At 70.9% G+C, this 112,643-nt stretch carries 113 protein-coding genes, 1 tRNA gene and 1 other RNA gene (2 of these 115 cut by a window edge); 69 read left to right on the top strand and 46 right to left on the bottom strand.

What is annotated here, in order from left to right:
* The 4 genes from Pma05_RS19945 to ahcY form a co-directional block, all read left to right on the top strand.
* Positions 1-45 carry the final stretch of an SIS domain-containing protein gene (locus Pma05_RS19945; protein ID WP_203858942.1) on the top strand. 1,149 nt of this gene lie to the left of the window's left edge, so the window shows 45 of its 1,194 coding nt (coding positions 1,150-1,194); its start codon lies off the left edge, out of view; its stop codon occupies positions 43-45.
* A gap of 64 nt (positions 46-109) precedes the next feature.
* Positions 110-1,081 (top strand): cation diffusion facilitator family transporter, encoded by a 972-nt coding sequence (locus Pma05_RS19940; protein ID WP_203858941.1) that lies wholly within the window; start codon positions 110-112, stop codon positions 1,079-1,081.
* A 3-nt stretch (positions 1,082-1,084) separates the two neighbouring features.
* On the top strand, positions 1,085-2,260 hold the full coding sequence (manA, locus tag Pma05_RS19935) for a mannose-6-phosphate isomerase, class I (protein WP_203858940.1): 1,176 nt from the start codon (positions 1,085-1,087) through the stop codon (positions 2,258-2,260).
* Between the two features lie 361 nt (positions 2,261-2,621).
* On the top strand, positions 2,622-4,121 hold the full coding sequence (gene ahcY / locus Pma05_RS19930; RefSeq protein WP_203858939.1) for an adenosylhomocysteinase: 1,500 nt from the start codon (positions 2,622-2,624) through the stop codon (positions 4,119-4,121).
* A 107-nt stretch (positions 4,122-4,228) separates the two neighbouring features.
* Here the strand turns inward: ahcY and Pma05_RS19925 are convergent, their stop codons facing one another.
* Positions 4,229-4,372: a hypothetical protein gene (locus Pma05_RS19925; protein ID WP_203858938.1), complete on the bottom strand. Its 144-nt coding sequence runs from the start codon at positions 4,370-4,372 to the stop codon at positions 4,229-4,231.
* Positions 4,369-5,382 (bottom strand): RDD family protein, encoded by a 1,014-nt coding sequence (locus Pma05_RS19920; RefSeq protein WP_239312687.1) that lies wholly within the window; start codon positions 5,380-5,382, stop codon positions 4,369-4,371. The genes Pma05_RS19925 and Pma05_RS19920 overlap by 4 nt, the downstream gene beginning before the upstream one ends.
* Positions 5,383-5,426: 44 nt before the next feature.
* On the opposite strand from Pma05_RS19920, the gene Pma05_RS19915 reads away from it, so the two are divergent.
* The gene (locus Pma05_RS19915; RefSeq protein ID WP_203858937.1) at positions 5,427-6,389 is read left to right on the top strand and encodes a stage II sporulation protein M; all 963 of its coding nucleotides are present in this window, start codon (positions 5,427-5,429) and stop codon (positions 6,387-6,389) included.
* A gap of 113 nt (positions 6,390-6,502) precedes the next feature.
* On the opposite strand, the gene Pma05_RS19910 is transcribed toward Pma05_RS19915, so the two are convergent.
* The 5 genes from Pma05_RS19910 to Pma05_RS19890 all read right to left on the bottom strand — a co-directional run bounded on the left by Pma05_RS19910 (position 6,503) and on the right by Pma05_RS19890 (position 11,763).
* On the bottom strand, positions 6,503-7,813 hold the full coding sequence (locus Pma05_RS19910) for a DUF58 domain-containing protein (protein WP_203858936.1): 1,311 nt from the start codon (positions 7,811-7,813) through the stop codon (positions 6,503-6,505).
* The gene (locus tag Pma05_RS19905) at positions 7,810-8,766 is read right to left on the bottom strand and encodes an AAA family ATPase (RefSeq protein WP_203859050.1); all 957 of its coding nucleotides are present in this window, start codon (positions 8,764-8,766) and stop codon (positions 7,810-7,812) included. The genes Pma05_RS19910 and Pma05_RS19905 overlap by 4 nt, the downstream gene beginning before the upstream one ends.
* Before the next feature lie 74 nt (positions 8,767-8,840).
* Entirely contained in the window at positions 8,841-10,319 is a 1,479-nt protein-coding gene (locus Pma05_RS19900; protein ID WP_203858935.1) for a DUF4350 domain-containing protein, read from the bottom strand.
* Positions 10,316-10,921: a DUF4129 domain-containing protein gene (locus Pma05_RS19895; RefSeq protein WP_203858934.1), complete on the bottom strand. Its 606-nt coding sequence runs from the start codon at positions 10,919-10,921 to the stop codon at positions 10,316-10,318. Before Pma05_RS19895 ends, Pma05_RS19900 begins: the two co-directional genes overlap by 4 nt.
* Positions 10,918-11,763: a hypothetical protein gene (locus tag Pma05_RS19890; RefSeq protein WP_203858933.1), complete on the bottom strand. Its 846-nt coding sequence runs from the start codon at positions 11,761-11,763 to the stop codon at positions 10,918-10,920. The genes Pma05_RS19895 and Pma05_RS19890 overlap by 4 nt, the downstream gene beginning before the upstream one ends.
* A 276-nt stretch (positions 11,764-12,039) precedes the next feature.
* Between Pma05_RS19890 and mtrA the strand changes: the two genes are divergently transcribed.
* The 5 genes from mtrA (at position 12,040) to hpf (ending at position 18,252) form a co-directional block, all read left to right on the top strand.
* The gene (gene mtrA, locus Pma05_RS19885) at positions 12,040-12,729 is read left to right on the top strand and encodes an MtrAB system response regulator MtrA (protein ID WP_203858932.1); all 690 of its coding nucleotides are present in this window, start codon (positions 12,040-12,042) and stop codon (positions 12,727-12,729) included.
* A gap of 13 nt (positions 12,730-12,742) precedes the next feature.
* Positions 12,743-14,755 carry an MtrAB system histidine kinase MtrB gene (gene mtrB / locus Pma05_RS19880; RefSeq protein WP_372441510.1) on the top strand — a complete coding sequence of 671 codons (2,013 nt, stop codon included), beginning with the start codon at positions 12,743-12,745 and terminating at the stop codon, positions 14,753-14,755.
* On the top strand, positions 14,752-16,572 hold the full coding sequence (locus tag Pma05_RS19875) for an LpqB family beta-propeller domain-containing protein (RefSeq protein WP_203858931.1): 1,821 nt from the start codon (positions 14,752-14,754) through the stop codon (positions 16,570-16,572). Before mtrB ends, Pma05_RS19875 begins: the two co-directional genes overlap by 4 nt.
* A 19-nt stretch (positions 16,573-16,591) precedes the next feature.
* Positions 16,592-17,302, top strand: a complete 711-nt coding sequence (locus Pma05_RS19870; protein ID WP_239312685.1) for a ComF family protein — start codon at positions 16,592-16,594, stop codon at positions 17,300-17,302.
* A gap of 296 nt (positions 17,303-17,598) precedes the next feature.
* Positions 17,599-18,252, top strand: a complete 654-nt coding sequence (hpf, locus tag Pma05_RS19865; protein ID WP_203858930.1) for a ribosome hibernation-promoting factor, HPF/YfiA family — start codon at positions 17,599-17,601, stop codon at positions 18,250-18,252.
* A gap of 170 nt (positions 18,253-18,422) precedes the next feature.
* Here hpf and Pma05_RS19860 read toward each other — a convergent pair whose 3' ends face one another.
* The gene (locus tag Pma05_RS19860; RefSeq protein ID WP_203858929.1) at positions 18,423-19,700 is read right to left on the bottom strand and encodes a GNAT family N-acetyltransferase; all 1,278 of its coding nucleotides are present in this window, start codon (positions 19,698-19,700) and stop codon (positions 18,423-18,425) included.
* 194 nt (positions 19,701-19,894) lie between these two features.
* On the opposite strand from Pma05_RS19860, the gene secA reads away from it, so the two are divergent.
* A complete protein-coding gene (gene secA, locus Pma05_RS19855) occupies positions 19,895-22,762 on the top strand; it encodes a preprotein translocase subunit SecA (protein ID WP_203858928.1) in 2,868 nt (955 codons plus the stop codon).
* Between the two features lie 240 nt (positions 22,763-23,002).
* On the opposite strand, the gene Pma05_RS19850 is transcribed toward secA, so the two are convergent.
* The 3 genes from Pma05_RS19850 to Pma05_RS19840 form a co-directional block, all read right to left on the bottom strand.
* Entirely contained in the window at positions 23,003-23,671 is a 669-nt protein-coding gene (locus tag Pma05_RS19850) for an Rv3235 family protein (protein WP_203858927.1), read from the bottom strand.
* Between the two features lie 426 nt (positions 23,672-24,097).
* On the bottom strand, positions 24,098-24,325 hold the full coding sequence (locus Pma05_RS19845; RefSeq protein ID WP_203858926.1) for a helix-turn-helix transcriptional regulator: 228 nt from the start codon (positions 24,323-24,325) through the stop codon (positions 24,098-24,100).
* Positions 24,326-24,353: 28 nt separating this feature from the next.
* Positions 24,354-24,836: an Lrp/AsnC family transcriptional regulator gene (locus tag Pma05_RS19840; protein WP_203858925.1), complete on the bottom strand. Its 483-nt coding sequence runs from the start codon at positions 24,834-24,836 to the stop codon at positions 24,354-24,356.
* 93 nt (positions 24,837-24,929) lie between these two features.
* Here Pma05_RS19840 and Pma05_RS19835 point away from each other — a divergent pair, with 93 nt between their 5' ends.
* Both Pma05_RS19835 and Pma05_RS19830 read left to right on the top strand, forming a co-directional pair.
* A complete protein-coding gene (locus Pma05_RS19835) occupies positions 24,930-25,472 on the top strand; it encodes a rhodanese-like domain-containing protein (RefSeq protein WP_203858924.1) in 543 nt (180 codons plus the stop codon).
* A gap of 62 nt (positions 25,473-25,534) precedes the next feature.
* Positions 25,535-26,047 (top strand): DUF6912 family protein, encoded by a 513-nt coding sequence (locus tag Pma05_RS19830; RefSeq protein ID WP_203858923.1) that lies wholly within the window; start codon positions 25,535-25,537, stop codon positions 26,045-26,047.
* Positions 26,048-26,225: 178 nt separating this feature from the next.
* Here Pma05_RS19830 and Pma05_RS19825 read toward each other — a convergent pair whose 3' ends face one another.
* Positions 26,226-27,431 (bottom strand): hypothetical protein, encoded by a 1,206-nt coding sequence (locus Pma05_RS19825; protein ID WP_307836866.1) that lies wholly within the window; start codon positions 27,429-27,431, stop codon positions 26,226-26,228.
* 375 nt (positions 27,432-27,806) lie between these two features.
* On the opposite strand from Pma05_RS19825, the gene pruA reads away from it, so the two are divergent.
* The 9 genes from pruA to Pma05_RS19780 all read left to right on the top strand — a co-directional run bounded on the left by pruA (position 27,807) and on the right by Pma05_RS19780 (position 35,803).
* Positions 27,807-29,435, top strand: coding sequence for an L-glutamate gamma-semialdehyde dehydrogenase (gene pruA / locus Pma05_RS19820; protein ID WP_203858922.1), 1,629 nt, complete (start codon positions 27,807-27,809; stop codon positions 29,433-29,435).
* 156 nt (positions 29,436-29,591) lie between these two features.
* Complete coding sequence (locus Pma05_RS19815) at positions 29,592-29,795, top strand: hypothetical protein (protein ID WP_203858921.1); 204 nt, start codon at positions 29,592-29,594, stop codon at positions 29,793-29,795.
* A 428-nt stretch (positions 29,796-30,223) separates the two neighbouring features.
* Complete coding sequence (locus Pma05_RS19810; protein ID WP_203858920.1) at positions 30,224-30,736, top strand: PadR family transcriptional regulator; 513 nt, start codon at positions 30,224-30,226, stop codon at positions 30,734-30,736.
* A gap of 120 nt (positions 30,737-30,856) precedes the next feature.
* On the top strand, positions 30,857-31,978 hold the full coding sequence (prfB, locus tag Pma05_RS19805) for a peptide chain release factor 2 (RefSeq protein ID WP_203858919.1): 1,122 nt from the start codon (positions 30,857-30,859) through the stop codon (positions 31,976-31,978).
* 164 nt (positions 31,979-32,142) lie between these two features.
* A complete protein-coding gene (gene ftsE / locus Pma05_RS19800) occupies positions 32,143-32,823 on the top strand; it encodes a cell division ATP-binding protein FtsE (RefSeq protein WP_203858918.1) in 681 nt (226 codons plus the stop codon).
* A gap of 103 nt (positions 32,824-32,926) precedes the next feature.
* Positions 32,927-33,802 carry a permease-like cell division protein FtsX gene (gene ftsX, locus Pma05_RS19795; protein ID WP_203858917.1) on the top strand — a complete coding sequence of 292 codons (876 nt, stop codon included), beginning with the start codon at positions 32,927-32,929 and terminating at the stop codon, positions 33,800-33,802.
* Between the two features lie 135 nt (positions 33,803-33,937).
* On the top strand, positions 33,938-34,414 hold the full coding sequence (gene smpB, locus Pma05_RS19790) for an SsrA-binding protein SmpB (protein ID WP_203858916.1): 477 nt from the start codon (positions 33,938-33,940) through the stop codon (positions 34,412-34,414).
* 206 nt (positions 34,415-34,620) lie between these two features.
* Positions 34,621-34,996, top strand: a transfer-messenger RNA (tmRNA) gene (gene ssrA / locus Pma05_RS19785).
* 339 nt (positions 34,997-35,335) lie between these two features.
* Positions 35,336-35,803 (top strand): hypothetical protein, encoded by a 468-nt coding sequence (locus Pma05_RS19780; protein ID WP_239312683.1) that lies wholly within the window; start codon positions 35,336-35,338, stop codon positions 35,801-35,803.
* Positions 35,804-35,836: 33 nt separating this feature from the next.
* On the opposite strand, the gene Pma05_RS19775 is transcribed toward Pma05_RS19780, so the two are convergent.
* Positions 35,837-36,640: an S-methyl-5'-thioadenosine phosphorylase gene (locus Pma05_RS19775; protein ID WP_203858915.1), complete on the bottom strand. Its 804-nt coding sequence runs from the start codon at positions 36,638-36,640 to the stop codon at positions 35,837-35,839.
* A gap of 115 nt (positions 36,641-36,755) precedes the next feature.
* Here Pma05_RS19775 and Pma05_RS19770 point away from each other — a divergent pair, with 115 nt between their 5' ends.
* From Pma05_RS19770 to Pma05_RS19755, 4 genes are all read left to right on the top strand, one after another.
* Positions 36,756-36,893 (top strand): hypothetical protein, encoded by a 138-nt coding sequence (locus tag Pma05_RS19770; protein WP_203858914.1) that lies wholly within the window; start codon positions 36,756-36,758, stop codon positions 36,891-36,893.
* 11 nt (positions 36,894-36,904) lie between these two features.
* On the top strand, positions 36,905-37,495 hold the full coding sequence (locus Pma05_RS19765; protein WP_239312719.1) for a YqgE/AlgH family protein: 591 nt from the start codon (positions 36,905-36,907) through the stop codon (positions 37,493-37,495).
* A gap of 94 nt (positions 37,496-37,589) precedes the next feature.
* Positions 37,590-37,662: transfer RNA gene (locus Pma05_RS19760), tRNA-Ala, on the top strand.
* Between the two features lie 758 nt (positions 37,663-38,420).
* Complete coding sequence (locus tag Pma05_RS19755) at positions 38,421-38,678, top strand: TnsA-like heteromeric transposase endonuclease subunit (protein WP_203858913.1); 258 nt, start codon at positions 38,421-38,423, stop codon at positions 38,676-38,678.
* Positions 38,679-38,932: 254 nt separating this feature from the next.
* On the opposite strand, the gene Pma05_RS19750 is transcribed toward Pma05_RS19755, so the two are convergent.
* Positions 38,933-39,304 (bottom strand): hypothetical protein, encoded by a 372-nt coding sequence (locus Pma05_RS19750; protein WP_203858912.1) that lies wholly within the window; start codon positions 39,302-39,304, stop codon positions 38,933-38,935.
* A gap of 231 nt (positions 39,305-39,535) precedes the next feature.
* Here Pma05_RS19750 and Pma05_RS19745 point away from each other — a divergent pair, with 231 nt between their 5' ends.
* Both Pma05_RS19745 and Pma05_RS19740 read left to right on the top strand, forming a co-directional pair.
* A complete protein-coding gene (locus Pma05_RS19745) occupies positions 39,536-39,793 on the top strand; it encodes a hypothetical protein (RefSeq protein WP_203858911.1) in 258 nt (85 codons plus the stop codon).
* Positions 39,794-39,954: 161 nt separating this feature from the next.
* Complete coding sequence (locus Pma05_RS19740) at positions 39,955-41,019, top strand: DUF4241 domain-containing protein (RefSeq protein ID WP_203858910.1); 1,065 nt, start codon at positions 39,955-39,957, stop codon at positions 41,017-41,019.
* Between the two features lie 376 nt (positions 41,020-41,395).
* On the opposite strand, the gene Pma05_RS19735 is transcribed toward Pma05_RS19740, so the two are convergent.
* Both Pma05_RS19735 and Pma05_RS19730 read right to left on the bottom strand, forming a co-directional pair.
* Positions 41,396-41,983, bottom strand: coding sequence for a DNA-processing protein DprA (locus Pma05_RS19735; protein WP_275414719.1), 588 nt, complete (start codon positions 41,981-41,983; stop codon positions 41,396-41,398).
* Positions 41,961-42,503 (bottom strand): hypothetical protein, encoded by a 543-nt coding sequence (locus tag Pma05_RS19730; protein ID WP_203858909.1) that lies wholly within the window; start codon positions 42,501-42,503, stop codon positions 41,961-41,963. Before Pma05_RS19730 ends, Pma05_RS19735 begins: the two co-directional genes overlap by 23 nt.
* Positions 42,504-42,656: 153 nt before the next feature.
* Between Pma05_RS19730 and Pma05_RS19725 the strand changes: the two genes are divergently transcribed.
* A complete protein-coding gene (locus Pma05_RS19725) occupies positions 42,657-43,058 on the top strand; it encodes a YbaB/EbfC family nucleoid-associated protein (protein ID WP_203858908.1) in 402 nt (133 codons plus the stop codon).
* Between the two features lie 29 nt (positions 43,059-43,087).
* On the opposite strand, the gene Pma05_RS19720 is transcribed toward Pma05_RS19725, so the two are convergent.
* The 3 genes from Pma05_RS19720 to Pma05_RS19710 all read right to left on the bottom strand — a co-directional run bounded on the left by Pma05_RS19720 (position 43,088) and on the right by Pma05_RS19710 (position 47,099).
* Positions 43,088-43,447 carry a winged helix-turn-helix domain-containing protein gene (locus tag Pma05_RS19720; protein WP_239312679.1) on the bottom strand — a complete coding sequence of 120 codons (360 nt, stop codon included), beginning with the start codon at positions 43,445-43,447 and terminating at the stop codon, positions 43,088-43,090.
* A 356-nt stretch (positions 43,448-43,803) separates the two neighbouring features.
* Positions 43,804-46,311, bottom strand: a complete 2,508-nt coding sequence (locus Pma05_RS19715) for an ABC transporter permease (RefSeq protein WP_203858907.1) — start codon at positions 46,309-46,311, stop codon at positions 43,804-43,806.
* A gap of 2 nt (positions 46,312-46,313) precedes the next feature.
* Positions 46,314-47,099 (bottom strand): ABC transporter ATP-binding protein, encoded by a 786-nt coding sequence (locus tag Pma05_RS19710; protein ID WP_239312677.1) that lies wholly within the window; start codon positions 47,097-47,099, stop codon positions 46,314-46,316.
* 212 nt (positions 47,100-47,311) lie between these two features.
* On the opposite strand from Pma05_RS19710, the gene Pma05_RS19705 reads away from it, so the two are divergent.
* From Pma05_RS19705 to Pma05_RS19690, 4 genes are all read left to right on the top strand, one after another.
* Positions 47,312-47,710 (top strand): ArsR/SmtB family transcription factor, encoded by a 399-nt coding sequence (locus Pma05_RS19705; protein WP_203858906.1) that lies wholly within the window; start codon positions 47,312-47,314, stop codon positions 47,708-47,710.
* A 154-nt stretch (positions 47,711-47,864) separates the two neighbouring features.
* A complete protein-coding gene (locus Pma05_RS19700; RefSeq protein WP_203858905.1) occupies positions 47,865-48,383 on the top strand; it encodes a MarR family winged helix-turn-helix transcriptional regulator in 519 nt (172 codons plus the stop codon).
* Positions 48,384-48,461: 78 nt separating this feature from the next.
* A complete protein-coding gene (locus tag Pma05_RS19695) occupies positions 48,462-49,130 on the top strand; it encodes an SDR family NAD(P)-dependent oxidoreductase (protein WP_203858904.1) in 669 nt (222 codons plus the stop codon).
* Between the two features lie 209 nt (positions 49,131-49,339).
* Positions 49,340-49,774, top strand: a complete 435-nt coding sequence (locus Pma05_RS19690; RefSeq protein ID WP_203858903.1) for a VOC family protein — start codon at positions 49,340-49,342, stop codon at positions 49,772-49,774.
* A gap of 251 nt (positions 49,775-50,025) precedes the next feature.
* Here Pma05_RS19690 and Pma05_RS19685 read toward each other — a convergent pair whose 3' ends face one another.
* The 4 genes from Pma05_RS19685 to Pma05_RS19670 form a co-directional block, all read right to left on the bottom strand.
* Complete coding sequence (locus Pma05_RS19685; protein WP_203858902.1) at positions 50,026-50,562, bottom strand: SgcJ/EcaC family oxidoreductase; 537 nt, start codon at positions 50,560-50,562, stop codon at positions 50,026-50,028.
* Positions 50,563-50,708: 146 nt separating this feature from the next.
* The gene (locus Pma05_RS19680) at positions 50,709-51,392 is read right to left on the bottom strand and encodes a response regulator (RefSeq protein ID WP_203858901.1); all 684 of its coding nucleotides are present in this window, start codon (positions 51,390-51,392) and stop codon (positions 50,709-50,711) included.
* Positions 51,389-52,639 carry a sensor histidine kinase gene (locus tag Pma05_RS19675; protein WP_203858900.1) on the bottom strand — a complete coding sequence of 417 codons (1,251 nt, stop codon included), beginning with the start codon at positions 52,637-52,639 and terminating at the stop codon, positions 51,389-51,391. Before Pma05_RS19675 ends, Pma05_RS19680 begins: the two co-directional genes overlap by 4 nt.
* A 129-nt stretch (positions 52,640-52,768) precedes the next feature.
* Positions 52,769-53,341, bottom strand: coding sequence for a pepsin/retropepsin-like aspartic protease family protein (locus tag Pma05_RS19670; protein WP_203858899.1), 573 nt, complete (start codon positions 53,339-53,341; stop codon positions 52,769-52,771).
* 292 nt (positions 53,342-53,633) lie between these two features.
* Here Pma05_RS19670 and Pma05_RS19665 point away from each other — a divergent pair, with 292 nt between their 5' ends.
* Positions 53,634-54,131 (top strand): GNAT family N-acetyltransferase, encoded by a 498-nt coding sequence (locus Pma05_RS19665; protein ID WP_203858898.1) that lies wholly within the window; start codon positions 53,634-53,636, stop codon positions 54,129-54,131.
* A 3-nt stretch (positions 54,132-54,134) separates the two neighbouring features.
* Here Pma05_RS19665 and Pma05_RS19660 read toward each other — a convergent pair whose 3' ends face one another.
* Positions 54,135-54,683: a M15 family metallopeptidase gene (locus Pma05_RS19660; protein WP_203858897.1), complete on the bottom strand. Its 549-nt coding sequence runs from the start codon at positions 54,681-54,683 to the stop codon at positions 54,135-54,137.
* An 87-nt stretch (positions 54,684-54,770) separates the two neighbouring features.
* Here Pma05_RS19660 and Pma05_RS19655 point away from each other — a divergent pair, with 87 nt between their 5' ends.
* Both Pma05_RS19655 and Pma05_RS19650 read left to right on the top strand, forming a co-directional pair.
* Positions 54,771-55,466 carry a response regulator transcription factor gene (locus tag Pma05_RS19655; protein WP_203858896.1) on the top strand — a complete coding sequence of 232 codons (696 nt, stop codon included), beginning with the start codon at positions 54,771-54,773 and terminating at the stop codon, positions 55,464-55,466.
* A 10-nt stretch (positions 55,467-55,476) separates the two neighbouring features.
* On the top strand, positions 55,477-56,550 hold the full coding sequence (locus Pma05_RS19650) for a sensor histidine kinase (RefSeq protein WP_275414713.1): 1,074 nt from the start codon (positions 55,477-55,479) through the stop codon (positions 56,548-56,550).
* Here the strand turns inward: Pma05_RS19650 and vanX are convergent.
* Genes vanX through vanH form a run of 3 tightly spaced genes read right to left on the bottom strand, consistent with a single transcriptional unit; the run spans position 56,543 to position 59,206 of the window.
* Positions 56,543-57,217 carry a D-Ala-D-Ala dipeptidase VanX gene (vanX, locus tag Pma05_RS19645; protein WP_203858894.1) on the bottom strand — a complete coding sequence of 225 codons (675 nt, stop codon included), beginning with the start codon at positions 57,215-57,217 and terminating at the stop codon, positions 56,543-56,545. The genes Pma05_RS19650 and vanX overlap by 8 nt on opposite strands.
* Complete coding sequence (vanA-Sc, locus tag Pma05_RS19640; protein ID WP_203858893.1) at positions 57,214-58,254, bottom strand: D-alanine--(R)-lactate ligase VanA-Sc; 1,041 nt, start codon at positions 58,252-58,254, stop codon at positions 57,214-57,216. Before vanA-Sc ends, vanX begins: the two co-directional genes overlap by 4 nt.
* Entirely contained in the window at positions 58,247-59,206 is a 960-nt protein-coding gene (gene vanH / locus Pma05_RS19635; protein ID WP_239312718.1) for a D-lactate dehydrogenase VanH, read from the bottom strand. The genes vanA-Sc and vanH overlap by 8 nt, the downstream gene beginning before the upstream one ends.
* A 445-nt stretch (positions 59,207-59,651) precedes the next feature.
* On the opposite strand from vanH, the gene Pma05_RS19630 reads away from it, so the two are divergent.
* Positions 59,652-59,795, top strand: a complete 144-nt coding sequence (locus tag Pma05_RS19630; protein ID WP_203858891.1) for a hypothetical protein — start codon at positions 59,652-59,654, stop codon at positions 59,793-59,795.
* Positions 59,796-59,882: 87 nt separating this feature from the next.
* On the opposite strand, the gene Pma05_RS19625 is transcribed toward Pma05_RS19630, so the two are convergent.
* Positions 59,883-61,007, bottom strand: coding sequence for an AfsR/SARP family transcriptional regulator (locus tag Pma05_RS19625; protein WP_203858890.1), 1,125 nt, complete (start codon positions 61,005-61,007; stop codon positions 59,883-59,885).
* A 414-nt stretch (positions 61,008-61,421) separates the two neighbouring features.
* Between Pma05_RS19625 and Pma05_RS19620 the strand changes: the two genes are divergently transcribed.
* From Pma05_RS19620 to Pma05_RS19595, 6 genes are all read left to right on the top strand, one after another.
* Positions 61,422-61,670 (top strand): hypothetical protein, encoded by a 249-nt coding sequence (locus tag Pma05_RS19620; RefSeq protein ID WP_203858889.1) that lies wholly within the window; start codon positions 61,422-61,424, stop codon positions 61,668-61,670.
* A 152-nt stretch (positions 61,671-61,822) separates the two neighbouring features.
* On the top strand, positions 61,823-63,217 hold the full coding sequence (locus tag Pma05_RS19615; RefSeq protein WP_372441508.1) for a cellulase family glycosylhydrolase: 1,395 nt from the start codon (positions 61,823-61,825) through the stop codon (positions 63,215-63,217).
* A gap of 32 nt (positions 63,218-63,249) precedes the next feature.
* Positions 63,250-63,648 (top strand): hypothetical protein, encoded by a 399-nt coding sequence (locus Pma05_RS19610; RefSeq protein WP_203858887.1) that lies wholly within the window; start codon positions 63,250-63,252, stop codon positions 63,646-63,648.
* Between the two features lie 250 nt (positions 63,649-63,898).
* Complete coding sequence (locus Pma05_RS19605) at positions 63,899-64,930, top strand: WXG100 family type VII secretion target (protein ID WP_203858886.1); 1,032 nt, start codon at positions 63,899-63,901, stop codon at positions 64,928-64,930.
* Positions 64,927-65,304 carry a hypothetical protein gene (locus Pma05_RS19600; RefSeq protein ID WP_203858885.1) on the top strand — a complete coding sequence of 126 codons (378 nt, stop codon included), beginning with the start codon at positions 64,927-64,929 and terminating at the stop codon, positions 65,302-65,304. The genes Pma05_RS19605 and Pma05_RS19600 overlap by 4 nt, the downstream gene beginning before the upstream one ends.
* A gap of 120 nt (positions 65,305-65,424) precedes the next feature.
* Positions 65,425-65,904 carry an OsmC family protein gene (locus Pma05_RS19595; RefSeq protein WP_203858884.1) on the top strand — a complete coding sequence of 160 codons (480 nt, stop codon included), beginning with the start codon at positions 65,425-65,427 and terminating at the stop codon, positions 65,902-65,904.
* Between the two features lie 238 nt (positions 65,905-66,142).
* Here Pma05_RS19595 and Pma05_RS19590 read toward each other — a convergent pair whose 3' ends face one another.
* Positions 66,143-67,081, bottom strand: a complete 939-nt coding sequence (locus tag Pma05_RS19590) for a DUF6282 family protein (protein ID WP_203858883.1) — start codon at positions 67,079-67,081, stop codon at positions 66,143-66,145.
* Between the two features lie 36 nt (positions 67,082-67,117).
* The gene (locus Pma05_RS19585) at positions 67,118-67,981 is read right to left on the bottom strand and encodes a GntR family transcriptional regulator (RefSeq protein ID WP_203858882.1); all 864 of its coding nucleotides are present in this window, start codon (positions 67,979-67,981) and stop codon (positions 67,118-67,120) included.
* Between the two features lie 587 nt (positions 67,982-68,568).
* On the opposite strand from Pma05_RS19585, the gene Pma05_RS19580 reads away from it, so the two are divergent.
* The 4 genes from Pma05_RS19580 to Pma05_RS19565 all read left to right on the top strand — a co-directional run bounded on the left by Pma05_RS19580 (position 68,569) and on the right by Pma05_RS19565 (position 72,111).
* Complete coding sequence (locus Pma05_RS19580) at positions 68,569-69,588, top strand: ABC transporter substrate-binding protein (RefSeq protein ID WP_203858881.1); 1,020 nt, start codon at positions 68,569-68,571, stop codon at positions 69,586-69,588.
* 225 nt (positions 69,589-69,813) lie between these two features.
* On the top strand, positions 69,814-70,599 hold the full coding sequence (locus Pma05_RS19575; protein ID WP_203858880.1) for an ABC transporter permease: 786 nt from the start codon (positions 69,814-69,816) through the stop codon (positions 70,597-70,599).
* Between the two features lie 190 nt (positions 70,600-70,789).
* The gene (locus Pma05_RS19570) at positions 70,790-71,191 is read left to right on the top strand and encodes a cold-shock protein (protein WP_372441507.1); all 402 of its coding nucleotides are present in this window, start codon (positions 70,790-70,792) and stop codon (positions 71,189-71,191) included.
* 44 nt (positions 71,192-71,235) lie between these two features.
* Entirely contained in the window at positions 71,236-72,111 is an 876-nt protein-coding gene (locus Pma05_RS19565; protein ID WP_203858878.1) for a metallophosphoesterase family protein, read from the top strand.
* Between the two features lie 109 nt (positions 72,112-72,220).
* Here the strand turns inward: Pma05_RS19565 and Pma05_RS19560 are convergent, their stop codons facing one another.
* A complete protein-coding gene (locus tag Pma05_RS19560; protein WP_203858877.1) occupies positions 72,221-73,087 on the bottom strand; it encodes a class I SAM-dependent methyltransferase in 867 nt (288 codons plus the stop codon).
* 61 nt (positions 73,088-73,148) lie between these two features.
* Here Pma05_RS19560 and Pma05_RS19555 point away from each other — a divergent pair, with 61 nt between their 5' ends.
* The 5 genes from Pma05_RS19555 to Pma05_RS19535 all read left to right on the top strand — a co-directional run bounded on the left by Pma05_RS19555 (position 73,149) and on the right by Pma05_RS19535 (position 77,736).
* On the top strand, positions 73,149-73,697 hold the full coding sequence (locus Pma05_RS19555) for a hemerythrin domain-containing protein (protein WP_239312675.1): 549 nt from the start codon (positions 73,149-73,151) through the stop codon (positions 73,695-73,697).
* A gap of 58 nt (positions 73,698-73,755) precedes the next feature.
* Positions 73,756-75,138 (top strand): sensor histidine kinase, encoded by a 1,383-nt coding sequence (locus Pma05_RS19550; RefSeq protein WP_203858876.1) that lies wholly within the window; start codon positions 73,756-73,758, stop codon positions 75,136-75,138.
* Entirely contained in the window at positions 75,135-75,794 is a 660-nt protein-coding gene (locus tag Pma05_RS19545) for a response regulator (protein WP_203858875.1), read from the top strand. The genes Pma05_RS19550 and Pma05_RS19545 overlap by 4 nt, the downstream gene beginning before the upstream one ends.
* An 87-nt stretch (positions 75,795-75,881) precedes the next feature.
* A complete protein-coding gene (locus Pma05_RS19540) occupies positions 75,882-76,424 on the top strand; it encodes a SigE family RNA polymerase sigma factor (protein ID WP_203858874.1) in 543 nt (180 codons plus the stop codon).
* 25 nt (positions 76,425-76,449) lie between these two features.
* A complete protein-coding gene (locus Pma05_RS19535) occupies positions 76,450-77,736 on the top strand; it encodes a sialidase family protein (RefSeq protein WP_203858873.1) in 1,287 nt (428 codons plus the stop codon).
* A 453-nt stretch (positions 77,737-78,189) separates the two neighbouring features.
* On the opposite strand, the gene Pma05_RS19530 is transcribed toward Pma05_RS19535, so the two are convergent.
* Positions 78,190-78,930, bottom strand: a complete 741-nt coding sequence (locus Pma05_RS19530; RefSeq protein ID WP_203858872.1) for a peptidylprolyl isomerase — start codon at positions 78,928-78,930, stop codon at positions 78,190-78,192.
* A 200-nt stretch (positions 78,931-79,130) separates the two neighbouring features.
* Between Pma05_RS19530 and Pma05_RS19525 the strand changes: the two genes are divergently transcribed.
* Positions 79,131-79,907, top strand: coding sequence for an N-acetyltransferase (locus Pma05_RS19525; protein WP_239312673.1), 777 nt, complete (start codon positions 79,131-79,133; stop codon positions 79,905-79,907).
* On the opposite strand, the gene Pma05_RS19520 is transcribed toward Pma05_RS19525, so the two are convergent.
* From Pma05_RS19520 to Pma05_RS19510, 3 genes are all read right to left on the bottom strand, one after another.
* Entirely contained in the window at positions 79,885-80,073 is a 189-nt protein-coding gene (locus Pma05_RS19520) for a DUF397 domain-containing protein (RefSeq protein ID WP_239312715.1), read from the bottom strand. The genes Pma05_RS19525 and Pma05_RS19520 overlap by 23 nt on opposite strands.
* Before the next feature lie 53 nt (positions 80,074-80,126).
* On the bottom strand, positions 80,127-80,930 hold the full coding sequence (locus Pma05_RS19515) for a helix-turn-helix domain-containing protein (protein WP_239312671.1): 804 nt from the start codon (positions 80,928-80,930) through the stop codon (positions 80,127-80,129).
* 845 nt (positions 80,931-81,775) lie between these two features.
* The gene (locus Pma05_RS19510) at positions 81,776-82,237 is read right to left on the bottom strand and encodes a tetratricopeptide repeat protein (RefSeq protein ID WP_203858870.1); all 462 of its coding nucleotides are present in this window, start codon (positions 82,235-82,237) and stop codon (positions 81,776-81,778) included.
* Between the two features lie 200 nt (positions 82,238-82,437).
* Between Pma05_RS19510 and Pma05_RS19505 the strand changes: the two genes are divergently transcribed.
* The 3 genes from Pma05_RS19505 (at position 82,438) to Pma05_RS19495 (ending at position 84,140) form a co-directional block, all read left to right on the top strand.
* Entirely contained in the window at positions 82,438-83,157 is a 720-nt protein-coding gene (locus tag Pma05_RS19505) for a class I SAM-dependent methyltransferase (protein WP_203858869.1), read from the top strand.
* A gap of 156 nt (positions 83,158-83,313) precedes the next feature.
* On the top strand, positions 83,314-83,613 hold the full coding sequence (locus Pma05_RS19500; RefSeq protein ID WP_203858868.1) for a hypothetical protein: 300 nt from the start codon (positions 83,314-83,316) through the stop codon (positions 83,611-83,613).
* Positions 83,610-84,140, top strand: coding sequence for a DUF6036 family nucleotidyltransferase (locus Pma05_RS19495; protein ID WP_203858867.1), 531 nt, complete (start codon positions 83,610-83,612; stop codon positions 84,138-84,140). The genes Pma05_RS19500 and Pma05_RS19495 overlap by 4 nt, the downstream gene beginning before the upstream one ends.
* A gap of 24 nt (positions 84,141-84,164) precedes the next feature.
* Here Pma05_RS19495 and Pma05_RS19490 read toward each other — a convergent pair whose 3' ends face one another.
* Complete coding sequence (locus tag Pma05_RS19490) at positions 84,165-84,551, bottom strand: DUF6506 family protein (RefSeq protein WP_203858866.1); 387 nt, start codon at positions 84,549-84,551, stop codon at positions 84,165-84,167.
* Between the two features lie 189 nt (positions 84,552-84,740).
* Between Pma05_RS19490 and Pma05_RS19485 the strand changes: the two genes are divergently transcribed.
* Positions 84,741-85,850, top strand: a complete 1,110-nt coding sequence (locus Pma05_RS19485) for a hypothetical protein (protein ID WP_239312669.1) — start codon at positions 84,741-84,743, stop codon at positions 85,848-85,850.
* 29 nt (positions 85,851-85,879) lie between these two features.
* Here Pma05_RS19485 and Pma05_RS19480 read toward each other — a convergent pair whose 3' ends face one another.
* On the bottom strand, positions 85,880-86,050 hold the full coding sequence (locus Pma05_RS19480) for a hypothetical protein (RefSeq protein ID WP_203858865.1): 171 nt from the start codon (positions 86,048-86,050) through the stop codon (positions 85,880-85,882).
* A 97-nt stretch (positions 86,051-86,147) separates the two neighbouring features.
* Between Pma05_RS19480 and Pma05_RS19475 the strand changes: the two genes are divergently transcribed.
* A complete protein-coding gene (locus Pma05_RS19475) occupies positions 86,148-87,665 on the top strand; it encodes a magnesium chelatase ATPase subunit I (RefSeq protein WP_203858864.1) in 1,518 nt (505 codons plus the stop codon).
* 2 nt (positions 87,666-87,667) lie between these two features.
* Positions 87,668-89,623 (top strand): vWA domain-containing protein, encoded by a 1,956-nt coding sequence (locus Pma05_RS19470; protein ID WP_203858863.1) that lies wholly within the window; start codon positions 87,668-87,670, stop codon positions 89,621-89,623.
* 87 nt (positions 89,624-89,710) lie between these two features.
* Here Pma05_RS19470 and Pma05_RS42615 read toward each other — a convergent pair whose 3' ends face one another.
* Positions 89,711-91,939 (bottom strand): Hsp70 family protein, encoded by a 2,229-nt coding sequence (locus Pma05_RS42615; protein WP_239312667.1) that lies wholly within the window; start codon positions 91,937-91,939, stop codon positions 89,711-89,713.
* A 107-nt stretch (positions 91,940-92,046) separates the two neighbouring features.
* Between Pma05_RS42615 and Pma05_RS19460 the strand changes: the two genes are divergently transcribed.
* Both Pma05_RS19460 and Pma05_RS19455 read left to right on the top strand, forming a co-directional pair.
* Entirely contained in the window at positions 92,047-92,517 is a 471-nt protein-coding gene (locus tag Pma05_RS19460; protein ID WP_203858862.1) for a hypothetical protein, read from the top strand.
* A gap of 89 nt (positions 92,518-92,606) precedes the next feature.
* Positions 92,607-94,178: a PQQ-dependent sugar dehydrogenase gene (locus tag Pma05_RS19455; protein WP_203858861.1), complete on the top strand. Its 1,572-nt coding sequence runs from the start codon at positions 92,607-92,609 to the stop codon at positions 94,176-94,178.
* A gap of 115 nt (positions 94,179-94,293) precedes the next feature.
* Here Pma05_RS19455 and Pma05_RS19450 read toward each other — a convergent pair whose 3' ends face one another.
* Positions 94,294-95,274 (bottom strand): GlxA family transcriptional regulator, encoded by a 981-nt coding sequence (locus Pma05_RS19450; protein ID WP_203859039.1) that lies wholly within the window; start codon positions 95,272-95,274, stop codon positions 94,294-94,296.
* 139 nt (positions 95,275-95,413) lie between these two features.
* Here Pma05_RS19450 and Pma05_RS19445 point away from each other — a divergent pair, with 139 nt between their 5' ends.
* The 3 genes from Pma05_RS19445 to groEL are packed head-to-tail and all read left to right on the top strand — an operon-like array spanning position 95,414 to position 99,638.
* A complete protein-coding gene (locus tag Pma05_RS19445) occupies positions 95,414-96,730 on the top strand; it encodes an MFS transporter (RefSeq protein WP_203858860.1) in 1,317 nt (438 codons plus the stop codon).
* A 57-nt stretch (positions 96,731-96,787) separates the two neighbouring features.
* Complete coding sequence (locus Pma05_RS19440) at positions 96,788-97,288, top strand: hypothetical protein (RefSeq protein ID WP_203858859.1); 501 nt, start codon at positions 96,788-96,790, stop codon at positions 97,286-97,288.
* Positions 97,278-99,638: a chaperonin GroEL gene (groEL, locus tag Pma05_RS19435; RefSeq protein ID WP_203858858.1), complete on the top strand. Its 2,361-nt coding sequence runs from the start codon at positions 97,278-97,280 to the stop codon at positions 99,636-99,638. The genes Pma05_RS19440 and groEL overlap by 11 nt, the downstream gene beginning before the upstream one ends.
* A 143-nt stretch (positions 99,639-99,781) precedes the next feature.
* On the opposite strand, the gene Pma05_RS19430 is transcribed toward groEL, so the two are convergent.
* A complete protein-coding gene (locus tag Pma05_RS19430; protein ID WP_203858857.1) occupies positions 99,782-100,318 on the bottom strand; it encodes a roadblock/LC7 domain-containing protein in 537 nt (178 codons plus the stop codon).
* 606 nt (positions 100,319-100,924) lie between these two features.
* Between Pma05_RS19430 and Pma05_RS19425 the strand changes: the two genes are divergently transcribed.
* The 3 genes from Pma05_RS19425 (at position 100,925) to Pma05_RS19415 (ending at position 104,173) form a co-directional block, all read left to right on the top strand.
* Entirely contained in the window at positions 100,925-101,446 is a 522-nt protein-coding gene (locus Pma05_RS19425) for a hypothetical protein (RefSeq protein WP_203858856.1), read from the top strand.
* Between the two features lie 127 nt (positions 101,447-101,573).
* On the top strand, positions 101,574-101,951 hold the full coding sequence (locus Pma05_RS19420) for a MazG-like family protein (protein ID WP_239312665.1): 378 nt from the start codon (positions 101,574-101,576) through the stop codon (positions 101,949-101,951).
* 1,049 nt (positions 101,952-103,000) lie between these two features.
* Complete coding sequence (locus tag Pma05_RS19415) at positions 103,001-104,173, top strand: hypothetical protein (protein ID WP_203858855.1); 1,173 nt, start codon at positions 103,001-103,003, stop codon at positions 104,171-104,173.
* 87 nt (positions 104,174-104,260) lie between these two features.
* Here Pma05_RS19415 and Pma05_RS19410 read toward each other — a convergent pair whose 3' ends face one another.
* From Pma05_RS19410 to Pma05_RS19390, 5 genes are all read right to left on the bottom strand, one after another.
* Positions 104,261-104,893 carry a hypothetical protein gene (locus tag Pma05_RS19410; protein ID WP_239312663.1) on the bottom strand — a complete coding sequence of 211 codons (633 nt, stop codon included), beginning with the start codon at positions 104,891-104,893 and terminating at the stop codon, positions 104,261-104,263.
* Between the two features lie 166 nt (positions 104,894-105,059).
* Entirely contained in the window at positions 105,060-106,292 is a 1,233-nt protein-coding gene (locus Pma05_RS19405; protein ID WP_203858854.1) for a serine hydrolase domain-containing protein, read from the bottom strand.
* 98 nt (positions 106,293-106,390) lie between these two features.
* On the bottom strand, positions 106,391-107,230 hold the full coding sequence (locus tag Pma05_RS19400; RefSeq protein WP_239312661.1) for a YqeB family protein: 840 nt from the start codon (positions 107,228-107,230) through the stop codon (positions 106,391-106,393).
* A 1-nt stretch (position 107,231) separates the two neighbouring features.
* On the bottom strand, positions 107,232-108,059 hold the full coding sequence (locus Pma05_RS19395) for an ABC transporter permease (protein ID WP_239312659.1): 828 nt from the start codon (positions 108,057-108,059) through the stop codon (positions 107,232-107,234).
* Positions 108,056-108,955 carry an ABC transporter ATP-binding protein gene (locus tag Pma05_RS19390; RefSeq protein ID WP_203858853.1) on the bottom strand — a complete coding sequence of 300 codons (900 nt, stop codon included), beginning with the start codon at positions 108,953-108,955 and terminating at the stop codon, positions 108,056-108,058. Before Pma05_RS19390 ends, Pma05_RS19395 begins: the two co-directional genes overlap by 4 nt.
* A gap of 130 nt (positions 108,956-109,085) precedes the next feature.
* Between Pma05_RS19390 and Pma05_RS19385 the strand changes: the two genes are divergently transcribed.
* Both Pma05_RS19385 and Pma05_RS19380 read left to right on the top strand, forming a co-directional pair.
* Positions 109,086-110,486, top strand: a complete 1,401-nt coding sequence (locus tag Pma05_RS19385) for a sensor histidine kinase (protein WP_203858852.1) — start codon at positions 109,086-109,088, stop codon at positions 110,484-110,486.
* On the top strand, positions 110,465-111,208 hold the full coding sequence (locus Pma05_RS19380; RefSeq protein WP_372441516.1) for a response regulator transcription factor: 744 nt from the start codon (positions 110,465-110,467) through the stop codon (positions 111,206-111,208). The genes Pma05_RS19385 and Pma05_RS19380 overlap by 22 nt, the downstream gene beginning before the upstream one ends.
* A 21-nt stretch (positions 111,209-111,229) precedes the next feature.
* Here Pma05_RS19380 and Pma05_RS19375 read toward each other — a convergent pair whose 3' ends face one another.
* Positions 111,230-112,643: the final stretch of a tetratricopeptide repeat protein gene (locus tag Pma05_RS19375; RefSeq protein WP_203858851.1), read on the bottom strand. The gene runs 1,481 nt beyond the window's last position; the window shows 1,414 of its 2,895 coding nt (coding positions 1,482-2,895); the start codon falls outside the window, past its right edge; it ends in the stop codon at positions 111,230-111,232.

Genomic DNA, 112,643 nt, shown 5'->3' with positions numbered 1-112,643 from the left:
GCCGTACCGGCGATCACCGAAATGAAGGAGCTTTCCAACCCGTGACCGAGCAGATCACCCGGCCCGGTGCCGCCCTGGCCGAGGCCGCCGAGTTGGCCGAGGGCCGGTCGTGAGTGCGAGTGGCGGCACCAAGGCGGTCGTCGCGGCCCTGCTGGCCAACCTGGGCATCGCGGTCACCAAGTTCGTCGCGTTCGGGCTGAGCGGCTCGTCGTCGATGCTCGCCGAGTCGATCCACTCGGTGGCCGACTCCGGCAACCAGGCGCTGCTGCTGCTCGGCGGGCGCCGGGCGAAGCGCAAGGCCACCCCGGAACACCCCTTCGGGTACGGCCGCGAGCGCTACATCTACGCGTTCATCGTCTCCATCGTGCTGTTCAGCGTCGGTGGCCTCTTCGCGCTCTACGAGGCATACCACAAGTGGCACGAGCAGCGGGTGGACGGTCCGCACGGCATCGACAGCTGGCCGTGGCTGCCGGTCGTCGTGCTGGTGGTCGCGATCATCCTGGAGTCGTTCTCGTTCCGGACCGCGATCGTCGAGTCGAACGCGGTCCGGGGCAAGGCGTCCTGGAAGGAGTTCATCCGCCGGGCGAAGGCACCGGAGCTGCCGGTCGTACTCCTGGAGGACCTCGGCGCGCTGCTCGGTCTGGTCTTCGCCCTGATCGGCGTCTCGATGACCCTGATCACCGACAACGGCTACTGGGACGCGGCCGGCACCGCGGCGATCGGCCTGCTGTTGGTGATCATCGCGGTCATCCTGGCGCTGGAGACCAAGAGTCTGCTGATCGGCGAGGGGGCCAGCCCGGAGGACGTCCGGCGGATCGAGCAGGCGATCAGCTCGGGTTCCGAGGTCGAGCGGATCATCCACATGAAGACCCTGCACCTGGGGCCGGACGAGCTGCTGGTCGCGGCCAAGGTCGCGGTGCGGCCGTACGCCTCGGCGGCCGAGCTGGCCGAGGGGATCAACTCGGTCGAGGCGCGGATCCGCAACTCCGTACCGATCGCCCGGGCGATCTACCTGGAGCCGGACATCTACCGGAACGCGGAGCAGTCCGCCGACGGGGTACCGGAACTCGAGGGGGCCTGAGCAGTGGAGCCGCTGCACGGCCGGATCCGCGACTACGCCTGGGGGTCGCGCACCGTCCTCGCCGAGTTGCAGGGCCGTCCGGTGCCGAGCGACGGCCCGGAGGCGGAGCTGTGGTTGGGTGCTCATCCCGGTGATCCGAGCACGCTGCACCGGGGCGGTGCGCCGCTGAGCCTGGTCGACGCGTTCGCCGAGGATCCGGGGCGCTGGCTCGGCGCCGACGTGGTCGACCGGTTCGGCCAGCGGCTGCCGTTCCTGCTCAAGGTGCTGGCCCCGGAGGCGCCGCTGTCGTTGCAGGCGCATCCGGACGCCGAGCAGGCCAGGGCCGGGTACGCGGCCGAGACGACCGACCCGGAGTTGACCCACCGCAACTACGTCGACCCGTACCACAAGCCGGAGATGCTGGTCGCGGTCTCGCCGTTCCAGGCGCTGTGCGGGTTCCGCGATCCGAAGAACTCGGCGGACCTGCTCGACGCGTTCGGGGTGGCCTCGCTCGCACCGGTGGTCGCCGCGTTGCGGGCCGGCACCGACGGGCTGCCGGACGCGGTGCGTACCCTGCTCACCTGGCCTCCCTCGGAGCGGGCCGGGCTGGTCGCGGCGGTGGTCGCGGCGGAGGTCGGCGCGCAGTTCGCCGCCTCGGCCGAGCTGGCCCGCGAGCTGGCCCGACGCTATCCGGCGGATCCGGGCGTACTGGTCGCGCTGCTGCTCAACCACGTCAGCCTGGCCCCGGGCGAGGCGATCTGGATGCCGGCCGGCAACCTGCACGCCTACCTCTACGGCGCCGGGGTGGAGATCCTGGCGGCCAGCGACAACGTGCTGCGCGGCGGACTCACCCCGAAGCACGTGGACGTGCGGGAACTGCTCCGGGTGCTCCGGTTCGAGGTGCTCGCCGACCCGGTGGTGAGCCCGGTACCGGTCTCTCCCGGCGTGGTTACCTGGCCGGTGCCGGTGCACGACTTCGCCCTGCACGGCGTACGCCTCGACGACCGGACCGGGTCGGCCCGGCTCGACCTGCGCGGACCCCGGATCGCGCTCTGCCTGGCCGGCGAGGTCACCGTGGCGGACAGCGCCGGATCGGCGCTGCTCGGGCCCGGTGCGGCGGCGATCGGCCGGGCCGACGGCGGGCCGCTGACCGTCAGCGGCGACGGCGAACTCTACGTCGCCTCGGTCGGGCTGTCCTGACCCGGTCGGGCAGCCCGAACACGAGTCCCCGCAAAACGGAAATTTGCGGATCGGCTTGACACCTATCTCGCTCAGTGTGACGCTGTGAGTACGCAGCGTTATCGCGACGCAGGTCCGAGACACGCGCGGGGGAACCAAACCGGGGGGATGCGCGGGGCGGCCGGAGACTGGGTGGAAAGGTCCGCCCGGGACCGACCGCCCCGCGCGCTGTCCCGCCGCCTCCGCGCCGCTGTCCCGCCCGGTTCGGGCAGCCGTCGGGCCGACCCGTACTGTCCGGATAACGACCAGACCGGAGTCCGTCGCGGTACGGCCGGAGCGTAACGTGGAGGGTCGCGCCGCAGACCGTACGACAGGAGCCTTCATGACCAGCACTCTCCCGGCACCCGCGGGTGGTTCGTCCGCCGCGCCCCGGCCCGGCACTGTCGCCGAGGGCGACTACAAGGTGGCGGACCTCTCCCTCGCCGAGTTCGGGCGCAAGGAGATCCGACTCGCCGAGCACGAGATGCCCGGCCTGATGTCGATCCGTCGCGAATACGCCGCCGAGCAGCCGCTGCGCGGTGCCCGGATCACCGGCTCGCTGCACATGACGATCCAGACCGCGGTACTCATCGAGACCCTGGTGGCGCTCGGCGCCCAGGTCCGCTGGGCCTCGTGCAACATCTTCTCCACCCAGGACCACGCCGCCGCCGCCATCGTGGTCGGCCCGGACGGCACCGCCGACGCCCCGTCCGGCGTACCGGTCTACGCATGGAAGGGCGAGTCGCTCGAAGAGTACTGGTGGTGCACCGAGCAGGTGCTGCTCTGGCCGGACGGCCAGGCGCCGAACATGATCCTCGACGACGGTGGCGACGCCACCCTGCTGGTGCACCGGGGTGCCCAGTTCGAGGGTGCCGGCGCGGTGCCTCCGGTGGAGAGCGCCGACTCCGAGGAGTACGCGGTCATCCTCAACCTGCTGCACCGCTCGCTGGCCGAGGACGACCGGCGCTGGACCCGGGTCGCCGCCGGCATCAAGGGCGTGACCGAGGAGACCACCACCGGCGTGCACCGGCTCTACGAGATGCAGCAGAACGGCACGCTGCTCTTCCCGGCCATCAACGTCAACGACTCGGTGACCAAGAGCAAGTTCGACAACAAGTACGGCTGCCGCCACTCGCTGATCGACGGCATCAACCGGGCCACCGACGTGCTGATCGGCGGCAAGACCGCGGTCGTACTCGGCTACGGCGACGTCGGCAAGGGCTGCGCCGAGTCGCTGCGCGGCCAGGGCGCCCGGGTCATCGTCACCGAGGTCGACCCGATCTGCGCGCTCCAGGCCGCGATGGACGGCTACCAGGTGTCCACCCTGGACGACGTGGTGGAGACCGCCGACATCTTCATCACCGCGACCGGCTGCTTCGACGTCATCCGCAACGACCACATGGCCCGGATGAAGCACCAGGCGATCGTCGGCAACATCGGCCACTTCGACAACGAGATCGACATGGCCGGCCTGGCCAAGCGCTCCGACGTGCAGCGGATCAACATCAAGCCGCAGGTGGACGTCTGGCAGTTCGACGACGGCCACTCGATCATCGTGCTCTCCGAGGGCCGGCTGCTGAACCTGGGCAACGCCACCGGGCACCCGAGCTTCGTGATGTCGAACTCGTTCGCCAACCAGACGATCGCGCAGATCGAACTCTTCGTCAAGACCGAGGAATACCCGGTCGGCGTCTACACGCTGCCGAAGCACCTGGACGAGAAGGTCGCCCGGCTGCACCTGGACGCGCTCGGCGCCAAGCTGACCGAGCTGACCAAGGAGCAGGCCGGCTACCTCGGCATCCCGGTCGAGGGACCTTACAAGCCGGAGCACTACCGCTACTGAGCACTACCGCTACTGGGCACCGATCGACGAGCCCGGGCCGGCAGCCCTCGCCGCCGCCCCGGGCTCGTTCGTCGGATCGGCGCCGGGGCCGACGACCCCGGCGCGGGTCACTCCCGGCGGGGCCGGATCCAGGTCCAGACGCAGTAGCCGAGCCAGGCGATCACGACCGCCGTGGCGAGCGGCCGGAGCCGCAGCGCGTTCAGTGCGATCACCACCGCCAGGACCAGCAGCCAGGGCAGAAACGCCTTCACCGGGTCGACCCGTTCGGCGTGCCGGAGCCGGCCACCGCCGGCCGGACCAGCGCCGGTTGCGGCACCGGGTGCGCCAGCGCCGGCACCGCCGGCCGGACCGCCGCCGACCCCGGAGCCTCGGCGGCCGGCGCGGCGAGTTCCGGCCAGAGGGTCGAGGTCACCGATCGGGTACGCGCCAGCCGCTGCCGGGCCCGCACGTGACGCTCGGCCAGCACGGCGGCCAGGTAGGCCCACTCGGGCAGGCCGGGCGGGGGCGGTGGGGAGGTCACCGCCGCCACCTCCGCCCAGAGTGACCGGGTCAGCCGACGCCGGGCGTCCCGGGTCAGCGTCGAGGTGCGACTGAGCAGTTGGCGTACGGCCAGCGCCAGGCCGTCGTCCAGCCGGGTCAGATCCAGGGTGGCCGCCCAACTGGCCAGTGGCGGGACCATGGTCGGGACGTAGCCGGTGCCGGCCGGACTCCGATCGTGGATGACCAGCGTGCCGGCGGCCAGGTCACCGAGCCGCCGTCCCCGGGGGTCGGTGAGCATCACCGTCACCCCCACCGCCCAGGTGAGCAGGGGCAGTACCAGACCGGGCCACTCCACCGCGACGCCGACCAGGCTGCGGGTCAGCGCCGGCCGGAAGCCGACCCGGCCACCGTCGGTGCGTACCACCCGCAGTCCGACGGCGAGCTTGCCGACCGTACGGCCGGAGTTGAGGGTCTCGCATGCCACCGGGTAGCCGACCAGGATCAGCACCACGCCGACGGTCTGCAACCCGCGCAGGGCCGCGGCATCCAGGGCGCCCGGGCCGAGCAGCGAGCTGAGCAGGATTCCCGCGCCGGTCAGCAGGACCACCGCCAGGGTGAACTGCACCAGGATGTCGAGCAGCAGGGCCAGCACCCGGGAGCCGAGCCGGGCGACCCGGATGTCCAGCTCGACCGCTTCGCCGCTGACCAGTCCGGCGTCCGCGCCGTATCCCCCGGATGGCGCCGGCCTGCCCGGGACGGACCTCGGTGGTTGCGCTGTCACCAGGACAGTGAACACTATGGTCGCGAACCCTGGGGAGCTGAGCTTTGGATCTCGACGCGTACGCGGCGGAGCACGACCGGGAGTGGCGGCGGCTGGCCGAGCTGACCAGACGGTACCGGCTCGGCGCCGACGAGGCCGACGAGCTGATCGCGCTCTACCAGCGGGTCGCCACGCACCTGTCGGTGGTACGCAGCCGGTCGCCCGATCCGGTCCTGGTCGCCCGGCTCTCCCAACTGGTGCTGGCCGCCCGGGCCCGGCTCGCCGGCCGGTCCGGCTTCTCCTGGGCGGCCGTCGGCCGGTTCTTCTCCACCGGCTTTCCGCTGGCCGTCTACCGGGCCTGGCCGTGGTGGACCGCCGTCGGCGTCGGGTTCGTCCTGGTCGCGGGCTTCCTGATGTACTGGACCGCCGGGCATCCGGAGACCGCCGAGGCGCTGATCGGCGAGGACGCGGCGGCCGAGGCTTTCGAGGCCCGGTTCGTCGGCTACTACAGCGAGTACTCCGCACCGAGCTTCGCCTTCCAGTTGTGGACCCACAACGCCTGGATCGCCGCCCGCTGCCTCGCCAGCGGCATCCTGGTACTGCCGGTCTTCTACCTGCTCTGGCAGAACGCCCTCAACATCGGCGTGACCGGCGGGGTGCTCGCCGCCTACGACCGTACCGACGTCTTCTTCAGCATGATCACGCCGCACGGCCTGCTGGAGCTGACCGGGATCTTCGTGGCGGCCGGGGTCGGCCTGCGGATCGGCTGGGCCTGGATCGCGCCGCCGCCCGACCTGACCCGGGGCCAGGCGGTGGCCCGGGCCGGCCGCTCCGGCGTCCTGGTCGCGGTCGGCCTGGTCGGGCTCTTCGCGGTCGCCGGTCTGATCGAGGCGTTCGTCACCCCGGCGGCGGTCCCCACCGGGATCCGGGTCGGGATCGGCGTACTCGCCTGGCTCGGCTTCCTCGGCTACGTCTGCTACTTCGGCCGCCGCGCGGCCACCGCCACCCGGGAACCCGTCCGGGCCTGACCTGGCCGGCAGACCGAGCTGACGCGGCCAGCGGCTGGAGATGTGGCCGGCGGGCCGGGCCTGTGCTGGCCGACGGGTCGGAGCGGCGGAACTGACCCGGGCGGCGGGGCGGGTCAGAGCTGACCGAGGGCCTTGAGCCGGAGGTAGGTGTCGGTGACCATCGGCGCCAGCCGGTCGGCCGGGGCGTCGACCACGGTCACCCCGTGCCGGGCCAGCGCCGCGCGTACCCGGTCCCGGTCGCCCAGTGCCCGCCAGGCGGCGGAGACCGCGTAGGCGTCCTGGACGGTCTCCGGCGGGCGGGTGGTGAGGTCGGTCAGCACCGGGTCGTGCACCGATGCCACGATCACCCGGTGCCGGGTCGCCAGCCGGGGCAGGACCGGCAGCAGTCCCTCGCCGAGGGCACCCGGTTCCAGGGCGGTGAAGAGCACCACCACGGAGCGCCGGCGTTCCCGCCGGAGGATCTCCCCGGCGATCAGTTCGAAGTCGGTCTCCACCAGGGCCGGCTGGAGCGGGGCGAGGGTGTCGACCAGCCGGGCCAGCAGCGTCGACTGGGCGCCCCCGGTCAGCGCGACCCGGACCGCGTTGTCCACGGCCAGCAGGTCGACCCGGTCACCGGCCCGGGAGGCCAGCGCCGCCAGCAGCAGGGCGGCGTCGATGGCGGCGTCCAGCCGGGGCTCGTCGCCGACCCGTACCGCCGAGGTGCGCCCGGTGTCGAGTACGCAGACCACCCGCCGGTCGCGTTCCGGTCGCCAGGTCCGGACCAGTACGTCGGCCCGCCGGGCACTGGCCCGCCAGTCGACCGAGCGCACGTCGTCACCGACCACGTACTCGCGCAGGGTGTCGAACTCGGTGCCCTGGCCACGGCCCCGGGCCACCTCGGTACCGTCGATGATCCGCAGCCGGGCCAGCTTCTCCGGCAGGTGCCGGCGGGACTCGAACCGGGGCAGTACCCGCAGGGTCCACGGTGGCGTCGACGGCCGTTCCGCCCGCTGCCGGAACGCCAACCCCAACGGCCCGTACGAGCGCAGGGTCAGTCGTACCGCCGGCCGGTCGCCGCGCCGGGTCGGGGTCAGCCGGCTGGGCAGCTCCACCCGGTCGCCGGGCTCGACGCGTACCGTCGGGGCGCCGGGGAAGTCGAACCGGGCCCCGGCGGACGGCACCCAGGCGTCCCGGACCAGTGCGCGCAGCGGCCGGACCGAGGTGTTGTGCAGGTGTACCGAGACCGTGGCGGTGTCACCGAGCCGGACCGCCCGGTCGCCGTCCCGGCTCGCCCCGACCTCGCCGGGCGGGGCGGCCAGCAGCCAGTCGAGTACGGTCAGCGCCAGCACCACCCCGGACATCACCAGCACGCCCAGCCACGGGGCCGGCCAGAGCGGCAGGGTCAGCGCGCCCGCACCGAGCAGGATCGCCGCCCGTCCCGTCATCGTGGCGTCGGCACGGTGCCGAGCACCGCGTCCAGCACCGACCGGGTGGTGACGCCCTCCAGCTCGGCCTCCGGCCGCAGCCGCAGCCGGTGCCGCAGCGTCGGCCGGGCGATCGCCTTGACGTCGTCCGGGGTGACGTGGTCGCGCCCGGCCAGCCAGGCCCACGCCTTCGCCGTGACCAGCAGCGCGATCGCGCCCCGGGGCGAGGCGCCGAGTTCCAGCGCCGGGGCCGACCGGGTGGCCCGGCACAGGTCCACGATGTAGCCGAGCACGCTCTCGGCGACGGCGACCCGGCTCACCCCGGCCCGGGCCAGCGCCAGGTCGGCCGGGCTGGCCACCGGGCGTACCCCGGCGGCGGTCAGCTCGCGCGGGTCGAAGCCGGCGTGGTGCGCCCGGAGCACGCCCAACTCCTCGTCCCGGTTCGGCAGCGGCATCGTCAGGTGCAGCAGGAAGCGGTCGAGCTGCGCCTCGGGCAGCGGATAGGTGCCCTCGTACTCCACCGGGTTCTGGGTGGCGGCCACGATGAACGGGTCCGGCAGCGGGCGCCGGTTCCCCTCCACCGAGACCTGCCGCTCCTCCATCACCTCCAGCAGCGCGGCCTGGGTCTTCGGCGGCGTCCGGTTGATCTCGTCGGCCAGCAGCAGGTTGGTGAAGACCGGCCCCTCCCGGAAGGTGAAGGCGGCGGTGCGCGGGTCGAAGATGAGCGAGCCGGTGACGTCGCCGGGCATCAGGTCCGGGGTGAACTGGAGCCGCTTGGACTCCAGGTCGAGCGCGGCGGCGATGGTCCGCACCAGCAGGGTCTTGGCCACCCCCGGTACGCCTTCGAGCAGCACGTGCCCCCGGCAGAGCAGCGCGATCACCATCCCGGTGACCACGGCGTCCTGCCCGACGACCGCCTTGGCGACCTCGGTACGCAGCCGGTGCAGGGCGGCGCGCGCCTCGTCGGCCTCCACCGGGGCACCGGCCTGGGCCGGTACCGGGTACGGCGCGGTGGCGGGGCGCGGGTCTGTGGTTCCGGCGGGTCGGGTCACCGGGCGTCTCCTTCGCTGGGGCGGTCGTGCCGGGGCTGGTCAGGCGGAGAGGTGCCCAGGGAGGTGCCCGAGGCGGCGGCCAGGTCGTCGAGTGCCCGGGCCAGGTCGAGCAGCTCCTGGTTGGTCTCCGGGGCCGGCCCGTACAGCAGGTCGTGCACCTCGGCCGCGCCCCGGCCGGTACGCGCCGCGACGGCGGCGGCCAGCTCGTCCGGCCCGGCGTCGGGTGGTACGCCCCGGGACTGCGTCAGCCGGTGCAGGGCGGCGGCCCGCAGCGTCTCCGCCGCCGGCCCGTACGCCCGGGCCCGCTGGTAGAGCCGGCCGCGACCCAGCACCGTCTCGGCGGACGGGACGGTCACCGGCAACGGCTCGGCGACCGGTGGCCCGAGCCGGCGGGCCCGCCAGAGCACCACCAGCAGCAGGGCCAGGGCGAGCTGCGCCAGCAGGGCCCAGAACCAGGGCGGGAAGGCGTCCCAGAGCGGATTGCGCGGCTCCGGCGGGGCCGCCTGCTCGTCCTGCCCGGGTGCCGGCTGCTGCCGCCCGTCGTACTCCGGGGTGCCGTTGCCCTCCTGGGACTCTCCGTCGTCGTACGTCCCGGAGTCGTCGGGCATCGACGTCCACGGGTCCAGTTCGCCGTTGCGATGGTACGGCGGCGGTGGCTCCGGTCCGGCCAGGTCGAGCCAGACGACCCGGTCGTGGCTGCCGAGCAGTCCGGTGGCGAGCACGGCGTTGCCCCGCTCGGCTATCCGGTCGTTCCGGAACGGGTCACTGGCGCCGATCACGACGACCTCGCTGTCGCGCCGCTCCGTCCGGACCAGCCCGCCCGAGTAGCAGTAGTCGGTGCGGTTGTCCAGCCCGGGCGGGTTCGCGTACCGCTGCAACAGCGCGGCGGCCGGTCCGGCCCGCGCCGCCTCGGGCAGCGGGCAGGGCCGGCCGTCGGCATCGGCGTCGACCGCGCCGGCGGCCCAGCGCCGACCGGTGGCGGCCAGCGGCAGTTCGGCGCCGTCCAGCACCCGCTGCGGCGGGTCGACCAGCACCACCCGGGCCCGGTCGGCCGGCTCGGCGAGGTACGGCAGGTAGAGCGGGTGCACCAGCCCCGGCGAGGGGACGAAGAGGGTGAACCCCCGGCTGGTCGCCTGGATCAGCGCCTGTCGGGTACTGGTGAACCGCTCGACGGCGACGCCCTCGGCGCGGAGCCGGTCGGCGAGCCGGCTCCCGCCCTCGTCGTCGGCGTTGACCGGGGAGAGGAAGCCGGCGGAGCCGGGGCTTGGCTGGTCGATCGCCTGGGTGATCCCGGTGACCGCGAGCAGCACGGCGACGGCACCGAGCGGGATCGCGATCCGGTGCCATCGACGTCGCCGGCGACCCGCCACCACCGGGGCCGCCGAACGGACCGATGTGGACGCGTCGGCACCGCTCCGTCGGTCGTCGTCTGGCGCGGACACGTCCGGCACCGGCGCGTCCGGGACAGCGCTCATCTCCGGACCATCCCGTCGTCGGTGGCGGGTGGTCGGTCGGCGGCGAGGGTCCGGCCCAGTTCGGTGGCGAGCGCGCGCATCCGGTCGTCGTGCTCGCGCCGGGCCGGGCGCTCGGCGTACCAGAGATCGGAGAAGACCCGGCCGGCCTCGGAGAGCGGGCTGTCCACCTCGGGTCGGTTCCGGGCAGCCGCCGTGGCGAGTTCGGTGACGGTGAGCCCGGGGCGGTGCTCCAGCACCCCACGGTCGACCAGTTCCCGGACCATCCCCCGGAACCGTTCCCGGGCCGCCTCGGCGTACCGGCCCTCGGCGGCCAACCGGTCGGCGAGGGCGACCAGCGTCTCGGCCGGTACGTCCGGCAGCTCCGGATCCTCGGCCACGGCCTCCGGTTCCGGCTCGACGGCCGGCTCCGGGCGGGGTTGCCGCCGTCGCCGCCACCGGGAGAGGCGCCAGCGCGGCAGCCGGCGGGGCACCCAGGCGGGGTAGTGGAACCAGCCGAGCGCGACCAGCACGGCGGCCAGCACCAGGAGCAGCGCGACGAGGGGCAGGGGCAGCCGGTCGCCGAGCGCGGCCGTCGTCTCGGTCCACCAGCGGCTGAAACTCACCGTCGGTCCGCCATCGGGGTGAGGGTCGGCGCTCCGGTCTGCCGGGCCCGGTCGACGACGATGTCCAGCCCTTCGGTGCGGATCCGCGCCTCCAGGTAGACCACCGCGTCGACGCAGGCGAGCGCGGGATAGGCGACGCTGTTGACCAGGGCCCAGACCGCCAGGCCGACCGGCAGTTGCCACTCCGGGGCGAGCAGTCCGACCGAGTTCAGGCCGGTGACGGCGCCGACCGCGAGCCCGATCCGCAACAGCCACCAGACGAGGTAGCCGAGTACCCGTACCGCCGCCGCACGGCCGCTGGTGCGCAGGGCGAGTGTGGCGGAGCGCCACAGCGCCCGGAACGGCCCGAGCCGGTCCAGTACGATCGCCGGCGCCACGGAGCCGAGCAGTGCGAACCCGACCACCCAGAGCGGCATGACCAGGGACGCCACGAACATCACGGCACCGGCCAGCAGGGCGACGAGGAGTGTTGCCGGCAGCCGGGCACCGTCCGGGCGGAGCAGCCGGCGGACCCGGGCGGCGGGATCGAGCAGGACCGTACCGGCAGCCCGGGCGGTCAGGTTGCCGAGCAGTGCGATGATCACCCCTTCGCAGGCGGCGCCGACGGCCAGCAGGAACCAGTACGCCGGCAGCTCGTCGATCCTCGGCAGGTAGGCGGGCGGAGTGACCTCGGCGACCAGTCGCAGCGGGTGCAGCAGGAGTTGTTCGAGCACGGCCAGTACCAGGGCGACCGGCACGAGTATCCGGGCGTGGTCGCGGAGCAGCAGGACCGCCGAGTCGATCAGCTCACCGACGGTGAGTGGCCGCAGCGGCAGTACGGCGGTCGGGCCGGCGTCGGGCAAACGTACTCCTGGCGGGCTTCGGGGGATGGCGGGGAACACGCCGCAGCAGCCATGGTGTCACGTCGGCTCGTCCTGGCCGGAGTCGCTCGGCCGGTTCCGACGTCACGGTTCGGTGTGCGTCCGGCGCCGAGCCTGATCAGCGGTGGTCCATCCCTGGTGCCGACCGGTTGACCAGGGTAGGCTACTGCGCCTCGCGGCCGGGGAAGGCGCCGGCGGTACGCCGCGCCGGGAGGTGCGGGGACCACGCCATGGAAAAGAGGGTGGAATATTAGTGTCATGAGAGCCCGGGTACTGGTCGTCGACGATGACCCCGCGCTGGCCGAGATGCTCGGCATCGTGCTGCGCAGCGAGGGGTTCCTGCCCTCGTTCGTCGCCGACGGAGAACGGGCACTGGCCGCGTTCCGGGAGAATCGGCCCGACATCGTCCTGCTCGACCTGATGCTGCCCGGAATGAGCGGCATCGACGTGGCCCGGGCGATCCGCTCCGAGTCGGGCATCCCGATCGTGATGTTGACCGCCAAGAGCGACACCGTCGACGTGGTGCTCGGGCTGGAGTCGGGCGCGGACGACTACGTGGTCAAGCCTTTCAAGCCCAAGGAGTTGGTCGCCCGGATGCGGGCCCGGCTGCGCCGGGGCGAGGACGCCGCGCCGGAGTTGCTGACCATCGGCCCGCCCGGCAACCAGATCAGCATCGACGTGCCGGCGCACACCGTCAGCCGGGACGGCGAAGAGGTCAAGTTGACCCCGCTGGAGTTCGACCTGCTGGTGGCGCTGGCCCGCAAGCCGCGCCAGGTCTTCACCCGGGAGGTCCTGTTGGAGCAGGTCTGGGGCTACCGGCACGCCGCCGACACCCGGCTGGTCAACGTGCACGTCCAGCGGCTCCGCGCCAAGATCGAACCGGACCCGGAGCGACCCGAGGTGATCCTGACGGTGCGGGGAGTCGGCTACAAGGCGGGCACCGGATAGCCTGGGTTGCACTGTGGCCCGCACCCTGACCTCGTCGTCCGCCCTCCTCGCCCGTGCCGCCGCGACCGGGCGGCGGCTGCGGCGCGCCGGCTCGGCCCGGGTGGCGAGGGCGGCGACCGGCCTGCACCGCACCTGGCGGCGCTCGCTCCAGGTGCGGGTCGTCACCATCACCCTGGTGGCGTCGAGCCTGCTGGTCGGCGGGTTCGCCTATCTGGTCGCCGACAACATCACCGAGATCGTGCTCGACAACGCCACCAGCGACGTCAGGACCCGGCTCGAGGATGGCCGGGAGTACGCCTCCGAGCAGCTCAGCAACCACAACACCGTCGCCGAGCAGGGGTTGCGGGCCACCCTGGAGAACACCGTCAACTACCTGGCCGGCGGAGATCCGGCTCAGCTCGGCGGGGTGGTGGTGACGCTGCGGGTCACCGGCGTCGCGCCCGCCACCTCGCCCCAGGTCGACGTCGGCGGCATCCTCACGCCGGGGCTGGAGGAGGCGGTCCGGGGCGGTGCCATCGCGCACCAGTTCCGCACCGGCGACCTGTTCGACAAGGGGCGGACGAAATACCTCGTCTACGGCTCGCCGGTGCCGACCCGGCTCGGTCAGGTCGAGCTCTACTACTTCGTACCGCTGACCCGGTGGGACCAGATCGCGGACGCCTCCCGGGCCACCGTACTGGCCACCGGGTTCGCCCTGGTCGTCCTGCTCGGGCTGCTCTCCGGGCTGGTCACCCGGCTGGTGGTCAATCCGGTACGGGTCGCCGCCCGCACCGCCCAGCGGCTCTCGGCAGGGCTGCTCGACCAGCGGATGGTGGTCAACGGCGAGGACGACCTGGCGATGCTCGCCTCGTCGTTCAACCAGATGGCGACGAACCTGCAACGCCAGATCGTCCGGTTGGAGGAGATGTCCCGGCTGCAACGGCGGTTCACCTCGGACGTCTCGCACGAGCTGCGTACCCCGCTCACCACCGTACGGATGGCAGCCGACCTGATCTACGCCGAGCGGGACGAGTTCGACCCTGCGGTCACCCGTACCGCCGAGCTGCTGCACGCCGAGCTGGACCGGTTCGAGGACCTGCTCACCGACCTGCTGGAGATCAGCCGGTTCGACGCCGGGTTCGCGATGCTGGACGCCGAGCCCACCGACCTGGTGCCGGTGGTGCACCGGGTGGCCGACCGGCTGGAGTCGCTCGCCAGCCGCTGCGGTACGCCGCTGCGGGTGACCGTGCCGGAGACCCCGGTGATCGCCGAGGTCGACCCGCGCCGGGTGGAGCGGATCCTGCGCAACCTGGTCGGCAACGCGGTGGAGCACGGTGCCGGGAAACCGGTGGTGGTGGTGCTGGCGGCGGACGAGACCGCGGTGGCGATCACGGTCCGGGACCACGGCGTGGGGCTGAAGCCCGGCGAGGAGAAGCTCGTCTTCAACCGGTTCTGGCGGGCCGACCCGTCCCGGGCCCGGCAGACCGGTGGCACCGGGCTCGGCCTATCCATCAGCCTGGAGGACGCCCGGCTGCACGGCGGCTGGCTGGAAGCCTGGGGCGCACCGGGCGAGGGTGCCCAGTTCCGGCTGACCCTGCCGGCCCGGGCCGGTGACCGGCTGACCTCCTCGCCGTTGCGGCTGGTACCGGCCGACGCGCCGCTGGCGGTCACGGACGTCCTGAGCTGGACCGTCCCGACCCCGGCCGGCGGCGGAACCGCCGAGCCGCCCGGCGCGGACCGTCCCGGGACCGCCGACGCGCCGACCCCACTCGACAGACCAACCGTGCCGACCGGCGGAACCCTCGACGGACCGACCGTGCCGACCGGCGGAACCCTCGACGGACCGACCGCGCCGGCCGGCGGAACCCTCGGCGGGCCGATCGGCGGGGCGCCGGGCGGGCCGACCGTGCCGATCGGTGGGGCGCTCGGCGCTCTCGACGGGCTGGCCGGGACGGTGGCCCCGGACGAGGCCGTCGATGCCGTACCGGGCGGGCCGGCCGGTCCGAGGACCCTGGCGGACGCCGAGCGGAGCGAGGTGAGCAGATGAGCCGGCGCGGCATCGCGCTCGGGGCCGTGGCGGTGCTGCTCTCCGGGCTGGCCGCCTGTGGCATCCCGGGCGAGAGCGACGTGCGGATCGACGGCCGGGGGCCGGTGGCCGACACCGGACCGGCCGACCGTCCGGGCGCGCAGCCGCCCGGCCGTACCGTGAGCGGCAGCGAGCCGAAGACGTTCGCCAGGAACTTCCTGACCGCCGCCGCCGGCGAGGCGGGTGAGGCGTACAAGCGGGTCAACGAGTACATCGAACCCGGCGCGCGGTTCAATCCGAAGCAGGACGACAAGGGCGACATCAACGTCGTACGGGTCGACGCCGACAGCGGGATCGAGATCACCGAGGACAACGACGGCACCAGTCGGGTGACGGTCAGCGTCCAGCAGGTCGGCGTGCTCCGGGCCAACGGCTCGGTCGGCGCGCCGGTGCAACAGGAGAAGGAATACTCGTTCGTCATCGGTGCCGCGCCGACCGATCCGGGGATGGGCAGCGGGCTGTGGGTGCTCGACCCGCCGGCGGTGCTGCTGATGACCGACGACGCCCTACGGGACTACTACGAGGAAAACGCCATTTACTTCTGGAACGCCAACGGGACCTCCCTGGTGCCGGACCTGCGCTACCTGCCGCGTACGGTGCCGGTGCAGCGGCACGCCACCGAGGTGCTCGACTGGCTGATCGGTGGCCCGTCCGAGTGGCTCACCTCGGCCGTGGCGCTGCCCGAGGGCACCAGCCCGATGGATAACCGTAACGTGCCGGCGCCGAAGCAGGCCGGCCGGATCGAGGTCAACCTCGCGGTCAAGGCCGGTGCCCTGGAGAGCGATCACGACCTCCAGAAGCTCTTCACCCAGATCGTCTGGTCCCTGCGGACCAACCAGTTGCTCGACGAACTGGAACTGAAGATCCAGAACCAGTCCAAGATGGTCGAGGTCGCCGACGACTACCGGCGGGACCACCCGCTCTACCAGCTCAACGGTGCCGCCGCCCGGTACGGCGTGTTCGCGGGCCGGATCTATCCGTTGACCAACCCGGGTGAGGCCAGGCCGGTGCCGATCCCGGCCACCGAGAACCACGACATCGTGACCGCCGGGCTGAGCCGCAACGGTGACGAGGTCGCGGTGGCGCTGGTCACCCGGGACGACGAGTCCTTCCGGCTGCGTACCGGCTTCGGTCCGGGCGTGGCGAACAGCCTCCAGACCAGCCAGGACCGGTACGACGACATGAGCCGGCCGGTGTGGCTGAAGGACGCGGGTGGCGGCGGACCGGTGGGGCTGGTCGTCGCCGAGCAGAAGCTCTGGACCTTCACCGCCGGAAATCCCAACCTGACCGAGGTTTCCTTCTCCGGCGCGCCCCGCGGCGTGACGGCGGTGGCGGCGTCGATGGACGGCAACCGGATCGCCTTCGTCTCCGGCGGCCGGCTCTACGTCGCGGCGGTACGGCCGGTCGACGGTGGGCTGAACGTCGAGTCGCCCCGCCAGTTGGCCACCTCGCTGGGCTCGCTGAGCGCCGTGGACTGGTTCGGCGAGAACCTGCTCGTGGTGGCCGGCCTGGACAGTACGGACGCCAAGGCGATCAACCGGATCAACGTCGACGGCTCGCTGGAGTCGCAGCAGGTCAGATTCGTCAGCAGCGCCCCGGTCGAGGCGCTGGCCGCCGACCCCACCTTCCTGGAGGTACGGCCGTTGCCCCTGACCTACGAGACGAACGACGTCGCCTTCGTCTCCGACACGAGTATCAACCGGAGTCAGATCGCGCCCGGTGCCGGCGAGCCTCCGGCCAGCGTGAACTCGGCCACCGCGTCCTTCTATCTCTACTGACCTGCCCCGGAGGCGCGTGGTGCTGGCGGGGGTCTGGACCGAGCTGACCGATCTGGTGCTGCCGGCCGAGTGCGCGGGCTGTCGTGCCGAGCGGCTGCCGCTGCGCCAGGGCGTCTGCCCGGCCTGCGCCGACGCCCTGCGCGCCCTGCGTCCGGCCCCGGTACGCCCCACCCCGGCACCGCAGGGCCTGCCGGGCTGCGTGGCGCTCGGCAGCTACCAGGGCGTGTTGCGGGATTCGCTGCTGTCGTACAAGGAACGGGGTCGGCACGGCCTGGCCCGGCCGCTGGGCAGGTTGCTCGCGGAGGTGGTGGCGGAGGCTGTCGGCGAGCGCCGGCCGGTGCTGCTGGTGCCGGTACCGGCGACCGCCCGGGCGGTGCGGGCCCGGCACGGCGACCATCTGCGCCGGCTGGCCCGGCACTCCGCCGCGCGGCTGCGGGCCGCCGGCTGGCCGGTCGCGGTGACCCACCCGCTTCGTGCGGTGCCCCGTCCCGACTCCGCGACGCTGGACAGTGTCGGCCGGGCCGCGGCGGCCAGGGACGCGTTCCGGCTCCGGGCCGGGCGGGTGGGTGCGGTCCGCCGGATCGCCGCCGGCCGGCTGGTGGTGCTGCTGGACGACATCGTGACCACCGGGGTCACGCTGGCCGCGGTCACCCGACGGCTGGAGAGCGCCGGCATTCCGGTGTACGCGGCGGCGGTGCTGGCCGCCACCGTCCGCCGAGGGCGTGCCTGACATAGCACGTTGTTCAGGTCGGCAAGCTCACTCTCCGTGCCACCGGATTCACCCTGTCGTGCACGTCCTGCAAATCTTCTCGAATTGGTCTTGGTGACCGGGGTGACTGGCGGGTCGATTGGGGTTAGCGTCTTGTTTACCGGGGGTATGACGGACGTTCCACCGCCCCGCGGACGCACCTGGAGGGAGGCATCGCCGTTGTTCTCGACCCGGTCAAGCCGAATGGACACTCCAGGGGCGGGCTGACCGGGATTTGTTGTTTCCGCAGACTCTCCGATGGCGCAGGGAGGTCACGCATGGATCTCGTGGTCAAGGGTCGAAACGTCGAGGTGCCGGATCATTACCGAGTGCACGTAGCCGAGAAGCTCGCCAAGATCGAGCGCTACGATCACAAGCTTATTCGGATCGATGTGGAACTCTTTCACGAACGCAATCCGCGACAGTCCGATCACTGCCAGCGAATAGAGATTACCTGCATCTCCCGGGGACCCGTGGTCCGTGCGGAGGCGTGCGCGAAGGACTTCTACAGTGCCCTCGACGCGGCGATCTCGAAGCTCGACACGAGACTGCGCCGGGCCGCCGACCGGCGTCGCGTACACCGTGGCCGGCACGCCCCGGTCTCCGTCGCCGCCGCCACCGCCCGGCTGCCGGTCGTCGACGCCGGCGACTCGGCGCTGGCCACTCTGACCGCCCCCGCGCCCGCGAGGTCGGACGGCAACGGCCGCGCGGACTCCGAACCCGAGTTCGACGAGTACGACGACGCGCAGCCCTGGCACATCGCCCGGGAGAAGCTGCACCCGGCCGAGCCGATGACGGTCGACGACGCGCTGTTCCAGATGGAACTCGTCGGCCACGACTTCTATCTGTTCCTGGACAAGGAGTCCGGCCGCGCCAGCGTCGTCTACCGGCGCAAGGGCTACGACTACGGCATCATCGCGCTGGTCGACTGATCCCCTGCGGTCTCCCACCGGCCCGGGGCCCCGCCCCCGGGACCGGTGGGTACGACCGTTCCCGCTTGATCCACCCGCCACACCAGCGCAGCGGCGAGCCGTCGGTGCGCGACGTCGGCAACGGACGGGTGCGACCCGCCCCCCGGGCACGAGCGCGCCGGTCCGGTGCTTCAGCCGTCGGCTCCGGGCCGACCACCGACCCGATCCGGGCGATGGTGGCCCGGCCGACCGGGGTCCGCGGACAGCCCGAGGTCGCCGGGGAGCAGGGCGCCGACCCAGGCGTCGACCCGGGTGCCCCGATGGTGGAGCGCGTGCCGCGCGGTGCCCTCGATGGTGAAGCCGGCCTTCTCCACAGCCCGGCGCGACGCGGTGTTGCCCGCGTTGGCCCGCCACTCGATCCGAGCCAGGTTCAGGGCGGTGAAACCCCAGGCGGAGACGGCCGCGGCCGCCGCCGGGCAGTAGCCACGGCCGCGCGCCTGCGGTGCGACGACGAAACCCAGATCGCCGACGAGCGGATCGCTCGGGGAGATCCGGAGTTCCATCACCCCGGCGTACCCGTCGGACGCGTCGGCGATCGCGAAGACCGCGCCGGTACCCCGACGCCACACCGTCGGGCCGTGCTCGTGCACGAAGAACTCCGCGTCCGACCGCTGGTACGGGTCCGGCACGGTGGTCCAGCGGATGCTCTCGGGGTCGCGGCAGGTCGCCACGATCGCATCCAGGTCGGCCTCGTGCAGCGGGCGGAGCCGCAGTTCCGTACCGTCGGCGGCCCGGGCGAAGAGCATCGGTTGGGGTGCGGCGAAGACGACGGCCCGGCGTGCCGGGAGTGAGCCGCTGCCGGCCGGGCCGTCCGCAGGTCGCCCGCCGTCCGCCTGGTCCGGGTCGGTGCCGGCCAGGTCGTCCGGCAACAGCGAGCCGACCCAGCCGTCCTGGCTGCCACCCGGGCGCGGGTCGGCGAGCCGGAGCCGTCCGTCCACCTGGAAGCCGGCCCGCAGCGCGATCAGCCGGGACGCGTGGTTGCCGACCTCGGCCTGCCAGGTGATCCGGCGCAGCCCCAACTCCTCGAAGGCCCACCGGCTCACCGCCCGGGTGGCCCGGACGGCCACTCCCCGGCCCCGGGCCCAGGGGGCGGTCCAGTAGCCGACCTCCCCGGACCGGAGCACCGGGTCGATGGTGATCAGCCCGCAGGAGCCGAGCAGTTCGCCGGTGGCCGCGTCGCAGACCGCGAACGGCGTCCCGGACCCGGTCGACCAGGCCCGCGGAGCCCGCGTGGTCACGAAGTCGATCGCGTCCTCGAGCCGGTACGGGCTGGGCACCCTGGTCCAGCGCTGGATGCCCGGATCCTGGCACGCCCGGCGTACGTCCTCGGCGTCCTCGGCCCGCCACGGCCGGAGCAGCAGCCCCGCCTCGACGATCTCGGCCCCGTCCGGCCGGCTGTTCTGGTTCATCGGGTCCGGCTGTTCTGGTTCATCGGGTCATCGTGCCGGAGGGTTCGCGCAGCGCGTAACCGGATTTACCGACCCTCACGGCTACTATCGGACAGAATGTCCGGTTCGTTGAACGGGAGGGGCAGCGCGACTGACGATCGGGCCGGTGATGCGCCTACGATGGTTCGGCAGACTGTCTAGGGGAGCGTTGATCCGTGTCGATTCTGGAAAAGGTCCTCCGCGCGGGCGAGGGGCGCATGGTGCGCCGGCTCAAGGCGATCGCCGCTGCCGTCAACTCGATCGAGGACGACTACGTCAACCTCAGCGACGAGGAGCTGCGGGCGCTCACCGACCAGTTCCGGGAGCGGCTGGCCGACGGCGAAACCCTCGACGACCTGCTGCCCGAGGCGTTCGCCACGGTACGCGAGGCGGCCTCGCGGGTGCTCGGTCAGCGGCACTACGACGTGCAGGTGATGGGTGGCGCGGCGCTGCACTTCGGCAACATCGCCGAGATGAAGACCGGTGAGGGCAAGACCCTGACCTCGGTACTGCCGGCCTACCTCAACGCGCTCTCCGGCAAGGGCGTGCACATCGTCACCGTGAACGACTACCTCGCCGAGCGGGACGCCGCCTGGATGGGGCGGGTGCACGAGTTCCTCGGCCTGACCGTCGGGGTGATCCTGCCGAACCGGCCGTCCGCCGAGCACCGGGCCGCCTACGAGGCCGACATCACGTACGGCACCAACAACGAGTTCGGGTTCGACTACCTCCGGGACAACATGGCCTGGAGCAAGGAGGACCTGGTCCAGCGCGGGCACAACTTCGCGATCGTCGACGAGGTCGACTCGATCCTGATCGACGAGGCCCGGACCCCGCTGATCATCTCCGGCCCGGCCGAGCACTCCGCCCGGTGGTACTCGGAGTTCGCCGGGGTGGTGGCCCGGCTCCAGTCCGGCAAGGACGGCGAGGGCGACTACGAGGTCGACTACGCCAAGCGGACCATCGCGGTGACCGAGCGCGGCGTCGCCAAGGTGGAGGACCGGCTCGGCATCGACAACCTCTACGAGTCGGTGAACACCCCGCTGGTCGGCTACCTGAACAACGCGATCAAGGCCAAGGAGCTCTACAAGCGCGACAAGGACTACATCGTCAACGAGGGCGAGGTCCTGATCGTCGACGAGTTCACCGGTCGCATCCTGCACGGCCGCCGCTACAACGAGGGCATGCACCAGGCGATCGAGGCCAAGGAAGGCGTGGAGATCAAGCAGGAGAACCAGACTCTTGCCACGATCACCCTGCAAAACTACTTCCGGCTCTACGGCAAGCTCTCCGGCATGACCGGTACGGCCCAGACCGAGGCCGGCGAGTTCAACAAGGTCTACAAGGTCGGCGTGGTGACCATCCCCACGCACCGCCCGATGGTCCGGCTCGACAAGCCGGACGTGATCTACAAGACCGAGCGGGCCAAGTTCAACGCGGTCGTCGAGGACATCGCCGAGCGGCACGCCCTCGGCCAGCCGGTGCTGGTCGGCACGGTCTCGGTGGAGAACTCCGAGGTGCTGTCCCAACTGCTGCGCCGCCGGGGCATCCCGCACGCCGTCCTCAACGCGAAGTTCCACGCCAAGGAGGCGGAGATCATCGCCCAGGCCGGGCGCAAGGGCGGGGTCACGGTGGCCACCAACATGGCCGGCCGGGGCACCGACATCCTGCTCGGTGGCAACCCGGAATACCTGGCCGACACCGAGCTGCGGCAGCGCGGGCTCGACCCGGTAGAGCACGCCGACGACTACGCCAAGGCGCTTGAGGAGATCCTTCCGCGCTGGAAGGAGGCGTGCGACGCCGAGGCCGAGGAGGTCTCCTCGGTCGGCGGCCTCTACGTGCTCGGCACCGAGCGGCACGAGTCCCGGCGGATCGACAACCAGCTCCGCGGTCGGTCCGGCCGGCAGGGTGACCCGGGCGAGTCCCGGTTCTACCTCTCGCTCCAGGACGAGCTGATGAAGCGGTTCCGGGCCGGTGCCGTCGAGGCCGTGATGGAGCGGTTCAACATCCCGGAGGACGTCCCCATCGAGTCCAAGATGGTGACCCGGCAGATCAAGAGCGCCCAGGCCCAGATCGAGGGCCAGAACGCCGAGATCCGCAAGAACGTCCTCAAGTACGACGAGGTGATGAACAAGCAGCGCCAGGTGGTCTACGCCGAGCGCAAGCGGGTACTCGACGGGGAGGACCTGAACGACCAGGTCCAGCACATGATCGACGACGTGGTGACGGCGTACGTCACCGGTGCGACCTCGGACGGCTACGCCGAGGACTGGGATCTCGACCAGCTCTGGTCCAGCCTCAAGCAGCTCTACCCGGTCGGCGTCACCATCGACGACATCGTCGAGGAGTCCGGCGGCGAGCGGAGCACCCTGGACGCCGACTTCCTGCTGGAGCAGCTCAAGCAGGACGCCGTCGCGGCGTACCAGCGGCGTGAGGAGGAGCTCGGCAGCGAGGCGATGCGGCAGTTGGAGCGGATGGTGCTGCTCCAGGTCATCGACCGCAAGTGGCGTGAGCACCTCTACGAGATGGACTACCTCCAGGAGGGCATCAGCCTCCGCGCCTACGCCCAGCGCGACCCGGTGGTGGAATACCAGCGCGAGGGCTTCGACATGTTCGCCACCATGATGGACGGGATCAAGGAGGAGACGGTCGGCTTCCTCTACAACCTGGAGGTCCAGGTCGAGGAGGCGAAGCCGGCTCCGGCCGAGGTCGACTCCGGTCCGGCACCGATGCCGATGCCGACGGACTCGCCCGTCGAGATCCGGGCCAAGGGCCTGGGCCGGGCGCCCCGGACCCAGGGTCTCCAGTACTCGGCGCCGACCATCGACGGCGAGGCTCCGGCGACCGGCGGGGTGGCGGTCGAGCGCCCGCAGCCCCAGGCACCGGCGCTCGGCGTGGGCGGCCCGCCGCCGCCCTCGACGTCCCGGCGGCCCGCCCAGCAGGGCCAGGCGGCCGGTGCCAACGCCCCGTCCCGGAACGCACCCTGCCCGTGCGGCTCGGGCCGGAAGTACAAGCGTTGCCACGGGGCGCCCGGCGGCGCCTGATCGTTCCGTCCGGTGCCCCCGACCGCCGTTCGGTGATCGGGGGCACCGCTGTCTCCGACACCGGCCTCCGGCACCGCTGCCTCCGGCACCGGTCTTCGACACCGCTGTTCCGGCGCCGCTCTCTTCGGCCCTACCGTCTTCGCGCCGCTGTTCCGGCGCCGCTGTCTTCGGCACCGGTGTCCGACCCGACGGGCGGCGGCACCGCCCGTCGACGACTCGCCGCGGTGAAGCCTGGCCTGGTCAGAGCAGGGCAACCGAGGTACCGACCCAGCTTCCCCGGCGCCGCTCGATCCGGAACGCCATCGCCCAGGTACGCCCGGCGACGCCGACCGCGGCAGCCGCCTCGACCACCCCGGGCCGAGGTTCACACACCCTCAGCTGACGCAGCCGTACGGTGCGGACCGGCTGGCCGGGCCGGCGTCGGCCGGAGACCCGGCTGGTGGCGGAGGTGAGCTGCGCGACCATGCCGGCGGCGTCGAGTGGACTCGCCAGTGCCCGTACGTGCCCGGCCGGTCGGTAGCCGTTGACGATCTCCAGGCAGGTGTCCAGAAACCGCTTCGCCGCCCGCTTCGCCTCGGGGGTCGCGCCGGCCACCGCATCCGCGACCGGCGGGAGGGCGGCTGCCCGGGAGGTGCCCGGATCGCGGCGGAGACCCGGCGCGGCCGGGCGTTCGGCTGGTCGGGGCGAGGCTGTCGGCACGGCGACCGGGCGGGCGATCTGGCCGGGGTGGCGGCTCTCGGCGGCGGCCGACCGGAACCGCTCGACGGCGGGCGGGGCGGCGCGGTGCGGGGTTGCCGGGCCAACCCAGGTCTCCGGGACGTGTTCGTCGTCGAAAGGCGGATCGAGTGGCGGCACGGGGCGCAGGCGCACGGTGGGCCGAACGGGCGGCCGGGTGCGGGCGAGGGTCATCCTCGTTCCCTTCTTGATCTTGCGTTTGCCTTCGTTTGCCTCCGATGGGCTATTTTCTAGCCGATTCACTGCCCGCCGTCAATGACTCCACGCCGTTCGGCGGGTCGGTCGTGGAGCCGTGCCCCCGCCCGGGACGGTCGGCCCGGGCGGGGGCACGCTCGGACGTCGGACGGCGGAGGCGCGGCGACGGTCACCCGGGTCGCGGGCGAGCCCACCCCGACCGCGAGCCCCATCAGCAGCGACGAGGTCTCCGCCAGGTCGTGGCGGCTGCTCAGGAGTAACAAGCGACCGCTCTGGGGCGGACGTTAGCCGCCCGGTCCGACATCGGGTCCGGCCTGATCGGGCGGTTACTGAGGAAACGGCGACCGCTCTGGGGCGGACGCTAGCCGACCGGTCCGACACCGGTCCCCGGCCTGATCCCGGCGGTTACTCGGGAAGTCGCTCCACCAGCGGATTGCCGGCCACCCACTCGGCGGTCTCGGCGTACTTGTGCTGGATGTACTCCTCCAGGCGGGCGCGCTCCACCCGCCACTGGCCCCGGCCACCGATCTTGATCGCCGGCAGTTCGCCGCTGCGCACCATGTGGTAGACCTGCGAGTCCGAGACGTTCAGCTCGGCGGCGACGTCGGACAAGAGCAGGAACCTCGGTTCCACGGAGAACTCCCGGTAGTCGGTGGCTGCCTTAGTTTGCCATCGACTGCGGCGTCGACGCCTCCGCCGTCAGGTCCCGCCCCGGCAGCGGACTGGAGTAGACCACGCTGGTGGTGACCGCGCCGAGCCCGGCGATCCGGCCCGCCACCTGCTCCAGGTGGCGCATCGACCGGGCGACGACCTTGAGCACGAAGCAGTCCTCGCCGGTCACGTGGTGCGCCTCCACGATCTCCGGGGTGCTCTCCAGCAGCGCGTGGAACGGCCGGTAGTTGCCGCTCGGGTAGCGGAGCCGGACAAAGGCGAGGATGTCCAGCCCGATCCGCTCCGGTACCACCACCGCCCGGTAGCCGGTGACCACCCCGGTCTCCTCCAGCCGTCGTACCCGGTCGGTGACGGCGCTCGGCGACATCGCCACCAGCCGGGCTAGCTCGGCGAAGCTGGCCCGCCCGTGCCGCTGGAGTTCCGCGAGGATTCGCCAGTCGGTCGCGTCGAGGCTCGGGGGATCGCCGGTCATGGTCGCACAATACCGTTGATTCCCTTGCCATCCCCGGCTGCTGGCGGGGAACGTTCCTTCCGGCGCCGAGGCTGTGGCCGTACCGTCTCTGGCATGACCACGACCACCTCGAACCCGGTGCTGGCGGTGCCGCCGGCCGCGCCTGACCAGGCCGCCGCCTGGTTCGCCGCCAAGCTCGCGGCGCAGACGGACGTCTCCGACGTGCACGCCGCGCTCGACACCGGCGACCCCGGCTTCGTCCTGCTGGACACCCGGGAGTTGGCCGCTTGGCGGCAGGGGCACATCCCCGGCGCGATCCACCTGCCCACCGGGATGATCCCGGTGCGCGCCGCCCGGCTGCTCGACCCGGGCGTCCCGGTGGTGACCTACTGCTGGGGTCCCGGCTGCGACGGCGCGACCAGGGCGGCATACGCGCTGAGCAGCCGGGGCTACCAGGTCAAGGAGATGATCGGTGGCATCGAGTACTGGATCCGGGAGGGTTTTCCGGTCCAGGGCGCCGAGACCGGCCTGCTGACCGGGGCGGTCGACCCGCTGACCGCGCCCCGGTGCGCCGCTGAGCCGTGCGGCCCGACCCCCGGATCCGGGGTGCGCTGCCGCTCGGCACGCCGTCGGTGTACTACCGTCGCGGGTGAGTAGAGCGACGCCGCGACCCGGCCCGGGCGCCGTCGCGGGCCGGCGTCGAGCGGGGGAGACCTACGGTGACAGAGCAGCTCCTCCGGGTGTACGTCCCGGCCACCCTGCCGATGCTCGCCGAGTTGCGTCAGGAGGGCTGGATCCTGACGGCCCAGGGGCACGCGGTCACCCCCGAACTGCGCGAGTGGTATGCCGAGGGCGACGAGGAGGAGTTGGAGTACGTCGCCTTCACCCGGGCCGCCCAGGAGGCGCTGCGGCTGCTCCGGGCCGATCCCGGGGCACCCCGGCGCCGGGTCGTCGTCGCCGTGGACCTGCCGTCCGGGGCGGTCCGCCGGGGCGACCCCGAACTCGGCTCCAGCACCGTACGGCTGGCCGGGCGGGTCGGGATCGGCGCGGTCGCCGCGATCCACGTGGACGGTGTCGGCGCGACGGACGACGTCGAGGCCGCGGTCGAGGTGGTCGAGCAGGCGCTGGCCGGCGACGCGGACGCCCAGTTCACCGTGGACAGCGCCGAGGACCACGAACTGGAGTGGTACGACCCCTCGGAACTCGACGCGCTCTCCGGCGCCACCGGCTGATCAGATCCGCGCTTCCGTACCGGTCGGTCCGATCAGGTCCCGCGCCCCGTACCAACCAGACGGCTCAGGTCCCGCGCCCCGTACCGGCCGGGCGGCTCAGGTCCCGCGCCCCGTACCAACCAGACGGCTCAGGTCCCGCGCCCCGTACCGGCCGGGCGGATGCGGCGTCGGGGAGTGTTCAGCGGCCGGCTTTGCCGACCGGCTCGGGCCGGTCCGCCGGCTGGTGGTCGTCCCCGGTGCGGTCGTCGCCAGGGGCGGTGGCCTCGTCGGTGGTGGCGGTGGGCTCGTCGGTCGGCTCGGCGGCCTTGTCCGTCGGGTCCTTGGCCGCGTCGTCGATCCCGTCCGCCGGATCGGCGCCCTCGCTACCGTCCCGGTCGGCGTCCCGGGGGCCGGGCGGCGTCCCGGTCGACTCCTCGGCCGGCCGGAGCGTACGGCCGAAGGCGATGATCGCGGTGAGCGAGCCGAGGAAGAGCACCAGCAGCGCGTGGTTGATCCGGGAACCGCCGAGCAGGCTCTGCGCCGCCCGGTCGGCCTCGCTGAGCGCCCCGGCCAGCCGGAGCACCTCGGCCCCGGCCGTCCGGGTGAGTACCTCGGCGGCGAGCAGCAGCAGGCCCGGCCCGGCACCCGCGATCAGGTACGCCGGCCAGCGCAGCGACGGCACCGTGTCGGTGGCCCGCTCGACGGCCCGCCGCCCGGCGACCCGCAGGTAGCCGAACGCCAGCAGCCCGGCGGCGAGCCCACTGGCCAGCGAGGAGGTCCGGGAGAACCAGCGGAAGGCGGTGAGCTGCGACGCCTGGGTGTCGCCGGAGCCGTAGAGGTTGAGCACCGGATCCTGGAAGTAGCTCAGCGCGAAGCCGACCGCGAAGACGGCCAGCCCGGCGGCGACGACGGCGGCCACCACCAGCGTGTTGCGCAGCCCTCCGGCGATCCCACCCACCGTGGCGGCTGCCGCGGTGGTGCCGGCGAGGACCATGATCGCCGAACCCTCGCCGTAGCTGAGTGTCACCACCAGCGCGGAGAGGAACCCGGTGGCAAGGCCGGCGACCAGTGACACGAGGAACCGGGGAGTACTGCGCCAGATCCCGAGCCGGGTCATCAGGTTGCCCAGGACGAGGCTGACGGCAGCACCGCAGACCAGGCTCGCCGAGATGACCCCGGGCAGGGCGTACGCGGCGGAGGTGATCGCCATCGAGGTGATGCCGGAGGAGGAGATCTCGGCCTTGGCCGACCAGAGCATCGCGGCCAGCCAGCCCAGGGCGAGCAGCGCGAGGACGAGCGCGCCGGGCGCCGGCACCAGGGGCGGGGCGGCTGTCACCGGCGCCTCCGGCTCGACCGGTTGGTCGGGAGCCGAGGTCGCGGTCGTGCCGGACTCTTTCGTCATCATCTCCCCTTAGTAGGTGGCCGGCCGCGGCGGCGGGGCGGCGACGGGGGCTGCGATGGTGTGCCCCGGCCGCCGGTCCCTCAGCGTACGCGGGCCGGTCGGGGCGGTGCCTCGGTGCCGGTCCGGGCGGGTCGGAACGGACCTCCGTGCCGGGCGGCGCTGCCCGGGGAGTACCGACGGGTGATGATCCGGTACGGCCGCTGTCGCGCTCGGGCACCGGCGAGCGGGCCGGCGGCGGCAACCATGTAAGGATTGGCCCAGGTCCCGCCCCCGTACGCCCGGCATCTCCCGGGGCACGGGGTCGAGGTGTCCGGCCGACCGGTCGGTACCAGCGGAACCGGTTTCGCCGTCGCTGTCGAGATCGCCCAGGAGAATCCCATGGACGCCGTTCTCTCCGTACCCGAGCCGCACAACGAGCCGGTCCGCGACTACGCGCCCGGCAGTGCCGAGCGGACCAGCCTGCAACGCCGGCTCGGCGAGCTGGCAGCCGAACGGCTCGAACTGCCGATGACGATCGGCGGTACGCAACGGATGGGGGCGGGTGCCGCGATCGACGTCGTAGCGCCGCACCGGCACCAGCATGTGCTGGGGGTCACCCACAACGCAACCAACGCGGATGCGCAGGCGGCGGTGACGGCTGCGAAGCAAGCCGCCCCGATGTGGCGTGATTTGTCCTTTGCCGACCGGGCCGCCGTTTTCCTCCGGGCCGCCGACCTGCTCGCCGGACCCTGGCGGGACACCCTGAACGCGGCGACGATGCTCGGCCAGTCCAAGACGGCGATCCAGGCCGAGATCGACGCTGCCTGCGAGCTGATCGACTTCCTGCGCTTCAACGTCGCCTTCGCCCGCAAGCTCCTCGCCGAGCAGCCGCTGTCGTCGAGCGGGGTGTGGAACCGGTTCGACCACCGGCCGCTGGAGGGCTTCGTCTACGCCGTCACGCCGTTCAACTTCACCGCGATCGCCGGCAACCTGCCGGCCGCGCCCGCGCTGGTCGGCAACACGGTGGTCTGGAAGCCGGCACCGACCCAGCAGCTCGCGGCGCACTACACCATGCGGCTCTTCGAGGCGGCCGGCCTGCCACCCGGCGTGATCAACATGGTCACCGGGGACGGCATCGCGGTCTCCGAGGTCACCCTCGCCGACCCCGACCTGGCCGGCATCCACTTCACCGGCTCGACCAGGGTGTTCCAGAAACTCTGGCAGGGCGTCGGCGAGAACATCGCGAACTACCGGGGGTACCCCCGGCTGGTCGGCGAGACCGGTGGCAAGGACTTCGTGGTCGCGCACCCGAGCGCCGACGTGGCCGCGCTGCACACCGCGCTGATCCGCGGGGCGTACGAGTACCAGGGGCAGAAGTGTTCGGCCGCGTCCCGGGCGTACGTGCCCCGCTCGCTCTGGGAGGGCGGGCTGCGGGACCGGCTCGCCGCCACCGCCGACGGACTGGCGTACGGGGACGTCGCCGACTTCACCAACTTCGGCGGTGCGGTGATCGACGCCAAGGCGTTCGCCCGGCACACCGCCGCACTCGACATGATCTCCGGTGACCCGGCCTGCCGGATCGTGGCGGGCGGCACCGCCGACGACTCGGTCGGCTGGTTCGTCCGGCCCACCCTCTTCGAGTGCGACGACCCCGGGCACAAGTCGTTCACCACCGAGTACTTCGGGCCGATCCTCGGCGTGCACGTCTACGAGGACGCGCGGTTCTCCGAGACGGTGCGGCAGGCCGAGTCGGTCGCCCCGTACGCCCTGACCGGCTCGATCTTCGCCACCGACCGCCGGGTGGTCGACTGGGCCACCGAGACCCTGCGGTACGCGGCCGGCAACTTCTACATCAACGACAAGCCGACCGGTGCGGTGGTCGGGCAGCAGCCGTTCGGCGGTGCCCGGGCGAGCGGTACCAACGACAAGGCCGGCTCCTGGCACAACCTGGCCCGGTGGATGTCGCCGCGCACCCTGAAGGAGACCTTCGCCCCGCCGACCGACCACCGCTACCCGCACATGGGCTGACCACCGCTACCCGCACACGGGCTGACCGCCCGCTCCCGGTCCCGCCCGGCGTCCCCGGTTCGTGCCAGCCCGGCCACGGGACCTGGTGGTCGCGTTCGTCGCCGAGAGGGAGATCGTCGCCGGTCTCGACCACCCTGCCTGGTACGCCGCCGCGACGTGCTCGGGCAGGGGCCGGAGCGGGCGCTGGTGCTGGAGTTGGTCGAGGGGGAGGACCTGCGTCGACGGCTGCGGGGCATCGAGCCGGCCCTGGACGGGCTGACCGCGCTGCCCGGGGCCGCCGCCGACCAGGTCACCTGGGGGCCGCGGCTCGGCCACCGCCGCCGGCCTCCCGCCACAGCCTTCCGGCAAAAGCCCACATAAGCGATGAAACTTTACTAACCTCCCAAATTGGCACTTGCCAGACCGGGGTGCCGCGACTGTCGACCGGTAGCGGGCGGGTAGTGGCCCGGACGGGAGCGGACCCCAGGGTACGTACCCGACCCGCCGGACCGCCGGAGGTATCCGGTCCGGATCGCCGACGATGGTCGGGAGAGGTGCGCCGGAGCCGGCGGGACCGCGCGGGTGCGGGCGCCGGGATCCGCGCGGTGCGGCCCGTCGAGGGCGCGGGGACGGGGTCCACCGGGGCCGGACAGGCCGCCGGGTGGTCGGCTCCGCCATGCCCCGGAGTCGCCGATTCATCGATCGTCCTCAGCCGACTGTCGCCCAAGAACAGTGCACAATGGAGACGCCGACCAGCGGATAGTGCCAAATCCTGGACGCGGCGCCGGCAAAGTGGCAGCGTGGAGGGCATGGCGGATGTTGCAATCAATCCCACCGCGGCAGCCCTACTCGGGCTGCTCCACGAAGGACCGATGACAGGCGGCCAGCTGATGGCCGCCGCCGAGCGGCGCCTGGCGCCGTACTGGTCGATGACCCGGAGCCAGGTCTACCGGGAGTTGCCGGCCCTGGCCGAGCAGGGACTGGTCCGGCTCGGCAAGCCCGGCCCCCGGTCCAGCCAGCCGTACGCGATCACGGCGGCCGGGAAACGGACGTTTTCCCGCTGGCTCACCGAGACGCCGGGGCGCGACACGGTGCGTAACCCGACCGCGCTGCGGGTGGCCTTCGGCCCGCAGCACTCGGCCACCCAGTTGCGCACCCTGGTGAGCAGCGCAAACGACTACCACACCGAGGCGCTCGCGGCAGCCCGGGAGCAGGCCCGGGACGCCAAGAAGTCCGGTGACTCGTACGGTGCCGCCGCCCTGGAGTTCGCGGTCGCGTACCACAAGGCGGCCCTGTCCTGGCTGAAGAGCGCGCCGGTCTGACCCGGCTCCGGCCCGGCCGACCGGTCCGGACGACGCCTGGCGGGCGCCCGGTGGACGCGCCGAAGCGCTTCGCCGCCGGCGCCGACCCGGTGCTGCGGACGACCAGTACTCTTGACTGTCGTGACCGCTGCCGAATACGCCGACCAACTCAAGGATCTTGACGCTACGCTCCGCAACATCGAGGCCGTCCTCGATGTTGATCGGCTGCGTCAGGCCAAGGCGGAGCTGGAGGAGGCGGCCTCCGCGCCGGACCTGTGGGACGACCAGGCCCGTGCGCAGGAGGTGACCTCCAAGCTTTCGTACGTCAACGGAGAGATCAGCAAGCTGGAGAGCCTGCGCGGTCGGCTCGACGACGCCCGGGTGCTGCTGGAACTCGCCGAGGCGGAGGCTGATGCGGGCGTGCTCCGCGAGGTCGAGACGGAGATCGGCGGGCTGACCAAGGCCATCCAGGAGATGGAGGTTCGTACCCTGCTGTCCGGGGAGTACGACTCCCGGGAGGCACTGGTCGCGATCCGGGCGGGTGCCGGTGGCGTGGACGCGGCGGACTTCGCCGAGATGCTGCTCCGGATGTACCTGCGCTGGGCCGAGCGGCACGGCTACCCGACCGAGGTCTACGAGACGTCGTACGCCGAGGAGGCGGGCCTGAAGTCGGCCACCTTCGCGGTCAAGGTCCCGTACGCGTACGGCACGCTCAGTGTCGAGTCCGGCACGCACCGGCTGGTCCGGATCAGCCCGTTCGACAACCAGGGGCGCCGGCAGACCAGCTTTGCCGGGGTCGAGGTGCTGCCGGTTACCGAACAGACGGACCATATCGACATTCCGGAAAACGAGCTGCGGGTCGACGTCTACCGTTCGTCAGGTCCGGGTGGGCAGAGCGTGAACACCACCGACTCGGCGGTACGGATCACCCACATCCCGACCGGGATCGTGGTCACCTGCCAGAACGAGAAGTCCCAACTCCAGAACAAGGCGTCCGCGCTGCGCGTGCTCCAGGCCCGGCTGCTGGAGCGGAAGCGCCAGGAGGAGCAGGCGAAACTCGAGGGCCTGAAGACCGACGCCGCCGGGTCGTGGGGCGACCAGATGCGGTCGTACGTCCTGCACCCGTATCAGATGGTGAAGGATCTGCGTACCGAGCAGGAGACCGGCAACCCGGCCTCGGTGTTCGACGGTGATTTGGACGGGTTTATCGAGGCCGGCATCCGGTGGCGCAAGCAGCGTCAGCTCGCCGGTGACGCCGCGTGAACACGGCTCGCGTCCGCGTCGCTGCGGTGCGTCGAGATCGGTGATCGTTTCCGTGTGCGGGGCGTGAGGAAGGCCGGACGCACTGCAGTTTCACGATAAATGTCGCCCGGACAGGCCGGGCTCCGGGCTTGGCCTTTTCGTTACGACGCGTAGACTCACCACCCGTGATTCAGCTTGAGCAAGTGACGAAGACGTACCCGAAGGCGTCCCGGCCATCGCTCGACAGCGTGTCGGTCTCGATCGAGAAGGGTGAGTTCGTCTTCTTCATCGGTCCCTCCGGTTCCGGCAAGTCGACAATCATCAAGCTGCTGCTGCACGAGGTGACCCCCAACAAGGGGCGCGTGATGGTCAACCAGAAGGACGTCACCTCGATGCGCTCCTGGAAGATCCCGAACTTTCGGCGCTCGATCGGCTGTGTCTTCCAGGACTTCCGGCTGCTGCCCAACCGCACCGCGTACGAGAACGTCGCGTTCGCCCTCGAGGTCATCGGCAAGACCAAGGCGGTCGCCCGCCGGGTCGTCCCCGAGGTGCTGGAACTGGTCGGGCTCGGCGGCAAGGAGCACCGCTACCCGCACGAACTCTCCGGCGGTGAGCAGCAGCGCGTCGCGGTGGCGCGGGCCTTCGTCAACCGGCCACTGATCCTGCTGGCCGACGAGCCCACCGGAAACCTCGACCCGGACACCTCGATCGAGATCATGCGCCTGCTGGACCGGATCAACCGCACCGGTACCACGGTCGTGATGGTCACCCACGACTCCAACATCGTCAACCAGATGCGCCGTCGCGTCATCGAGATCGAGAGTGGTCGCATCGTGCGTGACCAGGCCCGGGGCGTCTACGGCTGACCGCGCCCCGTCGTACCGGCGCGGACCAGCCCTCGGTCCGACCCGGCACCGGCCCTGATTCGACGACGAACGACCCCTGCGGAGATCCGGAAGGAACCCCCCGATGCGCTTGAAATACGTCCTGTCCGAGGTGTTGGTCGGGCTGTGGCGCAACGTGACCATGACCATCGCGATGATCATCACGATGGCGGTCTCACTCACCATGCTCGGCGCGAGCGGCCTGATGTACCTCCAGGTCGACGCCATGAAAGACGCGTACTACAAGGACATCGAGGTGTCGATCTTCCTCACCGCCGGGGTGACGGAACAGCAGCGCACCGAACTACAGACCGCGCTGGAGGGCGACCCGCTCGTCCGGCAGGTCAAGTACGAGTCAAAGCAGGAGGCGTACGAGCGCTTCCAGAAGCTCTTCGCGGACTCGCCCGACCTCGTCAAGGCGGTACAGGCGGACAAGCTCCCGGAGTCGTTCCGGATCAACCTGGTCAACCCGGAACAGTACGAGCAGATCCTCAACAACTACAAGGACCGCGAGGGGATCGACGACATCATCGACCAGCGCCGGCTGCTGGAACAGATCTTCAGCATCCTCGGTGCGATCCAGAACATGGCGCTGGTCTCGGCCTCGATCATGGCGATCGCCGCGCTGCTGCTGGTCGCGAACACGATCCAGGTGGCCGCGTACAGCAAGCGCCGTGAGGTCGCGGTGATGAAGCTGGTCGGTGCGTCCAACTGGTTCATCCAGGCACCGTTCGTGCTGGAGGCCGTGGTTGCCGGCATGCTCGGCGCGATCATCGGGTTCGGCGCGCTCGTACTGGGCAAGATCTTCCTGCTCGACGGCTCGCTGCGGGACCTGACCGACCTGCTCACCCCGATCGAGTGGAGCACGGTGCTGCTGATGTTCCCGTTCATGGCCGGGGTCGGTGGTCTGGTCAGCGCCGTCACCGCCTGGGTGACGCTCCGGTTCTACCTGAGGGTCTAGCGCTCCGCCGCGGTCGCGGCCGTCGATCGACCACAGGGCTCCTGGCACGCCTGAAAAGCGCGAGCCGGGGGCCCTGTGCCGCGAGGTAGCATTGCGCGGTTGTCCACGGGTACGACGAGGAAGGGGTGTGTGCCGATGCCACGGGAGAAGGGGCGGAAGGTCGTCGCCTCCAACCGCAAGGCGCGGCACGACTACGCCATCCTCGACATCTACGAGGCGGGCATGGCGCTGACCGGCACCGAGGTCAAGTCGCTGCGCGCCGGCCGGGCGTCCCTGGTCGACGCCTTCGCCCAGGAGCGGGACGGCGAGATCTACCTGCACGGCATGCACATCCCGGAGTACGCCCAGGGGACGTGGACCAACCACGAACCCCGGCGTACCCGCAAACTGCTGCTCAACCGCCAGGAGATCAGCCGGCTGATCGGCAAGCTGAAGGAGAGCGGCCTGACCCTGGTCCCGCTCTCGGTCTACTTCTCGGACGGCTGGGCCAAGGTCGAGATCGGCCTGGCCAAGGGCAAGAAGTCGTACGACAAGCGGCAGGATCTGGCCAAGCGGGACGCCGACCGGGAGATCTCCCGCGTCGCCGGACGGCGTGGCAAGGGCATGGCGTGACCGGCTGACCCGGGGACGTCGGCGCCGAGGTGTGGCGTCACGCCTGGGACGGCTGTGACGGACGTTACCGCCGGCTCGTCCGGTTCGGCCGGTGTGGCGGGACGGTATCTGGAATGAAGTCGGCGGGGCGAGGCGTTAGGCTTGGGGTGGCCGCCGACAGGCGGTGCGGAAACTCCACCGGTCCGCTTCCGGGCCGGTAGGACACAGGGGGTGACTGGTTTCGACTTCGTACGTTACGGCAGGGGAAGCGAGCCGAGGAAGCCGACGTCGTCTCGAGAATCGTTCGTCGGAAACCAATAAGCGCCAAGCACAATCGCGCTGACTTCGCTCTCGCCGCCTGAGGCGGGTAGCAAGTCTGTCGGCCTGGGAGTGCCTTCGACCCAGTTAGCCGGCATCAGCTAGGAGGCTGGCCAACCGGACCCGGTCGCGGGGTCCGTGCGGCGAGATTAATCAGCGACTGGGCCCGTCACACCGACTCGCTCGCGTGATCGGAGGGGCCGAGTAGAGGCACAGTGAGCTGCGCTCGGAGAAGCCCTGGCAAGGCGACGAAGGACCCGGGTTCGATTCCCGGCACCTCCACTACAACGGCTGCGCCCCGGTCCGGAAGGACCGGGGCGCTCGCCTTTACGTTTGCCGGCCCTCAGGACCGGGGCGCCCCGCCCTTACGCTGCCCGATCCAGCCGGGGTGCTCGTCGCTGCGTCTGCCCGACCTCGACTGGCTCACAGGGCCGTCCCGGAGCGGCTCCGGCGGGGCTGGTGGGGCGGCTGCGACCGCTGGGAGGCAAGGGACAGATGAGCCGGGCCGCAAGGGTCGACAGCGGCGCGCGGTGGGCCGCACCATCGGGGTTACATCCGGTAGGTGCCGATCCGCGGGAGGTGGTCATGCCGACCGACCCGAACCAGCACCAACTATCGTTATCCGTGCGGTCCGCGTCGCCGTCGCCGGGGACGCCGGGCGGGTCGACCACGTTGCGGATGGTCCGCCGTCGCCGGGCCGCGCTGCTGGGCGAGATCCACGTGCTGGAGCAGGCGATCGCGGCGCCGGCCCGGGATCCCGGCTGGCGACCCCGGGTGCGATCCAGCCTGGGTGGACTGCGTGGCGCCTTCGCCGAGCACATGGTGAGCACCGAGGGACCGGACGGGCTCTACGCCGAACTGCTGGACCACGCGCCGCGGCTGGCTCGGGGCGTACACGTGCTGATCCGGGAACACGCGGCGGTGGTCGCCACGATGGCCGCGCTGCAAGGTCGGGTCGACCTGCCGGAGATCAGCGTCACCGAACTCCGGAACTGGGCGACCGAACTGCTCCGGGAACTGTCCCGGCACCGGCAGCGCGGCGCGGACCTGGTCTACGAGGCGTACCAGACGGACATCGGTGGGGAGACCTGACCGGGCTCGGACGGCCCCGGCCGGCGCCGGTGCTCAGGGCAGCTCGATCGGCAGCTTGATGCCGTCCAGGCTGTGCGGGCACGGGCAGTCGCGGTCGGCGGAAAGCCGACCGACCGCGTCGAGCAACACCTCGCGCAGCCGCGCCGTGTTCTCGCCGAAGACCCGGAACACCTCCTCCTGGGTCACCGCGTGTCCACCCTCCACACCGGCGTCGAGGTCGGTGACCAGGGCGACGGCGGTGTAGCAGAGCGCCAGCTCGCGGGCGAGTACCGCCTCCGGGTGTCCGGTCATGTTGATGATCGCGCCACCGATCGCGGAGAACCAGCGGGACTCGGCCCGGGTGGAGAACCTCGGCCCCTCCACCACCACCATCGTGCCGCCGTCGTGCGCCTCGATCCCGTGCGCGGCCGTCGCGGCCAGCACGGTGTCCCGGCCGCGCGGGCAGTACGGGTCGGCGAACGAGACGTGCACCGCACCCCTGTCGTAGTAGGTCTGCGCCCGGCCACTCGTCCGGTCGATGAGCTGGTCCGGAATCACGAACGTCCCCGGGCCGAGTTCCGGCCGCAGCCCGCCGACCGCGCAGGGGGCGAGAATCTGGCGTACGCCGAGCGACCGCAACGCCCACAGGTTCGCCCGGTACGGAATCAGATGCGGCGGAAACCGGTGGTCGCGTCCGTGCCGGGGCAGGAAAGCGACCGCCCGCCCCGCCACCTGCGCCACCGTGACCGGATCGGACGGCGGCCCGTACGGCGTCTCGACGCGGTGCTCGGTGGCATCCTCCAACAGGGCGTAGAGCCCGGATCCGCCGATCACCGCGAGTTCCGCCTGCGGACCCATGCCCCCGCCTCTCCTGCTCAGCTCTCGTCCGGCTTGCCAATTGTCGTCAAAGCGCTCAGTGGACTAGCCCTACAGACCTTAACCAGCACCAGTGCCGCAAGCTATGGTGCGTGGCATGGCGTTTACTGCGCGCAGGATCACCATCGATTCTGCGGATCCGGCGAGGCCGGTGAAGGGCCGGGTCGTGGTGACCGATGACGAGACGCGGCGGCGGCCCGGGGAGTGGTTCCTGGTCCTCGGGCCGGCCGAGTAGCGGTGGCTGGCGTGTTCGGCGAGGGGCAGGCGATCGGGGGGCGGTCGATGGAGTCGATGACCGGGCAGTTGCTGGTCGCGACCCCTGCGCTGAAGGACCCGAACTTCGACCGGACCGTGGTGCTGCTGGTCGCCCACGAGGCGGGCGGCGCACTCGGAGTGGTACTCAACCGGGCCACCGAGGTGCCCGTCTCCGAGGTGCTCGGCGCCTGGGGCGGCCTGGCCCGGGATCCGGCGGTGCTCTTCGAGGGCGGTCCGGTACAGCCGGAGTCGGCGATCTGCCTGGCCCGGATGCGTACCCCGACCCAGCGGGTGAAGGGCATCCACCAGGTCACCGGGTCGGTCGGCACCGTTGACCTCTCGGTCGACCCGGACCGGCTCCGGGACTCCGTCACCGGGATACGCGTCTTCGCCGGCTACTCGGGCTGGTCCCCGGGGCAGGTCGAGGAGGAGGTCGCCCGGGGCTCCTGGTTCGTCCTGGACGCGCTGCCCGGGGACGCGTTCATGGAACGCCCCGACGACCTGTGGCCGATGGTGCTCCGCCGCCAGGGCGGAATCATGGCGGCGGTGGCGCACTTCCCGCCGGACGTACTGCTCAACTGACCGGAGACGGCACGGTGGCCCCTCGGATGACCGAGCCCGCGTGGGTGTGTACTATTGCGCGGGTGCCCGGGAGACCGGGCAGGCAGTAAAGCAAGGGGCCGTGGCGCAGCTGGTAGCGCACCACACTGGCAGTGTGGGGGTCAGGGGTTCGAGTCCCCTCGGCTCCACCTTGTGTTTGTACAGGTGAATCGACATCAGTCATCGACTGATGTCGATCATTTGCGATCTTGTGGTCACAGTCGTGGTCACACGGCGCCCCACACTACGCTGCGGCGACCAGTGTTGAAGCGTCCGAAGAAATCGCCTCTGAGCAGGGATTGTTGCTGCTCCTCGGGCTGTCCGAGATGACTAGGCCGGATTGTGGGGCGCAGAACCGTGTAGTACGGCGGTGCCGGCTCGTGTCGCTACGTACGGATCGGTCGCTGGGTTACCCGCTCGTCGCCTGTCCCCGAGAGGGGCATCCCCGGCGGGTGATAGCCGGGGCCCAACAGTCGCCGACAGCGCCGTCTCAATCGAGAACTGTCGGAGGTTGTTGAAAATCTAGGTCTTTGATCGACGCGGATTCCGTGTCTGTTGCGCTCGGCGCCCGCCGCGCGCGGATCGCAACTGCGGGGCTTTGGGGTGGTTCTTGCGGGCCTGGAGGGATGCTGCGCCCGGTGCTCGCGCCGGGCGAGGATCGCAACCAAAGCCGGCGGCGTGGCTGCAAGATCGGGTGTCGTCTGCCAGTTCATGTGAGTGCACTGCCGGCGTGTCTGAGGCATCTCGCGGGTTCTGCAAGTTAAGTTGAGGCGCACCCTGATGGACTGCTACAGCGAGAGCGGGTGGCGGTGCACGCTGCGAGGGCGTTGGCTCCGGAGCGCCGGGCGATGAGTTCGAGCTGGCCTACATCGACTCGGCTGGCGTTCGTCAGCGTCGGCCCCTGTCGTTGTGCTGGAGTGTTCCGTTCGAGCGTGCCGGTGCGGTACGCCAGTTCACTTCCCACCGAGGTCAGTGCAGCTTTTCCGGGTTGTGGTTCTTCGCCACCAGCGGTGAGCATGTCGGGTTCGAATCTTGGCTGGAGCGTGACCGGCTGATGCTGCTGGACGCCGACCCGGATGTCGTCGGGGTTTCGTCGCAGCCGTTCTGGTTGTGCTGGCAGGACGAGGACGAACGGCCGGTACGGCATGCGCCACCTTCAGCCTGACCTCACCAGCCTGCCGGACATCGTCGTCGCTCGGCGCCTGATCCGGCTGCACGTGCGAGAGCAGGTCCAAGCCGCCATCGCGGACGCAACGCCGATCTGCCGCGAATGGAGCGACCGTTCAGGGGGAGGTCAGCCGTCCCACGAGCGCATCCTTGTCTTCCAGCGCCAAGGCGACGAGACCCGCTTTACCGACAGCCCGGCCGTTGACGCCGCGGCATACCCAGAGATCGTCGCCCTGGCCCGGCTGTTTCGCCTCACCCTACTGGCGTCACCAGGCAATAACCGACGACCTCAACGCCGAACCGATCGACGACAGCATCCTGACCTCGATCCTTGCGGGGATCGGCGACGGGCAACGCCTGCCGCAGAACATCCCGGAAGATGCCCACGAGGCAATTGCTGGCGTCCTGCGCCGGGGTCCCGCGCTCGCACGCTTCACCACCGACGTCCAGCGCACCGTCAACCGGCACTACCGCTGGCACGCGTGGCCGCACCACCGAAAGTTCCCACCCATCACTTAGTGGATCATGGACCAGATCGAGGCCATCCGAGACCCTGACAACCACAGGTTGATGCGCCAAGAACAGCCATCCGAACACTACGGACAGGCCGACGACATCCCGCATCCGAGATTCGAGCCCCAACCCGCACCACATTGCCTCTACTCCATCGACTCTCCAGCAGCCACGTTGAGGCACTCCAGCTCATGAGGCATGACCACGTCAACACACGACATCGAGGCTAATCATGGAGATTACTCAAGATGGGCCGTTCCTCGTCGTCGAACACGAACGGTTCGACGCGTCCCCGCTGATTGAAGCGGTGACCTGGAACAACTCCAGCACCAGGACATCTACGTGACCCTCACCGGAGGCCCGACCTACTACGTGAGCCTCATGACCCTCGACGCGATCGACGCCGTGCTTCGCCGGTGGGCGCAGACCGGCGAAGCCGCCGGAGGACGCTACTTCTACACGACGGACCTGGTCATCACGCCTCGGCCAGGCATCATCGCGATGATCGAGGCGATCGACGGGCTCATTGGTGAAGGAGCGATCGGCAACGCCTGCCAAATCATCCCTAATCCGGTGGGGAGCCGTGATGCCTCGGACTGAGCGACAGGATGCGCCCGCTACGTCTGCCACTCAATATGAGGCACCGCAGGCAACGTGCAACCTCGTGCCTCAGAAAGATTGACAGGCGACATATTCGCGGCGCACGACCGATCCGTTTCGTGTGCGGTCACGCACGATATTTCATTGGGGGCGAATGACAGATGATCTCGAAAGACTATTCCATTGTTTTTCAGGACAACCAAGTGCTCACCTGTGGCGAAAGTCTGCACCATGTCTTGCATTGTCGGCAGATAGGAAGCCTGTCGCTCCCTTCCGGAGAGCTAGTTGCTCGAGACCCGTTTACTGATCCCGGGCTGGGTTTCGATCGACTTGTCCCACCTGGCAATTACCCGGTCTTCGCTATCTCCACCTATTCCGACCTAGCCCATGAAATTGCCTTCGCCGCCATTCGCCTCACGCAGACAGAACCCATCCGCTGGGAACCGGCGCACGGAACGGACGAGCAAGGACGCGCTTACGGATACGGGGTTGACTCCGCAACTGGCAGCTTTATGGACAGGGCGACCGGCGACCTGTTGGACGAACTGCTCGCGGAGGACTACGATCAGATGTACAACCGTCATGACGGACGGCCATGGGCAGAGTTCGTTATACCACGGAAGCGAGACGCAAAGATCTTCCTCTTCTTCTTGGGTGCGGATGGCGGCTACCCCTCCTACTACGGCTACGATACGCATGGAACGATCGCTTGTATCGTGACCGATTTCTTCGGCCTGAGACGTGAGGAAGTCTCGGCATGGCCCTCAATGCTGCCGTCCATTCCGACTGGGTTCAGTGCCCAATTCTACGCATGGCTCGGTGAGATAAACGGTCTCCTGCAATTCCCTGGCGAGTGGGATCAAAGGCAAGCGGTTCCGCAAGAAGACCTCCACTATCTGGAGCAATCGCAGGGTATTTCGCTTCCTGAAGATCTCCGCCTCCATTATCAGAACGCGGGGTTCTGGTTGCACGGACCCGAACCGCTGCAGGAGTGGTGGCCTCAACTTGAAACCCGGGCGAGAACAGCCCTTGAGACGGACAAACCTATGCTCCCAATTCTTCGGAGCTGGAATAGCATCGCCGTCTGCGATCACAACAATTATGTCATCTATGAGCCATACCCAGAATGGGAAAGCCCTGGCGGAAATTTTGAGTATCCTGATCTCAAGACTTACCTCCTGAATACGATCATGCGTGATCTTGGGAGCCTGAGCCAGTCAAATTGATGCAATGAAGCGTCGTGGCTCGTTTCAACACGAGAAGTACCGACCCGGGCTGTGACGCAGCCGAGGTGATCGCGCAGGAACAGGAGAAGGACGGCGAGCAGGTTCCACCGCGCCTGCTCCCGAGCTTGGGGTGCCCTTGTGGGTGCGCAGATTGTGATGGTGCTGACCAGTGCGTGGGGAGTAGGAGATCGGCAGCACGAGATCCGCGAGGCGTCCGCCTGACCGGCTGAAGTGGGACTGACAGCGCAGGCAGCGCGGATAGCCCTCGGTGCGTACGCCTCGGCAGGTCGGACATATCCAGGGGCACTCCGGCAGGGGATTGCGCAGGTAGCCGCGCTGGACTTCGACGTACCGGCGGATGGTGGTCCAGCGCTGGTCAGCGGAGGGCGAGGTCAGGGAAGTTCTCCAGGCCGGCTTCGGTGGGCTGATGGCTGAGAATGTCCTCGATCGCTTCAAGAAGCTCGACGGTGCCGTGCACCACGTACACGCCCGGGTTCTCGGCGAAGGTCTTGGCCCAGTCACAGCGCATGACCTGGCTGGTGAGCACGACCGGTCGGCCGTGCTGGAGCGCGAGTCGGGCCTGGATCCGCGCCCCGCTGGTCTCTCCTGCCTCGACGACGACGGTGGCGACCGCGTATCCGCTCATCACGGCGTTGCGCATGGGAAAGCTTTGCTTGGTGGGTTGGGCGTCAGGCCAGAACTGGGAGATCACCAGTCCGACTTCGGTGATCTGGTCCTGAAGCTGGCGGTTCGCGGCCGGATAGTAACGACGGATGCCGGTGCCGATGACCGCCACGGTGCGTCCGCCCGCGTCAAGGGCTGCTGAGTGCGCTGCGGTGTCGATGCCCTTGGCGAGCCCGCTGGCTACGGTCACTCCGCGCTCCGCCAGAGATGTCGCCACCGCCCGCGCGATGCGTAGGCCCTGCTCGCTCGCCCGGCGGCTACTGTTCGGTCGGGTAGAGATCGGGAAATCGCCCGCCGGATGCCGAACGGATTACCCGCACAAGCGCCTCCGCCGGCTGCTCGAAGCGGTCGAGGGGTACGTCGAGGATCCAGCGGGACGGGTTGACCAGACGTTGGGCGAGATGTGCCACGGGGGAGTCCCGGACGGTCGCGTCGGTTGGGCCGGCCTGTCCGGGTACCTGCCTCGCGAAGATCAGTCGACGCGACCGGTGCGGTCGGGCCGTGACGACGACGTGGTCCAGCTCCGTCCAGGCGACAGATCCGGCGACAGCGCCGGACCAGTGCGCTCCGGCCTCGTCGAGTACCAACGTGAAGTCCTTGAGCAGCGCTGCCTGACGACGGACGTACCTGCCGACGAACATCAGCGGCGCGGCGACGCAGATCCCCCGGCCGGCCCAGAGGAACAGACCGGTGGCGAACCGAAGACCGTCCCCGGATGCCCAGCGGATGCCGAGCAGCACGACGGCGACGATCGCCACGACGGTCGAGACGGCCAGCAGCGCACCGCCCGCGACTTCCATACCTCGGCCGAGCGCCGAAGGCGCTCCACCGGCAGGACGAGTTTTGATCGTTGATCGAGCCTCGGGCGATACATCCATTCGCGGCCTCCGATCGAACTCGCATCGACGGTATGGTGAGGCATCGCTGGGTGGTCGAGAGGTGGACCCACGGTAATGAGCGGCGAGCCCGAGCGGGACCCCGTCGCCGATTCGGTGCTGGCCGCCCTGGACCGGGCCAGCGGACATGGGCGGTCGGAGGACGGGCTGGTGCGGGTCGCCATCGACGGTGGCGGCATCCCCAGCGAACTCACCATTGACAGCGAGGCGATGCGGCAGACACCCGCGGCACTGAGCGCGTCGATCCTGGAGGCACTGCGCCACGCGCACGAGGATCTGCGCGTTCAGGTGGGACAGGAGCTTGCCAGGGCCGCCGGTGCTGGCGACCCTGCCGGCACTCCGTCCGCTGCGGACGATGCCGCCCGCGTCGCCGACGATCTTGATCGAATGGCCCAGGACATGTCCGGGGAGTTCGAGATGATGCGCTGCCGCGTCTTCGATGCTATCGACGGCAGGTAGGAGCCGAACTTCCCCCGCCCATCGCGACGCTAGTAGGAGTTCCTGGAGGTCGTACCGCCGGACGGGTCGACTGCTGCGACCACCTCGGCGCCGTCCGCTGGCCCACCAGGTTGGCCGTCGGGCCTGGTTGGCTGCGCTGGCGTACGGGCGGCGGCGACGATCTGCTCCAGTGCGGCCGCGTGCCGCTGAAACGCGCGCCGTCCGTCCGGGGTGAGTTGGACAAAGGTACGCCGTGCCCGGCGTTGCTGATCCTTGCGGACGGTGACATGTCCAGCCTCGGCCAATGCCGAGACATGCTTGGACAGCGCCGAATCGCTGGTTCCGATCGTGTCCCTCAGGAAACCGAAATCCACCCAGGTGGCCGGTGCCAGCAGGGCGACGATCGACAACCGTGCCGGGACGTGCAGGAACTCGTCACACTGGGGGTCCATCAGGCAGGTGCGCTCTCGCGCAGCACGATGCCCCTGAAGGCCCGCCGGATCATGAGTCCTCACAGGAAAGCAGTGGGTCTCCAGTCGACCGGTGTGGATCGCGCGGCTTGTCGAGCAGGACATCGACTACGCGGCGCGCGGCGTGGAAGTCGTGCGGCCGGACGTGTGGTTCGTCAGCCCGGTTCGACGGTGACCGCAAAGACGGGCCGGTGCATCCAAGGTCTCGGATCGCCGGGTTGAGCCCTCGCCGATCCCCAGCGGGCCAGGCGCCGGAGCGTACTGGCCCGCTGAGGATCGAGGCGGAAGCGTCCCCGTTACTCTGTGCCCATCGCTTCGAGTACGTCGGTGCGTGCGGCTCGGCGGGCCGGCCACTGCGCGGCGACGACACCGGCGACGGCCATGGCCGCGAAGGCGCCCAGTGCCAGGCTGAGCGGGATGGTGGCCTCGGTGACCGGGCGGGCGAGGACGGCGTGCTGGACCATCGCGCCGAGCAGGATCCCGACGGCGATGCCGAGTACACCGCCGACGGTCACGATCAGCATCGACTCGACGGTGATCATCGCGCGTACCTGGCGCCGGTGCATGCCGATGGCGCGTAGCAGGCCGACCTCGCGGGTGCGTTCCAGGACGGACAGCGCCAGGGTGTTGACGATCCCGAGAACGGCGATGGCCAGTGCCAGGGCCAGTAGGGCGGTGGCGATCCGGATGAGGATGGAGAAGGCACCGGCTTCTTCGCTGGCGTACTGCGCCGGAGTGTAGAGGCGTACGTCCGGACGGTCGGCGAGAGCGGCTTCCAGCCCGGAGCGTAGCTCCGACCGGTCGGCGTCCGCGCCGATGAGCACGGTGTCGCCGTGGCCGGGTCGGAAGTGCCGCTCGGCGAAGTCGTCGGAGACGAGTAGCCCGTCGCCGAGCAGGGCGGCATCGGCGTAGAGCCCGGTAATCGCCACCGTCACCCGTTGACCGTTGAGGGTCAGCTCGACCGAGTCACCCACCGACCATTCGCGCTCCGCGGCCAGGGACTCGTGGGCGAGAGCGCCGGTGGCCAGGCCGTCCGGCGTACCGGTGGGCAGTTCCAGGTTGAGCAGCGAGCCGACGGCGGCCGGGTTGACCGCGGTCAGGGAGAAGGTCTCCGCACCGGTGCCGGCCGTCTCGCGGCGGATCGGGGCGGCCGAGGTTACCCCGGCCACGGCCCGGATCCGAACCAGCGTGGCCTGGCTGATCTGCCCGCCGCCGATGTTGGCCGCCAGGAAGGGAGCCCGGACGGTCCGCTCGACGGCGGCCAGGTCCGCCTGGGTGGCGCTGGCGGCGAACACGGCGATGCCGGTGGCCAGCGCCACGCCGACCAGCAGCGCGGAGACGGTCGCCGCGGTCCGGCGTGGGTTGCGCATCACGTTCTCGACCGCGAGCCGGGGCAGCAGCCGGCGCCTGATCGGTACCGCGACCAGACGCAGCATCACCCGGGCCAGCCCTGCGGCGAGCAGTACGACGGCGATGAGCATGGTGAAGGCGCCGACGACTCCGGCCACGGTGAACGGCGGCCTGTTGCCGAGCAGGCCGAGCAGGCAGAAAAGCGTGGCGATGACCGCGAGGACCAGCCCGAGGATGGTGCGTACCCGCATGGCCCTGGGGACGAGGACAAGGTCGCCGTGCAGGGCCGTGACGGGTGGTACGGCGGCGGCCCGGCGGGCGGGCAGCCACGCCGCGAGTACCGTGACCAGGACGCCGACGGCGAGGCTCGACAGTATGGCCCGGGGTGTGACGTGGAGGGTGTCCCCGAGGACGGGATCCCGCCCGGCAGCAAAGTCGATCATGGGCAGCGCGAGGCCAACGCCCACCACCATGCCCACGGCGGTGGCGAGCACACCGATCCCGGCCGCCTCGACCAGCACCAACATCGTGATCTGGCGGCGGTTGGCACCGACCGCCCGGAGCATCCCGAACTCGCGGGCACGCCGCCCGACCAGCATGGCGAAGGTGTTGGCGATCAGGGTCGCCCCGATCAGCAGGGCGACGAGGGTGAAGGAGAGCAGGATCTGGGCGGTGGTGCCCGCGTCGCTCTCCTCCTGCTGGCGCGACTGCTCTGCGAGGAGAGCACCGTCGTGTGCCACGAGCCCGGCGGGCAGGGTGGCGGCGACGGCGTCCCGGAGCTGGCGGGTGGCGACGCCGGGTGCCGCCGTGAGTTCCACCGAGGTGAACGTGTCCGGTTTCTGGAGCACCCGTTGCGCGGTGGTGGTGTCGAACGCGAGGGCGGGTGCGCGGCCCGGACCGTCCCGGAGCGCGGGCTGGTAGAGATAGATCCCGACCACGGTGACCTCTTCGGTACCGGCCCCGTGTAGTGCGGTGGTCCGGGTCCCGGGAGTCAGCTCACCGTTGCGGGCGGCGACCTGCTCGACCGCGATCTCGCCCGGCCCGGCCGGCGCGCGTCCCTGCACCAACCGCAGCCGAGGAGTCTCGCTCCAGTTCGTACCGATGAGGTCGTTGGCGAACCCGGCCGGGCGGGCGACCTTGCCGTCCTGGCCGACCACGGCGGCGTACCCGTCGACGATGCCGTCGGTCGCGGCAACGCCGGGAATGGCCGCCAGCCGGGGGAGTTGCGACGCCGGCAGCAGGGTCGGGCGGGCGTCGTACTCGACATCCTCCTCGCCGGGGGTGGCCGCCACCAGCACCGCCACATCGGTACGGATGGCACGGGCGGCGGCCCCGATGCTGTCGGCGAAGAAGAGGGTGCCGGACGCGAACGCGACACCGAGCACGACCGTGACGAACGTCAGCACCAGTCGCCCACGGTGGGCCAGCAGATTGCGTACTCCGATCAGCCACATGGTCAGGACCGACCCTCGTCGAGCGCGGCGAGTCGGTGCAGCACCTGCTCGACGGTGGGTGCGGACAGGCGGTCACGCAGCCGACCGTCTGCGAGGAACAGGACCTCGTCGGCGCGGGCCGCGGCTGCGGGGTCGTGGGTCACCATCACCACCGTCTGGTGATTTTCGTCGACGAAATGGCGTACCAGACGCAGCAGTTCGGCGCCGGTACGGGAGTCGAGGTTGCCGGTCGGCTCGTCGGCGAAGACCACCCGGGGCCGGGTCACCAGTGCCCGGGCCAGCGCCACCCGCTGCTGCTGCCCGCCGGACAACTCCGCCGGGCGGTGCCGGAGCCGCTGGGACAGCCCGAGTGCGTTCACCAGCGACGTGAGCAGGCCCCGATCGGGACGACGCCCGGCGATGGCCAGTGGCAGGGTGATGTTCTCCTCCGCGCTGAGCGTCGGCACCAGGTTGAAGGACTGGAACACGAACCCGATCTCGCGGCGGCGCAACTCGGTCAACGCGGAGTCGGAGAGGCTCTCCAACGCGGTGTCGCCGAGGTACACGGAGCCGTTCGTGGGCCGGTCGAGTCCCGCCAGGCAGTGCAGCAGGGTCGACTTGCCCGATCCCGACGGCCCCATGACGGCGGTGAACCGGCCGGCCGGGATCAGTACGTCGACGTTGTCGAGCGCCACGACCCGCCCCGAACCGCTGCCGTAGACCTTGCTCAGCCCGACTACGCGGGCCGCGACCGAGCCGGCTCCGGAGGCCGGCAGGGCCTGAACAGGGGCGACCTGATTGGTCATCATCTGCCTCTCGTCCTCACCACTGGGTGACCCGTGGTGTCCCGCGCCCAGGTCTGACCGGGTGGCCATCGCCCCCGTCCCCTCGAACGCGCTAGTTTGGCGTACGCAATCTCTCGTTGGCAGTGCAAACTGAGATTTGCATACCCCTGACGCGGGCGTCAACTCAGGGGTCGTGTTTGACGGCCCACCCGGGATGCGCCATGATTCGTTGGCATATGCCAAGCAGAGTTCCAGGTGACGGTGAGTTCACCGGCGACGAGCTGCTGAAACTGCTCGCGACACTGGCGAATCCCCACCGGATGAGGATCGTCGGAGCCCTGGCCGGTGGCCGCTTCTACGTGAGCGAACTGGCCCGGGAGCTGGGCATCAGCCGCCCGCTCCTCCAGGCACACCTGCGGCGTATGCAAGCGGTCGGGCTGGTCTGGGCCACCGTCGAGCTCGATGCCGACGGGCGGGCCATGAAGTACTACGAGCTGAGCCCCTTCGTGATCCGCCTCGATGCGCGCATCCTGGCAGCCGCCGTCGACACCCTTACTCTGCCGGCCCGAGACGCAACAGAATCCGAGCCGGCGGAGTCGGCCGGCGCGGAGGCGCCGGACAAGGGAGCGACCTGACGGACTCTGACGCGGCAGGCTATCCTGCGCGGCAGCGTTGCGGGCCGGGTCCGGCTGGTGGACGCGTGGCCGATCCGGTGGGTAACCGGTCTCACTACAAGCTACAAGTGATCGACCCTTTGATTCGCTACAAGCTTGTAGCTATGCTGTGGGCATGGACGATCCCGGCGAGGCCCGCTGGCTCGATGAGGAGCAGCAGCGGATCTGGTACGCGTTCGCGTACGCGCTGATCCGCCTGCCCGCCACCCTCGACGCGCAGATGCAGCGCGACGCGGGGATCAGCCAGTTCGAGTACATGGTGCTGTCCGGGTTGTCGATGGCACCCGAGCGCACCCTGCGGATGAGTGTGCTCGCCGGCTACACCGCCAGTACCCTGGCCAGGCTGGGCAACGTCGTCACCAGGCTCGAAAAACGCGGCTGGGTGCACCGTACGCCGGACCCGGCCGACGGGCGCTACACCCTCGCCGTCCTGACCGAGGAGGGCATGGCCAAGGTCGTCGCCAGCGCGCCCGCGCATGCTGACGAGGTCCGACGCATCGTCTTCGATCCCCTGACCAGGGCGCAGCAACGGCAGTTGGGCGTCATCGCCCAGCGCATCCTCAAGGTCGCCGACCCAACCGGACCCAGCCTCGACGCCCGTCTCCCGGAAACCGCCGACACGACCGAACCCTAACCCCGGGCGCCACCGCACCATCTCCGCGACCTGACCCGCTGTCAGGCGTCTCCGCACCATGTCCGAAGGAGTCACACCATGCCCACGATCGCCATCGTCGGGGCCGGCCCCGGGCTCGGCCTCTCCATCGCCAAGGTCTTCGGCGGCCACGGCTTCCAGGTCGCCCTGATCAGCCGCGACAAGGGCAAGCTCGACGCCCTGGTCGCCGAACTCGCCGCTGCCGGCATCACCGCGGCCGGGTTCTCCGCCGACGTCGCGGACCACCCGGCACTGACCGCGGCACTCGGGCAGGCCGCCGCGCGGTTCGGCGCCATCGATGTCCTGGAGTTCTCGCCCTACGACGGCCTCAACCAGGTCAGCCCGCCGGAGGTCACCGTCGACAACCTCCGGCCCGAGATCGAGCACCTGTTCTACGGCGCCGTCACCGCCACCCGCGCCGTCCTACCGGCCATGCGTGACGCCGGCACCGGAACGCTGCTCTTCACCACCGGCGGCGGCGCGATCAACCCGTACCCCATGCTGGCCGCCACCAACGCGGCCCAGGCCGCCCTGCGGAACTGGGTGCGCAACCTCCACAACGTCCTTGCCGGGGAGGGGGTCTACGCCGGCACCGTCGCCATCAACGTCTTCATCGGCGCGACCCCACCGGCCCCCGGCATCCCGCATGCCGAACCCGACCACATCGCCCGGGCCTACTGGGACCTGCACACCCAGCGCAACCAGCCAGAACGTGTCTTCGGCAACTGACCCCGACCCCGGTCCGCAGCGAGAAGGGTCCACGACGTGACCGAATACATCACCGCCGACACCCAGGTGGCCGCGCTCCAGGAGATCCTGGCACGGCACGGAGCCCCGCCGGCGGACAACTAGTGAAAAGGACCTGGGGTGGGGGCCGCCGGGACCATCACGGGCGGCCCCGTGGAGACGACCGAAGACGCCGCCCCTATGGTGGTCCGATGGCATCGGTCAGGCAGGTCCAGGTCACCTTCGATTGTGCGGAACCTGAGCGGGTCGCTCGTTTCTGGTGCGAGGCGTTGGGGTACGTCGTACCGCCTCCGCCGGAGGGGTTCGCTTCCTGGGCCGATTTCGATCGCACGCTGCCGCCGGAGCGTCGGGGCTCGGGGTTCGCGTGCGTCGATCCCACGGGTGTGGGTCCGCGACTGTATTTCCAACGCGTTCCCGAAGGCAAGGTCGTCAAGAATCGGGTGCATCTTGACGTGCGGGTCGGCACCGGACTCGTGGGTGAGGAGCGGGTGGCCGCACTTGAGGCCGAGTGCGCCCGGCTGGTCGCGTTCGGCGCGGTACGCGGGCGACTACTGCTCGCCGATGAGGAGAACGAGTCGTGCCTCGGGATGCAGGACGTCGAGGGCAACGAGTTCTGTCTCGACTGAGTGGCCGCGAACGTCCACGAGATCAACTACTGGGCGGAACCGGAGCCGGGCGCCTCAGGTCGACTAGGTATGCCTAGGCAGCCCGCGTACTCCGCTAAACCCTGCTGAGCAGGGAAGATAGGTAAGCGCTCCCGATGTGGCAGCACTCTTGTCAACCGACGATTGATCCATCAGCGGTTGATCCTCCGGCGATGGCCGAACCGCCCCGGGCTGGCCGTGGTGCGCCAGGCTCGGGGCGGTTCAGGATCACCTCATGGCAGCGGTTGGATCCGGGTGTTCTGGAACGACGTCTGCAGCCACCCACCGTGCCCCTTGTGCAGCACGTTGGTGTTCCTCGAATGGGAACCGGAGCGGCAGGTCTCGTCGTCACCCTCGATGATGCAGCTCGTCCGGACGATGATCGCAAGGTCCGGCTCAAGGAATCGGACGTGCTCGTCGAGCATGACGATCCGGCTGGCGGGGATGTAGTTGTCGAAGGCGTACTGCATTCCTTCGGCGATGCCCTGGCGGGTGACGAGATAGTCGCCGTTGAAGGTGACGAGATCGGCGTCCACTGTGAACGTGGCGGCAAAGGCCGTTCCGTCCTCGGTTGCCCAGGCGTCTTCCTGCTGCTTCAGGATGCGCGTGAACGCGGCCAGGTCGCGTTCACGGTCGTGCGCGGTGTCGGTCGCTGCTGCCTTGTCGGTCGCCGACGCCTTGTCGGTCGCGGACGCGTGGGCCGGGACCAGGCCGCCCACCAGCATCGCCACTGCCAGGGCCGCCAGCCAGGTCTTGCGACGTGTCAGCATGGATCGCTCCTCCGTTCGGTTCGGTGCAGCGACCGTAGGTTCGGCGATTCGACGTCGACAACGCCCCGAGGGGTGATCGCGGCGTACCCGCCTGGAGGGACAGCAGATGCCTCCGCCGGGCGATTCCGGCGCCGATCCGGCCCCGGTCAGCGGTCCGGGGTCGGGTCCGGTGCGCCGGGTACGACGAGGCCCGCCTCGTACGCGAGGATGACCGCCTGGACCCGGTCCCGGAGTTGCAGCTTGCCGAGGATCCGCTTGCCGTGGGTCTTCACCGTCGACTCCTCGATGTGCAGGCGCTCGGCGATCTCGGCGTTGGAGAGTCCTCGGGCGACGAGATGCAGCACGTCCCGTTCGCGGGGGGTGAGGGTGTCCAGCCGACGGTGGGCGGCGGGAACCCGCCGTGGCTGGCTGACCAGCCGGCTGATCACGGTGGTGGTCACCGAGGGGGAGAGTAGGGATTCGCCGGCCGCGATCGTGTGGATCGCCGCGATGAGCTGCTCGGGCCGGGCCCGCTTGAGCAGGAAGCCGGAGGCGCCGGCATGCAGGGCGCCGAGGATGTAGTCGTCGTCCTCGAAGGTGGTGAGGATGAGGATCCGAGTCTCGGGCACGGTCTGGACGATCGTCTCGGTGGCGGCGATGCCGTCCATGCCGGGCATCCGGACATCCATGAGTACGACGTCGGGACGCAGTTCGCGGGTACGGGTCACCGCCTCGCGCCCGTCGGCCGCCTCTCCCACCACGTGCAGCGTCTCGTCGGTGGAGAGGACCGCGCACAGTCCGGCCCGCATCAGGTCGTCGTCGTCGGCCAGGACGACGCGCGGTGCCCTCATCGGGTGGCCCGATCCCACTCTCCGGCCGACGGCGGGTGGCCGGCGACCGCGGCCCGCTCGGCGAGCAGTGGTCCGGCCGGTGACTCGTCGCGGTGTAGGGGCAGCCGGGCCAGGACCTGGAACCGGTCCCGGACCGGCCCGGCGACACACGTGCCGCCGAGCAGGGTGGCCCGCTCCCGCATGCCCACGATGCCGTGCCCCTCGGTGCCGTCCGGGCGCTGGGCGCCTGCCGGACGGTACCCGTTGCGCACGTCGATCTCGATCGTGTCCACTGTGTAGCGCAGCTCGACAACGGCGGTGCCGTCCCCGTGCCGTGCGGCATTGGTGAGCGCCTCCTGAAGGATCCGGTACGCCGCCTGCGAAGCTCCCCGTACCCGGGTGGGCCGCTCGCCGTGCACCGTGACGTCGACGGTCAGTCCCATCGCGCGGTGCCGGTCCACCAGTTCGTCGACCGCGCTCAGGTCGGCGGGCGTACGCAGGTCGCCGTCGTCCCGACGCAGTGCCCGTACCATCCGGTCGAGTTCCCCGACGGTGTCCCGGGCGACCTCCTCGATCGTGCCGATGGCCTGTAAGGTCCGCCCGGGGTCCCGGCCGTGCAGCAGCCGGGCCGCGCCGGCCTGCACCAGGATCACGTTGATCGCGTGGCCGGCCGAGTCGTGCAGTTCCCGGGCGATCCGGGTGCGCTCCTCCGCCGCGGCGAGGCGGCGCTCCCGACCGGCCTCCCGCTCGGCCCGACGTGCCCGTTCCTCCAGGTCCACGGCGCGTTCCCGACGGAGTCGGGCCCGGTCGCCGATCAGCCACATCCCGCAGAAGGCGAGCATCCAGGTGCCCAACTCGGTGGTGAACGCCGCCGGACTGAACCCGGCGGCCAGGTAGATCACGGCGACCAGCGGCACGAAGCCGACGACCGCGCCGAACGCGGCTGCCCGCCGTACGCCCCGGTCGCCGGAGTGCGCGTCGGCGACCGCGTAGCCGGCGATCGCCGCCCCGACCGGAGCGTCGAGCGGATACCGGAGCGCGATGAGCGCGATGCTGGCCAGGGCCACGACGGCAAAGGCCGTCCCGGGAGCGCGGCGGCGGGCCGCCAACGGCAGCGCGGTCGCCCCGGCCAGCAGCAGACCGGGTACGTCGAGCGCTCGTCCCGTCGGATCCGGTGCGCCCAGCCCACCGGTACCGATCATGGCGACTGTGATGGTCAGCGTGGCCCCCGCGGTGGCGATGTCGACGGCCAGCCCGCTGCGCTTCACCGCTCCAGCCTAGGGGTTTGGCGCAGCCCGCCTCGTCGCCCGCTGGTGGTAGTCCGGGTACCCCTCCGGGGGTAGCCGGCGGCTCCCGGCGTGCTGCCCGGACCGAGGTCGGGCCGGGCAGCACGGACCTCAACTGGCGGGAGGTTGGGGCCGCGAGATGTAGAACCGCATGTCAGTGAAGTCGAAGGTGATCGTGAACGGTTTGAAGAAGGCGTGGGTGAAGTTGGCGATCGGGTCGAAACCCAGGCGTTCGTAGCCGGCGGGCGCGGTGCGGGCGATGCTGTAGACGCCGTTGGCGACGGCCGTGCCGAGTCGTGCCTCGTCGGGATAGCAGGGATAGGCAGGGATGCGGTTGACGGAGGTGGGGCGGTCGTGGTCCACCCGTACCCCCAGGCGTTTTGCCGTTGCTTCGGTCATGGCGAGGCTGTTCCCGCCGGCGCCGCCGGTGTCAATGCAGACCACCTGCGGGTCGTGGCCGTTGACGCTGCCCAGGGTGAACGGGAAGTGGTCGCCCGCCAACCACAGCGGCAGGGGTTTCACGCCTGTGGCGTGGGCCTCGGCCCGGAAGGCGCGAAGCTGTGCCGCGGTCTTCCGACGCAGGATCAGCGCCTGGTTGGCGTAGTCCAGCGTCGTGAGGAAGTGATAGAAGATGTAGCGGCAAGGGATCCATCGCCACGAACGGCACTCGGGTGGCGTCCGCACCGTGTGTCTGGTAAGGGGTTCCCGTCACCGCCTCAAGCTGCCTGGCGTACGGCTCGTTGCCGTAGGCCCGCAGCAGCGGCACCGCACGGGTGAACTGATCCTGCCAACGCGACTGCCTGTTCCGCTGGCGTTAACGCCGCCTCTCGCGGCGTCCCAGCACGGATCGGCGCGGGCATGCTGTCGAGAGCGGTTCGACCGCCGATGCCGGTGCGGGTGGTGGGGGAGGAGGTGTTGCCAGCGCGTATGTCGTTTTCGGTATGTCGACGATATGCACCGCCTCGTAGGTTGAGGCATGCGGATACGACCAGCGCAGAGCGCCGACGCCGAAGCCATCAACGAGTTGCTCGACCAGTTGGGCTATCCCCAGGATGGTCAGGCAACGACGGCGGCCCGGATCCGGTGCTGGGTCGACGATCCGGCCAGCGCGGCCTACGTGGCCGACGCCCAGGGCGACCTCTACGGCGTCATCGCCGTCCATATCTGTCCGTTCTTCGAACGCGACGCCGCCTGGGGCCGAATCGTGGCCCTGGTCGTCTCGGACCGAGTACGCGGACGAGGTGTCGGCTCTCGACTTGTCGCCGCCGCTGAATCCTTCGCGGCCAGCCATGGATGCCTCCGGATGGAAGTCACCAGCGCAGACCGACGGCCAGACGCGCACAAGTTCTACCAGCGCCGCGGATACGTCCACCAAGCAGGAAAATCGTCCCGCTTCCTACGTGACCTATCCGCTTCCAATGGCAATCATGATCAAATTTTGTCAGAGAGTTGCCTCAAGTCCCCGGGCCGCTGACGGCTACCGCTGCATCCTCGGATCGTGCGTGGGGTCGGCGTACATCGGCGGGCAGCCGTGATCGATGGCTTCGGGGCGCAGTTCGTAGTGCCACGGTTCGTTGCGGTAGATCTGGCAGAGCCCGTACCGGGCGCCGTGCGTGGACAGCCACGCGGTGGCATCGGAGTGCCCGATGTCGATCGCGCGCCCCGACACATGCGGAGACGTGTCGGGGGTGGCGACCCATCGGGCGGCTTCCTTTTCCGAGCCGTACTTCGAGATCGCCGCACGGAGTAGTTGTTCCTGGTACTCCGGTGAGCGCCAGCCACCGTTGACGTAGAACTCGACCTCGTCGTCCACGGCATCGGTCGCGGCTCGACGCAGGGCATCGAGCAGATCGGAATCGAGATTTGCCACGGCCGGAATTCCGTCATCGAAGACCGTCACGCCCTGGGGGACGGCGCCATCTGCCTCGCCAAGTGCACCGAGGCGGTCAGATGCGGCAGAGGGGGACGAGGACGCCAGCGATCGGGTGCGGCGGGCTGCTGTTCGTGCTGGTTCGGGGTGGGTCATGCCTTCAGCCAAGGCAGCGTGGTGTTGTCAGCACGTATGTGGTTTTCGGTATGCCGACGATATGCTACGGCTCGTAGCATCGAGGGTATGCGTGTGTTGGTCGTCGAGGACGAGCCCTACATGGCAGAGGCCATCCGTGATGGGTTGCGCCTGGAAGCGATCGCGGCCGATATCGCCGGTGACGGTGACACCGCTCTGGGGCTGTTGAGCGTCAACGTCTACGATATCGCCGTCCTCGACCGCGACATTCCCGGGCCCTCCGGTGACGAGATCGCCGAACGCATCGTCGCCTCCGGCAGCGGCATGCCGATCCTGATGCTTACCGCTGCCGACCGGCTCGACGACAAGGTCTCCGGGTTCGAACTCGGCGCCGACGACTATCTCACGAAGCCGTTCGAGCTCCGGGAACTCGTGCTCCGGCTCAGAGCGCTCGACCGCAGGCGCGCGCACAACCGGCCGCCGGTGCGGGAGATCGCAGGTCTGCGGGTGGATCCGTTCCGCCGCGAGGTCTACCGCGACGGTCGCTACGTCGCGCTGACCAGGAAGCAGTTCGCCGTACTCGAGGTCCTCGTCGCCGCCGAAGGCGGTGTCGTCAGCGCCGAAGAACTCCTGGAGCGGGCGTGGGATGAGAACGCCGACCCGTTCACCAATGCCGTTCGCATTACTGTCTCGGCACTGCGCAAACGGCTTGGCGAACCCTGGATCATCGCCACCGTGGCCGGCGTCGGCTACCGCATCGACACGGCACCCGGCACCGGACGTGCGGGAGGGGACCGTGGATAGAGAACCTGGGGTGAGCGTTCGCCTCAAACTCACCCTCAGCTACGCGGGGTTCCTCATGCTCGCCGGAGCCGTGCTGCTCGCCGCGGTGTGGGTGTTCCTGTTGCGTTACGTACCCGAGACGATCTACACCCCTCGTGGGATTCAAACCCTCCAGGCCGACCTGGTGCGCGCCTTCGCCCCGGCGGCAGTCGCAGTACTGGCGTTCCTGCTGATGTTCGGCCTTGTGGGAGGATGGATCCTCGCCGGCGCCATGCTCGCGCCCCTGACTCGCATCACACATGCCACCCGGCTGGCCGCGAACGGATCACTCTCGCACCGGATCATGTTGGAAGGCCGCGAAGATGAATTCCGCGAACTCGCCGACGCGTTCGACACCATGCTGACACGGCTCGAAGCACACGTCGCCGAACAGCAGAGATTTGCCGCCAACGCCTCCCATGAACTGCGCACCCCGCTGGCCATCACGCAGACACTTCTCGACGTGGCCCGCAACGACCTGAACCGCGATACCGGCGAACTTGTCGACCGCCTCCACTTCGTCAACACCCGAGCGATCGAACTCACCGAGGCACTGCTGCTGCTCAGCCGCGCCGACCAACGGTCCTTCACCCGGGATCACGTCGACCTGTCCCTCATAGCGGAAGAGGCCACCGAAACGCTTCTCCCGCTCGCCGAGAAACGCGGCCTCACCGTCGAGATCTCCGGCGACGTCGCCCCCACCATCGGCTCCCACGCGCTCCTGCTTCAGATGACCACGAACCTCGTGCACAACGCGATCGTCCACAACCTGGCTGAACAGGGCACGGTGTGGGTCACGACCAGCGTCCACCCCAGGACTGTGATGCTGACTGTCGAGAACACCGGCGAGGCGCTCTCCCGACAGGTGGTTTCCACGATTGTCGAGCCGTTTCAGCGCGGCACTGGACGGATACGCGACGGCCACGCAGGTGTCGGCCTCGGCCTGGCAATCGTCAAGAGCATCACCCAGGCACACGACGGAACCCTCACCCTCACTCCCCGTCTCGCTGGCGGTCTCCGCGTCACGGTGCAACTACCCGCCGCGCCACCGCCCACTGTTAGGTGAATTGCCGCTTGGCTGCTGTCAGTAGTACTCTCGACCCTTTGCTGGTTTCTTTGGTCGGCTCAACTATGGGAAAGTCGAAATAGATGTCCGGATAGGGCTCGTCTTTCAGTGTGTAATGCCACCACTCGCAATCGTACGAGCTGAAACCGCACGCCTCCATGATGGAGCGGAGGTATTGACGGTTTCTCGCTTCGGCTTGCGTGATTCCTTCTGCCCCATGATGTGAGATCGGATCCATCAAGTCGTGGTCGCCGCCCATCGGAGCACGTTCACCGGTAGCCAGGTGATACAGCGTCAAGTCAACCGTACTGCCCCGGCTGTGGCCCGACCTGGCGGCCACATATCCTTTCTCGAACATCTCGGCTCTGTCGATGTCCGGATAGTGTCGTAGTTTCGTCCGGCCATCCTCCGGCTGGCCTGACCAGCGCAGAAAGCAGTCCACGGCGCGCTGAGGGCGGTAACCGTCCCAGAGGAGCAGGCCGAAGCCAAGGGATTCGGCCTGCTCTCTCGCGCTTTCCAGGGCGGCACACAGAGCCCTCGTGCCGACAATTCGATTGGCCAGATATCCGTCCACTGGCTTGCCGGTGAAGTTGTCCCAGGTGGCGTACTTGGCATCCCAACGTATGCCGGACACGAACTCGTCCACGAAGACGAAGTCATCTTTCACTGGATTTTTCCTGTCAATGCCAACGACACCATCCGGTCGATCACCTCGGCAAGCGGGAAGCCGGCGGCTGCCATCATTCTCGGGTAACGACTGTAGGAGGTCATTCCAGGCAGGGTGTTGACCTCGTTGAGGACCACCCTTCCATCTTCCTTGAGAAACATGTCCACCCGCGACAGTCCCCGGCATCCCAGCGCGCGATATATGGCCTTCGCTGTCTCCTGGACGAGTGAGCGTGACTCTGCCGAAATGTCGGCGGGAACGATTGCTGTCGAGTTTTCGGAGCCGCTTTCCGGCTCATTCTCCTGATGGATCCGGAAGAAGCCGTGAGACAGAGAGATTCGATCCACCTCGCCCGCAATCAGATCCATATCGTTCCCCAATATGGCACATCCGATCTCGCTGCCGACGACAGCCTCCTCGATCAACACCTTCGAGTCATACTGTCTTGCGGTTTCCACCGCACTCGGCAGCTCTTCCTTCCGGGACACCTTGCTGACGCCGAAAGACGAACCCGAACGGGCCGGCTTCACAAAGACCGGATAAGTGAGCTGGTCGGGGTCGATGTTCTCGTCCGCCGTGACGGTCCAGAAATTTGGCGTGACGATCCCCGCGCTTCTGGCGACGAGGTAGGCAAGGGATTTGTCCATACACAGAGCAGAGCTCTGGATGTCGCAGCCCACGTAGGGGATGCCGGAGAGTTCCAACAAACCCTGCATCGCACCGTCCTCGCCGAGTTTGCCGTGCAGAACGGGCAACACCAGGTCCAGACTGATCGTTTCGTATCGTCCCTGCTCCAGGACAAGCAATCCGTGTACGCTTCTGTCCGGTGAGAGCACAGCCGGACGGCAGCTTCCGTTTTCCCAATTCGCGTCAGGCCCGTCACAGAGCTTCCAGGCACCGCTGGTGGTAATCCCGATGTAGAACGGTTCGTACTTCTCGGTGTCCAGGTTTCTCGCGACCTCTCGCGCGGATTTGACGGAGACGGGGTGTTCTTCGGAGCAGCCCCCGAATATGATAGCGATCTTCAACCTATCCATGCTGACCCCCGTTTTCAAATTTCAGGCAATTGATGATGGAGTTTTCAACAGTGTCGCTCAGGGCGTGGTCCGTGTAGTAGGCGGTGTGTGGACTGATAAGCACATTCGGTAGCTTCTGTAGCCGCAGCAGCGATTCGCTTTCGATGGGCTTGTTTCGGTAGTCGGCGTAGAATATTCCTTCCTCTCCTTCGAGGACGTCCAGAGCCGCACCACCCAACCTGCCGTCTTCCAGTGCCGGAACAAGCGCCTCGGTGTCGAGGAGTGCACCGCGGCCGGTATTGATAACGAACGCGCCGTGCTTCATCTGCTCGATACGTTCGCGATTTAGGAGGTGGCGTGTGTCCGCGTTGAGTGGTGTGTGGAGCGTTACGATGTCGCTCAGCTTCAGCAATTCGTCGAGCGGAACGTAGTCGGCAGCGATCTTGGGGTGGTTGTCATAGGCTAATACCCGGCAGCCGAAACCCCGCAGCCTGTCCATGACTGCGGCGCCGATGCGCCCCGTTCCAACTACTCCGAGGGTCAGATCGCGTAGTTCTTTGCCGCGTACGTCATTCAACCTGTAATCATGAACGTCCGCACGGCGGATGATGGTTTTCGCATTTCGCACCGCCATCAGCATCAGCATCAGTGTGTAGTCGGCCACGCTGTCGGGTGAGTAGGCGACATTTTCGACGGAAATGCCGACGCTCTCCGCGTACTTCACGTCGATGTGATCGTATCCGATGCTTCTTGTCGAGACATAAGTCACGCCGACCTGGCTGAGTGCAAGAAGAGTGGAGTTTGTGATGTGGGCTTTATGACCGACGCTCACGTACCGGTTTCCGAATGCCAGTTCGATGTTGGCTTCAGATGCCGCTGCCTCCGTGATGGTGGGCATTACGCCAAAGCGAGGCGCCATCTCTCGGAACAAAACGGCCTCGTCCTGCCCGCATCCATAGATCGTGATCCCCATTGTCGGGACGGCCGAGGAGGACGAGGACGCCAGCGACCGGGTGCGGCGGGCCGCTGTACGTGCTGGTTCGCTGTAGGTCATGCCTCCAGTCAACGCAGCGTGGTGTTGCCAGCACGTATGTGGTTTTCGATAGGCCGACGATATGCTACCGCTAGGTAACAAGCGGGAGCATGCCTGTCTGTCGAGGACACAACGGTCGGGTCGGCGACGAACTGGGCGAGAAGGTCTTTCCTTCGGGTCGTTCTCCCGGTGCTATCTGGTGCCGATGTCGACCAGGTGGTAATCCCCGGCGGCGCCGCGCGGATACCACTGGGCGCCGTGACTGCCGACCACGTCCCAGTCGTCGACCGGCTGCCCGGCCGGGTCGACGAGTTCTGCGGCGTCCAGCCGCTCGTATGCCTGCTACCACAAGACCTGCGACACCATCGCCAATGTCAACAACACCGTGCTCGACCAGCTCTCCGACGCTGCCGCGCACAGCATCATGACCCTCGCCCTCACCCAGAGCTTCCCGTCCGGGTCCGACCGGTCCCGGTCCGCCGGACGGGTGGCCCTCGACCGGTCCACGTCACCCCTCCTCTACGGCTGACGGGACCGCAACCACAGGTGGCGCGGGCACCGGTGTGCCCGCGCCACCTCGTGCCTCCAGTCCGTCGTGGCCGCGGCTGGCGGTCGCTCAGGCGTCTGGGCGTGCCAGCTTGCGGCGCAGCTCCTCGGCGTCGGGGTGGCCGAGTTCGACGAAGATGCTCAACGCGGTCTGCCATGCGGTGCGGGCCGCGTCGGTGTCGGCCTCCGCCTGGTAGGCGTCGCCGAGGTGGGCCAGGCATTCGGCTTCCTTGTAGCGGTCGCCGAGGTCCCGGAACAGCCGGACGGCGTGGCGGTGACAGGTGACCGCCTGCCGGTGGTCGCCCAGGCGGCGGTGCGCGTATCCGAGGCTGTCCCAGGTGGCCGCCATGCCCTGCCGGTCGTCGACTTCGGTCAGCGACAGCTCAGCCGCCCGCCCGACGAAGGAGGGCAGGTCTGCCGGTAGTTGACGCGGTACCGGCTGCGCGTTCGGGGAGAGCCCCTTGGTCCGGGGACCCCCGACCAGCGCGGCAGCGTACAGGCGTTGCAGTTCCGGGCCGGGGTCGACGCCGAGTTCGGTGGCGAGGTGCCGGCGGGCGGTGTGGAACGCGTTCAGCGCGTCGGACCGCCGTCCGGACCGGTGCAGGGCCGTCATCAGTTGAACCCAGAACGACTCGCGCAGCGGGTACTGAGCGGTCAGCGTGAACAACTCGCCGATCAGGTTCTCGTGCCGGTCTCGGTGCAGCTCCACCTCGAAGCGCCGATCCATGGCTCGCAGCCACTGTTCGCGGAGGCGCGGCACGACCTCGCGCTGGAGCAGTTCCGACGGCAGTCCGGCCAGCGGCTCGCCGCGCCACATGGCCAACGCGTCAGCCAGCACCGCCGCCTCCGCGTCCAGGTCACGTTCCTCGGCCATCCGCGCGGCCCGATCCAGGTGTTCCCGGAACCGCCAGACGTCCACCTGATCCGGGCGTACGTCGAGCTGATAGCCGCCGACCGAGGTGCGTATCGTGCCACCCGCTTCAGGGTCGCCGAAGATCTGACGCAGCCGAGTCACGTAGAGTTGGACCGCCCTGCGCGGGTGATCCGGCTGGGCCTTTCCCCAGATCGCGTCCGCGAGGTATTCCACCAGCAGCGGGCGCCCCACCTGTAGGAGCATGGCCGCCAGCAGTATCCGGTGTTTCGGTGCGCGGATCTCCAGCAGACGATCCCCGGCTTGGACCTCGAATGGGCCCAACAGGCGGAACTCTAGCTGTGTCCCCTGCACAGGTGCCCCTTTCAACCGTTTCGGGGGGCGACTGTATAGGTCGTCAACTTCTGATCTGCTTCATCGGACGACCGCGTACCTCAGGTGCTCGTGGTGGGCGGTGGGCGGCACCGCCACCGCCCACCACGAGCACCTGAGACCACGGACGTCGCGCTCTGCGTGGCAGGTCACCATCCGGCGGCCCCGGTGAACCGGCGCCAGAGCACCTGGAACCGGCTCATGGATGTCGATTATCCAATCCGCCGTTTCGTCCGCCCGGCCCAGGTGAGTGGCACATCCGCATGAAAAAATCCCTTCTTCGGTACGGGATAAGCTGGTCCAGCGGTTGACCAACGGCGTTGTCGGCACCGGGCGCGGACAGCACGGGCTGGACGTCCGGCCGGTGTGCGACGGGTCCCGAGACGGCTCGACGAGGCACTGGCCACCTTTGAACGCTCCGTTGCGCTGGCACCCGACGTGGACTCGATCGGCAACATCTTCCAGTTGCTGGAGGTTCACGGCGTACCGGAGCCGTTCGTCGACTTCTACACCCGGCTGCGTACGGCGATCGGCGACCCCGGCTTCACCCGCACGGCGAGCGCCGACGTCCCCGTCCCCGACCCCGACCCTGTCCTGAGCCCGACCCTGTCCTGAGATCGTCCCGAGGCTGCCGCATGGTCGCGCCGAGAGTCGGTGACGGTCGTGTTGCGGGAACACTTAGTTGTCCTTATAGTTCGACAACAATTGATGGCTTGCCGGTACTCGCGCCGGCCGGGCCCCGCGACGACCGGACCGGAGGCACCCCCGTGAGGCGTATCCGCAGAGCACTGCTGCTGGTCGGGCTCGTCACGGCGGTCGCGGCGGTACCGGTGGCGGTGGTCGCCCAGGCGGCGGCGACCCCGACCGCCTCGTTCGCCAAGGTCTCCGAGTGGGGGTCGGGCTGGGAGGGCCGCTACACCATCACCAACGGCGGCAGCACCGCGATCACCTCCTGGCGGGTGGAGTTCGACCTCCCGGCCGGGACGACCGTCGGTTCCTACTGGAACGCCACGCTGGCCAGCAGCGGCCAGCGGCACACCTTCGGCAACCTCTCCTGGAACGGCCGGATCGCCCCCGGTGCCTCGGTGACCTTCGGGTTCATCGGCGCGGGTCCCGGCGCCCCGAACGGTTGCCAGCTCAACGGCCAGCCCTGCGGCGGCGGCACCGCGCCCACCCCGACCCCGACGGTCAGCCCGACCGGCGTGCCGCCGACGGTGCCGCCGGGCGGGTCGACCCCGGTGGCGGCGAACGGGCAGCTCCGGGTCTGTGGCCGGCAGCTCTGCAACGCCGCCGGCAAGGCGATCCAGTTGCGCGGGATGAGCACGCACGGTCTCCAGTGGTACGCCAACTGCGCCACCCCGGCCTCGCTGGACGTACTCGCCCGGGAGTGGCAGGCCGACGTACTCCGGATCTCGATGTACGTCCAGGAGGGCGGTTACGAGACCGACCCGCGGCGCTTCACCGACCTGGTGCACAACTACATCGAGCTGGCCACCGCCCGGGGCATGTACGCCATCGTGGACTGGCACATGCTCAGCCCCGGTGACCCGAACTACAACCTGGAGCGGGCGCGTACCTTCTTCGCGGAGATCGCCGACCGGCACCGGGCGAAGAACAACGTGATCTACGAGATCGCGAACGAGCCGAACGGGGTGGCCTGGAGCGCCATCAAGAGCTACGCCGACCAGGTCATCCCGGTGATCCGTACCCGGGACGCCGACGCGGTGGTGCTGGTCGGCACCCCGGACTGGTCGTCGCTGGGCGCCTCCGGCAGCGGCGGCGGCGCGGACGTGATCGCCGCCAACCCGGTGAGCGCCGGCAACGTCATGTACGTCTTCCACTTCTACGCCGCCTCGCACGACGACTACTACCTCGACACGGTGACCCGGGCGGCGGACCGGCTGCCGCTCTTCGTCACCGAGTTCGGTACCCAGGACTACTCCGGGGACGGCCCCAACAACTTCACGATGGCCCAGCGCTACCTCGACCTCTTCGCCAGTCGGAAGATCAGTTGGGTGAACTGGAACTTCTCCGACGACTTCCGCTCCGGCGCGGTCTTCACCACCGGCACCTGCGCGGCCGGCGCGTTCGGCGGTACCTCCCGGCTGAAGGAGGCGGGCGTCTGGATCCGGGACCGGATCCGTACCCCGGACGACTTCTGACGCCGTCGCCCCGCGTCGACTACTGTGGCGGTGTGTCCGAGCAGAGACATGAGCCGACCGAGGCGGACGGCCCGCTGTTCCGGGCGGCGTACGAGCGGGCGGGTGAGATCGACGACGCGCCGGACTCCGGCGGGCGCCGCCGGGGGTGGGGCGGCTTCCTTCGGGCCGCCGCGCTCGCGCTGGCCGAGGGATTTCTCCGGGAGACCTTCGTCTGGGGCGCGGTCCTCTTCTCTCTGCTGGCCGCCGTGTTCGGGGCGACCGGCGGGGACGTCGCCTGGATGGTCCCGATGATCGGGTCCGGGGTCGCCGGTGTCGTGCTGGTGTTCTGGTCGATCGCCCGGCGCTGGTCGTTCGGCCGCCAGTGGCTCGTCCTGCTGGGCGTCGTCGCCGTCCAGATCGTCCTGGTCGTGACATTCTGGCGGACCCACTGACGTCTGCCGTTCTGGCGGACCCACTTCCGTCTGCCGTTCTGCCGGACCAGAAACCGATGCGCGCTCCGACCGACCTCTCCCCGGAAGGCTGACGCACACTGACGTCTGCCGTTCTGGCGGACCACTGACGCCTGGCGGCGAGGTCCGGCGACGAGTTGTAGCACGGCGGAGCCGATGGCACAATCCTCGATGGCCAATCCCGGGATGGATGATGCCCGGGGGCGGATAGGTGAAATCGGGGAGGTCTGTCGTGACGGCTGTCTCAGTTGAACTTGCCGACCTGCGGGGCTGGGCCCAGCAGGTGGGGCGGGTGTCCACGGACATGGGCTCGGCCCGGGAGTACGCCACCGGGCAGATCGCCGACGCCGACTTCGGCCGGATCCTGGAACTCATCACCGGCCCGTACGCCGGCCTGATCCCGACGTTCCACAATGTGCTCTCCGAGGACAACCTCCGGCTCGGCAAGACCCGGGACGGGCTCAACTCCTCCGCCACCGCATACCGGGAGGCCGACGAACGGTCGAGCGGCCGGCTGACCAAGCTGGCCGGTGGGCAGACCGGCCTCATCACCGACGACGGCGAGGCCGCCGGGTTCAACGATCCCGGTTCGCCGGCCGGTGCGCTGGTCGCACCGGGAAGCGGTGGCGCCGGCATGCCGGACCTGCCGGAGGTCTCCTTCGGCTTCGTCTTCGACAAGGTCTGCGACCTCGTGGTCTGGGTCGGCGGTCCGGACCCGCGCGAGAAGGTCACCCGCTGGCTCGCCGGTGATATCGACAAGGCCGCCCGGCACGTCGAGGCGTGGCGGGCGGTAGCCCAGTGCCTCGATCTCGCCCAGGCGAACCTGGCCTCGGGGCGGCAGGCGATCACCAAGACCTGGAGCGGGGACGCGGCCAACGCGGCGACCGCCCACGTGGACCGGTGGAGTTCCAGCCTGACCGAGCAGGCGGGTGCGATGCGGAAGATGGGCGACCATCTCTGGGACATGATCGACCACGCGGTGAAGATGGCCCAGGTGGTGGTCGACATCATCAGGACCCTGGTCAGTCTCGTCAGCGCGGCGCTGTCGAACGCCGCGATCCCCGGCTACGGGCAGTGGAAGCTGATCAACACGGTCAAGGAGGGGATCACGATGGTCTGGAGCGCCATCAAGGTCGTCCAGGTCTTCCTGAACGCGCTGACCATGCTGATCGACACCATCCGGCTCTGCGTCGACTACTTCAGCATCGCGAAGCTGCCGCCCGCCCCGGTGACCGGTCCGGTCCCGGCGATGGGCGCGGTATGACCTCGCCCGACTTCGACTACATCGAGCAGCGGATGCGGGCCGCCACGGCCGCGCTGAACGAGGCGATGGAGTCCGCGCTTCAGGAGATGCTCCGGTTCCAACGGGCGAACCGGCCGACCGAGGAGGAACACCGGGCCTTCCAGGAGGCCGCGCTCCGCGGTGATCTCGGCGATGACATGCGTACCCTGGCCCGGCTGGTGGAGGCCGGCGAGGACGACTGGGACCGGATCTACTCCGGCGAGTCGCCCAACGCCGGGTTGCTGCGTGGGCATCTCGACCGGATGGTCGAGGAACACCGCGACGAGATCGTCCGGGCGATCGAGGAAGACGACGACTTCGACCCAACGAACCCAGAACCCCGCCCCAACAGGTAGTAGCCCGACTGTGTGGTCTGTTACTACCCCTGGAGGGGTAGTAACAGACCACAATCGTCTGGTCGATACTCGCGGCAGCGAGCCTCGACGCTCGCTGCCGCGAGCCGAGGGGGAGAGCCGGTGCCGAGGAAGCACGACTACGCGTTGAATGTCACCTGGACCGGAGCCGGCCAGGCCGGCACGGTCAACTACCGCGACTACGGCCGGGACCACCGGGTCACCGCCGACGGCCCGGCACCGCTGCTCGGCTCCGCCGACCCGACGTTCCGGGGCGACCCGGCCCGGTGGAACCCGGAACAACTGCTGGTCGCCGCGCTGGCCCAGTGCCACATGCTGTCGTACCTCAGCCTCTGCGCCCGGGGTCGGGTGGTGGTCACCGGGTACGTCGACGAGGCGGTCGGCACGATGGCCGAGAGCGGGGACGGTGGCGGCGCGTTCACCGAGGTCGTACTCCGGCCCCGGGTGACCGTGGCCGCGCCGGAGATGGTGGAGCGGGCGACCGAGCTGCACGAGCAGGCGCATCGGCTCTGCTTCATCGCCAGCTCGGTCAACTTCCCGGTACGCCATGAACCGCTCGTCGAGGTCGCACCCGCCACCTGAACCCCGCCCGCGCCCCGGCCCGCCCTGCCCCCGCCGGCCCGCCCTACCCCCGCCTGACCGGCCGGCACCAGCGTCGCGCGGACGTGGCCGTCTTCCGGGCCGACGCGCACGGCCGGCACCGGCCCGACCGGAGTGCGGTCGGCCGATGCCGGAGCCAGGACCAGGACCGGGACCAGGACCGGGGCCAGGACCGGGGACGGGGCCAGGACCGGGGCCAGGTCGATGCCGGGGCCAGGGGTCAGGCCGGCACGCGGTCTGCGGCGACCACCGCCAGCCGGCGTGAGTTCTCCACAGCCATCGTCTGGACGTCCCGCTCGGAGAAGCCGGCCTCCAGTAGCCGGTCGGCGAAGAGCGCGAGCCCGTCCTCGACCGGCGGGTTGAACGGCTGCCCGAGGTCGCTGGAGAGTACCGAGTGCGCGACCCCGACCGCCCGGATGTTGCCGAACAGGTCCGGCCAGGAGACCTTTCCGGTGTACGGCGTGGTGAAGCAGCGCTCCAGCAGGGCACCCGCCTCGGCGAGTTCCCGCTGTTGGGCGACGGGCAGCCGCTGCGAGGTGAACTCGGGGTGGGTGACGACGATCCGGCGTACTCCCTCCTCGGTGGCGGCCCGGACGACGGCCAGTACCTCGACGCCGTCCAGGTGTCCGGTGGCGAGTACCAGGTCGTGTCGGGCGATGACCCGGAGTACCTGGCGGACCCGTTCCAACACCCGTCCGTCGGGGTCGACCACCTCGACGACGTCCGGGACGATGCCCTGGGCGTGCAGGTCCGCCTGGAGTGCTCCCCACAGTGCCGGCTTGGCTCCGGGCAAATCAGTGGCGCTGCTGCGGCGTTGGTTGCCGGAGTCGACGGTGGGCATCCAGACGACCCGGGCTCCCTGTCGACCGGCGATCTCGACCGCGGCCGGGTTCATCCCACCCATCGAGCCGTTCAGGGTGACCGCGCCGAGCACGTCCACCTCGGGACGTACCTTGCGGACCACCATCGCCCGCTCGGCGGTCGTCACGTAGTGGGACTTGAGTACGAAGCCGGCGAGCCCGACCTCGGCGAACCGGCCGGCCAGGTCGAGGTCGTCGATCCGCCGCTCCATCACGTCGGGCGCGACGTGCACATGGGTGTCGTACGCCCCGGCGACCAGGGCACGGGCGCGGGCGGACGGGACGGGGTGCTCGGACATGACACTCCTTGGAGGGGTGGGCGGACCGTACGCCGGTCAGCCCTGACGGGTGGAATCGGGCCGGCCGCCCCGGCGACGGATCGCCGTGGCGGTGTTGGCCAGAGTGGACTCGACGTGTCCGAGGTGTTGCCGCATCGCCGCCTCGGCCGCGTCCGGATCCCGGGCCGCGATGGCCTCGACGATCGCGGTGTGCTCCTCGAACGACCGGCCCGGCCGACCGGGCACCAGGATGGTGCGGTACTGGAACCGGACGAGCTGGGCCCGTAGTCCGGTGATGAGCCGGGCCGCGGTCTCGTGCCGGGCCGCCGCGATGATCGCCGCGTGCAGCTTGGCGTTCCCCTCCGAGTAGCCGAGCAGGTCGTCCTGCTCCAGTTTCCGGGCCATCCGGGCGAGCGCCCGGCGGATCGCGGCGATCTCCCGGGCGGTGGCGTTGTGCGCCGCCTGACGCGCGGTGAGCGCCTCCAGTACGGCCCGCACCTGGAGGATCTCGACCGCCTCCTCCTCGCTGACCAGCCGGACGTGTGCGCCCCGGTTCGGGGTGAGCACGACGAGTCCGTCCTGACCGAGTCGGACAAGTACGGTGCGGACGACCGCCCGGCTGACCTGTAGCCGGGTCGCCAGCTCGATCTCGATCAGCCGCTCGTTGGGCATCAGCTCGCCCCGGTAGATCTCCTGCCGGAGCTGGTCGTACGCCTCCTCGGCGGACCGGGTCGCGATGCGCCGGCCGACGGTCGGTGGCTCCGAAGCAGTCGGTGGCTCCGAAGCGGTCGGTGGCTCCGAAGTGGTGGGTGGGTCGCCGTGGTCGGCCGGCGGTGGCGGTTCGTCGGCCGACGGTTGCTGCCGGACGATCCGGGGACGACCTCGGTCGGCTGTCGGTGGCCGCTGCGTGGAATCGGTCATGATCCGGTCACCCGAGCGCTTCGGGCCCGGTCGATCCGGGCGGAAATCTGTCCGACGTCCATCGTCGGTCAACATTTGGGCGATTTCGGGGGCAGCCGCGACGGAATCGAACGGTACGGTGAGACTGGTACGTCGGGTCCGCGGAGTCCACCGTGTCGACGGGGATATGCACGCGTCGGACCTTAGCCGGAGTGCGCCCGCCAACCGGGCAGTACGCCGGCATGGCGCGACCGGTGTCGGTCGGATCGGCCGGGTCCCGAAAACCCGACAACTCCCAGCTCAGTACGGCTGACGGCAACATTGTCTCCTGAATTATCAACAATATTGCGGACAGGTTGTCTGCTGTCGATGCCGAATGTCAATCACCCTGAGCTGCGGATATTCTCCTGGCCGGAAACGATCATGCGGCTGCTTGCCAGAATCTTGACCGGATCTTGTCGATGACATTTCGGACAAGACTCCTTTACGATTCTCGACCGAACGAGGGCCGGCGGGCCGGACACGTGCCGAGGGGTCGCGGCGCAGCTGTTCGGGCACGAGGCGTCGATTGCCCGCCCTCGGGTCCATTCCACAAGCGGGAGGCACACATGATCAGACGTTCTCGCCTGCTCGCCGCGGCGTTACTGGCGGCGGCGCTGGCGGTCACGAGCGGGTGCAGCGGCGACTCCGGGTCGGACGCCGAAGCGTCCAAGAAGGACCCGGACAAGGTCGCGTACATCACCGCCTTCGGGGCGGTCGGCCGGGACTCGTTCGTCTGGGTGGCGAAGGAGAAGGGCTACTTCGCCGAGGCCGGCATTGAGGTGGACATCCAGAAGGGCGCGGGCAACGTCCCGAACCTGACGGCGCTGAAGTCCAACAAGGTGCAGTTCGCCGCGCTCGACTTCACCGGTGCGGTGATCCAGTCCGGAAAGGGCGAGTTCACCGAGTGGCGGGCCATCGCCGCCGTGCACCAGCAGACGCTGGTCGCGGTGATGACCACCAAGGACACCAACATCAGCACCCCGAAGGACCTGGAAGGCAAGACGATGGCGACCGGCGCCGGGTCGGTCACCGAACTGCTCTTCCCGGCGTACGCCCGGCTGGCCGGCATCGACGTCTCGAAGGTGAAGATCCAGGGGGCACAGACCACCGCGCTGAACGGTCTGATGGCGTCCCGGAAGGTCGACGCGCTCGGCACCTTCCTGCTCAGCCGCACGGCCCTGGCGAACGCGTCCAAGAAGGAGGTGGTGGTGCTGCCGTACAGCGACTACCTCCGGGACCTGTTCGGCAACGCGGTCATCACCTCGCCCACCCTGATCGAGAAGAACCCGGAGCTGGTCCGCCGGTTCACCGGTGCGCTGCTCAAGGGCTTGCAGTACACGATCGACCACCCCGAGGAGGCGGCGCAGATCCTCAACAAGGCGGAGCCGAGCTACGCCGTGCCGTCCGGGGTCGGCGAGATCAAGGCGATGACCCCCTACGTGGCACCGGTCGGCGGCGCGCCGATCGGCTTCATGGACGAGCAGCGGGTGATGCGGACCATCGCCGTGATGCAGGGCGCCGGCCTCATCCCGGCCGGGCTGACCCCGGAGAAGGTCGTCGACTTCGGCTTCGTCCCGAAGTCCTGACGGTCGAGGCTTCGTCCCGGAGTCCTGCGGGGCCGAGGGCTTCGGGACGGAGTCCTGAGTGCGCCACTCGGTGACGGACTCGGACCGGGACGGCGGTCGCCTTGGCCGCCGTCCCGGTATCGTCCGCCGTCCCGGTATCGTCCGCACCGTTCCCCGACCGGCACGCCGACCCGGGCCGCCGGCCACCCCCTGCCGTCGCCGCGTCACCCCACCCCGGAGGCCGTGATGACCAGCTCGCCGACCACCCGCGCGGCCCGACTCTGGGCCAACGTCGGGCTGCCCGTCCTCGGTGCCGTGCTGGCGATCGGCCTCTGGTGGCTGATCACCGAACTCTTCGACATCTCGTCGTTCTTCCTGCCGGCGCCGCCGGACGTGGTCGACGCGTTCCGCCGGCTGCCCGGCTATCTGCTCGCGGAGACCTGGGTGACCCTGCTGGAGACGGTGGTCGGGTTCGGCATCGCCGCCAGCGCCGGGCTGCTGATCGCGCTGGTGCTGGCGGCCTCCCGGACGGTCGAGCGGATGACCATGCCGCTGATGGCGGCGGTCAACGCCGTACCGAAGGTGGCGCTCGCGCCGCTGCTGCTGGTCTGGATGGGCTTCGGGCCGGAGCCCAAGATCGTCATGGTGATCCTGGTCTGCTTCTTCCCGATCGTGGTCTCCACGATGGCCGGGCTCACCTCGACCCCGAGCGACCTGCGCGAGTTGGTGCACTCGCTCTCCGCTTCGTGGTGGCAGACCTTCCTCAAGGTACGACTCTCCTGGGCGCTGCCGCAGATCTTCGTCGGGTTGAAGGTGGCGATCTCGCTGGCGATCATCGGCGCGATCATCGGCGAGGTGGTGAACCCCGACCGGGGGCTCGGCTCGGTCATCGTCAACTCCGGAGCCTCCGCCGACACCCCGCTCGCGTTCGCCGCGCTGACCCTGTTGGCGCTGATGGGTGCGCTGCTGTTCTATCTGGTGGTGGCGATCGAGCGGCTCGTCGTACCGTGGGCGCGGGCGATCTCGTCGTAGCCCGTGGGCGCGGGCGATCACGTCGTAGCCGGAGTGTCCGGCCGCGACCGGCCCCGGTGCCTGAGGGCTGCCCGGGGAGCGATCGGCTCGCTACTGTGTGGCCAGGGGCGGCCCGGCCGGTCCGGCAGGCGGTGCCGGGCCGAGGTGGCCCGGCGCGCTGGTGGTCGGTCGGCTGAGGGTGGCGGTGGTTGTGGTGGCGTCCGGAAAGTTGCTCAGGTTCGACGAGGTACGCGGCTACGGCTTCATCGCCCCCGACAGCGGTGGCGAGGACGTCTTCGTGCACGCCAACGACTTCGGCGAGGACAAGCACCTGATCCAGCCGGGGATGCGCCTGGAATACGAGGTCGAGCAGGGGGAGCGGGGGTTGAAGGCGTCCGCGATCCAGATCGTCGACCGGCCGGCGGCCAAGCCGCGTCCGAGCCGGGCGGCCGGCGACGACGAGCTCTGTGACGTACTCTCCGGGGCCGAGTTCAGTGGTGAGGTCACCGAGCTGCTGATCGAGAAGGTACCTTCGCTGACCGGCGCCCAGATCGGCGTGATCCGGCAGCAGTTGGTCGGGCTGGCCCGGTCGCACGGCTGGGTCGAGCCCTGAGCGTGGCCGTCCGGTCCGGCCGGCCGGACCGGTAGGATCGCCCGGTGGCCCCCTCGCGTACCGGCGGCGAACTGCTGGCCGTCAGCGACCTGCACATCGGTTACCCCGAGAACCGGAAACTGGTCGAGGGCTTCGTGCCGGGCTCCGACGAGGACTGGCTGCTGGTGGCCGGTGACGTCGCGGACCGGGTGGAGGACATCTACTGGGCGCTGCGGCTGCTGAAGGAGCGCTTCTCCACCGTGGTGTGGGTGCCCGGCAACCACGAGCTGTGGACGCCCCAGCAGGACACCGTCCAGTTGCGCGGAGTCGCCCGGTACGAGCTGCTGGTCGAGATGTGCCGACGGATCGGGGTGATCACCCCGGAGGATCCGTACCCGGTGTGGAGCGGCGAGGGCGGGCCGGTCACGGTGGTGCCGCTCTTCCTGCTCTACGACTACACGTTCCGGCCGAAGGGTGCGCAGACCAAGGAGGCCGGGCTGGCGATGGCGCACGAGGCCGGGGTCGTCTGCACCGACGAGTACTTCCTGCACCCCGACCCCTATCCGACCCGCGAGGACTGGTGCGCGGCCCGGCTGGCGCTCACCGAACGCCGGCTGGCCGAACTCGCCCCGGGCACCCGGACCGTGCTGGTCAACCACTGGCCGTTGGTCCGCGAGGTCACCGACATCCTGCGCTATCCGGTCTTCGCGCAGTGGTGCGGCACCGTGCACACCGCCGACTGGCACCGCCGCTACCAGGCCGCCGCCGTGGTCTACGGGCACCTGCACATCCCCAGGGTGAACTGGTTCGACGGGGTCCGCTTCGACGAGGTGTCGCTCGGCTATCCGCGCGAGTGGCAGCGCCGGCCCAAGCCGCCGCGCGGCCCCCGGCCGATCCTGCCGGTCGGCCCGCCGGAGCGGGACGCCGACCTGGCCTGGTGAGCCGGGTTCTCCTTGCTGGTGGAGTGCCGGACAGGTTGCGGGTTGTGCGCTGCTCAGGCGGTGCCGGGCGGTTGCGGCTGGGCGCAGCCAGTTGCTGGTGGAGTGCCGGTCAGGCGGTGCCGGGCGGTTGCTCGGCGCGGCGCATCCAGAACGCGCCGGTGGGCAGCCCCCGGAGTTCGGCCGGTAGCACGTCAGGGCGGCACGACCAGAGCCACGAGGTGAAGAGCAGCACCCGCCACGCCGCGTTGTCGGTGAGGAACGCCCGGAGCAGGTAGACCTCGGTCCAGTCCCGGCCCTCCCGGAGCCAGCGCTCCGGATATTCGAACGGCCAGTGGACGTCGTGGATGTGCACGATCACCCCGGGCCGCAGCGTGGGTAGGACGTGCAGCAGCAGCCAGACGACGTCCGAGCCGGCCTTGGCCACGTGCGTCGAGTCGATCAGCAGGATGTCCCCGGAGTCGAGCTTGGCGAAGGCGGACCGGTCGACGTCCTGGACCCGGCGCTGGACCAGGTCGACCCGGTCGCCGGGGCGCAGCCGGGAGCGCAGCCGCTCCGGATGCGGTTCGACGCAGGTGATCCGCAGGTCCGGCAGGTAGCGGTCGGCGACGTCCAGGGCGACCGCGGTGGAGTAGCCGGAGCCGACCTCGATCAGCCGGGCCGGTCGGTGGTGTCGGAGCATCGCGTGCAGCACGGCGGCGTCGGCGCGGCCGTACATGCCGTTGTGGTCGTGCCAGCGGTCGCTGGGGAGTTCCCGCATCAGCGGACCGAGTTCGGCAGCCAGCTTGAGCTGCTCCGGTTCCCGCAGGTCGACGCCGACGGGTGCGAGGTCACGCCAGCCGATCGCGGTGTTCCGGTCGGCCGGCGAGGTGGCCGGCGAGTAGAAGTGCCCCGGTTTCACGTACGGCGGTGTGCTGAGGGCGGCGCTGATCCCCCGGGCACGCCGGACGACCTGCGTCTGGAACTCTCCAACAGCCATGCGGGGAATTCTGTCCTTTATCGCGATACTTTCGCTAGTAGCCCGCAAAATTGGAACTTCCGTGCCTATCGGGCGAAGTGCCGACCTGATCGAGGAGGTCAGACCCACGATGGAGGACATCACCGCGCTGATCCTGGAGGACCACGCCGCCTTCCGCCGGGGATTCGCCAGGCTCGACGACGCCCGGGGCGAGGCGGCCCTCCGGGCGGTCTGGGAGCCGCTGGCACTGCACCTCGACATCCACGCCGAGGCGGAGGAGGCGATCCTCTACCCGTACCTGGTCCGGCACGGGGACGCCGGCGCGGGCGAGGAGACCGACGACGCGATCGGGGACCACAACAAGATCCGGGACGCGATCGCCGAGTCGAAGCGCCACGTACCCGGCACCGACGGCTGGTGGGCGGCGGTCTGGCAGGCCCGGCGGGAGAACACCGCGCACCTGGCCGAGGAGGAGGACGGTGCGCTCGCGGACTTCCGGCGCAACTCCAGCCCCGAACTGCGCGCCGAACTCGGCGCCCGCTGGCTCACCTTCTACGGCGAGCACCCCGGCGGGCGCGACCTGGCATTCCAGGACAAAGACCCGAAGGAGTACGTCCGGGAACACCGCTGACCCGGGTGTCCCGGCAGCGGACCCGTCGCAGCCGAGCATCGCGAGGCAGAATGGCCGGGTGACGCTCCGGGCCGCCCTGGCGCCGCTGACCAGTGGTGCCACCTACCGCCGAGGGGTCTTCCTGCTGCTCGGCGGGGTCCTGCTGCTGCCGTACCTGCTGCTGGTGACCGTCTTCGTCGACCTGCTGCGCGCCGACGACGTACCCCGGCTGGCCGTGCTGCCGCTGGTCGTGGCCGCAGCGGTGATCGCGGCCGTACCGCTGTTCCTGCGCGGCACCCGGGCGCTGGAGATCGCCGCCACCCGTGCCCTGCTCGACGTCGAACTCCCCGAGCCGCCCGCCGACGGCGGGATCGACCGGGAGACCCGGCTGCGCTGCGCCCTCTGGATCGGCATCCACCTGGTCTCCGGCGGCCTGGTCGGGTTCGCCCTGATCGTGGCCCTGCCGATGGCGTTGCTCTTCCTCTTCGCGCAGCTCGGCGTCAGCACCGGAACCCTGCACGACCTCCAGATCGGTCCGCTCTCCGACTGGCACCGGGGCTGGCTCAACCTGGTCGGGGTGGGCCTGCTGGTGCTGCTCGGCTATGCCGTCGCCGGGTTGGGCGCGCTGGCCAGGCTGATGGCTCCGGTACTGCTCGGCCCCTCCCAGACCGAGCGGATCGCCGCGCTCGAGCGGCAGGCCAACCAGCTCGCCGAGCGCAACCGGCTGGCCCGGGAACTGCACGACTCGGTCGGTCACGCGCTCACCGTCGCCACCCTCCAGGCGGCGGCGGCCGGCGAGCTGCTGGAGACCGACCGGGAGTTCGTCCGCCGGGCGCTACGGGCGATCGAGGAGACCGGCCGGGCGGCGATGGCCGACCTGGACCACGTACTCGGGCTGCTCCGGCAGGGCGACGCCGACCGGTCCGGGGACGGCGGCCGGCCCGGAAACAACGGCGGTGCGGGGGGCGGGGACGACGGCCCGGCGGCTCGGGCGCCGCAGCGTACCCTCGACGAGCTGGACCGGCTGGTGGCCGACACCCGGGCGACCGGGCTGGCGGTCAGCGTCGAGCTGGCCGGCGACCTCGGCGCGGTGCCGGCGGTGGTGGCCCGGGAGGGCTACCGGATCGTCCAGGAGGGGCTGACCAACGCGGCCCGGCACGCCGGCCGGCGGCCGGTGACGCTGCGGGTCGCGGCCCGCCCCGACGCCCTGGAGATCGAGCTGGTCAACGCGCTCGGCGAGCCGTCCGGGGCGGTCCGGGGCCGACCCGGTCCGGTGCGCCCGCCGGGGCAGCGGCAGGGCCGGGGGCTGGCCGGCATCCGGGAGCGGGTGGTGCTGCTCGGCGGCCGGGTCAGCGCCGGGCCGGAGGACGGCAACTGGCGGGTCGCGGTGCGGCTGCCGACCACGGTGGCCGAACCGCCGGCCGCAGCGGCGGGGGAGCGGCAGGGAATGGAGCGGATATGACCATCAGCGTGCTGGTCGTCGACGACGAGGAGCTGATCCGGGTCGGCCTGCGGGCCATCGTCGACGCGCAGCCGGACCTGACCGTCGTCGGTGAGGCCGCCGACGGGGCCGAGGTGCCGCCGCTGGTCGCCAAGCTGCGGCCCGACGTGGTGCTGATGGACGTCCGGATGCCGGCCATCGACGGCATCCAGGCCACCCGGCATCTGCTCGCCACCTCGGCCAACCCGCCCCGGATCCTGGTGGTCACCACCTTCGAGAACGACGAGTACGTCTACCAGGCGCTCCGGGCCGGCGCACACGGCTTCCTGCTGAAGCGGGCCCGACCGGCCGAGGTGGTGGACGCGATCCGGGTGGTCGCCAAGGGCGAGTCCCTGCTCTTCCCGGCGGCACTGCGTCGACTCGTGGCGGCGTACGCCCCCGGCCCGGCCGGCGACCGGCTCGGTCGAGCCCGGCTCACCGAGCGGGAGGGGGAGGTGCTGCGGCTGATGGCCACCGGCCTGTCCAACTCCGAGATCGCCACCGAACTGGTGCTCGGCGTCGAGACCGTCAAGACGCACGTCGGCAACGTACTGGCCAAGCTCGGTGCGCGGGACCGGACCCAGGCGGTGATCGCCGCGTACGAGGCGGGGTTCGTGGTGCCGTCGCCGAACGGCTGAAACTTCTCCGCCCCTCCAGCAGATTCTCCGCTCGTCCAGGCAACCCGCGTCGCCTCCGGTGTGCACCTATCCGGTGAGAGGAGCGGGATGCGAAGCGACGACGAGGATCGGCGCCAGTTCAGCGAGTACTTCGCGGCCCGGCGGGACGTGGTGCGGCGGTCGGCGTACCTGATGTGCGGGGACTGGCACTGGGCCGACGACCTGGCCCAGACCGCGTTCATCCGGCTCGCGTCGGCGTGGCATCGGGTACGCGACCCGCAGGCGCTGGACGCGTTCGTGCGTACCTGCCTGGTCCGGTCGTACCTGGCGGAGACCCGCCGGGTGTGGCGGCGGCGTGAACGGGCGGTCGCCGAGCCGCCGGAGCTGGCCGGGCCGGACGACGACGCCGAGAGCGTCACCCGGCGGGTGGTCTTCGCCCGGGCACTCCGGGAGGTGCCGCCCCGGCAGCGGGTGACGCTGATCTGCCGCTTCTACCAGGGACTCGACGTCGCCGAGACGGCCGCCGTGCTGGGTTGCTCGGAGGGCACGGTGAAGAGCCAGACCGCCCGGGGCCTCGCCACGCTGCGCCGGGCGCTCGGCGACGCCGTACCGGCGGAGGGGCTGGTTCTGGTGACGGAGGGAAAGACATGACCGAGCGGACCGAGGAGACGACGAGATGACCGAGTTGCGCGAACTCTTCGAGGACGCGACCGAGGCGCCGCCACCGACCCGGTTGCTCGCCGACCAGGTGTACGCGGCGGGCCGGCGGCGCCGTCGACGCCGAGCCGCCGCGATGGCCGGCACCGCGTTCGCGGTCACCGCCTGCGCGGTCGCCACCGCGGCGGTGGTGGCGATGCCCGGCACCGGTTCGGGCCCGGCGCCGGTCGACGACCAGGTGGCGAGCGCAGCGCCCACCGGCGCACCGGGAGTGTTGCCGCATCCGGGGCGGATCCAGTGGATGCGGGCCGCCGACTCCCGGCACCTCTACCTGGCGCTGTCGACCTGCTCGGGCGGGCCCTGCAAGACTATCTGGCAACTGGTCGGCTCGGACGACGGCGGCCGGACCTGGACCGAGCGCGGCACCCCGGCCCAGTACGCCAACGCGCTGGTGCTCGGCCCCGACCTGCTGCTCGTCGACCGGACGACGGAGCCGCTGGGGGGCCGACCGTCGACGCTGGTGGCGAGCCGGGACGGTGGGCGGAGCTGGCAGGCGACCGGTACCGCCCCGGCGGTGCCGGCGGTGGCACCCGGCAGCTTCGCCGTCTGCCGGCCCGACCCGGAGACCGAATCCGGCGGTACGTCGATCCCCGGCGTCGAGCCGTGCCAGGTGTACGCCTTCGACCCGGTCACGAACCGGGTCTCGCCGCTGACCGAGCAGCCCGCGCAGATCCTCGGCGACCGCCAGGCGATCGTGGAGTCGGACGGTCGGCTCTGGGCGCCGGGCTACGACCGGGAGTCCGCCCGGCCGGCGATCGCGACGAGTGTGGACGGTGGCCGGAGCTGGTCCAGCCACACCTTCGCGGAGATGGCGGTCTGTGGGGCGTACGAGTGTCCACAGGTGCAGATCTCGATCGGTCCGGGCGGGGTCGACTACGCGGTCGTCACCGACACGCGGGGTCGAGCCGTCTACCGGCACACGGTGGCCGAGGGCTGGCAGCGGCGGCCCGGCGCGGACCAGGTCCCGTACGAGCCGTCCAACCCGGGATCGTTCGTCACCCCGGACGGCAGCCACGTCGTCTACCAGGCGAGCACGGGTCCGCGCGGCCCGGGCAGCGGCGAGTACCGGTTCTGGGCCGCCCGGCGGGGCGGGGCGAGCTACCAGCAGGTCGAGCTGCGTGGCCTGCCCCCGATGTTCAGCCCGGTGCTCCGGGCCCGGGACGGCTGGCTCTACGCCCGGGGCGACGGCGACGTCAGCTACGGCTCGGCCGACGGCTGGACCTGGGTACCGCTGAACCGCCGCTGAACCGTCGTCGAAGCGGTGCCGAGCCGGCACTGAGCTGGTGCCGAGCTGGTACTGAGCTGGTGCCGAGCTGGTACTGAGCTGGTGCTGAATCGGCGCTGAACAGCGGATTCAAGGTTCTTACAGGCAATGCGCTAGGCCGCTGGGGCACGCTCGGGGACGTATGGCCGGTCGGGGCACAACGGTGTGCGGCGGGGAGTCCGGTCGGATCAGAGGAAGTCGAGAGATGACGGCACCCTGCGCTCGGCCGACGGTCGGGTGCCGGAGTACCGCCGACCAGCAGCGGCGGTCTCTGGAGCGCGAGGACTGACGGGGGACGGACGCGTCACCCCCGTCTTCCTGGGCGCGAACGGGGCGGTACGTCCGTCAGGCACCGGCCCGCCCTCCGTTGTTGCAGGCAGCGGAGGGCGGGCCGGTGTGTCGGTTCACGCCGATGTGTCAGCTCACGCCGGTGTGTCAGTTCACGGAGACGGTCTCGATGGTGATGCCGACCTTCGGCACGCCTCCGCCGGCCGCGATGGAGTTGTCGTGGCCACCGGCGGCCACCCGGTCCACCACGTCGAGGCCGGTGCCGACCGTGCCGAACGGGGTGTAGAGCGGCTGGAGCCCGCTCGAACTCTCCTGGAAGATGATGAAGAACTGGCTACCGTTGGTGCCCGGCTCCCCGGTGTTCGCCATCGCCACCACGCCGCGCTCGTACCGCGCGCCGGTCAGGTTCTCGTCGGCGAACTTGTAATCCGGTCCGCCCATCCCCGTGCCGCTCGGGTCGCCGCACTGGAGTACGAAGATCCCCTCGGTGACGAGCCGGTGGCAGCGGCTGCCGTCGAAGAACTTCCGCTCGGCGAGATGCTGGAAACTCGCCACCGTGCACGGGGTGCGGGCCCGGTCCATGGCGATCGAGATCCGGCCGAGGTTGGTGCTCAGTCGCATCGTGGCAATGCCGGTCTGCGGCGCCCCGTCGAAGTCGGGCAGCCCGACCACCTTGGTCCCGGCGTGTGCCGGGGTGGTGCTGCCCGCGCACCGCGCCGACGCGGTGCGCGACCCCGAACCCGGCTCCGAGCCTGGCGGAGTCTCCGTGCCCGCACTGCTCGCCGAGCCGCTGTCGTTGCCGAGCCGCATGTAGTAGACCACCAGGCCGACGCAGCCGAACCCGAGGCAGAGCACGACCGCCACCGCCGCGGCCACCAGCCCGATCATCAGCGGGCGCCGGCTCCGCGCCGGCTGCGCTCCCGTCTGGTACGGCGGAGCGGGCGGAACGGGACCAGGCGGAACGGGACCGTGCGGCGGGGGTTCGGGATGCGGCTGACTCACCGGGTCAGCCTACCGAGAGTGCTCGATGAGCACCCGATCGGCAATTGCGTGGCTCGAAGTGCCTGGTCCTGGCAGTATGCCCGGTCGTGACAGACCTCGACGGCATCCAGATCACCACGCTCGCCGAGCGCCCCGAGTTGGCGGCCCGGATCTACGAGATCAGCGATACCTGGCCGGTCTTCGCCGGCGAGGACCTGATGGCGAGCGCGCTGCACCTGCGGGTGCCCGGCGAGTTCCCCGAGTACTGCGTCGTGGCGACGGACGGCGATCGGGTCGTCGCGCGCGGGTTCGCCGTACCGTTCAACGCCGTACTGAAGGGTCGGGAGGAGATGCCGGCGCAGGGCTGGGACGTGGTACTGGTGTGGGCGTTCAACGACCGGAGGCGCGGGAACGTGCCGACCGTCGCCAGCGCACTGGAGATCACGATCGACGTCGACTACCTCGGCCGGGGACTGTCGCACCACATGGTGGCCGCCCTGCGGCAGGCGGCCGGACGGCAGGGCCACGACGTGCTGTTGGCTCCGGTACGCCCGACGGCCAAGCACCGGCAACCGCACCTGCCGATGAGCGAGTACGTCCGGCAGCGGCGCGACGACGGACTGCCGACCGACCCGTGGCTGCGGGTGCACGTCAGGGCGGGCGGCACCATCGAGAAGATCGCCCCGGCCTCGATGACGGTGACCGGGTCACTGGCCCAGTGGCGGGAGTGGACCGGCCTACCCTTCGACCGCGACGGCGACATCGAGATCCCCGGCGGCCTGGTCCCGGTACGCTGCGCCCTCGCCCACGACTACGCCGTCTACGTCGAACCCAACGTCTGGGTACGACACCGCACGCGTCCTACCGCCGACGCAGGTCGCTGACGAAGGCCCGCCAGGCACCCGGCCCGAACGTCAACGCCGGCCCACCCGGGTCCTTGCTGTCCCGCACCGCGACGATCCCGGTCGGGTTGTCGGCGACCTCCACGCAGTCGCCGCCGGTGCTGTTGCTCCGGCTGCTCTTGCGCCACAGGTTGTCGGCGACCTCCACGCAGTTGCCGCCGGTGCTGTTGCTCCGGTTGCTCTTGTACCACCGGGCTCCGGTCAGGTCCATGTCTCCGCCACCTCCGCGATCAGGTCGAGCGACTGCTGGTGCGGCAGTGCCACGCTCCGGACGGTTTCCCAGACATCGATCATATAGTTCACGTAGTCCGGCCGGTCGTCCATCTGACCGTGGCGGTGACCGTCGAAGTAGACGACCGGCTCGCCGGCCAGCGGAGTGGCGAGCACGAACGGACCGTCCAGCCCGGCATAGGAGCCGGCTGAGGCTGGCACCACATGGATCCTCACCTGCGGCACGTTGGTGCCGGTCTTGACCAGATGCAGCAACTGCTCGCGCATCACCGCCCGATCGCCGATCTGGCGACGAAGCACGTATTCGTCGAGCACGAAGGTGAGCAGTGGCGGCTTTGCCCGGGACAGGATCTCCTGCCGGTCCAGCCGGGCCGTCACCTGCTCCTCGATCTCCTCGGCGGAGAGCAGCCCTGGCCCGGAGAGAACCGCCCGGGCATACCCCTCCGTCTGCAACAACCCTGGGACGTAGGCCGGCTGGAATGACCGCAGCGCCTTCGCTTCCTGCTCGACGCCGGCCCACTCCCGGAAGTACTGGACGACGATTTCTCGGCTGATCCGCTTCTGAATGCGTACGAAGCGGCCGTCGGTGTTGAAGACGGTGTCGCAGCGGCGGGCGAAGTCGAGGCTCGGCCGGCGTTCGCAGCTCTCCACCTTGGCCACCATCGGCTGGGAGTAGTTGATCGCCTCGGCCAGTGCCGTCTGGGACATGTTGGCGGCGGCGCGGGCGAGCCGCAACTCCTCGGCGAAGTGTTCGAGCATCGGGGATTTCTCCATATGACTCCTCCATGACGAAGGGCGTACCTGGCGGGATAAACGCGGATACGCACGGGTCGTACCGATCGAGAAGCTCCTCAGCGTAGTGCCATCCACAGCAGAGTGTCACTAGCGGAACCGCTCGGAGCCATGGCATCGGAAAGGACGGGCGGGACCGCGCGGGGGCCGTCGGTTTCCCTTCCCCACCCGAGGCGGCCCCCGCTTCCACAATCCGAGGAGGCGCCGGGCGTGAGCTGGTTTCGACGTACGCCGAGAATTCACCGCCGGGACTGGCGACGGCTCTGGCGATATTGTCGGTGCGGGCACCGATGGGGTTGCCTCGGCATGCTCCCGCCGCCGATGCCTGCGTTGCCTCCTCCTCCTCCTCCACCACCACCACCGCTGCCGCCCTCGCCGAGGCCATCGGTGCGCGGGCGGGTACGGCCGGCGAACCGGGGCCACCTGCATGCCTGGAACGTCCCGACGGAGCTGCGTCGTGACCGGGTCCGTTGACGAGCCGACCAGGGGTGGGCGACCGGACAACGCTGATGGTGTCCGGCCGGGACGGGCGCATCTGCCGCAACGGCCGATATGGCTGTGCCGGGCCTGTGGGGCCGCGTGGCCGTGCCCGGCCGCGCGCTCGGTGCTGCCGCGCGACCACCTCCGGGACCCGGCCGCCCTGACGACATGGCTGGCCGAGGCGTTCGCGGCGGCGATGCGGGACCTCTACCTGCTCAATCCCGACCCGGGACCGGACCCGGCCCGGATGTACGCCCGGTTCCTGGGCTGGGTGACCCCACGCCTGGACATCATCCGGCGGCGAGAGGCGTCCGGCTCACCCGGGCGGTCCCTTCGGCAGCGCGCGCCTATTCGGAACTCAACTGCTCCGCCAGCCGATCCAGACCGCCCTTGATCAGCTTTCCGTAATCGTCATCGCCAAGCGCGCCGATCCCCGCCCGCGCACGCTCAAGGCACTCGCGGGCACGGTCGAGATCGCCGAGCTTGCGGTAGCACTCACCGAGGTTGAGGTGCAACGACGGATACAGACCGGCCACCGGCATCGCCACCCCGGCCTGGGCAACCCGGTCGTCGGTGAGCAGGTCGGCCGCCGCCAGCGCTCGCTGATCCCAGAGCAACTCCTGGTGTACGTCGTCCTGCACGTCGGCCATCGCGTGCGCCAGGACGCAGACGTGCAAAGGATCGCCTTGCTCCCCGCCGATCTCGTCCCAGATCTGGGCGAACAAGTCACGAGCAGCCGCAGGCTGGCCCTGATGATGATGCAACTGCACCCCTTGGTTGATCCGGGCGAGCGTTGCATCGGTGATCATCGGCTGCTCCTGGACGGCTCATCTCACGACGACGGCACGCATCGTACTTTGCCCCGAAACCATCGGCAGAACAGCTCGCGGCCCTGTTCGACAGTGGGTGAACAACCACATCTCCAGGCTGGCCAGGCCGTCCGCGAGCCGGTTAGCTGGGGATGCGAGCCGCTAACCAGGGAATACGTGAGCCGCTAACCAGGGAATACGTGGGAGGAAACGCCACCGTGCCACCGCCGCCCGAGGAGGTCATCGCCGGCCAGGCCGTCTACAACCGGTTCATGCTCGCCGGCTACGACGTGCTCGTGCTCGGCTTCCACTGCCGACTCGTCTGGCGGTGCGCCAAGCGGCACATGCTGGACAACTACCAGCGCAACATCGGCGCCCGGCACGCCGAGTTCGGCACCGGTACGGCGTACTTCCTGGACCGGTGCGGCTTCCCGACCGCGACGCCGGAACTGACCCTGGTCGACCTGAACCCGACCGTGCTGCGGGTCAGCGCCGCCCGGGCGGCCCGCTATCACCCCACCGTGGTGCAGGCGGACGTGCTCCAGCCACTTCCCTTCGACGGCGGCAGGCTCCAGGCCGGTCACCACGACTCGGTCGGGGCGAACTTCCTGCTGCACTGCCTGCCCGGCACCTGGGCGGAGAAGGGCGTCGTCTTCGACAACGCGGCGGTGGCGCTCCGCCCCGGCGGGCGGATCTTCGGCAGCACGATCCTCTCCTCCGGAGTGCGGGTCAACGCTCCGGCTCGACGGCTGATGAAGGTCTACAACGCGCGGGGAATCTTCCACAACACCGACGACGACCTGGCCGGGCTGCGCTGGCAACTCGACCAGCGTTTCACCGACATCCAACTCGCCGTACGCGGCTGCGTCGCCCTCTTCGAAGCCACCAAACCAGCGCCGACGGAGAATCAGGCCGGCTGACTCGGCCGACTGACCGCCGGAGCTGGTCACGGATGTCGCCGCCCTTGTACTAGCGTCAGGGTTGTGACAGGTCGTGTTTCGCCGTACGAGCCCCTGACGATGGAGCGCCTGGGTGCCCTGCTGGTGGGGGCCGACGAGGCGCGACGGTGGAGGCTGGTGGCGGAGTTCCTGGAGGAGTACCGCTGGGAACCAGTCGAGTCGCGCACTGATCTCCTGGCTGCGGAACCGGCGCCCACCGGCGACGAGCACTGGGATGTGTTTCTCGCGGCCTTGACGGAGCATCTGGCGGCGAAAGACGGACGCGGCGGGCCACCGTGGGTCGAGACGCGCTCGCTGCGAAGATTCTGGTTCCCCTTCAATACTCGGGCGGCGCGGGTCGACGCGCTGGTGCACGCACCAGCGGCATTCCGCCGTCGCGGGGTCTATGTCGCTGCCCAGGAGCTGAACGTCGCGTGAGCGCCGCTGATCCGTTGCTGGACCGCGCCATGATCGAAGATGCATTTCGCCGGCTCGGCGACCGACTGGCTCGGCGCGGCGTGGTCGCGGATCTCTATATCTTCGGTGGCGCGGCCATGGCGTTGGCTTACGACGCTCGTCGAGCCACCCGCGACATCGACGCCGTGTTCCAGCCGCACGGCATAGTGCTCGATGAGGCCCGGGCGGTCGCCGACGAACTGGGCCTCCCACACTGGTGGCTCAATGAGCAGGCGAGTGCCTATGTTGCACCCGGCGGCGATGCGACCGCTCCTCGTGTTTTCGATCACCCTGGCCTGCGGGTCGCGGCAGCATCGCCTGAGCACCTGCTGGCGATGAAGGTGCTCGCCGCGCGGCGTCGGGACGCCGAGGACATCCGATTCCTGGTAGGGCACCTCGGGCTGACAAGCGCCGAGCAGGTGCTCCGACTCTGCACGCAGATCTTTCCCGAAGAGGAGGTTCCGGGCCGGGCGAGGCTCGTGCTCGATGACGTGTTCGACGCCCAGTAGCCTTGGCGTCAACGCGATCTGCGTTCAGCTCGCTCCGGCCTGGCTGGCGTCGAACTGCGCGCTGTAGGCGGCGGCGCCGGCCACCGACTCCGCGCCGAAGGTGACGTGCCCGACCGGTACCCGACCACCCACCGCCTCGATCACCCGGGCGGCGGCCGGCAGGGAGAATCCGCCGCACGGCTCGATTAGCCCGACGCCCTCCTCGACCAGTTCCACCGCGATCGACGCGGCCAGCGACTCGTCCGGTACGGGCACCAGTGATGTCCGCTGTCCGGCCCGGTCGACCACCACCCGGTCGACCACCACCCGGTCGACCACCACCCGGTCGACCACCACCCGGTCGACCACCACCCGGTCGGCGACCGGGTCGGCGCCGGGCTGCCCGTAGAGGTACGCCCAACTCGTGCTCATCGCCACAACTCCTCGCTGCTTCGAGAGCACCATCGTCGTACCTCGATATTGGGTGAGGTCGACTCTCTCCCTCTGGCAGGGGAAGCGGGTCACTCCGGTACGTGAGGTCTGCGGCGCCGCCGGCCCGGATGGTGTGGGGAGCGGGCGCGGCACGGTCGCCGGCCCGGGAACGTCGAGGAGGAAACGACGATGTCCCGCACCGTACCGCCCGATCCGGCAGCCGCCCGGACCGAGCCGGAGCCACCGCCACAGCAGCACCGACACCAGCACAAGCACCAGTACCGGATCGGTTATCTGGCCGCTGGCGCGACCGCGTTCTTCGGCTCGCTGGCGCTGGTCTGGACCGTCACCGGGCGCGGCTACCCGTTCGGCACCGCCGACTCGGACGGCTCCGGCAGCCTGCTCTGGCGGGTACCGGCCGAGGTCGGGGCGCCGGTCTTCGCGGTGCTGCTGCTCGGCGCGGCGGTCACCGCGCTGGCCATGGCCGGCCCGCACGCGGTACGCCTGCGCGGCGCACCCCGGGTCGCCCTGCTCGGCTACGGCTGGCTGGTGGTGGCCGGACTGCTGCTGGTCGTCCCGGACGTGCAGGTGCTCACCTACCTCGGGTACGCGCCGATGCTGATCGGTGGGCTGCCGTTCGGCTGGCCACCGGTGGACTATTCCGAACTCTTCACCCTCGCGCTCGGCTGGAAGGTGTTCTCGGTCGTCACCGGGCTGCTGCTGGCCCGGGCCGTTGTCACCTGGCAGTTCCGTACCGCCCGGGCCTGCCCGTCGTGCGGACGCCGGCCCGGCGAAGCCGGCTGGACCTCGGCGGAGTCGGCGGCCCGCTGGGGGCGCTGGGCTGTCCGGGTCGCAGCGGTGATCCCGGTGCTGTACGCGATAGTCCGGCTCGCCTGGGCCGCCGGCATCCCGCTCGGCATCACCGACGAGTTCCTGCGCGAGATGCAGCGGACCGGACTGGTCTGGGCCGGCGCCGGGCTGGCCGCGTTCGGGCTGGTCGGCGCGGTCCTCACCCTCGGGCTGGCGCAGCGGTGGGGCGAGCGGTTCCCGCGCTGGATGATCGGGCTGGCCGGCCGGCGGGTGCCGATCAAGCTCGCCGTCGTCCCCGCCACCGGAGTCGCGGTCGCGATCACCGCCGCCGGCCTGTCCCTGTACGGGCAGCCGGAACTCCTCGCCGAGCTGGGCGGGGGCACCCTGACGGTGCTCCCGATGCTGCTCTGGCCGGTCTGGGGGACCGCGCTCGGCGCCGCCACCCTCGCCTACCACCTGCGCCGCCGAGGCGCCTGCGACCGCTGCTGACGGGGTCAGTCCTTCGGATGCTGGCGGAGTCAGTCCTTCGGACGGTTGGCGAGCAGCGTGCCGACGATCACACCGCCCAGCACACCGAACGCGATGCCCAACCCGATGTTGCCGATCAGGAGGCCGAGGATGACCCCGAAGGACACCCCGAGGCCGATCGCGATGCCGAGCTTCGTCCCGGTTTCGCTCGGTGTGCTCATGACCCTCCCCGTTTTCGTGGATCCGGCGGTACCGGATGGATCTTCACCGGTTCGCTCGCGGCCCGCGATCGACCCGATCGAGAGCTAGCGTAGGCGGGTGACGGAAATTTCCCAGGTCCCACCGACCCCGCCGGCCGAGCTGCCCGGCACCCTCGGCGAGCTGCGCGCCGTTGGGCACCGGTACCGGACCGTCAAGCAGGAACTCCGGGACAACCTGCTGGCCCGGCTCCGGTCCGGGCAGCCGCGCTTCCCCGGCATCGTCGGCTACGACGAGACGGTGCTCCCCGAGGTCGAGCGGGCCCTGCTGGCCGGGCACGACATGGTGCTGCTCGGCGAGCGCGGCCAGGGCAAGACCCGGCTGATCCGCGTACTGGGCCAACTCCTCGACGAGTGGACCCCGGTGATCCGCGGTTCGGAGCTGAACGAGCACCCGATGCACCCGCTGACCCCGGCGTCCCGCCGGGCGGTCGAGGAGGCTGGCGACGCGCTGTCGATCGGCTGGCTGCACCGGTCGATGCGGTACGGCGAGAAGCTCGCCACCCCGGACACCAGCGTCGGCGACCTGATCGGCGACGTGGACCCGATCCGGGTGGCCCAGGGGCGTACCCTCGGCGACCCGGAGACGATCCACTTCGGGCTGGTACCCCGGACCAACCGGGGCATCTTCGCCGTCAACGAGCTGCCCGACCTGGCCGAGCGGATCCAGGTGGCGCTGCTCAACGTGCTGGAGGAACGGGACATCCAGGTACGCGGCTACCAGCTCCGGCTGCCGCTGGACCTGCTGCTGGTGGCGAGCGCCAACCCGGAGGACTACACCAACCGGGGGCGGATCATCACCCCGCTCAAGGACCGGTTCGGCGCCGAGATCCGCACCCACTACCCGCTCGACCTGGACCTGGAGCTGGACCTGATCCGGCAGGAGGCGGCACTGGTCGCGGCCGTACCGGAGCACGTGTTGGAGGTGCTGGCCCGGTTCGCCCGCGCGGTACGCGAGTCTCCGGCCGTCGACCCGCGCTCGGGTGTCTCGGCCCGGTTCGCCATCGCCGCCGCCGAGACCGTCTCCGCCGCCGCGCTGCGCCGGGCCGGACTGCTCGGCGCCGGTGGCCCGGACGGGCGGCCTGCCGCACCGGCCGACACCGAACCGGTGGCCCGGGTCGGCGACGCGGTCTCGGTGACCAGCACCCTGCGCGGCAAGGTCGAGTTCGAGAGCGGCGAGGAGGGTCGGGAGATCGAGATCCTCGGTCACCTGCTCCGGACCGCCACCGCCGAGACGTTCCGGGCCCGGCTGGCCGGGCTGGACGTCTCCGGCTTCACCGCGCTGGTCGCCGACGGCGCGATCATCGAGACCGGCGAGCTGGTCGGCCCGACCGAGTTGCTCCGGCAGGTCGGCACCGTACCAGGGCTGGCCAAGGCGCTGGACCGGCTCGGGCTGGGCGACGCGCCGACTCCGGCCGAGGCGGCGGCCGGGATCGAGTTCGTACTCGAAGGGCTGCACCTGACCCGGCGGCTGGCCAAGGACGTGACCGACGAGGGCCGTACCCGCTACGGCGGGCGCAGCCCCGACGGCGGACGCGGCCCCGGCGAGCGCTCGGCCCGCGACGACGACTGGGCCTGAGCGTGGCCGGCGGAAACCGTTTCCGGTACGGCTCCTGGCGCGGCGGCCCCGACCCGCTCGCCCCGCCCTACGACGTACGGGCCGCGGTCGACTCGGTCGGCGCCGAGGTGCTGGCCGGCGGCAGCCTGCGCGAGGCGCTGCGCAACCTGCTGCGGCGCGGCCCGCAGGGCCGGGGCGGCCTGGACGACCTGGTTGCCCGGGCCCGGCGGATGCGCCGGGAGGCGCTGCGCCGGGGTGACCTGGACGGCGCGGTGACCCGGGCCCAGGCCCTGCTCGACCAGGCGCTCGCCGCCGAGCGCGACGAGTTGCGCGGCCGGGACGACGACAACGCCCGGTTCGCCGAGGCGGTGCTCGACAACCTGCCGTCGTCGACCGCCCGGGCGGTGGAGGAACTCTCCGGCTACGAGTGGGCCAGCGACGAGGCCCGGGCCGCCTACCAGCAGATCCTCGACGGGCTGCGCCGGGACGTGCTGGAGCAGCGGTTCAGCGGGCTGCGCGACGCGATGCGGGGTGCCGCGGACCCGGCCGCGCAGCGCCGGCTCGCCGAGATGATGCGCGACCTCAACGACCTGCTGGCCCGGCACGACCGGGGCGAGGACACCACCGACGCGTTCGCCGAGTTCATGCGGCGGCACGGCGACTTCTTCCCGGAGAATCCGGAGACGGTGGACGAGCTGGTCGACGCGCTGGCCCGGCGGGCCGCCGCCGGGGAACGGCTGATGCGCTCGCTCTCCCCGGCCCAGCGCGAGGAACTGTCCCGGCTGATGGAGTCGTCGCTCGGTCCGGAGCTGGCCCGGCAGATCTCCGCGCTGGACGCCAACCTGCGCTCGCTCCGCCCCGACCTGGCCTGGGACCGCCGGGAGCGGATCCGGGGCGACCAGCCGCTCGGCTACGGCGAGGCGGCCGGGGCGCTCGGCGAGATCGCCGACCTGGACGACCTGCTGGACCAGCTCGGCCAGGAGCATCCGGGGGCGACCCTGGACGACATCGACGTGGAGTCGGTACGGCGCAACCTGGGCCGGGACGCCGCCGACGACGTACGCCGGCTGCGGGAACTGGAGCGGGAACTGCGCCGGCAGGGCTGGCTGACCCGGGGCACCGACGGGCTGACCCTGAGCCCGAAGGCGCTGCGCCGACTCGGCGGTACGGCACTGCGCCGGATCTTCGCCGAACTCTCCAGCGGGCGGCGGGGGCAGCACGACCTGCGCTCGGCCGGTGCCGCCGGTGAGGTGACCGGCGCGTCCCGCCCCTGGGAGTACGGCGACGAGCAGCCGCTCGACGTGGTGCGTACGCTCACCCGGGCGGTCCGGCGCGGCGGTGCCGGGGTGCCGGTGGCGCTGGCGGTCGAGGACTTCGAGGTGGTGGAGACCGAGCGGCGTGCCTCGGCGGCCGTGGCGCTCTGCGTCGACCTCTCCTTCTCGATGATCTCCGAGGGGCGCTGGGGGCCGATGAAGCAGACCGCGTTGGCGCTGTCGCACCTGGTCGCCACCAGGTTCCCGCAGGACGCGTTGCAGATCATCGGCTTCGGCCGGGAGGCGATGCCGCTGACCCAGCAGGAGCTGGCCGGGGTGGAGCCGGACCTGGTGCAGGGCACCAACCTGCAACACGCGCTGATGCTGGCGGGCCGGCACCTGCGCCGGCACTCCGGTTCCGAGCCGGTGGTGCTGGTGGTCACCGACGGCGAGCCGACCGCACACCTGGATCCGGAGTACGGCGGTGGGGTCTTCAACTGGCCGTCGCTGCCGGAGACCATCCAGTTGACGATCGCCGAGGTGGACAAGCTGACCCGGTACGGCGCCACGATGAACCTGTTCATGCTCGGCGAGGATCCCGGGCTGCGCCGGTTCGTCGACGCGGTGGCACGGCGCTGCGGCGGCCGGGTCTTCACGCCGGACCTGGACGACCTCGGCGAGTACGTGGTCTCCGACTACCTGCGCGCCCGCCGTGGCCGGAGCTGACCCGTCGGAGATCGGGCGGCTTCCACTGTCAGCGCCCCTCGGCCAGCCAACGGCGGCCGGCTGTCAGCGCCCCTCGGCGGCCGGCTGTCAGAGGTCGATACAGGGGCTGGTCACCGTGTCGCTGCCGCCGGTCCAGACATCGCCGTCGAGCTGGACCTCCAGCCCTGTGATCTTGGCTTTGATGTAGAAGGAGCCCGAATAGCTGTCGACGACGTTGAGGGTGGCGCTGAGCCTGCTTCCCTTCCGGTCGGTGAGTCCGGTGTCCGTCTGGTCGACGAGCCCGCCATCGCACTTGTACGTCTCGACCACCAACCGACCCTTGAAGCTCGTACTGTCGTGGTAGTCCTGGATGTTCCCCAGGTAGACGCCGCCGTTGCCGTTGGCCGCCCATCCGTTGCGACCCTTGATGCAGCCGTTGAGATCGATCCTCGGTCCAGGTCCTGACCCGGACTTGCGGGTCATCCGGATCCCGACCTCTTGACAGACGATTTCTGGATCGTCCGTACTCTTCCGTCCCGCCGGCGCGGGCGCGGCCGGTGCGTTCCCACCGCCGGGCGCGGCGCCACCGCCGGGATTGCCGGCGGTGGATCGGGGCCGGGTGGTGGTCGCCCCCGGTCGTGGCGTCCCCCCGGGACTCCCGGACGCGCCGGCCCCCGGAGACGTGCTGACCGTTGGGCCGGGCTGACCGGACACGGCCGGCCCGCCGGCCACGTCCGCCACTCCGGGGGAACTGGTGTTTCGGCCGTCCGCCGAGAACTGGCCGTCACTGTCCGGCTCCCCGAAGAACCGGTCCCAGCCCACCACCAGCCCGGAGACGGCGAGGGTGATCGCGACGACGACGGCGGCCGCCACCAGCCAGACCGGGCGACGGCGGGTGGTCGGTGGCTCGAGTTCGGAGGCCGGCGCGGACGTCGGCGGTGTCGGGCCTGCCGGAACCACTGCCCGCATCACCACGGTAGGCGCCTCGCTCGGCGTCGGTGCCGGCCCGGCCGGCCGGGCCGGAATGCCGGCACCGACTCGCGGTCCGTCGCGCTGTCCCGGTTCGGCGCGGCTGCCGGATGCCCCGCCGATCCCGCCGATTCCGCCGATCACGCCGTTGCCACCGTTGCCCGCGCCCATGCCGGCGCCGATCCCGTTGCCGGCGACGATGCTGGTGCCGGCGCCGATCGCGCTGCCCGTGCCGACGCTGGTGCCGGCAGCGGTCCCGTGGCTCGCGGCGCCGCCGTCGTGGGTGGCGAGCAGGCTGCCCTCCGCCACTACCAGCTCGGGCTGTTCGAGCACGGTCGGCGCGATCCCGAAGACGCGGTGCAGTTGGGTCGCCACGATCGGCATCCGGCTCGCGCCACCGACCAGGATCAGCCCGGCGAGCTGGTCGAAGCCGACTTCCGCGTCCAGCAGCGCGCTGCGGGCCGCGGTGACGGACCGGTCCACCACCGGCCGGGCGAGCTGCTCGAACTGCTCACGCCCGAGCGGCGCGTCCTGATCCAGCAGCGGTACGTGGACCAGCGCCGAAGCGGTCCGGGACAGCGACTCCTTGGCCGCCCGTACGCCGTCCCAGAGCTGTCGGTGGTGCCGGCGCTCGGCCGGCGTACGCGGATCCCGGAGCCGCTGCCAGTTCGCCGGGTGGCGCTCGCCGTGCACCGCGCCGAGGTGCGCGACGACGGCCGCGTCCACGTCGAGTCCGCCGGTGTCGGCGAGACCCTCGGTGGCGACCACCGTGAACCCGTCGGTGGTGCGGCGTACCACGGACGCGTCGAAGGTGCCGGCCCCGAAGTCGTAGACCAGGAGGTGGCCGCCGATCGGCACCCGGGTGCCGAGCAGGCCGGTGAAGTGGAACGCCGCCGCCAGCGGTTCGGGGACCAGGCGTGGCTCGGGCAGCCCGACCCGGAGCGCCGCGTCGCGCAGTACCCGGCGACGGCGTGCCGCCCAGGCGGCCGGACAGGTCAGCACCACCTCGGCGGCGGCCCGGCCGGCGACCCGGTACGCCTCGACCGCGACCCGGTGCAGTACGGCGGCTATCGCGTCGCCGACCGGGATCTCGGTGCCGCCGAGCAGCAGCGTCCCGTCGTCGATGCGCCGCTTCGGGTACGGCTCGAAGCGGTCGGGATAGGACAGTGCGGCGTTGACCGCGTCCCGCCCGACGAGCAGGGCACCGGAGGTGTCCAGGCAGACCGCCGACGGCAGCAGCGGCGCACCGTCGAAGAGCAGCGGTCTGGCCCGGCCGTCCGGCCAGGCGAGTACGGCAACCGTGTTCGACGTACCGAAGTCGATGCCCAGCCGGAATCGTCCGACGTCGGCACTCAGCTCGGGCCTCAATCAAATCCCCCCGTGGACCACCCTGTCCGCTGCCATCCGGGCGCCGAGTTTACGACAACTGCCGCGAACCCAGGTCCGCCGCGCGCGGCCGTCCTAGACTTGGCCAGGTGGAGACGGCCGAGCTGCGCCGGGCGTACGCGGATCTGCTCGCCGAGGTCGACGGGGGCTCGTTCGGGCCACCGCCGCCGGGGGAGTTGACCGCGCCGGAGGTGCTGGTCCACCTCGCCGCCAACGACGAGTTGCTGACCGAGGCGACCGAGGCGGTGCTGGCCGGCTCGCCGTGGGCGTACTACGACGGGCAGTCGACGCTGCGACCGCAGGTGGACGCGATGCTGCCGCACGACGGCGGGTTGCCGGAGTTGGCCGCCCGGCTGCGGGCCACCAGCGAGCGGCTCTGCGCGCTGGTCGACCGGTTGGGGCCGGAGGCGGAGACGCCGGTCGACTCGCACCTGCGGGAGGGCTTCGAGCTGCACATCGAGGAGTCCCTGCCGTGGGGCCGGATGCTCGACATCCACGGCCGGATCCACCTGCCGGCGCACCTCGAACAGTTGCGCGCCATGCGTATCGACGTCCGATAGTTGCCCATGGGAGCGTTCCCATAGTTCGGGACACCGTGATCTAGCGATCGTCCGCAGCATTACCTTCCTGTTAACCGATGGGAGTGAATATGTTGCGACGTCAATCTGTCGGGCGTCTCTGCCTGGCCGGCGCGGCTGCCCTGATCGCCCCGCTCGTCGCGTTCGGCACGCCGCCCGCAGCCGGCCAGCCCGCCCCGGACCGGGCGGCGGTGGCCGCGGTGCCACCCCTGGACCAGCTCACCGTCAGCACCACCCAGGTCGCCTTCGGACTCCAGCGGCCGACCGCGATCTTCGCACCCGACGACGGCAGCGGCCGGCTGCTGATCGCCGAGAAGCAGGGGACGATCCGGGTCTACCACCCGAACACCGGGCTGGCGGCCGACCCGCTGCTCGACATCAGGGACCGGGTCGACACCTCCGGCAACGAGCGCGGGCTGCTCGGCCTGATCACCACGCCGAACTTCACCCAGACCCGGACCCTGTACGTCAGCTACACCGCACTGCCGGAGGGCACCGTCACGCTCTCCCGGTTCACCCTGAGCGCGGCGAACCAGACGCCGATCCCGCCGACCGGGGAGCAGGTGGTGCTGACCCAGGCACACGCCGAGTTCTCCAACCACAACGGCGGGCACGTCACCTTCGGCCCGGACGGCTACCTCTACTGGAGCATCGGCGACGGCGGCGGGTCCAACGACGTACTCAACTCGGGGCAGAACCTGAACACCCTGCTCGGCAAGATCCTCCGGCTGGACGTGAACCGTTCCTGTAACGGGCGGCCCTACTGCGTACCGGCGGACAACCCGTTCGTGAGCACGGCCAACGCCCGGCCGGAGATCTGGGCGTACGGGCTGCGCAACCCGTGGAAGTTCTCGCACGACCTCGGCGGGGACGGTTCGCTCTGGATCGCCGACGTCGGGCAGGGCACCTTCGAGGAGATCGACCACCTGCGGGCGAACCAGGGCGGCGCCAACCTCGGCTGGTCCTGCCGGGAGGGACCGCAGGTCTTCGACCCCGCCCGCTGCCAGGCCGGCGCCCAGTACGTCGAGCCGGTCTACTCGTACCGCACCTCCACCGACGGCTGCGCGGTGATCGGCGGGTACGTCTACCGGGGCCAGGAGTACGCCGACATCGCCACCGGCACCTACCTGGCCACCGACTACTGCTCCGGTACGGCCTTCGTGGTCCGGCCCCCGGCCACCCCCGGCGGGGCGTACGCCACCCGGGCGCTGACCGAGCTGACCATCCAGCCGACCAGCCTCGGCCAGGACGCCAACGGCGAGCTGTACCTGGTGAACGACCTGCCCGGCCAGCTCCACAAGATCCAGTTCGGTACCACCGCCCCGCCGGCCGCCTGCCGGATCAGCTACCGGGTCGACCAGCAGTGGGGTACCGGCTTCAACGCGACCGTGACCGTCACCAACACCGGCACCCAGCCGGTCAACGGCTGGACGGTGGGCTGGACCTTCCCGGCCGCGCAGCGCGCCGGCTCGTTCTGGAACGCCACCGGCAGCCAGTCCGGCGCGGTGGTGACCGCCCGGAACGCCAACTGGAACGGCAACATCGCGCCGGGCGGAACCGTCCAGTTCGGCTTCCTCGCCTCGAACACCGGCCCCAACCCGGCACCGACCACCTTCACCCTCAACGGCAACACCTGCGCCTGACCCCCGCAAGCCGGGCCGCCCGAAGGCCGGAAACGCGAAGGAGGCCCCGCCGCACCAGCGGGGCCTCCTTCGCCACGGCCATGCCGGATCTCGCTACGCCTGCGCCGGATCTTCGCTACGCCTGTGCCGCCGGGTCGGCGCCGACGGCCCGGGGTGCCCGGAAGGTACGCCGGTAGGCGGTCGGCGGCACCCCGATCCGCTGGTGCAACTGCTGGCGCAGCGCGGCGGCGGTGCCGAAGCCGGACCGCCGGGCCACCTGGTCGACGCCGAGATCGGTGGACTCCAGCAGCAGCCGGGCATGCTCGGTGCGCTGCCGTAGCAGCCACTGCGCCGGGCTGAGGCCGGTCTCCTCGCGGAACCGCCGGGTGAAGGTCCGGACGCTCATGCTGGCGTGCGCGGCCATCTGCGGCAGGGTCAGCGGCTCGTGCAGCCGGTGCTGGAGCCAGTCCCTGGTCCGGCCGGTGCCGGTCTCCGCCGCGTCCGGCAGCGGTCGTTCGATGTACTGCGCCTGCCCGCCGTCCCGAAAGGAGGGCACCACGCAGCGCCGGGCCGACCGGTTGGCGATCCCGCTGCCGTGGTCGGTGCGGATGACGTGCAGGCAGAGGTCGAGGCCGGCTGCCACCCCGGCCGAGGTGAGCAGGTCACCGTCGTCGACGAAGAGCACCTCGGGATCGAGCCGTACCCTCGGGTGGAACCGGCGGAACCGGTTGGCGTACGCCCAGTGCGTGGTGGCCGGCCGGTCGTCCAGCAGCCCGGCGGCGGCGAGTACGAACGCACCGGTGCAGATGGACATGATCCGTACGCCTCGGTCGTGCGCCTCGCGCAACGCCGCCCGGACCTCCGGGTCGACGGTGCCGTCGGTGAGCGGTGGGCCGTCGTGGATCCCGGGCAGCACGATCGTGTCGGCGTCGGCCAGGATCTCCAGCCCGTGGTCCGGCAGCACCTGGAACCCGGCGGTGCTGCGTACCGGCCGACCGCCGGGGGTGCAGGTGGTGGCGGTGTAGAGCGACCGCTCGTCGGCGTCCCGGGCGGTGCCGAAGACCTGGGCCGGGGTGCCGAGGTCCAGCCCGACCACCCCGTCCACGGCGAGCACCATGACCCGGTGCGGCCGAATACCCGCTGGCGTGATGATGGTCACCCGCTGCTCCGCTCTCCAGTCGTGGTGGCCCAATTCTTGCGCATCCTGGCTGTCCGGCCACTCGTCCGATCCGGCGCCGGCCCGCAGACTCGTCGGGGTGAGTCTTCGCCGCCTGCACCCCGCCTGGCTGGTCGCCGCCGTCGGCTTCGTCGCGCTGGTCGGCGCCGCCGGGTTCCGGGCCACCCCGTCCGTCCTGCTGCACCCGCTGCACGAGGAGTTCGGCTGGCCGCTGGCCACCATCTCCGTCGCGGTCTCGGTCAACCTGCTGCTGTACGGGCTGACCGCACCGTTCGCCGCGGCCCTGATGGACCGGTTCGGCATCCGGCGGGTGGTCGCCGCCGCGCTGACGCTGGTCGCCGCCGGCAGCGGGCTGACCGTGTTCATGCGGACCAGCGCGGAGCTGATCCTCTGCTGGGGCGTACTGGTCGGGCTGGGTACCGGGTCGATGGCGCTCGCCTTCGTGGCCACGGTGACCGGGCGATGGTTCGTCAAGCGCCGGGGACTGGTCACCGGCATACTCACCGCCGGTGGCGCGGCCGGGCAGCTCGTCTTCCTGCCGCTGCTGGCGAACCTGGTCGAGGCGTACGGCTGGCGGACCGCCGCGCTGGTGGTGGCCGGGTCGGCGCTGGCGGTCGTACCCCTGGTGGGGTGGTTGCTGCGCGACCACCCGGCCGATCTCGGCCTGCCGCCCTACGGTGCGACCGAGGTCGTGCCGGCACCGGCCCGGACCGGCGGGGCGGCCTCCCGGGCGCTCGGCGCGCTGCGCACCGCGGCCCGGACCCCGGCGTTCTGGCTGCTCGCCGGCGGCTTCGCGATCTGCGGTGCGTCGACGAACGGCCTGGTCGGTACGCACTTCATCCCGGCCGCGCACGACCACGGGATGACCGAGACCGCCGCCGCCAGCCTGCTCGCCCTGGTCGGGCTCTTCGACATCGCCGGCACCATCGCGTCGGGCTGGCTGACCGACCGGTTCGACAGCCGGGTACTGCTCGCCGCCTACTACGCGCTGCGCGGGCTGTCGTTGCTGGTGCTGCCGAGCCTGTTCAGTGGCTCGACCGAGCCGAGCATGCTGGTCTTCGTGATCTTCTACGGGCTGGACTGGGTGGCCACCGTGCCGCCGACGGTGGCGCTCTGCCGGGAGTACTTCGGGGCCAGCGGTGCCGTGGTGTTCGGCTGGGTCTTCGCCGCCCACCAGATCGGCGCGGCGGTCGCGGCCACCGGCGCCGGGCTGATCCGGGACCAGCTCGGCACCTACACCCTGGCCTGGTACGCCGCCGGCGCGCTCTGCGCCGCCGCCGCGGTCTTCTCGATGCTGCTGCGGCGCCGCTCCGGCCGGCCCGCCGAGCCGGACGCCCCCGCCGCGCCCGCCACCCCGGAGGCTGGACGATCCGGGGCATCGGTGTCAGCAGGCTGACCGGTTAGTGTCGGGAACCCGACAGGCGGTTACTTATTGTTACGACACCATTACTCTATGAATGGTGGTGTGCTCACGCTGGTGGTTTCCGGGCCGGTCCCCGGTAGCGCGCGCGGCGACGCCGAATCCGCCTCCGCGCTGGCTCGGGAGCTGCACACCCGGACGATCCTGCACGTCGTCCGGCCCGGTGTCGACGATCAACTCGTCCGGCCCGGGGTCGAGGATCCGGCGGTCCCGCCCGGCCCCGACCCGCCGCGCGATCCCGGCGACCTGCCCGACCTCGCCGGGTTCGGCCGCGGCACCGGCCCGTTCACCCGCAAGGGCGGCGGCGCCGGATCACTGGCCGAACTCGTGGTCACCGGCCTCTTCTCGGCCACCACCGTCGCGGCGCTGGCCCAGGTCGCGGTCGCCTTCCTCGAACGCGGCGCCGCCCGCCGGATCACCCTGCGGGACGGCCGGCGCACCCTGACGATCAGCGCACCGAGCGAGGACACCGAGCAGATGGTGGTGGAGTGGCTCGGCGTGCCGCCGACCCAGAGTGGCTCCGGTGCGGATTAACCCGCCGGCCGGCCGTTACGCGCTGCTCGTCGCGGTCGGCGAGTACGACGATCCGTCGCTGGACCAGCTCCGGGCTCCCGAGCAGGACGTGGAACGGCTGGCGGCGGTACTGGAGGACCCGTCGGTGGGCAACTTCACCGTCCGTACGTTGCAGGAGGCGTCCGACCACGAGGTACGCCGGGAGATCGAGGACCTGCTCGCCGACCGGGTCAACGACGACCTGGTGCTGCTCTACTTCTCCTGCCACGGCATCGTGGACCCGTTCCACCGGCTCTACTTCGCCGCCGCCAACACCGTGCGGACCCGGCCGGCCAGCACCGCCATCTCGCGCTCCTTCGTCAACGAGCAACTGGAGGCGTGCCGGGCCGCCGCAAAGGTGCTGGTCCTGGACTGCTGTTTCGCGGGTGCGTTCGCCGAGGGCTTCAAGGCGGCGCCGCAGGGTGCGCTGGAGGGCCAGGTCGGCCGGGGGTACGTGGTGATCAGCGCCTGCGACAGCTACGAGTACGCCTTCGAGTCCGACGGCCTGGTCGAGTCCGCGCCCCGTGGCTCGATCTTCACCGACGTACTGCTGGAGGGGCTGGCCACCGGCGGTGCGGACCTGGACGGCGACGGGCGGGTCGGCGTCGACGAGCTGTTCCGGTACGTCCACGACGGAGTGGTCCGCCGCCGGCCGGACCAGAAGCCGAAGTGGAGCGCCTACAACGCCGAGCCGCACATCTATCTGGCCACCGTCCCGCCGACGGCGAACCCGCCGGGGAGCGGCGAGCAGCGGCCGGGCGGGACGGTCGAGGCGGCCACCGCAGCGGTGCCCCGGCCCACCAACTACAACCGGCACCAGGCGATCGTCGCCCGTGGCTTCCGGGCCGGCGCCGATCTGGTCCGGCGTACCTTCGGGCCGCTCGGCCGGCGGGTGTTGGTCGAGGACGCCTCCGGGGCGTACCACGAGCTGGCCGACGCGGCGAGCGTGGTACGGCTCTTCACCGCGTACGACACCCGGGACGCGATCGGCGCCAGCTATGTCCGGGAACTGGTGGAGGGAGTACGGCACCGGGTCGGCGACGGCGCCACCACCACCGTCGTACTGGCCCAGGCCATGCTGGACGGTGCCTCGGCGGCGCTGCGGGCCGGCGCGAACCCGGTGGCGCTGTGCCGAGGGATCGAGTCGGCCGCCCTGGCGGTCCTCGCCGAGCTGGGCGACCTGGCCGTGCCGGTGGAGACGAAGGAACAGCTCAAGATGGTCTCCACGATCGCCTCCGGTGACGAGGTGATCGGCGACCTGCTGGCCACCGCGATGGAGCGGGTCGGCAAGGACGGTGTGGTGATCGTCGAGGAGAGCAACCTCTTCGGGCTCGAACTCGAACTCACCAGGGGCACGAGGGTGCCGGCCGGGCACGTCTCGCCGTACTTCGTGACCGATCCCGAGGAGGCCGAGGCGGTACTCGACGACCCGTCGATCCTCATCGTCGACCAGCGGCTCTCCGCCGTACCGGAGTTGCAGCCGCTGCTGGACGAGGTCGGCCGGTCCGGTCGGCCGCTGGCGGTCTTCGCCCGGGACGTCCGGGACGCGGCCCTGACCGCGCTGATCGTCGGCAAGATGCGGCACACCCTCAACTCGGTCGCCGTCCGGCTGCCGTGGCCGGACGAGGAGCGCTGCACCGTGATGGACGACCTGGCGTTGCTCACCGGGGCGCAGGTGGTCGACGACGCCGAGGGTGGGCTCGCCGCGGCCACCGCACAGGTGCTGGGCGGCGCCCGCAAGGTGATCACCACGCGCCGGGACACCACAGTGGTGGACGGGGCCGGCGACCCGGACCTGGCTCGGCGCCGGGTGCAGGGGCTGCGCGCCGAGTTGGCGCGGCACGAGGCCGGGCGCGACCGGGACCTGCTGAGGGAGAGGCTGGCCCGGCTCGGCGGCGGGGTGGCGGTGATCCGGGTCGGCGAGTCGACCGAGGGGCAGCTCAAGAAGCGCAAACGGCAGATCGACGACGCGGTACGCAACGCGAAGGCGGCCGTCGAGTGGGGACTCGTACCCGGCGGGGGTGCGGCCCTGCTCACCGTCGCCGGGCGGATCGGTGCCCGGCTGCCGCGCGGCGGTGACGAGGCGCTCGGCTACACGGTGGTGGTCGACGCGCTGGTCGCGCCGTACGAGGAGTTGATGCGCAACGCCGGGCGGAACCCGGTGGCCGGGCCGGCCGACCTACGCCGCCGTGGCCCGGGGGTCACCTTCGACGTGGTGGCCGGAACGTATGTCACCGCACTGGACGCCGGCATCGTGGACGCCGCCGCGACGCTGCGCCAGGCGGTCACCGCCGCGGCCGGGGTGGTGACCCGCTACCTGATGATCGGCTGATCTCTCTCCCCAGGCTGCGGCGGCCGGAGCGGACCCCGAGGGTGGAGCGGCGAGCTGCCGGGTGGAGCGGGAACTGGCGGGTGGGGCGGGGTTGGCGGGTGGCCGGCGTCGGGCGAACCCGACGCCGGCCCCAGCCCATGCTGCTACGTGGTGCCGCCGACGTGCAGCAGGTCAGCGATCCGTTCGGCGACCGGTCCCGCCTCCAGGTGCAGCCACGACACGTTCAACCGGTCGTCGCCGAGCACGGCGAGCAGTATCTGGTCGCTCACCCCGTACACCGTGAAGTAGCCCTGGTGGCTGTGGACCGTCAGTTCGCGCAGCGGACCCTGTTGGAGTGTCAGGCCGCACTGCCGACCGAGCCCGAACGTCGTCGCGGCGAGCGCGGCGAGGTCGAGCGGCTCGGGGCCGGCGGTGAGGTCGTGGCCGAGCAGTTGCCCGTCGATGCCGGCGAGCACGGCGCCGCGTACCCCGGGCACCCGGTCCCGGAGCACACCCAACTCGGCGTGTACGGCCGACTGGTCGGACCGGTGCCGGCCGGCGGCACCCGGGCCCGGCTGGTCGGAGGCGCCGTCGGGCGGGGTGTCCTCGCCGCCGCTGTCCAGTCTGGCTCCCGGAGAACGCCGGGGCAGCGGGCTGTCGAACAGGTCCCCTCTGGCGTCCTGGAACTGCGTCACGGTCATCACCGCTCCTCGACCTGGCGCGCGTGGCGCGCGGCGGATGCGAGGCCAACCTGCGGGCGGGCCGGAGCGGTATGACGGACGGGTTCCTTGCTCGCGCGCGAGCTCAGCGGCCGGATCAGCTGGTGGTTCGCCACTGACAGCGCCTCCATTCTTGATGTGAACGTCACTGCCCGTAGTGCCGTCCCCGCTGGACGGTGAGTTTGGGCGGCGGCCGGTCTGACGCGCGAGTTGCTCCTCCGGGGAGAGTCGCATGCCGTGGTGCAAGTTGCATCTCGCGAGACAGGTATTTGTCTGTGCAGCTAACTTACTGTTGACCCGTCCGCGATGGAACAGGGCGATACGACCGATGTTGCGCGGCATGGGGGGTCGTTCTACGCATCGCGTCACTGCGCACAGTAACCAAAACAGAGCGTGATTGCACGTGGCGTCTGCAAACCGCAAATGCACGTGCGCTTCCCAGGTCACCGCGGGATGCGAGTGGACGGCATCGAGGTGCTGTGTCAGAGTGCAAGGGAGGACATTTACGAATACAACTGTCTGATGCGCTGATGCGGGGAGAAGCGCGGTGTTGCCCATCACCGCCCGACGTGGAACGGGTGAGCGACGTTGATACCCCTCGGGGCGGGGTCGCTGCTCGAATACCGGGTGACCGACGCGACCTGGGTCTGCGCCGGGGTCGTACGCGTCGCCCGGTTCTTCTTCTGCCTGACCGATCCCGATCCGCCGCCACGCTGGCACTGGCAGGCGAACGCCCGGGACAACGGCCTGGTGGGGGCGACCGAGGGAGCCATGCTGGTGCGTACCGGCTGCGGGGGCGGCTGGGTCAACCTGACCGTCGAGCTGCACGCCGAACGACCGGCGGCGGAGACGGCCGGCTGGGACGACGCGGTCGAGATCTCGTACCGGACGGCGGTCGGCCAGTCGCACGTCCGGTCGGCGCGCGGCGGCGGTACCGACTTTCCCCGGGTCAGCTTCCGGGGTGCGGGCAGCTATCGGATCCGGGTACACGCCCGGGGGCGGCATCCCTGCCTCGGCCGGCCGGTGGCCGAGCGGGTGGAGGACTACCTGTTGCAGGTCTGGCCGGCGCCGGTGGGGCGTACCGAGATCCTCCGGGCGGCCGACGGGTGACGGGCCCCGTCCCGGGTGGTCGAGCCGGCGGGCCGGGACGGGTGACGGGCCCTGTCCTGGGCGGTCGGGCCGGCGGACCGGCCGACGGGGCGCGGTTCCGGCCGGTCCGCGCCGCTACCGTGGCCTGGTGAGTGATCCCACCTGGGCGGCGGTCCGCGCCGCACGCGCCTGGCTGGACCGGGCCAACGGTACCGGCCGGGCCGAACTGACCTGCCGGATCCTCAAGGTCACCGAGGAGGCGGGCGAGGCTGCCGGGGCGTGGATCGGGTTGACCGGCCAGAATCCCCGCAAGGGTGTGACGCACAGCCTCGACGACGTGGCCGGCGAACTGGCCGACGTCGCGCTCACCGCCCTGGTCGCGATCGAGAGCCTGGACCTCGACGCCCGGCAGGTGCTGGCGAACCGGGCCGCCCGGGTACGGGCCCGACTCCGGGAAACGCCCGTCGGCGATCGGGAAACGCCCGTCGGCGATGTCGACCCGGGTTCGTCGGCGGTTTCGGGGTAAGCGGACGGATTGTCCGACATCGGGGTACGGGAGGACGACATGCTTCGCTGGTCGGTCCGCCGCGTGACCCGACGACGGCGGGCCGCCCTCCGCCGACGTGGCGGTGGACTGGTGGCGGGTCGGTCGACGGCGGGACGTCGTCGGTGGCCGACCCCGAACAGGCCCCGGGGCGGGTGCCCGCAACCCGGCCGTCACCTTCCCCCATAGTTGACGGCCGGCCCAGCCCGCCCCGGTGCCGACCCCTCCGCCACCCGTGGTCGTCTGCCGGGAACGGCGGTCGCGGCCCCGTCCGGCGTGGGGCCGTCGGCCGAGGTCCACGCTCGGCTTCCGCCATCCGGGGGGATGCCTCGGGTGCCGCGTCTTCGCCGATCGCGCGGCCCCGTTCTGCGCGACACTCGGGCACCCGGTTCGACAGTTTCGCCGTCGGGTCGGTTCGGCTTCCGGGGCGTCGACGCGGCCCCGACGATAACCAGGTGGTCAAGGTTTGCTTATTGAGGATATCCACCAGGTCCATCCGTGCTATACCGTGACCGGGTGAGAGTCGAGCGGCACTGGTGGAACGGCGATCGGGGTCCGCGCTCACGGCGCGACGTCTACATTCGTACGGATGGGCAGCGATGGGAAGTCGAGGCCCAGGTTGGGGGCGCCCAAGGGCGCTCGAAGGTGCAGCAGTGCCCCGGTGAGGCGTCCGCGCGCATCCTTGCGGACGCCTGGCTAGGTGGGCGCCCGGGCTGGCGAGAGATGGTGCTCTGAGCCGACCGCCGTCCGGGCTGGTCGCGCAGCGCTGTCTCGCGGCTCGATATCGCCGATATCGTTCAGAGATCCGAGAGGCGGGCCTCGCCGACGGTGCGAGTCACCGGTCGGCGCGGAGTTGCGCGTCCACCCGGGCGGTGTGAGGTTCCGTTACCGGAACCGGTCGCGGTGGCCAAGGCACTTTCCGCGATCTGCCAAAGGAATTGCACTCCGCTACCTCGTCTCGTTGCGTCGAGTTACCATCTAAGCACTCATGGTGATCAATGTCTTGACGACGATCAGCGGGGTGAGGGTTCGTGGCGTGGGACCTTGACGGGCGATCGGGCGGAACAGGGCGGCGGATCGGAGATCTCGACCGCAGCCTGCTGCTGCACTGCCGGACCAGCCAGGTCACCCAGGCGGCCGAGGCGGCCGACCGGAGCGGCGGCGGCCTGGTCGTCACCGCCGACCGGGGCAACCTGCGCGGTTGCCTGGGCCGGGCCCGGCACCTGCGGGAGGTCGACCACTACCACCGACCCGTACTGCTCGACGCGGCCCGGTACGTCGGCGACGGTCGGCTGCCCGCCGAGGCTCCGTTCGACCCGCGCTGGATCGACTGCCAGCGGGACCTCGGGCTGCCGGTGCTGACCGACTCTGGTTACCTGGACCGGGACGACACCGCCGGCCTGGCCGGGATCCTCGAACGGGCCGCCCGGCTCGGTGACGCCATCGCGCTGCTGCCGATGCACCCCGGCTGGCTCACCGACCGGATCGCCCGGCAGACCCTGGTCCGGTACGTGGCGGCGGTCGGCGTACCGGTGGCGGTCGTGGTGGAGGAGTCGGCGAACCCGTTCAGCCCGGCCAGTACGGTGCGCGGGCTGCGCCAACTGCTCGGCTGCGGCGTACCGGTGCTGGTGCTCCGGGCCGATCTGCCGGTGCTCGGGGTGCTCTGCTCCGGGGCGACCGCGGTGGCGATCGGCACCGAACCCGCGCTGCGCCGTCTCGATCCGCGCCGACCCGTCGGATCCCGCCCGTTGATCGGGGTACCCCGACCGTCGGCGGTGGTCCGGCAGTGCCTGTCGTACGCGCCGCTGTCGGAGATCGAGGCGACCATGCAGCGCCATCCGGACAACGGGATGTGGCACTGCGAGTGTGCGACCTGTGCGGGCCGGGGGCTGGGCTGGCTGCTGGACCGGCCGGACGGCGAGCGGAGCCGTACCGCGTTCCGGCACTCCGTCGACGTCCTGCTCGACCTGCGCGCGGAGCTGACCGGGCCATCCACCCCGCTCGACGAGTGGAGCTGGCGGGCCCGCTGCGCCGCCGCCGCGTCCCGGCGCCGCGAGGTGGGCTGGGATCTGCTGCCGATGCTGGACCACTGGCAGCAGGCGGTCGCCCCGCCGAGCACCTCCCGGCCGCCCGCCCCGGCCGCGCGCCGGGCCGGCGGGTCGACCCGTTTCTCCCGGGCGACGACCCCCCGATCAGCGGCCTGACCAGCAGCAGCCTGACCAGCGGCGGCGTGCCCGGCCGGGATCGGCGCGGTCGCCCGGGACGGGCGGCGGCGGGGTGGAGTGCGCGGGTCAGGCCAGCGCCATCCGGGCCCAGCGGCTCGGGCTGAGCGTGAGTACCCGGAACGGGCAGTGCCGGTCGGTGAGCAGCGTATACGCCTCGATCGCCCGCTCGGCCGCGTCCTGGGCCTGCTCGGCCGGGGTCATGCCCCGGCCCCGGTTGCGGAACAGCGCACCGTAGAAGGCGGAGCAGAAGACGCCGCTCTCGTGCCAGCCGATCTGTGCCGAGGTGCCGATGTAGGTGACCTCGTCCTGGAGGCAGTCCCGGACCGCCTTCTGCCAGGCACCGGTGCCGGTCCGGCAGCCGTCCGCGAGGATCGCGTGCGCCGAGATGCCCCGGCCCCGGCTGGCCGCCTCCTCGCCCAGTGCCTCCAGCGAGATCTTCGTCCGGCCGTCGCTGCTGGCGAAGGTGGGGGTGTTGCTGCGGTCGCCGTGTGCCATCACGTGCAGTACGTCGCAGGAGGCGGTGAAGGCGGTCAGCACCGTGTCCGGATCCCGGGAGCGGACGAAGTCGATGTCGACGATCGGCTGCTGGTGCTCGGCGTTGATGTTCTGCAACGTGGACTGGACGAACGTCATCGCCGCGTCGAACGACGAGTCGAGCCCGATGTCGAGCAGGCTCACCCGCTTCGCCCTCATCGCCATGGCGAACCTCCCCCGGATGCGATCAACCACGCTACTCCTGCCGCGCCAACCGCGCCGGCCCGGCGACGGCGCCCTGAACGGCCTCGTGGCCCTCCTGCTGGGGCCGGTCGGTCGGCTCTCCGGGACGGCGGCGCGAGCCACGGGGGAACCGGCCCGGGGCGCGGGGTCAGCCGACCAGGGCGGCGTAGACGAGCTGGCGCAGTTCCGCCCGGAGCGGATGGGTGCTGGAGGGGATGAGCTGGGTGAAGAGCAGTGCGGTGACCTCGTCGACCGGGTCGACCCAGAACGCCGTACTCGCCACGCCGCCCCAGTAGAACTCGCCCGCGTTGCTCGGGGTGCGGCTCGGCACCGGGTCGAGTACCACCGCGAAGCCGAGCCCGAAGCCGATCCCGTCGAAGGTGGTCTCGGCGAAGCCGCCGGTCGAGAGCCGCCCCAGGTCCTGCCCCTCCGGTAGATGGTTGCGGGTCATGAACCGGACCGTACGCGGACCGAGCAGGCGTACCCCGTCCAGTTCGCCGCCGCGCAGCAGGAACTGGGTGAACCGGTGGTAGTCGGCCGCCGTGGAGAGCAGGCCGCCGCCGCCGGAGCGCAGGGCCGGCTCCTTCAGCGCCAGCGCGCCGACCTGGTCGTACCGGACCGCCTGGCCGGTCTGCGGGTGCGCGGCGTAGCAGGCGGCCAGCCGGTCGACGTCGGCGCCCTCGGCCCACCAGCCGGTGCCGGTCATGCCGAGCGGGCCGAAGATCCGTTCGACGAAGAAGGTCTCCAGCGACTGGCCGGAGACTACCTCGACCAGCCGGCCGAGCACGTCGGTGCCCACCGAGTAGCCCCAGGCGGTACCGGGCTGGAAGAGCAGCGGCAGCCGGGCCAGGCCCTCGGTCGCGGCGGCCAGGTCGAAGTGCGGCGGGGGATAGAGGTCGTATCCGGCGGCCCGGTAGAGCCCGTCGACCACCGAGGTCTGTAGGAACCCGTAGGTCAGCCCGGCGGTGTGGGTGAGCAGGTGCCAGACCCGGATCGGCTCGACCGCCGGCACGGTGTAGGGCTTGAGCGCCGAGCCCCGGTCGTAGACCCGGACGTCGGCGAACTCCGGCAGCCAGCGGCTGATCTCGTCGGTGAGCTGGAGCCGGCCCTCCTCCCAGAGCATCATCGCGGCGACCGAGGTGACCGGCTTGGTCATCGAGTAGATCCGCCAGAGGGTGTCCGACTCGACCGGCAGCCCCGCCTCCCGGTCCCGCAGCCCGTAGGTCGAGGAGTGCGCGACCTCGCCCCGCCGGGTCACCACGATCTGCCAGCCGGCCAACTGCCCCGCGTCGACGTACCGGGCGAAATGGTCGTCGACGCGGGCCAGCCTCGCCGGGTCGAAGCCGACCCGGTCCGGGTCGACGCTGCGCTGGAGGCTCATCCGGGGAACCCTACTGCCGGCTCGGAAAGGGCGGCAACGACCGTCGGCTGCCGGTCGCGGCACACCCCGGCCCCGGGTCGGCACCTGCGGCCACCGGGTCAGCCGGGCTCCGTCGGCCGACCGACCGATCCGTCCTGCGGTTGTCCGGGCGGCCGGGTCCGGCGCCAGTACTGCCGCTTGCCGTCGTCCCGGACCACCACGCCGAGTCGGGTCAGCTCGGTCCGCAGCTCGGCCACGTCCGCCTTGTCACCCTTGTCCAGCGCCCGCTGCCGGGCCTTGAGCAGCGAGTTCGCCCCGGGGGGCAGCTCCGGGCCGCCGTCGGTCCAGCGCCGGAACTCCGCCCGGTACGGGTCGCCGTCGGCGTACCAGCGGTAGCCGTACGCCTCGAAGGCGGCCCGGAGCCGGTCGGCGGGCAGGTCCGACGGCTCCCGGGCCAGTTCCTCGGCGGCCGGTCCGAGCAGGACGAGCCGCTTGCCGTCCCGGAACGCCCCGGTGATCTCGTCCCGGCCGACCCGCCGGGTGGCGGTGCCCCGGACCAGGGTCACCCCGTCCCCGGCGACCGTGACGGTCAACCGCTCGGCGTCGGCGATCCCGGCCACCAGCAGCCCGCCGAGCGTGCCGAGGACCAGGGCCCCGCCGGTGGCCCAGGGCTGGTCCACCGCGTCGATCAACATGAACGGGCCGCGCATCGGGATCCAGCGCAGCGACGCCACCCAGCCGGCCGAGAACTGCACCAGCCAGAGCAGGGCGGCACCGAGCACCGGGAAGAGGATCCAGACCAGCGCCACCAGGCCGGCCGGCTCGGCCACCACCGTCGGCTGGCCATGCGCCGGCGCCGGGGTGCGGTGCGGGCTCGGCTCGCCCGGTGCCCTGCTGCGGTCCGGGGTGGGCTCGCCGGGCGCCCTGGTGTGGTCCGGCGGGGCCGGGTCGGCGGTCACCTCAGGACACCTCCCGGCGTACCGTCCGGATCAGCCCGGCGACCAGCGGCACCAGTACCCAGACCGCGACCGAGACGCCGAGCCGGGCCCACTGGCCGCCGTCGAGGTCCCCGGGGTTCGGCGGCTCCACCAGCGCGGCCGTGGTGAGCCCGGTGTCCAGCCACTCGGCGGCACCGCGCAGTCGCTCGATCATCCCGCCGAGGGTGGACCAGACGATCGGCAGTACCAGGGAGAGCACGATCGCCAGCGGGGTGCTCTGGAGCAGCAGGCCGAACGCGATGCCCAGCAGTACGTTGACCACCTGGAAGACCGCCGCGCCGACGAACGCCGACACGCCGGTGGACCAGGACCCGCCGTCGCCGGCCAGCCCGGCGATCACGGTGCCGAGAGCCGCCGTCGCCATGCTGGCCAGTACGGAGAGCAGCGCCGCGACCGCCCCGGCGCCGAGTTTGGCCACGATCACCCGGTGTCGCTGCGGCACCAGGGCGAAGGTGGTCAGCACGGTGCGCTGGGAGAACTCGCTGGTCACCAGCAGGATGCCGAGGATCGGCAGCAGGATGCCGACCGGGAGCTGGGAGAGCGCGAAGAAGTTCTCGAACCGCTGGTCGGGGTCGGGTGCGGTGAAGAGCAGTACGGCCACGATGATCGCCGAGACCAGGCCGATGGTGATCAACAGCCAGTAGCCGGCCCGGGTGTCGGCGAGTTTGCGCAGTTCGACCAGGGTCAGCCGGAGCAGCGTCGGTCGGCCGTACGCGTCGGTTTCGGGGGCGAGGTCGGCGGCGGGGCGTGGGGCTCTGGTGTCGAGGCGTGCGGTGGTGTCGGTGGTCATCTGACGGCCTCTCGGACGGAGTCGTTAGCGGTCAGGGTCAGGAAGATCTGTTCCAGTCCGGCGCTCTCCGCCGGCCGCAGCTCCAGCAGCGCCACGCCGGAGTCGGCGGCGGCCTGCCCGACGGCGCCGGGGTCGGCCTCGACCAGCAGGCCGCCGTCGGTGCTGGACCGTACCGGCAGCCCGGCCCGGTCCAGGGCGCCGCGCAGTGCCTCCGGGTCCCGGGCCCGGACCAGCGCACCCGCGCCGGCCAGCAACTCGTCCTTGCTGCCCTGCGCCACCACCCGGCCGCCACCGATCACCACCAGCCGGTCTGCGACCGCCTCGACCTCGCGGAGCAGGTGCGAGGAGAGCAGTACCGTGCCGCCCCGGTCGGCGAAGTCGCGCAGCAGGCCGCGCATCCAGAAGATCCCCTCCGGGTCGAGGCCGTTCGCCGGCTCGTCCAGGATCAGCACCCGGGGGTCGCCGAGCAGCGCCTGCGCCAGGCCGAGCCGCTGGCGCATCCCCAGCGAGTACGCCCGGACCCGTCGCCGGGCCGCGACCGCGTTCAACCCGACCTGGTCGAGGCACTCGTCGACCCGACGCCGGGACACCCCGATCGTGTGGGCCGAGATCGTCAACGTCTCCCGCCCGGTCCGGCCCGGGTGCTGGGCACCGGCGTCGAGCAGCAGCCCGACCCGCCGACCTGGGTTCGGCAGTCGGCGGTAGTCGACCGACTCGACCGTGGCGGTGCCGGCGGTCGGCGGGGTGAAACCGCAGATCATCCGCATGGTGGTGGACTTGCCGGCCCCGTTCGGTCCGAGGAACCCGGTCACCGTGCCCGGTTCGCAGCGGAACGAGACGTCGTTGACCGCGGTGTGCCGGCCGTACCGTTTCGTCAGGTGTTCGACGCTAATCATGTGGTCGAGCCTGCCGGGTCCGGTCGGTCCGGCGCTGCGGTCCGGAGTCCATACCCGGCGACCTTCGGCTAGTTCCGGACGTCGACTTTGGTCGGTGTCCGGTGCCGGCGTCGGTTCGTACAGTTGGTCCATGACTGGTGTGGCGGCCCGCCCCGAGCACCCCTGGCTGCTGCCGGCCACCCTGACCGCCGACCCGGCCACCGGCCGGCACCGGCCCCGCCGGTCGACCCGGGACTGGATCGTCGACACGATCTGTTTCCTGATCGGCTCCGGTTACGCGTTCATCGCCTTCTGGGACGTACTGCGCCCGCAGCCGACCCTGGTGGCGGACCGGGCCGACTCGGGACTCGCGATCGCGATCGACGCGGTACTGACCACCGCGCTCTGCCTCGCGCTCTGGGTACGTCGCCGCTGGCCGGTCGCGCTGGCCGCCGCCGCCCTGCCGGTGGCGCTCTTCTCCACCCCGTCGGGGATCGCCATTCTGATCATCCTGCTGACCCTGGTGGTGCACCGGCCGCTATCGGTGGCCGGCCCGCTGGTCGTGGCGCACTTCGGGGTCGCGCTGCTCTACGAGTACCGGAATCCCGACCCGGCCGACGGGCCGTGGATCGGGATGGCGCTCAGCGGGATCCTCACCGCCTCGGTACTGGCCTGGGGGATGTTCATCCGGGCCCGGCGGCAGCTCGTGCTCTCCTGGCGGGACCGGGCGTACCGGGCCGAGGCGGAGCAGCGGTTGCGGGTCGAGGCGGCCCGGCGGCTGGAACGGACCCGGATCGCCGGTGAGATGCACGACGTGCTCGCGCACCGGATCTCGCTGCTCAGCCTGCACGCCGGGGCGCTGGAGTTCCGCCCCGACGCGCCGCCGGACGAGATCGCCCGGGCGGCCGGGGTGATCCGGAGCAGCGCGCACCAGGCGTTGCAGGACCTGCGCGAGGTGATCAGCGTGCTCCGGGAGGACCCGCCGGAGGGCGGGGCGGAGCCGGATCAGCCGGTCGAGCCGGCTCCGGTCTCCGCCGGCTGGGGCTCGGGGCCGAAGGCCTACCCGCCGGACCCGCCGTACCCGGCGGTGCCGGTGCCGTCGGGCGAAGAGTCGGGTACGCCGGTTCCGCCGCCCCGGGCACCCGAGCGCCCGCAGCCGACCCTGGACGACCTGCCGGCGCTGGTGGCCGAGTCCCGGGAGGCGGGCATGCGGGTGGACCTGCGTACCGAGTTGACCTCCACGGAGACCGCGCCGGCCGGGCTCGGGCGGGGTGCGTACCGGATCGTGCAGGAGGGGCTGACCAACGCCCGCAAGCACGCTCCCGGGACCAGTGTGCTGGTGACCGCGCGGGGACGGCCGGGGCTGGGACTCAGCGTGGAGGTACGCAACCGGTGGCCGGTCGGTCAGCCGGTCGAGCCCCGGATCCCGGGTACCGGCACCGGGCTGGTCGGGCTCGGCGAACGGACCGCGCTGCTCGGCGGGTGGCTGGAGCACGGGCGTACCGACTCGGGTGACTTCCGGCTGGCGGCCTGGCTACCGTGGCCACCGTGAGCGGAGCAGACGTCGACCCGACACCGGGACCGCACCCGGAGCCGTCGACCGGACCGGTACGGGTGCTGATCGTCGACGACGACGCGCTGGTCCGGGCCGGGCTGTCGATGATCCTCGGCGGGGTACCGGAGCTGCGGGTGGTCGGCGAGGTGGCCGACGGCAGCGGGGTGCTGGCGGCGGTCGAGGCACACCGCCCCGACGTGGTGCTGATGGACATCCGGATGCCCCGGATGGACGGGCTGGCCGCCACCGAGGCGCTGCGCAAACTGCCGCAGCCGCCGGAGGTGCTGGTGCTGACCACTTTCGACGTCGACGAGTACGTGCTGCGGGCGTTGCGGGCCGGGGCCGGCGGCTTCCTGCTCAAGGACACCCCGCCGGCCGAGATCGTCGCGGCGATCGGCCGGGTGGCGGCCGGCGAGGCGACGCTCTCCCCGACGGTCACCCGCAAACTGATCGCGCACGTGACCGGCACGGGTACGCCGGGGAGGCGGGACGCCGACCTCCGGCGGGACCGCGCGGTACGCCGGCTCGACGCCCTGAGCGTCCGGGAGCGGGAGGTCGCGGTCGCGATCGGGCGGGGCTGGTCCAACGCGGAGATCTCCGCCGCGCTCTTCATGAGCGTGGCGACCGTGAAGGCGTACGTCTCCCGGCTGCTCACCAAGCTGGAGCTGACCAACCGGGTCCAGGTGGCCCTGCTCGTGCACGACGCGGAACTGGTCTGAGGACGCGCCCTGCTCGCAGGGTCAGCGCTCCCGCAGGCGGAGCAGGTCCAGGCCGCTCGTGTCGACCACCGGGCCGGTCTCGCGCATCCGCTCGGCCACCTGGTGCCACCGCCCGGCCTGCCGGGTGCAGATGCCCTGTGCCTCGTCGCCGCGCAGCGGCTCGCCCTTGTAGTCCAGCTCGGCCATCCGGCGTCGGGCCCGCAGGCTGCCGTCCCCGGCGTGCTCGGCCACGGTCTGGTAGATGGCGTTGAGCCGCCGGTCCACCAGCGCGATGTTGTGCCGGGCCAGCCGCTCGATGTTCTCCTCGGTCCGGCTGCCGTCCCCGACCAGCCGGTCGGCGCCGGCCAGGCAGAGGTCGTCGTAGCGCGGGATCGCCGGCGGGAACCGGGCCTCGGCGATCCGGATCGGGTCGACCGCCTCGCGCAGCAGCCGGATGAACTCGGCCCGGTCCCGCCAGTACCGGGCGTGGTCCAGGGCGATCCGGCAGAGCGTGTCCCAGGTCTCCGCGTCCAGGTCGAGCCAGCGGATGAGCTGGTGCGGGTCGGCGGTCTGCGGCGGCAGGGCGCGGTCGTGCCAGGTCTGTTCGAGGAGTACGGCACCCTGGCAGAGCAGCTCCTTGGCGTACGCCGACATCCGGGAGTTGATCACCTTGTCCGGGCGCGGCAGCACCACCTTGAGGCTCGGGTACACCTCCTCCTCGAAGTACCCGAAGTCCTGCAACCGGCGCAGCGGCGCCAGATCGGGCTCGCTGCTCAGGATCCACCGCCGCAGCCGGTCGGCGGCGACCCCGCTCTCGGTGCAGGCCAGCGCGGCCCGGAGCTGCTCCACGGCCCTCGCCACCAGCGGCGCGACCGGCGGCGGCAACGGGTGCGGAGTCGGCCCCGTCGCCAGCGGACCGGTCGGGGTGGCCGGCCGGCGGTGCCAGCGGGGCGGGTACGCCAGCGGCAGCGCGTCGGCGATCAGCCGGCGGCCCCGCCACAGCGCCCGCCCGGCCGCCGAGAGGTACGCCGGAGCGGACCGCTCCCGCTCCGGGAAGTACCCCTTGAGCGCGAAGGCGTAGGTGCAGGCCGCGTTGTAGAAGTCGAAGGACCGGAGCGGGTGCCTCGGCCACCTCCGGCGCTGGGCCCGCCGGATCGCCCGGTCCAGCAGCACGCCGCCGCACGGCCACTCCCGGCTCAGTGCCTGGGCCCGCCTACGCGGCCCGCGCCGCCACCAGCCGGCGAGGCAGCCCCCGTCGTCGAACGGTCCGACCGGTGCGACCGGCCCTCCGCCGTCACCGCCGTCACCGGTCGGGTCGGCCAGCCTGACCACCCCGGGACGGTGCACCGGTCGCCAGCCGGTGGCGGCCCAGTCGTGCCACGCCTTGGCCAGCCGCAGCGGTGCCCAGACGTCCCGGAGCAGCAGCAGCGCCGAGTGGGTCACCTCGGAGCGGGTG

Source organism: Plantactinospora mayteni (assembly GCF_016862935.1).
In the GTDB taxonomy this organism is placed as follows: Bacteria; Actinomycetota; Actinomycetes; order Mycobacteriales; family Micromonosporaceae; genus Plantactinospora; species Plantactinospora mayteni.
The sequence above is the reverse complement of the archived record's forward strand: the minus strand, read 5'-3'. Positions and strand labels throughout refer to the sequence as shown.

What these genes read in the sequence shown, in the direction of transcription:
- Pma05_RS19810 (WP_203858920.1), top strand. Translation starts at nt 30,224, where the DNA reads ATGGCGGATGTTGCAATCAATCCCACCGCGGCAGCCCTACTCGGGCTG.
- Pma05_RS19725 (WP_203858908.1), top strand. Translation starts at nt 42,657, where the DNA reads ATGAGCGGCGAGCCCGAGCGGGACCCCGTCGCCGATTCGGTGCTGGCC.
- Pma05_RS19530 (WP_203858872.1), bottom strand. Translation starts at nt 78,930, where the DNA reads ATGATCGGGCTGGTGGCCGCGGCGGTGGCGGTCGTGCTCTGCCTCGGG.
- Pma05_RS19840 (WP_203858925.1), bottom strand. Translation starts at nt 24,836, where the DNA reads ATGACCGGCGATCCCCCGAGCCTCGACGCGACCGACTGGCGAATCCTC.
- Pma05_RS19410 (WP_239312663.1), bottom strand. Translation starts at nt 104,893, where the DNA reads ATGGCGATGAGGGCGAAGCGGGTGAGCCTGCTCGACATCGGGCTCGAC.
- Pma05_RS19405 (WP_203858854.1), bottom strand. Translation starts at nt 106,292, where the DNA reads ATGAGCCTCCAGCGCAGCGTCGACCCGGACCGGGTCGGCTTCGACCCG.
- Pma05_RS19580 (WP_203858881.1), top strand. Translation starts at nt 68,569, where the DNA reads ATGATCAGACGTTCTCGCCTGCTCGCCGCGGCGTTACTGGCGGCGGCG.
- Pma05_RS19705 (WP_203858906.1), top strand. Translation starts at nt 47,312, where the DNA reads ATGCCAAGCAGAGTTCCAGGTGACGGTGAGTTCACCGGCGACGAGCTG.
- Pma05_RS19440 (WP_203858859.1), top strand. Translation starts at nt 96,788, where the DNA reads ATGAATGGTGGTGTGCTCACGCTGGTGGTTTCCGGGCCGGTCCCCGGT.
- Pma05_RS19715 (WP_203858907.1), bottom strand. Translation starts at nt 46,311, where the DNA reads ATGTGGCTGATCGGAGTACGCAATCTGCTGGCCCACCGTGGGCGACTG.
- Pma05_RS19695 (WP_203858904.1), top strand. Translation starts at nt 48,462, where the DNA reads ATGCCCACGATCGCCATCGTCGGGGCCGGCCCCGGGCTCGGCCTCTCC.
- Pma05_RS19750 (WP_203858912.1), bottom strand. Translation starts at nt 39,304, where the DNA reads ATGCGGGATGTCGTCGGCCTGTCCGTAGTGTTCGGATGGCTGTTCTTG.
- Pma05_RS19510 (WP_203858870.1), bottom strand. Translation starts at nt 82,237, where the DNA reads ATGATCACCGATGCAACGCTCGCCCGGATCAACCAAGGGGTGCAGTTG.
- Pma05_RS19835 (WP_203858924.1), top strand. Translation starts at nt 24,930, where the DNA reads ATGACCACGACCACCTCGAACCCGGTGCTGGCGGTGCCGCCGGCCGCG.
- vanH (WP_239312718.1), bottom strand. Translation starts at nt 59,206, where the DNA reads ATGGGGATCACGATCTATGGATGCGGGCAGGACGAGGCCGTTTTGTTC.
- vanA-Sc (WP_203858893.1), bottom strand. Translation starts at nt 58,254, where the DNA reads ATGGATAGGTTGAAGATCGCTATCATATTCGGGGGCTGCTCCGAAGAA.
- Pma05_RS19490 (WP_203858866.1), bottom strand. Translation starts at nt 84,551, where the DNA reads ATGAGCACGAGTTGGGCGTACCTCTACGGGCAGCCCGGCGCCGACCCG.
- Pma05_RS19825 (WP_307836866.1), bottom strand. Translation starts at nt 27,431, where the DNA reads ATGATGACGAAAGAGTCCGGCACGACCGCGACCTCGGCTCCCGACCAA.
- Pma05_RS19585 (WP_203858882.1), bottom strand. Translation starts at nt 67,981, where the DNA reads ATGACCGATTCCACGCAGCGGCCACCGACAGCCGACCGAGGTCGTCCC.
- Pma05_RS19450 (WP_203859039.1), bottom strand. Translation starts at nt 95,274, where the DNA reads ATGGTGCTCGCCGTGGACGGGGTGGTCGGGCTGGACCTCGGCACCCCG.
- Pma05_RS19900 (WP_203858935.1), bottom strand. Translation starts at nt 10,319, where the DNA reads ATGAGCGCTGTCCCGGACGCGCCGGTGCCGGACGTGTCCGCGCCAGAC.
- smpB (WP_203858916.1), top strand. Translation starts at nt 33,938, where the DNA reads ATGCCACGGGAGAAGGGGCGGAAGGTCGTCGCCTCCAACCGCAAGGCG.
- Pma05_RS19685 (WP_203858902.1), bottom strand. Translation starts at nt 50,562, where the DNA reads ATGCTGACACGTCGCAAGACCTGGCTGGCGGCCCTGGCAGTGGCGATG.
- Pma05_RS19655 (WP_203858896.1), top strand. Translation starts at nt 54,771, where the DNA reads ATGCGTGTGTTGGTCGTCGAGGACGAGCCCTACATGGCAGAGGCCATC.
- mtrA (WP_203858932.1), top strand. Translation starts at nt 12,040, where the DNA reads ATGAGAGCCCGGGTACTGGTCGTCGACGATGACCCCGCGCTGGCCGAG.
- Pma05_RS19730 (WP_203858909.1), bottom strand. Translation starts at nt 42,503, where the DNA reads ATGGAAGTCGCGGGCGGTGCGCTGCTGGCCGTCTCGACCGTCGTGGCG.
- pruA (WP_203858922.1), top strand. Translation starts at nt 27,807, where the DNA reads ATGGACGCCGTTCTCTCCGTACCCGAGCCGCACAACGAGCCGGTCCGC.
- Pma05_RS19775 (WP_203858915.1), bottom strand. Translation starts at nt 36,640, where the DNA reads ATGGGTCCGCAGGCGGAACTCGCGGTGATCGGCGGATCCGGGCTCTAC.
- Pma05_RS19660 (WP_203858897.1), bottom strand. Translation starts at nt 54,683, where the DNA reads ATGACCCACCCCGAACCAGCACGAACAGCAGCCCGCCGCACCCGATCG.
- Pma05_RS19575 (WP_203858880.1), top strand. Translation starts at nt 69,814, where the DNA reads ATGACCAGCTCGCCGACCACCCGCGCGGCCCGACTCTGGGCCAACGTC.
- Pma05_RS19600 (WP_203858885.1), top strand. Translation starts at nt 64,927, where the DNA reads ATGACCTCGCCCGACTTCGACTACATCGAGCAGCGGATGCGGGCCGCC.
- Pma05_RS19485 (WP_239312669.1), top strand. Translation starts at nt 84,741, where the DNA reads ATGTCCCGCACCGTACCGCCCGATCCGGCAGCCGCCCGGACCGAGCCG.
- Pma05_RS19850 (WP_203858927.1), bottom strand. Translation starts at nt 23,671, where the DNA reads ATGACCCTCGCCCGCACCCGGCCGCCCGTTCGGCCCACCGTGCGCCTG.
- Pma05_RS19590 (WP_203858883.1), bottom strand. Translation starts at nt 67,081, where the DNA reads ATGTCCGAGCACCCCGTCCCGTCCGCCCGCGCCCGTGCCCTGGTCGCC.
- Pma05_RS19540 (WP_203858874.1), top strand. Translation starts at nt 75,882, where the DNA reads ATGCGAAGCGACGACGAGGATCGGCGCCAGTTCAGCGAGTACTTCGCG.
- ftsX (WP_203858917.1), top strand. Translation starts at nt 32,927, where the DNA reads ATGCGCTTGAAATACGTCCTGTCCGAGGTGTTGGTCGGGCTGTGGCGC.
- Pma05_RS19690 (WP_203858903.1), top strand. Translation starts at nt 49,340, where the DNA reads ATGGCATCGGTCAGGCAGGTCCAGGTCACCTTCGATTGTGCGGAACCT.
- Pma05_RS19680 (WP_203858901.1), bottom strand. Translation starts at nt 51,392, where the DNA reads ATGAGGGCACCGCGCGTCGTCCTGGCCGACGACGACGACCTGATGCGG.
- Pma05_RS19395 (WP_239312659.1), bottom strand. Translation starts at nt 108,059, where the DNA reads ATGACCACCGACACCACCGCACGCCTCGACACCAGAGCCCCACGCCCC.
- Pma05_RS19665 (WP_203858898.1), top strand. Translation starts at nt 53,634, where the DNA reads ATGCGGATACGACCAGCGCAGAGCGCCGACGCCGAAGCCATCAACGAG.
- Pma05_RS19385 (WP_203858852.1), top strand. Translation starts at nt 109,086, where the DNA reads ATGACTGGTGTGGCGGCCCGCCCCGAGCACCCCTGGCTGCTGCCGGCC.
- Pma05_RS19390 (WP_203858853.1), bottom strand. Translation starts at nt 108,955, where the DNA reads ATGATTAGCGTCGAACACCTGACGAAACGGTACGGCCGGCACACCGCG.
- Pma05_RS19430 (WP_203858857.1), bottom strand. Translation starts at nt 100,318, where the DNA reads ATGACCGTGACGCAGTTCCAGGACGCCAGAGGGGACCTGTTCGACAGC.
- Pma05_RS19770 (WP_203858914.1), top strand. Translation starts at nt 36,756, where the DNA reads ATGGCGTTTACTGCGCGCAGGATCACCATCGATTCTGCGGATCCGGCG.
- Pma05_RS19535 (WP_203858873.1), top strand. Translation starts at nt 76,450, where the DNA reads ATGACCGAGTTGCGCGAACTCTTCGAGGACGCGACCGAGGCGCCGCCA.
- Pma05_RS19515 (WP_239312671.1), bottom strand. Translation starts at nt 80,930, where the DNA reads ATGGAGAAATCCCCGATGCTCGAACACTTCGCCGAGGAGTTGCGGCTC.
- hpf (WP_203858930.1), top strand. Translation starts at nt 17,599, where the DNA reads ATGGATCTCGTGGTCAAGGGTCGAAACGTCGAGGTGCCGGATCATTAC.
- Pma05_RS19700 (WP_203858905.1), top strand. Translation starts at nt 47,865, where the DNA reads ATGGACGATCCCGGCGAGGCCCGCTGGCTCGATGAGGAGCAGCAGCGG.
- Pma05_RS19480 (WP_203858865.1), bottom strand. Translation starts at nt 86,050, where the DNA reads ATGAGCACACCGAGCGAAACCGGGACGAAGCTCGGCATCGCGATCGGC.
- Pma05_RS19560 (WP_203858877.1), bottom strand. Translation starts at nt 73,087, where the DNA reads ATGGCTGTTGGAGAGTTCCAGACGCAGGTCGTCCGGCGTGCCCGGGGG.
- Pma05_RS19875 (WP_203858931.1), top strand. Translation starts at nt 14,752, where the DNA reads ATGAGCCGGCGCGGCATCGCGCTCGGGGCCGTGGCGGTGCTGCTCTCC.
- Pma05_RS19455 (WP_203858861.1), top strand. Translation starts at nt 92,607, where the DNA reads ATGTTGCGACGTCAATCTGTCGGGCGTCTCTGCCTGGCCGGCGCGGCT.
- Pma05_RS19710 (WP_239312677.1), bottom strand. Translation starts at nt 47,099, where the DNA reads ATGATGACCAATCAGGTCGCCCCTGTTCAGGCCCTGCCGGCCTCCGGA.
- Pma05_RS19740 (WP_203858910.1), top strand. Translation starts at nt 39,955, where the DNA reads ATGATCTCGAAAGACTATTCCATTGTTTTTCAGGACAACCAAGTGCTC.
- Pma05_RS19860 (WP_203858929.1), bottom strand. Translation starts at nt 19,700, where the DNA reads ATGAACCAGAACAGCCGGCCGGACGGGGCCGAGATCGTCGAGGCGGGG.
- Pma05_RS19910 (WP_203858936.1), bottom strand. Translation starts at nt 7,813, where the DNA reads ATGACGGGACGGGCGGCGATCCTGCTCGGTGCGGGCGCGCTGACCCTG.
- ahcY (WP_203858939.1), top strand. Translation starts at nt 2,622, where the DNA reads ATGACCAGCACTCTCCCGGCACCCGCGGGTGGTTCGTCCGCCGCGCCC.
- Pma05_RS19545 (WP_203858875.1), top strand. Translation starts at nt 75,135, where the DNA reads ATGACCATCAGCGTGCTGGTCGTCGACGACGAGGAGCTGATCCGGGTC.